We start from the raw sequence: 115,343 nt of genomic DNA on the forward strand, positions 1-115,343 counted from the left end.
ACCTAATACTGCTGATATTATCATACATATAAGCGTTTTCATGTCTACGCTTATTACTGTTAATGACATAAATGCTTGTACTATCATTGGTAGTGCATGTGCTACGTTTAGAGTCCCCGGTAATATTTTGTCTGGTATATTTATTTTATTGTTTAATTTTAATATTGCTGTAGTTGTTGCAAACGAACCAACTCCTATTGCATCTAAGAAATCTGTTATAAATCCTATAATTATTCCTGTCCCAAATATATTGTTTTTACTCTTGTCCCTGTTCTTCCTAAAATCGTTTGCATAAACAGTAGTAAAACCTGTTGTTATGATTGCTAATAATCCTAAAATTGCTTTTAACATTTTGTCCCCCTATGTTTTTTCTGTTTTATTTTTGTTTTTTTCCCGCAACAAAACAGATTATACTATAAAAAAGCATTTTTTACCACATATTATTATTTTTTTATGATTATAACTTAAGCTTTAATTTATATAAAAATAGCGTACAATAAGCACGCTATTTTTATATATTATCTAATTTCTTTATTTTTATATGATTTGCTAGAAATTGTAACAGATATCAATAGCATAATTATATTTAATATTACTATTATTACCGGCATCGAAACTGTATTTATAAAACGATATATTGTCTCCATTAATTGAGGTTCTTGTGATATATTTTCTAATAAAAATGATGGTATCATTATTACACACATATTTACTATTGTTATTAAAAATCTTCCTTTATTTACACCAAATTTTAGTACCATTGGTATTACTATACACGTAACCAATAACGCTGTACTTATTCCAGTTCCTAATAATACCTCTATTTTAATTTCATTTGTGTTGGCTTTACTAGATATAAAATATATTCCACAAGCAATAATTATAGATATACATAAAAACATAATTCCAGCAACATATCTGGACATTACATATTCATTTTTCTTTACTGGAAGTGATGCTATTAGGTTATCTATCTTATTTGCATCTTCATATGCCATTACTTGATATAATGTCATAAGTACCCCCATTCCAAATAACATATTTAGAAACAACGGATTATATATAGATACACATATCCATATAACCCATCCTATCCATGTTTGCTTAGATGTATATTTTAGATTTAACAAGCTCATTTTTGTAAGATTTATTATATTATTCATAATTTCTACCCCCTAGTATAATACATTAACAGATCTTCTAAATTAGGTTTATCATAAACAACTTCTTCCCCAAATATTTCATGAGAATTTTTTACATTATTTGTTAATCCATCAAATCCAAAAGAATTCTCATTGTAAGATATTAATGCTTTTTTAGTTTCATTATCTAATAAAGATTTATTTCCTCTTATAATGCTGTGATTTTCTAATATACTTTCTTTATCACCTTTAAGTATTATTTTCCCATCATATATAAATACTAAATAATCACATACTTTATCTAAATCTGAAGTTATATGAGTTGAGTAAAATACTGTTGCTTCTTCTTTTTCTATATGTTCTTGTAATATTTCTAAAAACTCATTTCTAACTAAAGGGTCTAAATTTGCAGTTGGCTCATCCATTATTATTAGTTTAGGATGATGTGAAAGTGCCATTATAAGTTCAAACTTCTTTTGCTGACCTTTAGAAAGTTCTTTGTATATTTTATTTTCATTTAATTTAAATTTTTGTAAGTATTTTTTATATAATTTTTCATCCCAATTTTTATAAAAAACAGAAATTCCTTTTTTTATATCTTTAAGTTTTACTTCATGTACATATCCTGGTGCATCACTTACATATCCAATAAGTTCTTTTATATTTATATCATCTATTTTATATTCTTTTCCAAATATGTTTATACTTCCACTATCTTTAAACAACATATTCATAATTAATTTTATAGTAGTTGTTTTTCCACTACCATTTGGTCCTATAAATCCACTTATAAATCCTTTTTTTATTTCTAAGTTGTCTATACTTAATTCAAAATCACCTAGTTTTTTATTTAAGTTTTTAATTTCTATAGCATTCATATTTTACCTCCCCTATAAGTCTTCATAAATACTTTTAAAAATCTCTATTCCTTCTTCTAAACTTACGCCTGCCGACTTTGCTTGTCTAATAATCTCCTCTAACTTACTTTCTATCTCATACATCGCCATTTCTTTTAGCCTTTCAGTATTTTTTACTGCTACAAAAGTACCTTTACCTACAACAGTCTGAATCAATCCTTCTTTTTCTAATTCTTCGTATGACCTCTTTGTTGTTATTATGCTTACTTTTAATTCTTTAGCTAAACTTCTTATTGAAGGTAGCCCTTCTCCAGATTTTAAATTTCCATTCAATATCTGAGATTTGATTTGATTTTGTATTTGTTCATACAAAGGTACTATTGATGAGTTACTTATGTTTATGTTCAATTTATCACCTCTATTTTTATATACTATGCATGTGTGTGTATATAGTGTGTATATATACTATATACACACTATAACATTTCATTTGCAATTAGTCTATTGTTTTAATAAATTTTTAATAAAAATTTATTAAAACAAAAAAAGAATACACATATTGTGTATTCCCTATATACAGATATATTTTTATTAAGCATAATAATTAGGTACTATTTGCAAATATAAGTATTTCCATCTACAGATTGAATTGCACTTAAATCATCTAAGTCTCCAACTACATATATAGTATATATTCTATTTGGCTTTAAGTTAACTTTAAATGGTAAAACCACGTCTCCATTACTAGTTAAAGCAATTTTAATTTTATACTGATCTGGTTTTACATCTACATAACTAGTGCCTTGTCTAAATTTAATATCTTTAAATAAAGTTTCTCCATCAACTAAAACATCTACTGCTGGTGCCTCTGGTGATAAATGTATCGCTCTAAATGTGCTATAATCGTCAGATGTTTCCTTTGATATATAATCCCCTATAACCAATAAAGATAAATCATCTATATTTCCTGTGGCAGCTATAGTAAACATATTTCCACCTTTTATCTCTAACATCTGACTTATAACTGGTTTTTCTTTACTATTGGTAGGGTATACATCTACTTTATACTCTCCTTTTTCTAAAGGCACATAGCTAGTGAAATCTTGGAATCTAATATTGCTAAATAAAAGACTATCATCGACATATATATCTACTCCTGGTGCATTTGGTGCTGCATGAAATATTCTTACAAAAGAACTGTCTTTTTCTATATTAAAACAATCCATTTTACTTACCCCCTGTTGTCTTATTTTTATATACGCTATATATAATATGCATAGATTGTATTGTTGGTTAATAATAAAAAAATAAAAGCCTAACTTATCAATAAGTTGTTGTGTACACACAAAACCTATGCTATCCTATTTAGATTAGTAAAATTTTATCTAAAGAAAGGAATTTTTATGACCAAAGACATGACTACTGGAAATCCAGTAAAACTAATCTTATACTTTTCTATCCCTTTATTAATAGGGAACATCTTTCAGCAATTTTACAGCATGGTCGATACTATAATAGTCGGAAGATTTCTTGGCGTAAACGCACTCGCAGCAGTTGGTTCTACTGGTTCTATGAACTTTTTAATAATCGGATTTATTTTAGGCTTATCTGCAGGCTTTTCTGTTTTAGTTTCTCAAAGGTTTGGTGCTAATGACGAAGAAGGATTGAAAAAGGCAGTAGCTAGTGCAACTATACTATCAATTATTATGTCAATTATAGTTACTGTAGTTAGTGTAGTAGCAGCAAGACCATTATTAACTCTAATGAATACCCCAGCTGATATTATAGATGATGCAGCCTCTTATATTGTAATAATTTTTGCTGGTGCATCTGCAACTTTTTTCTATAATATGATATCAGGTATACTGCGTGCGCTTGGAGACAGTAAAACTCCACTATATTTTTTAATAGTTTCGTCAATTTTAAATATAGTACTAGATTTAGTATTTATAGTAAACTTTAACATGGGTGTATCAGGTGCTGCTTATGCTACTGTAATTGCGCAAGGAGTATCGGGCTTGCTTTGTTTAATATATACTTCAAAGAAATTTCCTATTTTAAAACTTCAAAAAAGACATTTCAAATTTGAAGGTGAATACATTGGTCAACATTTAAAAATAGCAATTCCAATGGCACTTCAATTTTCAATAACTGCTATTGGTACAATAATACTTCAAAGCGCTGTAAATGGATTTGGCTCAACTGTTGTTGCTGCACATACTGCTGCCTCAAAGGTTGAACAACTTGTGATGCAACCTAGTATTACTTTCGGTGTTACTATGGCAACTTACTGTGCACAAAATCTTGGTGCAGGAAACATTGAACGTATCAGAGAAGGTGTAAAAAAATGCACTATGATTAATATAGTTATAGGCGTTGTCGCTGGATTTGTTCTTGTATGTTTTGGAAAATCATTTATTGGATTGTTTGTATCAAATGCTTATCCAAGAGTTATAGATTATTCAAAACAATATCTTACTATAGTAGCATTTTTCTTTATACCACTTAGTTTGATATTTATATATAGAAATGCACTTCAAGGAATGGGTTATACTTTTGTGCCTATGCTTGCTGGAGTTTGTGAGCTTTTAGCTAGAACTATAGTTGCTTTTACACTACCTTCTTTGATTGGTTATGCTGGTATCTGTTTAGCAGGTCCTGTGGCTTGAGTTGCTGCTTCAGTTCCATTAATGATTAATTATTTCAAAAAAATAAATAGTATGTTAGACTCATATGAAGATTGCCCTATTAGCAATCTAAGTTAATATAAAAAGAGTGTCTCAAAATGAATTTTTTCATTACTATAGACACTCTTTTAGATTAAATTTCTAATGATGATAATATATTATCTATCTAGAACAAAACTCTTAGCCAATGCTAGTGATTCTCGTGCATAAAATAGTGGTACTAAATATGATACAGTTTTACTACAATATACATTGATATTTTCGTATCCATTTCTTTTAGCTAACATACTACTCCTTAAAGCATGAAAATCAGTTGTAACTATTTTTACAGTATTTTCACCTATGCTTTTTTTGCTATGTTCTTCGATTTTCACTTTAGAATATTTGAAATTTTCATAGGTATTTTTTGATTTATCTTCTTCAATTATTTTATCGCTAGACATTCCATTTTTTATTAAATATCTCTTCATAGCTTCCGATTCTGGTATTTTTTCATCCGACCCTTTTCCACCTGATACAACTACATATGACTTGCTATCTGATTCTTTTATGTATTTTAAAGCAGCATCTAACCTATGTTTTAAAGTCAAACTAACACGATCACCGTGATGTAAACCTGCCCCTAATATCATTATATAATCTGTACTTTCCTCATTATTCTTTGGATAACCTACTATCATAACCTCAAATGCCATAAATATAATCAATCCTACTGATACCACCATTACTAATATTTTGTTTAATTTAATAAAATGTATATTTGATTTAAATTTCACTTTCACAAAGTGATATATAATTAGTAATATACCTAAAAATCCTAGTGTTTCACTAAATGCTACAATTCTGTTAGTAATTAGTTTAACTATTATGCAGTAAAAAATTATAGCTATTCCTACAATTAAATCTATGTACTTTCTCAAAATAATTTTAACCCCCTTAAAATTTTCTAATTTCGCTACATTGTAATTATTAAAATATTATAATACAAAAGTTCATGCACTATATAACAAATAATTTTAATGTTCTTTAATAATTTAACATAAATAGATGATTTTTGGTATAAAATGGATTAAAATTAGCTTTATATGGATTAAAAAAACTGGATTCACCAGTTTAGTATCAGTATATATACCAACACAAACTAATAAATCCAGTTATACACTAAGTATTTACTTAGTACTATATTCATTTTCTAAAATATTTCTTAATGATGAGAACATCCTTCATGATTACAAGTATAATTACTTGGGAACTCATTAAGTTTGTTTTCTTTAAGCATTTCAACATTTTGAGATATACTACCTTCACAAGCTTGGTAAACTTTTATCCCCATAGAATCTAATTTAACTATAGCCCCTTGACCTATTCCACCAACTATAACTGCATCTACTGTTTCTCCTGATAAAGCTTTTATTGGTTGGCATTTACCATGTTCATGACCTAAGTCTCCATTACCTATGCTTCTAACTTCATTGCTATCTAAATCACATATAACGAACATTGGAGCTGATCCAAAGTGGTTAAAAGGTACGCTATCCATTCCATTGTTTTCTACTACTGGTATACATATTTTCATTTTGTTTCCTCCTCTAATTTTTTTTTACAACATCTTTTCATTGATTTACAATTACTCTTACAATTTAAGATATTAAATTCTTGTATTCCAAACATACTATGTTTTTTTATATCTTCATCAATTAATAAATTCATAAATTCCATAGAATTTTGAAGTACCTCTTTGTTTATGTTGTATATAATGTAATAACCTTCTTTATGTCCAGTTATTATATTAGACTGTTTTAATATTTTTATATGTTGAGAAACTGCGGCTTCTGATATTCCTATATGCTTTGATATACCTTTTGCACAAACATTTTTACTATTTAGTAGTAACAAAATTTGTAGCCTTGTTTCATCTCCCATAGCTTTAAATATATTTACTATCTGTTTCATATTCACCTCTTTTTAATTAAGTAATCACTTAATTAAAGTTTAGTCCTTTTATTCTCTTCTGTCAACCTAATTTATGGTATTATATTTTAATTTTATATTCTAAAAAATTTTTCAAATAGAGGTCTTTATTGTATAATGAATAAGAAAAAGTTTAGAAAGAAGGTGCCAAGTTGTCAAAACGTGAAATAAATAAAAAAATCGTAAAATACAATATCCTATCTAATACCCTTGGATATACAATCACAATAGGAATAATAACAGTATTATTTATCATATTCAAAGAAAAATTAATCCCATACAATAATATAATAAAACCTATTTACTTACTTTTATTTATATTTGCTTTATTTGAATCATTTATAGAACCTTTTATAGATATCAAAACATACAAATATGAAATCTGTGACAAAAAAATACAATACACTCAAGGAATATTCTTTATAAAAACAGTTATGCTACCAATAAACAGAATACAACATGTTACAATGACTAAAAATCCACTTTTAAATAAACTCGACTTAGTTAAAATTGAAATAGCAACTACAACAGGTAGCCACTATCTTAGAAATATTTCTGTCGATGAAGGTGTATACATAGTAGATAAAATAACAGACATGCTATTTTGTAACGTCAAAGAAGAGGAATCTAATCATGAACTATAAAAGAAACTCATATTTTGTATTTCTTAAAAATACTGTATCTACTATAAAGAGTTTTATTTCATTACTAGTTTTTGCAGTTTTATTTTCAGATTTAGCTTTAAAAAACATAATATTAATAGGTTGTGTTTTTATAGTTTTAATATTGATTTATAATATATTAATTTGGAGAACTGATATTTATTATATAAAAGACGATATTTTATATAATAATAAAGGTTTATTTATAAAAAAAGAAGTAAAAATCCCACTTAAAAATATTGCTACTGTAGATTTTGAGGAAACTTTTTTACAACGAGTGCTTAAAGTAACAACTTTAAAAATAGATACATTTAATGTTTCTGACGGACAAGATCTAAATGTTGTTCTAAACAATAAAGATTCTATTGAATTTAAGAAAGCTTTAATAATTACAAATAATGAAGTTATGCAAGAAGAAATTGTCTCAGAGCATATAAAAGTTGATGAAGAAGTATTATATCATTTGGATAAAAAAGATTTGTTAGTTTTTTCAACTATTAAAGGCAGTTTTATTTTCATGATAAGTACTTTAATTTCTCTATCTACTTTAATTTCAGAAATTGGTGAAGATAATATAAACAATTTCGTGGAAAGTATTTCTCTTTCAACAATTGTTTTGTTTGTTATTACTTTAGTTTTAATAGTTATTTTAAAACTAGTAGCTATAGCATTTAATTATTTTAAATATTATGATTTCAAATTAAAAAAAGATAATAGTAAAATTCAAATAAGCTATGGATATTTTACAAAAAAGAACTATACATTAAATTTAGATAATCTTCATGCTATTAAAATCAAACAATCAATAGGTCAAATAATCTTTAAAAAATCAACTTTAAGTATCAGTACTTTTGGATATGGAGACGATAAAAGTGAAGAAGCTATCTTATTTCCTCACATAAATGAAGATAATGTAGATGATATATTAAATGGATTATTCCCTAAATTTGTTTACAATGGCGATAAACATAGAATTAATAAAAAATATAAATTTAGATATAAATACGCTCGTATCGGCTATAACAAAGATATATTGTATTTATCTGGTGGAATATTTAAGAAAAAAACTAGCTTTATAAGTATTGATGCTCTCGATGATATTTGTATGAAGCAACTTTTCTTTCAAAGAAATCGTTCGTACTTCAAATTAAAAGTACACTATAAATCAATGAAAGCTTTTGATTTACGCGCTATAAAAGGGATTGATAAAATTCATTTTGATGAATTAAGTAAATACTTATTAAATTAAAAAGATGAGGACAAGTTTATATAAACTTGTCCTCATCTTTTTATATACTTTTTTCTAACTTTACTTCTCCATCTACTATATTAATAATTCTATCTGCTTTACTTGCTATATCTTTATCATGAGTTATTACTATTAGTGTTTGATTGTATCTTTTAATAGACTCCTTTAACAAATTCATAACCTCTTCAGTTGTTTTGCTATCTAAGTTTCCAGTTGGTTCATCTGCTAATATTATACTTGGCTTAGTAGCCATAGCCCTACCTATTGCAACTCTTTGCTGTTGACCTCCACTTAACTGACTTGGTAGGTGATTTGCTCTATCTGTAAGACCTAGCATTTCTATAAGTTCATTAATATATACCTCATCAATATCCTCATTTCCTAGCATTAAAGGAAGTTCTATGTTTTCCTTAATATTTAAAACAGGTATTAAGTTAAACTGTTGAAATACAAACCCAACTTCTTTTCTTCTATACTCCGCAAGATTTTTATCTGACAACTTTCCTATATCTATTCCATTTACATTTATAACCCCACTACTGGCTCTTTCTAAACCACCTAATAAATGTAGCATTGTACTTTTACCACTTCCACTAGGCCCTATTATTGCAACAAATTCACCTTTATTAATCTCTATATCTATATTTTTTAAAGCATCAACTTTTATATCTTTTTTACCATAGCTTTTCCCTAAGTTTACAGTTTCTAATATACTCATTTTTCTCCTCCAAATGTTTGATCTTATATATTTTTTAAATAACCTTAATCTATAATATTAATAGACTCTACTATACTACTATTGTTTAATTTCTTAGCTGGTATATAAGTGGCTAAAACTCCTATAATTAAGTTTACACATATAACTATTATGTAATCTATATATCTTATGGCAAATTTTATACCAAAATCTGCTGATTCAAAGTTATTATACGTTATAACTTGCATAATAAGTGATACAATAACTACTACTACACTTGAAACTATTCCATAAAGCAGCCCTTCAAATATTATCATTTTATTAAAATCTTTATTGTTAAGCCCAACAGCTCTTAACATTCCAAATTCACTACTTCTAGACATTATACTGTGGCTTATATTGTTTACTACATTCACAAGAGTAATAATAAATAATATAAAAGTTATTCCCATGTTGTATATTCTAGATTTTTCATACATAGCATTAGAATTTTCTCTTTCAGCAACTATATCTCTAAGCATTGCCCCTTTAACTTTTGATGTTACCTTTGAAATTTTTTGTTCTAATACTTTGTGGTCTGCACCTTTATCCATATTTACATTAGCTGCACTATATTCATTTATGCCAGTATTCTTCTTAAATATATCTTGACTAACTATTACATCTACACAATTATTGCCTGTATAATACATTTCATTCATATATTCATAATTTACTACAGCTCCAACCTTAAATTCTTTGTAAATATACTCTGAGTCAGTATCTTCCATAGTATAACAGCTTTCATTAAACACTTTATTTTCTCTAAACTTAATCTTAACAATATCTCCAACCTTTACATTTACTACATTTTTTCCACCTATGCTACCCTCATTATCTTTATTAGCTTTTGGAACATAAACTACTGCTAAGTTTTCTTTTTTCATTTTTTCTATATTTATCTCGCCACTATCAATATAATCATTTAATTTTTCTAAAGCTCTATCATCATAACCCCTTAGATTATTTTTTAATATAAGCTCTTTAGTTTTTTTATCTTCAACTAAATATCCTTTAAAAAGGCCTTCTCCTCTTGGGTCTTTATTTATAATGTCAAAGTACTTTTGATTTGAAATATTGCCTTTGTCCATAATCATTCTTGAATACAAAATTTGAGAAGTCTCTAAATTCTTAACTCCATCTATATTTGAAATTTCATCTAAAGACTTTTTATTTATACCTTTGTTCATATCTTCATTATATACATCTATCATAAAATCAGAATTCATGTTCATTGCTCTCTCACTAACAAAATCATCAGCTTGAGACAAATAACTTCTATAATTTGAAGTAATTAATAAAATTCCACAAATACTCATAGATAACACAATCATAACAAAGCTCTTTTTATTTCTAAATATGTTTTTAAAAGAAATAGCTTTATATGTTTTTATAAACTTTCTCAATGATTTTATACTAATAAAACTTCTTTTTATAGAATTTGAATTTAAATTTTTCTTTATAGAATCTATTACTGATAATTTTTTAATTTTTCTATATGTAAAATATGAAATTATTAAAACTATTAATGCTATTGATACTATTGAGCCTAATATTATCTCTACTGGGAATTTCATCCCAATTTTTGTTACTTCTCCATTTAAAACTACCGTAGTTTTAACTTTATCAGCAATTTTTCCAAATATTAATGCTCCGCTAAGCCCTGTTATAAGTCCTATTGGTACAGATATTATAAACAATGTAAATAATTCATCTAAAACTATTTTAAATATCTTCAAATTATTTGATCCAACTGCTCTTAGTATCCCGTATTCACTAACTCTTAAATATACTGATATATTAAATATTCCATATATAACAATTCCACAAACTAAACTTATCAATACCAAAAGTTTTACAGATTGCAAGTCTATACTAGTAGTCATAGTTTCTATGTCTATCAAATCATCCATTGATTTTATTTGTTCTTTATCTATATTTGCATTTTTTGCAATTTTATTTATTTCACTATTTATATCAGTTCCTTCTTTAAAAGCTATTTTAGCTTGTATAACACTTGATTTGTCTAAGCTTATAGGTGAAAACATTTCCATTACACCCATTGATTTAGTTCCTAATCTATCACTCATAATTCCTACTAATTTAAATTTTTCTTCTTTGTATCCACCATTTCTATCATCTATCTTTAAGTTTATTTCTTCGTTAATCTTAGGTTCTATCCCTAGATTTCTTAAAACCCAAACTTCAGCTACAATTTCATTAGATTGCTTGGGAAATCTACCTTCAGTTATTCTGGAATTATTTTTTATATAGTCCTCATTAGCTTTTGCAATTCCCACAATTTGATTTTCTTCTTTTGATGTAGTTTTATCTATACTATATAATCCTAAGTTTTCTATATTTTTATTTTGTTTTATTTTTTCTACCTGATCTTTATCTACTCCATCAATCTCTACATGATACATTCCACTATTGTATTTCATTTTTTGTAATTCAGCATAATCATTAGTTCTGCTTAAAGTTCCCAAACCTACTATAAGCCCTATAGATAAAACCATACTAAGTATTATTGCAATGGATCTTTTTTTATAGGCTTTTATATATCGAAAGCCTAAGTTTAGTTTTTTTCTCATCTCTTACCCCTCCATTAATTTGTGATAGTTCTTTTGTCTTTTACAAAATGAGTATATATTTAATTTTACATAAAAAACCATATTTAGTAACATTGTACACTTTATGTTATAAATTCTTAATAATTGACTTATTTAGTTATAAATTCTTAATAATTATATAAATATTTATATGTTTTACATTTTTAATAATAACCAAAATGTATTAAATTATCTGAAAATAAAAAATATTTAAAACATTCATTGAATTTTGTTTTAAAATATCGAATTTTGTGATATTATGTAATTACAATATAATTTAACTACAGAGGAGGATTGTAAAATGGGAAATTTAATCAGCAAATGGAATCAAATGAGTTTAGTTAAAAGAATTATTATAGGTTTAATCATCGGTATTATATTAGCTTTAACGATTCCAGACACAGCAAAACCAATTGTTATCTTTGGTTCATTATTTGTAGGTGCACTAAAGTCCGTTGCACCCATACTAGTATTTTTCTTAGTAATGGCTGCCATTTCTCAACATAAGAGTGGCCAGCAAACTAATATGAAATCAATTATAATGCTTTATCTTCTAGGTACATTTTTAGCGGGACTTGTTGCTGTTGTAGCGAGTTTTATATTCCCACTAACATTAACACTTGGAGCAGGGGTTGAGAATGTTACTCCACCAGGAGATGTATTAGAAGTTTTGAAAACGTTATTATTAAATATTGTTGACAACCCAGTAAAAGCACTTTTCAATGCTAATTATATAGGCATATTATCTTGGGCTATACTTCTTGGACTTGCACTTAAAAATACTCCTCAATCTACAAAAACTATGATAGTTAATGTTTCAGACGCACTATCACAAATAGTAAGATGGATAATAAACTTTGCTCCACTTGGTATCATGGGTCTTGTATTTGATACTATTGCTACTCAAGGTATAGAATCTCTTCTTAGCTATGGACAATTACTTGCTTTATTAGTTGGATGTATGGGATTTGTAGCACTTGTAGTTAATCCAATCATCGCATTTATAGGGATGCGTAAAAATCCATATCCACTAGTATTTAAGTGTTTAAAGGAAAGTGGTATTACAGCATTCTTTACTCGTAGTTCAGCTGCAAATATACCTGTAAACATGAAGTTATGTGAAGAACTAAAATTAGATAAAGATACTTATTCAGTTTCAATTCCATTAGGTGCAACTATTAATATGGCAGGGGCTGCTATTACGATTTCAGTATTAACACTGGCAGCAGTTCACACACTTGGAATAGAGATTGACATGGGTATGGCAATAATATTAAGTGTATTATCAGCTGTAAGTGCTTGTGGTGCTTCAGGAGTAGCTGGAGGTTCATTATTACTAATACCACTTGCATGTAGTTTATTTGGAGTTCCAAATGATGTAGCAATGCAGGTAGTAGGTGTAGGGTTTGTTGTAGGGGTTATTCAAGACTCTTGTGAGACTGCACTTAACTCATCAACTGACGTACTTTTCACAGCTGTAGCTGAATTTGCAAAATGGCGTAAAGAAGGAAAAAAGATTAAAATCTAGATTTTGCTAAAAAAATATATAAACATAATAAATCCAAGGAATTAATAACTAATTTCTTGGATTTATTTTTTTGTTATAAATTCTTAATAATTATGAAATTATTTTGTAATTTTAATTTGTTATTATTTAATTGACATTGATTTACTTAAATTTAATCTTGGTTACTTTTGTTAACAATATATGGTAAATTAAGTATGTAAGAAATTTTATAGATTGGAGTAATACTTATGAATGAAAATATATTAGTTGTAGATGATGATAGGGAAATCGTTGATGCTATTGAATTTTATTTAAAGCCAGATGGATTTAATATTTTGAAAGCTTATGATGGACTACAAGCTTTGGAGGCTTTGATAGATAATAACATTCAACTTATTATAATGGATATTATGATGCCTAATATGGATGGGCTTAAAGCTACTTTTAAAATTCGTGAAAGTAAAAATATACCTATCATTCTTTTGTCTGCAAAATGTCAAGATATGGACAAGATTATGGGGCTTAATATGGGTGCTGATGATTATGTTACTAAGCCTTTTAATCCACTAGAGCTTACTGCTAGAGTCAAATCTCAATTAAGAAGATATATAAATTTAGGCAATATGAATAATACTCTAAATAATGAATATGAAATGAAAAACACATTAAGAAGTGGTGGATTAGAACTTAACACAGATACTAAAATTGTTAAACTTGACGGTGATGAAATTAAAGCTACACCTATTGAATATAAAATTCTTGAACTTTTATTATCAAATCAAGGTAAAGTTTTTTCTTCAAAGGAATTATATGAGCGTGTTTGGGATGAAGATGCTTATAATTGTGAGAAAACTGTTGCTGTTCATATTAGAAGGATTAGGGAAAAGATTGAAATAAATTCAAAAGATCCAAAGTATTTAAAGGTGGTGTGGGGAATTGGCTATAAAATTGAAAAGATTAATTAACGATAATTGTATAACTAAATACATATCATTATTAGTTATGTTTATGAGCTTATCTATTGGGTTTGAAGCTTGCTTTAATTTAAGATATAACTTTACACCTGAATTTAGACATGACTTTCTACCAAAATTTTATCTATTTGGGAATGTGTCTAGTCATCTCACATCAAGTTTATTCGATGATTATATACTTATAGCGCTAGGGTGTACTTTCATATTCCTAATTGGTCTTAATTTTTATAAAATAAATAGGAATGCCTATAGTAAATTTGAAGTTAAAATAACTTCTTTTTCATCTAAATTTCCTATAGAGATTCCAATATTTTTTATATTAGCTTTATTTCTTGTAAGATTTAGTATTTGGTCTACTACTTTGCCTTTTTACGATGATGATTTGGTATATTGTGACTTTTTTTTACTTTGGTTAACTTATTTTTATTTTAAAACCACTAGATTAAGTGATTATGATATAAAGTCTAAATCGTTTTTATATGGTTTTCTTGATAGGCATGGCAAAGAAAGTTTAAATAAAAAAATAGCATTTATCCTCACTTTCATAACAATAGTACAAATTATATTTTTTATATTTGCTTTAAACTTTTGTTCCTATCCTTATTCTACGGGAGTTATATTTTATTCTATCTCAATTATATTGTTTTATTTGTTTATTTATAAATTATTATCTCATAAATTTAATTACATTGACTCTATAGCTACAAATATCAAAAATATAGAAAATGGAGACTTAAATTATAAACTAGATGTTATTGGTAATGATGAAATGTCAGCTCTTGCAACAAGTATAAACAATATAACTAACGGACTTGAAACTTCACTTGAAAACCAAGTCAAAAGTGAAAAAATGAAAAGTGAGCTTCTAACTAATGTATCTCACGACTTAAAAACCCCTCTTACTTCTATTGTAAATTATGTTGATATACTAAAAAACAACGACTTAGACAAAGACACTATGAAAGACTATATAAACATATTAGATAAAAAATCCAAACGTCTAAAAACTTTAATAGAAGATGTTTTTGAAGCATCAAAGATAAATAGTGGAGATATTGAACTTGATTTTGAAAAAACAGATATAAAAGAACTTCTTATCCAAAGTATAGTTGAATTAGAAGATAAAATAGATGAAAGCGGTCTTGATTTTATAATAGAAACTCCAGATGATAGTGTTTTTACTTTTATAGATGGTAAAAAGACCTGGAGAGTTTTTGAAAACTTAATAGGGAATATTTTAAAATACTCTCTTTCTAATACTAGGGTTTATATAGATATGATTGATTACGATGATAAGGTTATAATAGTTTTTAAGAATATATCTAATCATAAATTAAATATAAAGCCACAAGATTTGATTGAAAGATTTAGACGTGGTGATGTTTCTAGAAATACAGATGGGTCAGGGCTTGGGTTATCAATAGCTCAAAGTATTGTAGACCTTCAACACGGTGAGATGAAAATAGATATAGATGGTGATTTATTTAAAGCTACATTAACTTTTGATAAATATTTAGAATGTGTACTTTAAAATTTACTATTTTTTAATAAGGCTTTAGATTTAAACCTAAAGCCTTATTTTTTATATATAATCTTCTATTTTGTAAGTTTCAAACGGCTTCTTTTTATACAATATAGCATCTGTTGGACATCTATGAATACATTTTTCGCAACCTATACACTTATTAAAAAATTCAATCTCTTTATCTTTCATAACTATATTTTTAGTTGGACATTGTTCTTGGCATATCTTGCAATTTATACACTTTTCTTTGTCTATGGAAAAGTTTCTTTTAGCATATTTTTTAGCATAAATTAAAAAGCTATCGTATACTAATTTAGGACCTAGCGTACTTTTCTTATAATTTATATCACTTCTATTTTCTTTTAAAAAGTCCTTAGCTATATTTTCCACTTCATTTTCTTTAGTTGCTAAAATTTGTTTCATTTCTTCATCAGTTTCTCTTTTAAATATTACGTGATAATAATTATTTGGCATTTGTATAGATGTGTTTATAACTACATCAAATCCTTTATTTTTAAGTGCCTTAGCTATGTATGTTCTATTTTCTCTATGATTTTTATCAGCTAAAGTATAATATACTATACATTTTTTAGAATCTGCTTTTATATTTTTATTTATCCAATCTAATAGTATCTTAGGCGTCATTTCTGCATGTATCGGTGAACCTACTATCAAAAAATCATATTCTTTGTTTATACTATCATTTTTTTGTATATCTATTAAATCTATATTTATATTTTCTTTTTCAAAGCTTTTTTTAAATAATTTAGCTATATGTTTTGTGTTACCTGTTCCAGAAAAAAATATTGCTGCTCCTGTTTTTAACATACTCTCACTCCTTCTTTTTATAAGCTTAATTTATATAATTAATTATACAACAATTACTTATATAATATATTTTAATTTAATAATTTATAACCATTATGACATTACATTTTTTTATATTTCAATTGTTAAAAATTGTTAACAATTAAAAATATTCAATCAATTAAGTTTACATACACACACTACTGTGCTACGATTTAATGAAATTAAACTCAAGGGGGAGTAATAAGAAATGAGAAATTTAATTAACAAATGGAATCAAATGAGTTTAGTTAAAAGAATTATAATAGGTCTAATCATCGGTATTATACTAGCTGTAACAATTCCAGATACAGCAAAACCAATAGTTATCTTTGGTTCTTTATTTGTAGGTGCACTAAAGGCGGTTGCACCAATATTGGTATTTTTCTTAGTAACATCTGCCATATCTCAACATAAGAGTGGTCAGCAAACTAATATGAAATCAATTCTAGTTCTTTATCTTTTAGGTACATTTTTAGCGGGACTTATTGCTGTTGTAGCAAGTTTTATATTCCCAATAACATTAACTCTTGGAGCAGTTGCAGAAAATGTTACACCTCCTGGAGGTGTTGTAGACGTTCTTAAGGCTTTACTTTTAAACATTGTTGATAACCCTGTAAAAGCACTTTTTAATGCTAACTATATAGGAATATTATCTTGGGCAATATTACTTGGTATTGCACTTAAAAACGCTCAACAAACTACAAAAATTATGATTGTCAATGTTTCAGATGCTCTATCTCAAATAGTAAAATGGGTAATTAACTTTGCTCCACTTGGTATTATGGGTCTTGTATTTGATGCTATTGCTACACAAGGTCTAAGCGCTTTACTTAGTTATGGACAATTGCTTGCTATATTAGTTGGATGTATGGTATTTGTAGCACTTGTACTTAATCCAATCATTGCATTTGTGTGTATGCGTAAAAATCCTTATCCACTAGTATTTAAATGTTTAAAAAATAGTGGTATTACAGCATTCTTTACTCGTAGTTCAGCTGCAAATATACCTGTAAACATGAAATTATGTGAAGAATTAGAATTAGACAAAGATACTTATTCAGTTTCAATTCCATTAGGTGCAACTATTAATATGGCAGGGGCTGCTGTTACAATTTCAGTATTAACTCTTGCAGCTGTTCACACTCTTGGAATTCAAGTTGATATAGGTATGGCAATAATATTAAGTGTATTATCAGCTATAAGCGCTTGTGGTGCTTCAGGGGTAGCTGGAGGTTCATTATTACTAATACCACTTGCATGTAGTTTGTTTGGAATTCCAAATGATGTGGCTATGCAGGTAGTAGGTGTAGGATTTGTTGTAGGAGTTATCCAAGACTCTTGCGAAACTGCACTTAACTCATCAACTGATGTACTTTTTACAGCTGTAGCTGAATTTGCTAAGCGTAGAAAAGAAGGAAAGAAAATTGAAATTTAATTTTTCTAAAAATATAATAAATCCAAGGGCTAAGTAACTAAGCCCTTGGATTTATTTGTTATTTTCTCTTTTTAGTTTTCTTTTTATTTTTGCCTTGAGCTCTTTTTTCACTTTGAGCTTTTGTTTTAGCTTCTTCTATTTCTTTTATTTTAACTTTAATTTTTTCATTTTCTCTATATGCTATGAAAAAGTCAATCAAACTTACTAAAAGTGTTGACCAAGCTAATGAATTTTTACTTACAAATGTTACTATTGATGATATAAGGAAAAATATTCCCATTGCAATCCATAAATTCCTATTTTTCTTTGAAACCATTTTGCCTACCTCCTATATGTCTACAAACATTAATAACTACTATTATAACTCAATATAGTATATAAATTTCATTTTTTATTTACTATTACAAAGCTTATTAATATGCGACTTAAAGTAGGTTGTGTATTTAGTTAAACATATCAGCTATATTCATAGTCTCAATTTTATCTACGGCATTGCCTATATAATCAGTTATTCCTTTTGCCACTTCGCTCTCTTTAATTTTATTTACAGTACCTTCTATATCTATACCGTCCGTTATATCCGATAATTTCATATCTTTAATATTATCTATAGTCTGCGAAATAGTCTGTGAAAATTTTGTATCTTTAAGCTCGTCCATTATATATGCTACTTTATCATTTTTAATTTCACTATATTTAAAACTCATTATACCTAGTGGAACTAACAATACCACTAACGTAACTGCTATTTTCTTTACTAGCCTCATAATAATCCTCCTCTGTTAATTAATAACTCTATATTACTATATTAACTTATTAACCTTAAATTAGTGTTAATTTTTCATTAAATAATTCTTAAATTTTTATTTATAAAAAACTGTAGGGTCAATTAACTGTCCCTACAGTTTTTTTAATTTAATACAGATTCTTTATAATCTATCTCTTTATTTTGCTTAACTTTATCTTTTACATAAAATATCGAAATTGCTAACCCAACTACTGCTATAATAGTTGCTATTTTAAATGATGCATTCATCCCTTGTATCTGTGCTAATGCTTTTGAAGTACTTAAACTATGTCTTGTTACTGTTGTCATTGTAGTGATAAGTATAGATGAACCTATAGCCCCAGATACCTGACGCACAGTAGAGTTTATAGCGCTACCATGTGATATTTGTTCTGTCTTAAGTGAATTTAATCCCCATGTTGTAACTGGCATTAATAAAAATGTTATTCCGATCATTCTTATTCCATACATAATAGCTAACATTGTTATTGATGTATTTTCTTTTAATGTAGAAAGTTCAAATGTTCCTAGTGCTAATAAAGTAAAACCTATTATAGCTAAAACTCTAAATCCATGCTTATCTAGCATCTTACCTGTAATCGGACTTAAAAATGTCATTGCTATAGATCCTGGTAACATTATTACGCCTGGTATCATAGCAGATAACCCTCTTACTGATTGTATATATATAGATATAATCATAGAAGCTGATGTCATTGCTACATACACTATTATTATTAGAATTGTACTTATTATAAAATTACGACTTTTAAATACTCTAAGTTCTAATAAGGGTTGTTCTACCCTAAATTGTCTTATTACAAATAATGTAAGTGATACTACTCCTACTATTAATGGGACATATGTTAGTGGGCTAGATATAGAATAATCACCTATATCAGATACTCCAACTAAAATACCTCCAAATCCAAAAGTAGATAAAATTAATGATATAACTTCAAGTTTAGATTTTTTAACTTCCATTATGCTTCTTAAGAAGAAAAACGCTAATACTATATTGGCTAATGTAATAGATGCTAATATATAAAATATTATTCTCCATCCTAAATTATCAATTATATATCCTGCTGCTAAGGGTCCTATTGCTGGTGCAACTCCAATTACAAATCCATAAATACCCATTGCTTTACCACGTTCTTCTTTTGGGTATAAATTAATCATAGCAACTTGAACTGATTGCATTATTATACCAGCTCCGATAGCTTGAAGTATTCTAGATAATATCATTACTCCAAAGTTCTTAGCAAATATTGATACTATACATCCTGCTAAGAATAAAGACATAGATACTATAAATAGATTTTTAATCGAATATCTATTTATTAAATATGCTGTTGAAGGAATCATAATACCTAAAACAAGCAAGTAAACTGTCGTTAACCACTGTGCTGTACCTACATCTACCTTAAATGTAGACATTATACTCGGTAGGGCTGACGTTAATACAGTCTGAGTAAGTGATGTTATTAGAGATCCTATCATTAATACTACTATGATACGATTTCTAGTTTTTTTATTGTCTATCAACGCTGTCATCTCCTAATTGAAGCTTTATGCTTTTTAATTTGTCTATTTCTATCTTTAATGCTTGTTCTTTTTCTAAATATGCTATCATTGCATCCATCATTAAGGAATTATAATTTTTAAAATTGTACTCTTGCTCTACTTCTAAAATAGCTTCATTAAGTTTTTTATTTAAATTATCATTTTCTATTTTAGCTTTTATATCTTTAGTTGTTTCTAAAAAGCTTTCATGTAAATCATTATTTTTTTTTGATTCGTTATCTTCTTCAACTGTGTATAAAATATTTTCTGTTATCATGTACTTGTTATGTTTTAAGTTTTCTATATTTAATTCTACCTGTCTTAAAGTAATCTCAAATATATAATCTTCATCCATATATTTTTTGTTTAAACGCTTAATTAAATCAAACTCATGAATTACACTATCAATTACAAATATAAGTTCCCATATAAATGGCTTAATTTCTTTTCCATATACTTCAATTAAGCTATCGTAATATACTTTTACTAATCTAGATTTAATGGTACTTTTTATCTCTTCTACTGGCTTTCCATTTATTTCTGAGAATGACCCTAAAATATGTAAATTGAAATACCTATTTGATTCTAGATAATCTAATATAATTTTTATTTTTAATTTTAATTTTTCTTTAGGTGTTTTTTGATTGTCTTCATCTATTAATGTAGATTGATTTAAGAATTTATTACTTGAATAGTTTAACATTTCCCCTACTAAGTTTTCTTTAGTTGAAAAACATTTATAAAACGTTGATTTTGATATCTTGCATTCTTTTACTATATCGTCAATCGAGGTATATTTGATGCCATAACTGTTAAAACATTTTTGTGCTACATTCATTATTAATTCTTGCTTTATATCCATAATAACCTCCAAAATAACTTCATAAAACTCTAAAGTACTACTTAGTACTATTCAGTACTCATAGGTACTTGGTAAGTATACAGTATATTTTTCCTTTAGTCAAATATATAAAGTCTTTAACTAAAATTAACACCTATCTACTAAACTTCATAATATATAAAGAGAATTTTAGTTGGAGGGGAATTATGAAATATTATGTTAAAGTTGAGAAAAACGTAAAAATATTTGTTGAAGATACAAATCCCGATGGTGAGAATGTTATTTTATTTATTCATGGGTGGCCACTAAACCATAATATGTATGAATATATAGTAGAAAATTTTGCATCTAAAGGCTATAGGTGTATAGCGATAGACCTTAGAGGATATGGTAAATCAGATAAGCCAAGCACAGGCTATGATTATGATAGGATGGCTAATGATATAAGACATATAATTGAGTCGCTTAAATTAAATAATATAACTTTAATGGGGCACTCTATGGGTGGTGCAATCTCTACAAGATATATGTCTAAATAAAATGCACATGGTGTAGCAAGACTTTGCCTGCTTAGTGCTGCCGTTCCTAAATGGGTCCAATCTTCTGACTGGAAATATGGATATACACTAAACCAAGTTAATGATCTTATAGATAATTTTAGAAATGACAGACCACAATCTATAAGAACAACATCTGAAACCTTCTTTTATCAGTTTACAAGTCAAGGAATATTAGATTGGTTCTTTGACATGGGTTTGGCTGCTTCTGGTTGGTCAACTATTAATTCATTAATAGCCCTTAGAGATGAAGAGTTATTTGATGATTTGAAAAATATAAAAGTACCTACATTAATTTTACATGGAGTACATGATAAAGTTTGTCCTTATCCTTTTGCAGAGTATATGAATAGTACAATAGAAAACTCTACTTTAGTATCTTTGACTGAAGGTGGTCATGGAGCTTTTTATGAATGTAGAGATACTATAAATAAATCTTTGGAACAGTTTATCAATAAAACTAAATAACACCTATACAAAGCATATCTACTTGTATTAAAATGGCGGTGAAATATTAGATTAAATATAGATTGAAAAACTAATACTTTATTAAACACAAATAAAGGGAAAGAATTTAATCTTTTCCTTTATTTGTAAAATCATTATATTTTAATTTCTTTAATTATGTTTAATTTCTTTAATATTGTGAAAATATTTCATGTGATGCTTTCATAGCCTCATCAATATCTAAACAATAAATATCTTCATTATTTTCAAATCCATTTTCTAATGCCCATGCATCAAATTCATTCTTCGTCCAGAAGAAGTTCATGATATTTCAGCAACTTGCAGCCCAGTTTTCATGTTTATCTAAATTAATATGAAGTATTCGTAAATCATCATTATTTATAGAATGTAGCTTATTATCTTTAAGCTTTATATTTATTTCCTTGGAAGTAATATTACACACAGAATCAATAGCTATATCTTGATTAAAAGTAAGTCCTACCCCTAATGCGTCTATTGCACACATTGCATTTAATTTTCTACCATCTTGTAGTGTAACTTTATGCATAGTTTCGTGTGCTGATACTGGATAAATAAAATTCACATAATTATCTTCATCGACTACCATAATGTTATTTTTTTCAAAGTAGTCTAATGTTTGTTTTATATAACTTTCTTCTAATTCCAATGTGTTTAATAGATTATTTGAAATTTCATTTAAACTAACCACAGAATTTTTCTCAATAATCATATTCATAATTTCTACTCTAATTTTCTTTTGTTCATTTTCTAATTTTCTATATTTATTAGTATTTTTCATATCTACCCCTTATGCATTTGCGTAACACTTTGATAATATATTTGTAAGTTCTTCTTTGTAATCTTCATAATCCTTTGCTTTTCTATCTCTAGGTCTGCTTAAGTTTATCTTTAAGTCTTTTAATATTTTTCCTTTGTCCCTAGACATAACTATTACTCTATCACTCATATAAACAGCTTCATCTACATCATGAGTTACCATTATTGCAGTTATCTTCTTTTTAATCCAAATATTTTCTAATTCTTCTTGTAAATTTTGTCTCATTTGAAAATCAACTGCCCCTAGAGGTTCATCCATTAACAGAACTTGTGGGTTACAAGCTAATGCCCTTATAACTGCTACTCTTTGCTTCATACCACCTGATAGTTGATGTGGAAATAACTTTTCTTTTCCTTTTAAATCCGATATATTTAATAGTTCTTCTAGTTTCTTTTCTCTTTCTTCTTTGCATATTTTTTGTTGTTTCATTGGAAATACTACATTTTCTTTCACAGTTTTCCAGGGAAATAACGCATAATTTTGAAATACAAACGCTCTATCGATACCAGGTTTAGTTACAACCTTATTATTTAATAAAACTTGTCCTTCTTCACACTTTAAAAACCCACCTATTATGCTAAGAATTGTACTTTTCCCACATCCAGATGGACCTAATAAACATACAAATTCGCCTTCTTGCACTTCTAAATTTATATCTTCTAAAACCTTTAGTTCTACTTTATCGTTCATAAAGGTTTTATTTATGTTTTCTATTTTTAAGTTCATTAGTCATTAAACCTCCATTTACAAAGGCTTTGGTTTATAAATTTTAGTATTCTATCTATAATAAATCCTATTAATGCTGCAAATATCATAAGCCCTATTAACAATTCTGTTTTCATCATTGTTTGAGCTTGAACCATTGAGTAACCAAGACCGGCACTCGTTGCTATAAACTCGGCTCAAATTACAGACATCCATCCTGTACTTATTGCAAGTCTTGCACCTGTTAGTATATCTGGAAGTGCTGCTGGTAGCATTACATTTATAAATATAGAAAATGATGATGCTCCCATACTTCTTGCTGCATTATAATAATCTTTTGATATAGATCTAACTCCTTGAATTGTATTAAGTATTATAGGAAATACCCCAGCAAATGCTATTAAAAATATAGTCGGTCCATCACCTATACCAAACCATACTATTGTAAGTGGTACCCAAGCCATTATAGGTACTTGTCTTGCTGAGTCTACTACTGGAGAAAATAACTTTTCAAAAGTATTTGAAAAACCCATACATAGTCCTAGCGGAAGTCCAAATAGCATTGCACATCCAAAACCTTTTAGTACTCTTTGTAATGTTATAAGTACGTTTTTAACTATTTCCGAGTCAGTTATACAAGTTATAAATCCTTTCATTACATCTATTGGCATAGGAAGTAAAAGAGAACTTCCTATATTTGTTGCACTTAGTTGCCATATAGCAAATATCACTAAAATTAATATTAATCTATATACAAAATCTAAGGGCTTTAATCTTGTTTTATTGTTTTTGTTTATTAATTTTCTATTGGTAGAAACTTTAACTTCCACTTTTCAAATTCCCCCATATCTTCCTTTGATATATTTTTATCTGTATAGCTTTGTAGTTGCTTTTTAAAGTTGTTTTTATCTTTTAAATCTAGCACACTTTTATTATATACATTTTTAAATACTCTATATGAATCGCTATTTTTGAATACTTTGCTTACTACTAAGACATATGTATCATAGTCTTTATTTACTGAGGTAGATTGTTTTTTCCCTTGTATATTTAATGCTTTTATAGCATCAATTACTATTGCATCTACTTTGTTACTTTCTAGTGCATATGGCAGGGAACTATTTATAAATGAAACAGATTTTGAATCTTTGTAATATTCTTTAACTAAGTCATTTTGATAATTTCTATTTTGACTAGTTCCAATTTTTTTTATATCATCTTTTTTAGTTAAAAATATATCTGAATTTTGAACTAACGTATTTACTATTTCAAAATTATTATCAGCTTTTATAAATTCTTTTGCTGCCTCTTTACAAATAATAGCCATATCAACTTCCTCTGAACTCAGAGCCCATTGAGTAGTACTTGCTCAACAATCAGCTATTGAATAGCTTTCTATTAAACTATCGATTTTTACGTCTTCGAAATAGTTTTTATTTTTCATATAATTTATTACAAATGCAGAGGTATCATCTGATACCCCTATTCTTATATTTCCTTCTATTTTTTCATTGTTAGGATTGAAAAATAATATTCCTAAACTTATAAATAAAATAAGTATTCCTAATAATAAATTTTTAGTTTTTTCCATCTATCTCCATAGCCTTTGCTTTCCAATCTTCATAGTTCATTTTTTCAGGGAAAACAGGGTTTACTTTTTCTTTTATAAATTTATCAAAATCATCAGCACCACAAGATTTTAATAATTTATCATTTACAACTTGTTCATAAGTTGGTATTTCTTCTAATGCCTTGTGTTCTTTATATAAAGCTAAATTGTTTTTGTATTCGTCTCCAGTTATTTTCCAAGTAAGAGTTCTTCCTTCTCCAACAGTCTTTTTGTATATAGTCATTAATGCTACTTCTTCATCTACACTATATGCTTTTGCAAATATTTTTGCAGATTCTACTGGATTTGTATATATGTATTGTATTGCTTTTGTATGAGCTAAAACTAATTTTTGTGCTAACTCTGGTTTTTCTTTTATGAAGTTAGTGTTTAGAGCAAATGAACAACAATTGTATTCTTTTCCTGTTGATTCTTCTTTGTATTTAGTAGAAGCTATTATCTTACCTGTTTTTTCAAATTCAGCAACTGATCCCCATGGGTCACAAGTTGAGAATGCTTTTATTTGTCCAGTCTTCATTGCTAAGTATGCATCTTTACTTGAATCAATGTTTACACATTCATATTTTGATGAGTCAACTGGTAATCCTGTTTGTGGACCGTAATCAGTAGTCCATAATAAATCTCCATCTGGGTCTGCTGCAATTTTTTTACCTATTAAGTCTTTTGGGTCTTTGATATCATTTGATGCTACTAGGTATTCTGAACCACCTTTATGGTTGTTTGCTGCAACTACTATAGGTGAACCTTTTGGAATAGCTCCAACTAATCCCTTAGTTCCTATATATCCAGCATCCATTTGTCCTGCTGCCATAGCTTCTGGTACTTTACCGTTTCCAACTGTTTCTACTTTTAATCCTAAATCTTTGTATATACCAGCTTCTACTGCAACTGGAGCAGCAGTCATATGATCACAATTGTAATATCCTAATTTTATAGTGTAATCTTCACTACCTTTAGCACTATCTACCTTAGTGTCTTTAGAATTGCTGCATCCACTCATAAGTGACCCTCCTATTACGCTGACTAATAATAGTGATTGTACTTTTTTTGATAATTTCACTAGAAAATCCTCCCCTATGTTATTTTATATTTAGCTCCTTAACAGCAAGCTTCCATATCTTCTCCAAATAAATCAATAAATTTATCATCTTGTAATCTATATATTGCATATCCTAGATTTCCATTTTTAGAACCTGATATCATAACTTCCATTTCATCTTTTTTATCTATATCTTTAAAAGTTATAACTGCATCCTCTCTAGGTGCTAATATAGGTTTAGTTGAATACATTTTATCTTTATTTTTTACAACAGCGACCATTTGATTGTGTTTTGCATCTTTTTTATAAATAACTACTAAGTCATCTTCTTTGTCATTGTTTATATCGTGCTGTGCGTATGTTATTATTTCTTGATACTCACAATTTTCTTGGAAATATTTTAAGCAATCTTCATCTACTTTTGGAAGATTGTTTTGCTGAGTGTTTTTATCTTTAGAATAAACGTTTATTCCAACTATAAATATAAAAACGCCAATAATTATAAATAGCTTTTTATGCTTCATTCTTAACAACCTTTCTTACGCTTGGCAACATAGCTTTTATAAAAAATACAAATATTATAAAAGAACATAAGTATTTCATGCTATCTGGTATATTAATCATAATTTTATTTGCTATATCTATTGAAGCTTTAGATGTTTCTATATCCATATTTACACTGCTTCCTACTAATAACTTATTTGTAATATATCCAATTATAAGAGCACAACTTGTAAGAGTTGTAGAATAAATTATTACAGCTCTTTTTCCTATAACGTTATACATACTAATAAGCTCTGGTAAATTTGTAGCAGCACCTGCAATTAAAAATGTTATAGCAACCCCTGGTGATGCCCCACTTGCAACTAACGCTGCGATAAATGGAATATGACCTACTGCACAAACATACATGATACAAGCAAGTATTGATATACTACCTAATGACAATACTCCAGGATTTCCTAAGTATTTTTGTATAATACTAGTTGGAAATGCAGTAGTTATAAATCCTGCCACAAGCATACCTATTATTACGTATTTACTTATTGTAAGGGCTAACTCTGAAAATGACCATTTAAGACCATCTAATATATTTTGAGTTAAGCTTCTTTTTTCTTCTTCTAACTCTATTAAACTTTCATCATCGTCCATTGCAACACAAAGTTCATTTTTTCCAAATATATTTCCTAAAATACCAACTATCATAGGAACAACAAACCCTGCTATTACATAAATAATTGTAATTTGTGGACCTAAAAGTCCAAAACTAAGTACTACTGCTATCGGATTTATAATCGGAGTTGATGTCATAAATGCTAATACTGGACCTAAGTATGCTCCAGAATAATACATACTTATACCGATTGGTATAACGCCACAGCTACATATTGGAAGTAGCATTCCTGATACTGTGCTTTTTAGTATTGATGTTATTTTTGTATTTCCTAGTGCATTTTGAAATTTTTGTGGTGTTATTAAATTATGAAGAAGCCCTGCTATTACAAAACTTATGACTAGCCACCCAGATGCCCCATTTAATATGCTTACAGATGTTATTAAGATATCTTTTATGAAATTTAATATATGCATTTAAACCACCTTTATAGCTTCTAATATAGCTTTTTCTATTATTTGTTTTGATAATCTATCATATTTTTTCTTTTGATTTATTATCAAAGTTCCCTTTGTTATCATTCCATATTTTTTTATGTATGAAAAATCCTTACCTGCTTGATATAGCTTAACTTCAACTTTATCAATATACTTGTCCCCTATTCTTTTAACAAGCATCCCATGCTCATCGCAAGTTGGTCAAGTATTTATAAACTCAACTAATGTTTTACCCATCTTACTCCTCCATTGATTTCGTTAAAATAGCCCATAGATATCTATGGACTATTTTTTTATTTATAAAGTTATAACTACTTAAAACTTATGCTTTTATATCCCCCCGTAAAGCCTAGTAATAAATTGTAAATTATTCCTGTCTAAATTATAACTATTTAGGAAAATTTTGTAAAATAGATATATTTTATATAAAGACTATCCAGTATAGTTTCTATCTATTTAAATATAGTTTGGGATATCTAATAAATAGTATAATATTCCTGATATATCATGAATTACATTCTCTCTCTTTTTTTCTTTATCTAAGAAATTCAAATTAATTTTTATAGGAAAATTTTTATTTTACTTAATAGAAGCATATACACGGGAATAGATACTGCCGCTAATAATGTTGTTATTGTAGTCATTACAGCTGCATATTCGTAGTCAGCATTATATTGTTTCGCAATTATAGATGTTTGCGTCATTATTGGCATAGAAGATTGGATTATAAATACTTGTTTCATCATTTGTGGCATATCTATAAATAAAACCAAAACTATTACTACAATAGGGCATACAATAAATCTTCCAATTATAAGAGCTAACATATCTTTACTAAACTTTATTTCCCTAAATTTTATTTTACTTACAGTAATACCTATAAATATCATAGATAAAGGTGTCGTAAGATTTCCAAGATACTTGCATGTACTGATAACAAAATTTGGCATTGGTATTTCTAAAAGTATAATAACTATACCAACTAAGAAACCTAACAACGGGGGAGATAAAATTTTTTTCAAAGTTTTTTTACTTAATATTTTTCTATTCTTTTCATCTCCATCTTTACTTATACAATAAACTCCTATAGTCCAAAAAAATATAGTATTTGCTATGTAATAAAGAAGTACATACGGTACACTATTTTCACCAAACAAAGCTAAATTAACCGGTAATCCTATGAATATAGTGTTTGAAACAAAAAACATACTTTGAAATGTACCTTTTCTTTTTTCATCTATATTTAAAATTTTTGAAACTAATATAGCTATTAAATAACAAACAAATATTGAAGTAAACGGAACAATAAGCCCTCCTGACATTTGATAAAGTTTGTCCCTTGTAAAACTTGTGACAAGATTTTCTATCATATAAGCTGGTAATGCTATTTTACATACTAAGTTTGATATAAGAGATGTTGATTTTTCATCAAACCATCCCTTCTTAGATAAAATACATCCTATTATTATCATAATAATAATACTTAAAATACTCTCCATTGATTTTAATATAACCATATAAGTCCTCCTAAGTTTTTCCAATCACCTAATTTTAATTATTTTAGAAATTATAATCATTTTTAAATTGTGAATTTGTATAATTTCCATATATATATTAAAAAAATCATCATTTTAAATTTAAAATAAAAGACTTTTTCATAACTTAAGTATATATCAAAGTTACTGTTTAATTTCATTCATTTAAAATATTTATGTCTAAATTATAACTATTTAGTAAAATTTTGTAAAAAGGATATGACTTATATTAAGATAGTCAAATATAGATTTTATCTATTTAAAACTTGTTTGAAATATTTCACAGATAGTATAATAATATATAATGAAGGAGTTGAAATTAATATGATAATATTTGCACATAGGGGTGCTAGTGGGGATTATCCTGAGAATACACTTTTAGCTTTCAAAAAAGCTATTTGTTTGGGAATGAATGCTATGGAACTTGATATTCATAAATGTATTGATGGTAATTTAGTAGTTATTCATGATGAGGATATTGAAAGAACATTTAAAGGAAAAGGTCTAATTAAAGACTATTCATTGAATCAACTTAAGCACTTTAGATGTAGGAATTTTGAATTTATTAATAATTACGACTGTAAAATACCTACCCTTAGAGAAGTTTTTGATTTAATTAAAAATAAAAATATATTTTTAAATATTGAAGCTAAAACAGATTTAATTCATTACGATTTAGAAAAAGATGTAATTGATTTAATTAATGAGTATGATTTAAAAGATAATATATTGATATCTAGCTTTAATCACGATACTATTAGAAATTTCAAAAATATAGATAAGACTATTAGATATGGAGCACTTTATAGAAGTGGAGATGACTATAGGGGCTTTGGTAATATAGTTGAACACGCTAAAAATCTAGGCGTTTACAGTATAAACTTAAGTGGTTTACTAGTTAACAAGGATATTGTTGATTTGGCACATGGAAATGGACTTAAAGTATTTGTTTATACTATTAATTTTCCTCTAGCTATGAGAAAAATGATTGAATACAATGTAGATGGAGTATTTACTGATTATCCTGATTTGATGAGAGAAATTTTAATGGAGTAGATTTTATCTACTCCATTTTAGAAATATTTTGTTGTCTAGCATATAACTCTCCCTTTGTTATTTAAGTTCTAACATATATCTTGATAACTCTTCTACTGCTAATTCTTCGTCTTCCCCAATCGCTTGTAGCTCAATTACATCACCTTCACTTAAACCTAAGCTAAAAAACCCCATTATGCTCTTTGCACTAATTGTTGCATGGCCTTTTACTATTAATATTTCAGATTTATATGATGATGCTTTTCTTATAAACATAGTTCCTAATCTTTCGTGTACACCTGTTTCACTTATTATTGTTATTTGTTTTTTGACCATAATCCCATCTCCTAAATTTCGTTTATATAATAACAATATATGAAAACGTTTTTACAGTCAACTATCTATTTTTATTTTATTTTTTTTCAAAAAAAAGGACTGCTTCCGTAGCAGTCATAAAGGGTTTTTTTAAAATACCATCTTGGGGGGATGAGTATTTTTATATTAGATTTGTTTGGGTTAAAGTATAGTTTCATTGTCATCAGACAATTAGTTATACTATTCGTGTTGTGATACTTTTTTGAGTATATTGTCATTTCTTGTTGTCTATGTATACATACTACTATCTTTTTTTGTCAAAGTCTATACTATAATTACTTTTTTATATAAAATTTTTTTTATATTGCAATTTATTTTTTCCCAAATCTTTTGAGCCTAAATTTATATAAAAAATTAAAATTCAATTATAAAATAACCCCACACTTTAATAAATAGCGTAGGGTTAATATGTAATATTCTTAGTAATTTATACTATTTAAACAATCTTGAGCAATTTCCTCTTTATATTTTTCTTTATATATTATAGGCTTGATTACTTTTTCTAATTTTGGCATGAAAAATTGTATCGCAGGACCCGTTAAAAAAGCTCCTATTATCGTACCTACTCCTATAACTCCCCCAAGCATAAATCCTGCTACTACAAATATAGAATCCATAGAGATACGAATCCACTGATACGTAAGGTTAGTTTTCTCATGTATTATAAGTGGAATTAAGTCATTCGGTGCTACCCCTAGCTCCGTAGCTTTTAGCATAGAGAAACCGATTGCAACGATTACACAACTAAGCGCTAGTAATAACATTTTTACCATTATGTTAAAATTGCTAAATTCTATTGGTTGTAAAACTGCTAACATTAAATCTATAAATGGTCCAGCTGATACTAATGCTAAGACTGTCCCAATGTTTATCGTTTTCCTATCTACTATAAGTATAGTAATTAAAAATACAAATGTTATTGTTATATTTGCAGTTCCCGTAGTAATTCCTAATGTTCTAGATATCCCTTGCGTTAATACTGTAAATGGATCTGAGCCTATATTAGTTCTAATAAATATAGCTACTCCTGTTTGAATTATCCATAAACCACAAAAGAAAAATATCAACTTCTTTATAAATACTGTACTATTGCTTTTTTTCATTTAAAGATCCCCCGGGTATAAAATTGTGTCAAAATAAAACTGGTTCGATTTTGAATATATTAATGATATCATATCGTTAATAAAAAGTCAAACAGTCCAATATTTAAATGCTTTTTAATGTAACTAACAATAATTTCACTTTAGAAAATCCTATATTTACTATATAACGTATTTTATTATGCTGTTTGGAAACGCTTCTTCAATTTCTAAAATAAAGAATTCTTTCATCTCTTGTAATTGTTCTTTGCTATATACATATTTTCCGTATCCAAATTGACCATACTTAAATTTTCTAGTATCATCTTGCATTGGAAGTGTAGTCTCAGGGAATATTTGCATAATAGTATTCTTAGCTTTAGTCGTATATCTATGAGATATAACCTCAAACATAATTTTTTGATTATATTCCTTTGGTAATTTGTCCTTTATGCTTTTGATAAGATTTTTGTACTCTTCTTTCCAATTGTCATATAAAAATACTGGTGCTATTATAAATCCTATTTTGTAACCGGATTTTGCTACCTTTATAGCAGCTTCTATTCTTTTATTTGCTGAGGCACTATGATGTTCATAAGCATCTATTATTTTAGGCGTATTTATACTAAACCTTATTTCTGTATGATTGTTGTGTTTTATATCTAATAAACTATCTATATCATCATACTTAGTTACAAATCTAAATCTTCCATTTTCTTCTTTTGCAAAAAACTCTATCGCCTTTTTTAGTGAATTTGTATAAGGTTCAACTGGTACTGGGTCCGAAGTTGCAGCCCCTTCAAATATAGTTATCTCAGGTAATCTTTCATCTATATATTGTTTTGCTTTTTTTAAAATATCATCTATATTTACAAATACTTTTACAAATGGTTTGTCACCTAATTGAGTGTTTAGATAACAATACTCACACCTACCCATACATCCACTAACTAATGGTAACTGGTAATTAGCTGAAGGCTTACATGTTTGAAATTTTAGACCCTTTTTTTCTCCTACTACTAAAGTTTCTTTTCCTGATCTATATTGTTCATATAAGTTGTCTCCCGGAATATTGCTTTTTATCTTATTAGAACTAGTTTGTATAATTTCAATACTTGGATTATCACATACTTTGTCATATATAGCTTTTCCTAATTCTGTATCTAATGTGTTTTTTTCAAATATAACTCGTTTTGGATTAAACATTATTTTCATCTCCCAATTATAAATAAAAAAAACAGATAAATTTATCTGTTTTTTTTTATTTATATTATTAACTATTTCCAAATTTTTATGTATTAAACCTACACTTATTTACTATAGATACAGTTAAATAGAATCTAATTTTTATTTTTTAGGAAGATTTTTAATAATATCACTTTGTTTTATATCATCGATTTTATTTTTTATATTATCTAAACTACCATTAATTTCATTCTTAGCTTCATCTAATTTTTGTTTATCTTGTTCTGCTTTTTTAGCAGCTTCATTAGCTTTACTTCGTACGTTGTTTATAGAATCAGTGGCATCTTGTGCATCTTTGTTAAAAGCCTTTATCTTTTGAGCTATTTTACCTTCTACACTACCAGCTAAATCTAATTTTTCATTTACTTTTGTTAACTTTTCACTTGAACCTGCTGTTTTCTTAGAAACTTCATCTGACGTCTCTTTTGCTTCATCGATTTTTTTTGACTTAGAATCAAGATCTAATTCTGACATTTTATCTTTAACTTTTTTATTTATATCTAAATTAGATTCCTCTTTAGATTCTGAAGCACCTTTAACTTCTTGAGCCTCTACAACATCATGCTTTGAACAACCGGTCAAAGATAATATTGCTATGGCTGCTATTGTTAAGTACATTTTCTTCATTTTTTTAACTCCTCTTACCTTTTTATTTAGATTTCTAATTATATTATAGTATTTTTTTCTAATCTTGTATACAATTTATAGCTAATAAATTTAAATTTAACATAAACTACTTTGTTATGAATAAAAAGATCTTGCATATAATAAAACTGAGGTGAGAATATGATTAATAAGGAAGTTAATGTAAGAACGTCTTTAACTATCCCTAAAAATTTAAAATCTAAGCTAGAAATATTAGCTAAAGATGATCACATAAGCGTAAATAATTTAATAATCAAGGCACTAGATAAATACGTAAAAGACGAGTTTGATAATATGCACAACAAAATGGAGTAGATTTTATCTACTCCATTTTAAAGCCACACTTTTAATTTATTAGAATACTACTCCTGATTTTAATATTATATTTGCATATGGAGTAAACTCACCTGTTCTAACTATTGCCATAGAGTCTTTTGTCATAGACTTAAAATCTTCGTGAGCTACAGTAGTTATTTTCACATTTTCAAATCTTTTTTGTATTTCTTTGTACATATCATTACTTACTGACTCTAGTTCAGTAGCTATTACAATTTCTTCTACTTGCAATTCTTCTAATACTGTATCTAAAGTATCTAAAAACGTAGGTATTCCATGCTTTATGGCTAAATCTATTCTCTCAACGTCCTTTGGTATTGGAAGACCACTATCGCATATTGTTAACATATCTGTATGACCCATTTTTGCTATTACTGATGATATGTTGCTATTTATTAAAACTGACTTTTTCATTTTCAACCTCCTATTTTTTATTATTTATTTTTTTAATTTTACTAAAATTTATAATTATCTATATCGTATAAGTTTGGTATTGAAGTTTGTGCTCCTACCTTAGTTACACTTAATGCACCTGCCTTAGATGCAAAATCCATTGTTTCTTCTACACTTTTGTTTTGTGAAAATGCTACAGACAATGCTCCTGTATATGTATCTCCTGCTGCTGTTGTATCTATAGCCTCTACTTTGTATGATTTTATAAATTTCATATTATCCTTATCTAAATATAGACTACCTTTTGAACCTAGTGTAACTATTAATTGCTTTACACCTTTTTCCATCATTATATTAGCTGCTTTTTTTATGTCATCTTCATCTTTGATACTTACTCCACTTAATATTTCTAATTCTGTTTCATTTGGAGTTAATAAATCTACATTTTTTATAATGTCATCACTTAGCATTACTGCTGGTGCTGGATTTAATATTGTAAATTTACCTAATTCCTTTGATTTTTCTAAAGCATATTTTATTGTATCTATTGGCGTTTCAAGTTGTATTACAACTGTATTACTTTCTTTTATTCCATCTATACATTTATCTATATCATCTTTAGTTAATTTAAAGTTTGCCCCTGGTGATACTACTATAGAGTTTTCAGCATTTTGATCTACTGTTATAAGTGCTACACCACTAGGACCTTCTTCTACTTGTACGTAATCAGTGTTTATTTTATCTGCTTTAAGTTGTTTTAATAAACTCTCTCCAAATCCATCATTTCCAACTTTTCCTATCATACATACATCTCCACCAAGTCTTGATGCTGCTACTGCTTGGTTTCCACCTTTTCCACCAGGTATCTCTCTAAATTTACTTCCTATTAATGTTTGCCCCTTCTTTGGCATTTCATCAACGTTTACTACTAAGTCCATGTTTAAGCTTCCTATTACGCATATCTTTTTCATACTAAAAATCCCCTCTCATTTAATGTCATTTAATTTATCTCATAATTCTTACATAAACCTTACATATATTTTTCATATTATTATTTATGCAATTTGATTTAGAGCTTGTTTATTTTTGATTGCTTCTTTATTATCTTCACTTGCTAATTTTATAGCTATGAATGTAACTACTGTTAGTCCTACCATAGCAAAAAGTCTGTAATCTACTATACCTTTGTATAAAGCATTATGTACTAATCCTGATGTAGTAGCTCCCATTATAGGTGCTACTATTGGTATCCATGCATATTTAAAATCAGATGTTCCTTTACCTGCTATTGGTAAAAAGAAATGAGCTAAACGTGGACCTAAGTCTCTAGCAGGGTTTAGCGCTGCTCCAGTTACCCCACCAAATGAAGTTCCAACTAAGAATATTAAACATCCTGTAGCTAATGGCTGTAATCCTTCTAGAAATACATTTGTGCCCATTCCTAATATACAAAATGCTAATCCAAAAGTTACTATATACTCACTAAAAAAGTTTGCCACATTATTTCTTATAGCTGGTGCTGTTGCAAATATAGTTAACTTTGCATGTGGATCATCTGTTTTTTCCCAGTGATCAATAAACTGTAGATAAACTAAAACTCCACCAAATGCACCACCTGCTATCTGAGCTAAAATATATCCTGGTACTAAACTCCATTCAAAAGTACCCATTACAGCATTCATTATTGTTATAGCTGGATTAATGTGAGCTCCACTTATATCTCCTAAACAAAAGATTACCATTGCAACCGTGCATCCCCAAGCTATATTTATTGCCACATTCCCTGCTCCATATGATCCTGATGTTTTTAGTGAATTTCCTGCTAAAACACCACAACCAAAAAATATTAACATTGCTACTCCTATAAATTCCGCTAAATATACATTCATTTTAAAATTCCCCCTACAAATTCAAATAGATTTAAAAACTATGATATCGTTTTCCAACTTTATATTTTATATAATAAACTATCTTTTTAATTTTTACAATATGTTTTACATATTTTTTACATATTTTTTACATATTTTTTACATATACAAAAAAGACATAAAAAAATAGAGGTATTACCCCCTATTTATCATTAGTATTTATTAATTTTTCTGAACCTCTAACTTCAACACTTGGTTTTAGTGTTATGTTTTGTGTAGGGCAAGGTTCTTCATTTGTTATTTTTTTTAGTAATACTTCAAAAGCTATTTTTCCCATTTCAGATGTTTGTCTAGACACTACACTAATGTTTAATCCTAGATATGTGAAAAACTCTAAATCATCAAACCCTAATAGAGATATATCTTGTCCAATTTTTATTTCCATTTCGTTTAAAGCATTTATAGCTCCTAGAGTCATCATGTTATTGCAACTAAATATAGCACTTACATCTTTGTTGTTTTCTATTATATCCTTTGTGCATTTGTATCCTGATTCTATTTGATAATCTCCTATATGTATGTAGCTTTCATTTATTTCTAGTCCATTTATTTTATGTGCTTCTTTGTATCCTTCTAATCTAAGCTGAGCTGTTTCATATTCTAGTGGTCCTGTTATTACAGCTATATTCTTGTGACCTGCCCCTATTAAAGTATCTACCCCATCAAAAGATCCTTTTTTGTTGTCACTAAATACTCCATCAAAATCACTAAACATTAAGTCTCTATCTATTAATATTACTGGAACTCCTAGAGAACTTAGTTTATTTACATGCAGTTTAGTAGTTTCTCTATTTTTTATAGTTGTAGTAATTATTAGTCCACATATATTGAATTCTTGTAGTGTATCTATTATTTTCATTTCCTTTTCTATGTTTTCTCCACTATCAAATGAAAATACGTTGTAGTTTAGTTTTTCAGCTTCTTCTGTTAGTCCTTTTAGTACATCTGTAAAAAACATATTTGATAGATCTGGAAATATTACTGCTATATTTTTTGATGTTTGGTAATTTTCATCTTGTTCTTTTATTTCTTGTATTGCGTTTTTTATTAGTTCTCTAGTTTCTTTTTTTACATAGCCTGATTTATTTAGGTATCTAGATACTGTAGCTATTGATACTCCACATTGGCTAGCTATATCTTTTACTTTTATACTCATTTTTTATCCTCAGTTTCTTATAATAGTCTTTTTTATTAATATTATAAACTATGTATTTGCTTAAAGCTAATTATTTGAACAATTTAAATCTCTTATTTATCTATTGTTGTATCTATTTGAACAAGTGTTTTAATTAACTTCTTTTTATTTCTATAATCTAATGTTATGACAATTATTGCCCATATACCTAATATTTTTATCATATGACTTAAATCATTTAATTCTAATAAAAAGCAAATTATGTATAATACTAATAAACTAGTTGCCATTTTAATTTTTTGAATACCTTCAAACCTACAGTATGTAGCTTTATCTATCTCTACATTATGCTTTTTTCTAAATTTGATTAAGTAGTCATCTATACCAAACATATAGTTTTTTTCAATTATAAGTATACCTGATATTAATATGGCTACTGGCACAAAAAGCATTGAAATAAGTTGTTCTAACTCCATGTTACCCTCCTTAATAATTCTATACGAATCGTTTTTTTTACATTATATGGAATTTATTGTTTTAATTATCTTTTAACATAATATGAAATTGTATTCTAATTACAAAGTTATTTTATAATAAAAATATTCCTATGTAATTTTTCAATACATAGGAGTATTTCTATTTATTTTATATTAATTCATAAAGTTATCTCTAATTTCTTTTTAGCCAACTATTTTTACATAACTAGAATATACATATCCAACGTTCCCATTGTAGTCTACTTTGTACCAACCATCTTTTGTTTTTTCTTTTATTTTTATTGTTTTATCTTTATTTAATGTTCCTAGTATTTTCCCTTTTGTGTTGCTTTTGTTTCTTATATACACATCATGTGTTGCTTTTCCTGTTTTATCTAGTACTGTTGTATTTGAGTTGTTATCTGATGTTTCAACTATTTTCACATAAGTAGAATATACGTACCCTACTTTTCCATTGTAGTCTACTTTATACCAACCGTCTTTTGTTTTTCCATTTAATTTTATTGTTTTATCTTTATTTAATGTTCCTAGTATTTTTCCTTTTGTATTACTATTGTCTCTTATATATACACTGTGTGTTGCTTTCCCTGTTTTATCTAATACTGTTATATCTGAATTGTTATTGTTTGAATTATTATCTGATGTTTCAACTATTTTTACATAACTAGAATATACATATCCCACTTTTCCATTGTAGTCTACTTTATACCAACCATATTTTGTTTTTCCATTTAATTTTATTGTTTTATCTTTATTTAATGTTCCTAGTATTTTTCCTTTTGTATTGCTATTATCTCTTATATATACATTGTGTGTTGCTTTTCCTGTTTTATCTAATACTGTTATATCTGAATTGTTATTGTTTGAATTATTATCTGATGTTTCAACTATTTTTACATAACTAGAATATACATATCCCGCTTTTCCATTGTAGTCTACTTTATACCAACCGTATTTTGTTTTTCCATTTAATTTTATTGTTTTATTTTTATTTAATGTTCCTAGTATTTTTCCTTTTGTATTGCTATTGTCTCTTATATATACATCATGTGTTGCTTTTCCTGTCTTATCTAATACTGTTATACTTCCATTTGCTTGTGTTGAAACTGTTGTTGCTTTATTAGTACTATTAGTTTGTGCATTTGCAATAACTCCGCCACTTGTAAACACCATAGCCCCTACTATTAATGTTGATACATATTTTTTAAAATTCATATTCTACCCCTTCTTTCTTATGTTTTTAACTTATTTTAAAATCTACCCCTTGTAGTTAGTAATTTGTCTCTACATATATAGACGTCTAATACTATCTTAAAAGTTTTAGATTTCTATGTTAATTTTTTGTTAACAAATTTACTGCTAGGAAATATATATTCAAAACCATTTAGAAAAATGTTAACATTTCATATATTATTAAAGCTATTTAAATGCTTTATCTAAATAACACATAATCAAAATTCTATTTACATATTATGTAATGGTATATTATGTAATGATATATGCATCACTTAATTTTAAAGCATCAACAAAATAAAGGAGGTATCATCAAATGAGAGAAATTAGATGCCCATTTACCGGAAGAACAAGTAGCTCTGTAGCACAAAGTGGCCCATCAATTAATGATTTTTGGCCTAATCAATTGAAACTAAACATTCTTCGTCAAAACTCAAGCTTGAGTAATCCAATGGGAAGTAAGTTTAATTATAGTAAAGAATTTGAAAAACTTGATTATTTTGCATTGAAAAAAGATTTATATAATTTAATGACAGATTCAAAGGATTGGTGGCCAGCAGATTTTGGACACTATGGACCACTATTTATTCGTATGGCGTGGCATAGTGCAGGAACATATAGAATAAGTGATGGTAGAGGTGGAGCAGGTGATGGAACACAAAGATTTCCACCATTAAATAGTTGGCCTGATAATATAAATTTAGATAAAGCTCGTCGATTACTTTGGCCAATCAAACAAAAATATGGTAGTAAAATTTCATGGGCAGATCTTATGATATTAACAGGTAACTGTGCTTATGAATCAATGGGGCTTAAAACTATCGGATTTGGTGGTGGACGTGTAGATGTTTGGGAACCACAAGAGATCTACTGGGGTCCAAAGCACGAATGGCTTGGAAGTAATAAAAACCCTAATAGTGGTAACCTTGAGAATCCACTTGCTGCAGTTCAGATGGGATTAATTTATGTAAATCCAGAAGGACCTGAAGGCAAACCAGATCCAGTTGGCTCTGCAAAAGATATTAGAGTAACATTCTCACGTATGGCTATGAATGACGAAGAAACTGTTGCACTTATAGCTGGAGGTCATACATTTGGTAAATGCCATGGAGCTGCTCCTGCTACATATGTTGGTCCTGCACCCGAGGCTGCTGGTCTTGATGAACAGGGACTTGGTTGGAAAAATAGCTATAAAAGCGGTAAAGGCATTGATACAATAAGTAGTGGAATTGAAGGTGCTTGGAAACAAAATCCAACAACATGGGATATGGGATATTTTAAGACATTGTTTAAATACGAATGGGAATTAGTTAAAAGTCCCGCTGGAGCATATCAGTGGTTAGCTAAGGATGTCTCTGAAGAAGATTTGATTGTAGATGCACATGACCCATCAATTAAACATCGACCTATGATGACAACTGCTGACTTGGGAATTAGATTCGATCCAATATATGAAAAAATTGCTAGAAATTATTTAAATAATCCAGATAAATTCGCTGATGATTTCGCACGTGCTTGGTTTAAACTTACACATCGTGATATGGGTCCTATTTCGCGATACCTTGGCCCAGAGGTTCCTTGTGAAGAATTTATATGGCAAGATCCTGTACCTAAAGTTGATTATGAACTAATTGATAAAGATGATATTAAATATCTTAAAAAGAAAATTTCAGATTCTAAATTATCCGTATCTGAACTTGTTTATACAGCTTGGTCATCTGCATCCACATTTAGAGGCTCTGATAAACGTGGTGGTGCAAATGGAGCTAGAATTCGCCTTGAACCACAAAAGTCTTGGGAGGTTAATGAACCCGAGCAATTAAATAAGGTTTTAGAAGTTTTAAAAAAAATACAGACAGAATTTAACTCTTCTCAGCTACAAAATAAAAAAGTATCTTTAGCAGATATAATTGTCCTCGGTGGTTGCGTAGGTATTGAAAAAGCAGCTAAAAAAGCAGGATATAAAATTATAGTTCCCTTCACTCCTGGTCGTAGTGATACATCTCAAGAAGATACTGATATTACATCATTTGCTGTACTTGAACCAAAAGCTGATGGATTTAGAAACTATATGCAATCAGATTATTCAATGCGAGGTGAAGAATTATTAGTCGACCGTGCACAACTTTTAACTTTAACTGCTCCTGAAATGACAGTTTTAATAGGTGGTATGCGTGTATTAGATACCAACTATAAAAAATCTCAGTACGGTGTTTTTACAGATAGACCAGAAACTCTTACAAATGATTTCTTTGTAAATCTTTTGGATATGGATACTGTTTGGAAACCTACGTCTACAGATGAACAAATATTTGAGGGACGTGACAGAGAAAGCAAAAAGTTGAAATGGAAAGGTACGCGAGTTGACCTTGTTTTTGGATCTAATTCCCAACTTCGTGCTATTGCAGAAGTGTATGCAAGTGAAGACTCTCAAGTTAAATTCTTAAAGGACTTTGTGTCTGCTTGGAATAAAGTAATGAATGCAGATAGATATGATGTAGAGCATTGTTAAGAATATAACAATAATAATAATAAAAGCCTTAGAATAATCCAAGGCTTTTTTATTTGCTATTCATTTTTATATATATTTATAATATTTACTATGTTAGCTGTTTCTTGACTATGTTAGCTGTTTCTTGACTATGTTAGCTGTTTCTTGATTTTTTGTTTCTTTTTTTAGTTTAACATTTGGTTCGCTTGGTAATCCAAACTTCGGTATAAATCTATCAAGCCCTGTTAATGTTAATATAAGTATTGATCCAACTGTAACAAATGCCATAATATTATACTTTATAATATCAAATGCTACGAAATTGTGAAGTGGATATACAGCTGTTAATATTCCTAAATAGAACATTATATAAACATGCCATGGTATTAATTGAGAACCAAACACTCCTAGGGAACTAGAGAAAGTAGCATTTCTTAAACGCAGTTGATATAAATCCTCTTCACTACCCTCTACATTCTTTTCAACTAATTCTTTAGTTATAGGCCCTACTGTAACAATTTGTGCCATTTCATCTGCAAGTGCAGCATTTCCTACTAAACATAATAAACCATTCATAAACATTAATTGTTTTACATTTCTAGCAAGGTACATAACTAAATTTGATAATGGTTCAAAAGCCTTCATCTTAGACATTATTCCACCGAACGCTCCAACCCACATCATCATTACTATAACCCAAGAACCTGCATCTGCAAATCCTGACTTCATTAACTCTAAGAATCCATTTAAAGATTCTACAGTTCCTGCAAAAGTACCAAATAGGAATGATGATACTATACCAATACCTAGACATACTAGTGTCGGTAATCCCTTAATTGCTACTACTAACACTAATATTAGTGGTATCGCCATATAATATGGTACGCCTTCTTTTACTTGATTTAATAATTCTACTGCCGATGGTCTTGCAGCTTCTAAATCAACCATTACTTGAGGTGGTATTTGTTCTATTGCCAATGCAGCATTTGCAGCATCTGTTGGTAATCCCATTGATACGCTCAATCCATATATGATTATTATTGATATTACTAGACATATTATAGACCATGGTCCTTGAGATTTAATTCTATCTATTACCTCAACATCCTGTATACCAGAACTTACAACTGTTGTATCTGATATAAGTCCTATATTGTCTCCAAAGCAAGCTCCCCCAGCTATTGATGCAGTTGTTAATAATATATCTCCACCAACCATATGGTTTAACCATAAAAATATTGGAGCACATGCTGCAAAAGTTCCCCATGAAGTCCCAGTAGCTACTGAAAGTACACCAGTAACTATAAATGCAACTACTGCAACAGTTCTACCTGTTACACCTAGTAAAAGTGCTATATTAACTATAGAAGCTCCAACGCCTGTAGACATAAATGCTTCAGCCATTGCATAAGCAAGCATTAATATAAAGAAAACTAAATTTAACTCTTTTACATTATCAACTGCACAATCAACTAAATCATTAAACTTCAACTTATCTGTTATTGAAGCTACAACAAATGCATATATTGTAGCTATTGGTGCTGCTATTAAGCAGTCTACTTTAAAAATCATTAAACCTGCTAATACAAATACTGGTGAAAACTTAAACAATCCAACTAAAATATTCACGACGGAATATGCCCCCTTAATATAATCCTTTTTTACTATACTAGATTTCTATTAACTAATTCTTCTACAAAGAAACTTCCAACATCTTGTGCAAACTTTCCTGGTCCAAATCCTGCATCATATCCTAGTTCTTTTGCAAGTTCATGATTTATTCTAGGTCCTCCACAAAGAAGTACAACCTTATCACGAAGACCTTCTGCTTCTAATAACTCTACTAAGTTAGTTAAATTTTCTATATGAATATTCTTTTGAGTTACAGTCTGAGAAACTAATAATACATCTGCTTTAAGCTCTACTGCTCTTTTTATAAATTCTTCATTTGGAACCTGACTACCTAAATTATATGCTTCTACTCCTTTATATCTTTCTAATCCGTAGTTTCCTGCATACCCCTTCATGTTCATTATTGCATCTATACCAACAGTATGTGCATCTGTACCAGTACTAGCTCCAACTACTACTACATCTCTTTTTATACTTGATTTTATATAATTTTCTATTTCATATTTATCCATCGTATTTTCTTGTGCTACTTCTACATGTATATCTTCATAGTTTATACCTTTTTCTAAACTTCCATATGCTACATATAATGTAAATTCACTATCTAGTGCTTTATGATGAGCAACATTTATATCAGAAAGCCCCATATTTTTAGCTGTAAGTTTTGCAGCTTCTATACCTCTTTCATCATCCTTTATAGGTAATGTAAAACTTACTTGCACCTTAGCATCATTTAAAGTATCTCCATATGGTTTTACATCTTTTAAATCAAGGTTCTTATCGTATTCTTTATTTTCCATTGAATATAATCCGCTCATTAACAGCTACCCCCTAACACTAACTCTTTTTCTAACATTAACTCTACAAATGGATTAAAGTATACATTCTCTTTCATAACAACTCCATCAAGTCCTTTTCCACCATCAACTGGTCTCTTTATTCCAGCAAACTTTCCTTGTTCTAATGTTTTAAATAATCCTTCTCTTTCTATCTCAGCTATTAACTCATATGCTTTATGTAGTACTTCATTAACTCTAGTGCACATGATACCATCTTTTTTAAATTCTATTTCACTACCTAAGTCTTTCATAGTATTGAATATATATTGAGCGTTATCTATAGATATAGCTCTATCTGATATAAATGGTGTATGTATAGCCTCTGTAAGCATTCCTAATAAATGAAGCTTTTGACCTGTCATTATTGTTACCATATTAAATAATGCATCTTGAACTTGACCTTTAAATATATCACCAGTCATAAACTTAGTAGGTGGCATATATTTAAGTGGAGCTTTAGGGAATATTTCTCTAGCCATTTGAGCTTGAGCTAATTCATATAAGAATCCATTTTCAACATCTGGACTTATTTCAAATGCATGACCAAGACCCATTTGTTCCTCTGGAATACCTGCTATTAAAGCAAACTGCTCATTTATAAATTGTGATGCAAGTACAGTATGTGCTTCTTCTACTGCATCTGCTGTTGTTAAGTAGTTGTCTTCACCAGTATTGATTATAACCCCAGCATATCCATTTATTATTCTTGAGAAGTATTGATCTATCATAGTTCTCTTCATATTTATATCTCTAAATAATATTCCGTATAATGCATCATTAAGCATAACATCTAATCTATTTTGAGCTCCTAATGCTGCTATTTCTGGCATACATAATCCTGAACAGTAGTTACAAAGTCTTATATATCTTCCTAATTCTTTTCCAACATTATCTAGTGCTTCTCTCATTAATCTAAAGTTTTCACCTGTTGCAAAAGTCCCTCCAAATCCTTCAGTAGTAGCACCATGTGGTACAAAATCAAGTAAACTTTGTCCTGTTGTTCTGATAACTGCTATTATATCTGCTCCTTGCTTAGCCGCAGCTACTGCTTGAGTAATATCTTCGTATATATTACCTGTTGCAACTATTAAATATAAATATGGACCAGTTTTATCTCCATACTCATTTAAGAATTCTTCTCTTTTATTTCTATTTTCTTTTATTTGATTTACACTACTTTTAGCTATTTCATTTATTTTAAGCTTAACTTCAAATACATCGTTTTCCTTAAGTGAAGATAAGTCTAATTCTCCTTTAGATACTTGTTGTGCTATTTCTTGTGGATTAAGACCTGTGTTTATCATAGCATTACCTATATAGTAAGCAACACCCATTCCTAAAGATCCATTATTAGAATTTTTTATACTATCTACAATTAGATTTGGAAGTGGTACACCAAATTCATCTACACCGTCTATTCCAAGTAATCTTAGTATAGTTCTTTCAACAGTTACTGTAGTATGCTTATTTATAAATTCTTGCGTGTCTAATGCTATGTTTTGTGCTGATTTACGAGCTTTCTCAACTATACTGAAATCTAAATTTAACTTACTCATATTATCCCCCTTAGCTTCCTATTCGCTTAATTTATTTGCTATATTAATTATTTCATTATCAAGACCCAATAACTTACATATATTTATAGCATCTTTTGGAACTTTCGTTTCTTTGCTTACTTTTTCCATTCTATAGTCCATATACTCTTGAAGTATTTTTACTCCATTTGAACTTTTATCTTTACCTATCCTTAAATCTATTTGACGTTTTAAACCTTCAAAGTTTACATTTTTCAGTCCTATTACCTGATAATAGTCAACGTCACTAATGTTTATATCGTCTAAGTGAGTAGATATTAAGCTTATTGAATTATACTGTTTAAAATATTCACATATTGATTTTAAAAGTAATCTACCTTCTATTGGATTAGTTCCTCTTGCAAATTCATCTAATGCTATGAATCCATCTCTTATCTTAATGAGCTTTGTTATTTCCTTTAATTTTATTATCTCTGCTCCAAAGGTACTTAAACCTTTGTTTATGTCTTGCATATCATCACTTACTAAATATATAAAGTCTAATATACATAAGTTAGCTTCTTTAGCAAATACAAAAAATCCACATTGAAATAAATATAAATTAAGTGCTATAGTTTTCATACTTACACTTTTTCCACCCATGTTAGCTCCACTTATTATAGTTATTTTATTGTCAATTTCTATACTTATTGGTATGTATTGCTTTCCTTGTGAATCTAAAATTCTTTGAATATTTGGATTTACAAGATCTTTAAAATAAATTTTATTGTCTTCATTTATACTTGGTTTTATAGCATTATACTTTATTGCTAAATCAGCTTTTGCAATAAGCAAATCTAATTTTCCTATATTAGTTATATTTTCTTTTACATCTATTAAATAATTGTATAGTTGTTCAGTTAAAGCTTTTCTTATTTTTAGGACTTCTTCCTCTTCTTGAATAACTATCTCAAGTCTTTTCTTTTTTAATTTTTCTATGTTTTTTATCTCTGTTGAACTAAATATTTCTTTTTCTACGTTAAGCTTATTTTGCCTTATACGTAATAATCGTTTGCTATAAGCTCCATATATTTGAAAGGTTGTTAGCTTCAAATCCTCTGGATCTAATAGTTTTACAACTTTCTCTAAACTATTAAAATTTATATAGTCTACATCTATATTTAACTTTAAATAGTATTGCATTATTTTATTAACGTTTATAGCAAAGCTTTTAATTTCAAATAACTCTAGTTCATCTAATATATTTTTATTTTCTAGCCTTACAATTGTATTTTTAATATTTTTTACTTTACAGAATTCATATTGTATATTATCATATACCACTTTATTTTTTTTTAAGCTACTAATCATGCCTTCAACATAGCTCAGTTCTTTTATCAACTTAAGCTTATTTTCTTTTTTATATATCTTGATATTACATTTTTCTATTTCTCCATATGGTGTAATAGTATTTACTTCGTTTGTTATAAATGATTTAATATGATCACCTTCTTGTTCCTAAAAGCTTATTTTCTAAAAATTCATTACATTAAATACTTTTACATCAGTCTTACTTTGTATAGTATCTATAAAATATTTTTCATCAAAGCTATAACCTTCTATAGAAGTTGGGTTTATACTTATTCCTATTAAGTTTACTTTATTTATTGCTCTAATGTTGCCTTTAAGCTTTATAAACTTTTCAAATACATCTTTTTCTAAAAATATTTTTGTGCTATCCTCAACTAATATAGTTATGTTCTTGTAATCTTTTCCACTTCTTAGCATTGTGTTTATAAAGTCATCAGTAACTATTCCATTAAAAACTATATACTTAGTATTTTTATCTATACTGTCTATAATTTCTTTTGAAGAGCTTAAAGTTGTATTAATATCTAAGCTTTTATATGTATAATCATCGTTTACTACACTAACCTTTTTACACTTTATATTTTCATAAACTTCATAAAATTTATTATCGTTAACTTTATCAAGATTTAAAATATTAGCTTCATATACAATTTTTTCTATAGCCTTATTAATATCTTTATTTATTACAGCTCCACTACAAAATATAGTTGATTCTGTTATTGATGGTGAGCCTAATGTTTTTCTAGATAAAGCTCCATCCACTATACTCAAATCTGCTCCATAATGCTTTAGCCTATCACATACATATTTTATCTGAGTATTTATAGATGGACCTGCAAGTTCTATATATCCATCACTTAAAGATTTAAATATAACTATATTTCCTAGAGGTGTTGTTATATTTGTTAGTTCTAAAATTTCTTTTGTTATATCACTTCCTAAAACTAAACTACTGGCTGTGGCTATTATTGTATTTCTATTTACATATATTCTAGGTTTATAAGTTTTAGTAACTACATCTACACCTTCTCCATCTACTCCAATTGAGGTAAGACCCAGTACTATGTTTTTACTTATACACTCTTTAAGTATGTAATTTAGGGTAGTAGTTTTTCCAACATTCTTATAATTACCTATAATCGACATACTTTTATATTTTAGTATTTCTCTTAGTTTATTCATATTTTATTCCTTATAAATTTAATTTCAATAAGCGATGTATACTTTTATTAGCAAAAGATATTATAGCTTAATTCTATAATATCTTTTGCCTTGTAGTTTTTATATTAACCTAATTGAGCAGATAACTCTCTTTTCTTTCTTTCTAATTCAGTTGGTTCAAGTGTCATTCTTTCATTAGTTAAAAGTCCAGCTACTCCTACCTTATGAACTTCTTTTTCTCCTCTACAAACTTCACATTGACATGTATGGCTGTAATTGTGTGGCTCTGAGTATGTTGTTATAACACCTTCAAAGTTTCTAAGTATTACTTTATCATGACTTTGAGATATTACATAGTTTGGCATAACTGGCGTTTTACCACCACCACCTGGTGCATCTACAACAAATGTTGGTACACAGTACCCTGATGTATGACCTCTTAAGCCTTCTATTATTTCTATACCTTTAGAAACAGGAGTTCTAAAGTGCTCTATACCGTTAGATAAGTCACATTGATAAATGTAGTATGGTCTAACTCTTATTTTTACTAAATCGTTAACTAGTTTTTTCATAACATGCATACAGTCATTTACTCCACGTAATAAAACACTTTGGTTTCCTAGAGGTATACCTGCATTTGCCATTTTTTCACAAGCCTCTTTAGACTCTGGTGTTATTTCGTTTGGATGGTTAAAGTGAGTATTTAACCATACTGGATGATATTTCTTAAGCATATTCACTAAACCATCAGTTATTCTTTGAGGCATAACTACTGGAGCTCTACTTCCTATTCTTATTATTTCAACGTGTGGTATTTCTCTTAATTTACTTATTATGTATTCTAATCTTTCATCACTCATTAAAAGTGCGTCTCCACCTGATAATAATACGTCTCTTATAACTGGTGTATTTCTTATATATTCTATAGCTTTATCTATTCTATCTACTGGTTGAGCTCCATCATTTTGACCAGCAAATCTTCTTCTTGTACAGTGTCTACAGTACATTGCACATTGATCAGTGATTAATATTAATGCTCTATCTGGGTATCTATGAGTAAGTCCTGGTACTGGTGAATCTCCATCTTCATGAAGTGGGTCATCTAAGTCAGCATCAGAAACTTTAAGTTCTGATGATACTGGTATTGCTTGCTTTCTTATTGGATCATTTGGGTTTGTAGGATCAATTAATGATAAGTAGTATGGAGTTATACTCATTCTTAAAGTTTTAAGACATTCGTGAACTCCTTGTTCTTCACTTTCTGTAAGTGGTATATATTTTTTAAGTTCTTCAACAGTTGTTATTCTATTTTTAACTTGCCAATTCCAATCATTCCATAATTCATTACTAACATCTTTAAATATTTTTCTCTCCATGATTATTTACCCCCTAATTATACATATAATTTTTTGAATATATTTTTTAAAGTTTCACTTTCTCTTAATGCTGTTAATGTAACATCTGCATGCCCCTTAGTGTATCCATTTCCTATTATCATATCTACATCTTTACCAACCCCTTCAGCTCCAAGAGCTGCTTTTGTAAATGCAGTTGCCATTGAGAAGAAATATACTACTCCTCCATCTCTAACTGGTAATATTGTACTCATTTCTGTGTTAGAAACATTTACACAGTTTATAGATAAATCTACTTCTTTACCATTGTTTACTTCTAATACTTTATTTAAAACTGCATTAGGATTTTGAGCATCTACTATTATTGCTTCATCAACAAGATCATTTTCTTTTATAAATTCTGCTTGTTCACTATTTATTACAAGCCCTATTACTTTACCTGTCTTACCTGCTTTTTTTCTAGCTTCATAACAGCAAAGCATTCCAGACTTACCAGCAGCCCCCAGTATTAAAACACTCTGACCTTCCTTAACTAACTTTTGAGTTTGAGCAGGTGCTCCTGCTACGTCTAAAGCAGCTAGTGCTAATGTTTCTTCCATATCTGTTGGTAATTTTGCGTATATACCACTTTCAAATAATATCGCTTTCCCTTTTATTTCAACTCTATCTATATCTGACTTTATATCTATTATTTCTTCTATTTTTAATGGTGTTAATGATAGGGAAACAAGTGTAGCTATCTTATCCCCTACTTTTAAATCTATATTTCCTTCTAAATCAGAACCTATCTTTTCTATAGTTCCTATTAACATTCCTCCAGAACCTGTTACTGGATTTTGCATTTTACCTTTTTCTTCTACTATTTCTAGTATTTTTGATTTTATTTTTTCTATATCATGATTACACTCTTCTTCTATTTGAGTAAAACTTGCTGAATCTATATTTAAAGCTTGAACATCTATTAATATTTCATTATCATATATGTTCATATCATTACTTATTTTTTTAGCTGGTTGAGGTAGAACGTTTTCCCCTAGTACTCTATGTGTCCCATACTTACATCCTTTCATCTTTATACCCCCTTGTTATATTGTTTGCATTTCTCTACGTACTAAATCATCTGATATGATTAAGTCTGCCTCAGTCATTTCTATTAACTCTTCAACAGTTACCCCTTCACTGATCTCTGTTACAAGTAATCCATTTTCAGTTACTTTCATAACAGCAAGTTCAGTTACTATCATATCAACTACATTCTTTGCAGTTAATGGAAGAGTACAATTTTTAAGTATTTTAGATTTTCCTTTTGCAGTATGTAGCATTGCAACTATTACTTTCTTAGCACCAACTACTAAATCCATAGCTCCTCCCATACCAGGAACCATTTTTCCAGGAACTATCCAGTTAGCTAAGTTTCCATTTTGATCTACTTCTAAAGCTCCTAGTACTGTTACATCAACATGTCCTCCCCTGATTAATCCAAAAGACATTGCTGTATCAAAGAAAGCTCCATCATCATTTATAGTTACATACTGCCCACCTGCATTTATTGTATCTAAATCTATTTCATCTTTATCTGCAACTTTTCCCATTCCAACCATTCCGTTTTCTGATTGGAAAGTTACACTTATTCCATCTTCAATATAATTTGCAGTTAAAGTTGGAAGTCCTATTCCTAGGTTTATTAATTGGCCATTTTCAAACTCTTTGGCAACCCTTCTTGCTATAATTTCTTTAGGATTCATTTAATTAGCCTCCTTTACAATGTAATCTACTACTACACCTGGAGTCATAATCATTTCCTTATTAATTTCACCAGTATTTACAAATTCTTCTGCTTCAACAATTACAATATCACTTGCCATTGCTATCATTGGATTAAAGTTTTTAGTAGTTCCTTTGTACATTGTGTTACCAAATTCATCTACTATACTACCCTTAACAAGTGCTACATCTGCTCTTAATGGGTGTTCTAACAAGTACTCTTTATTATTAATACTTATTTTTTCTTTATTTTCCTCTACTAATGTTCCTACTCCAGTTGGAGTTAATATTCCACCTAAGCCAAAACCTCCTGCTCTTACTCTTTCTATAAGAGTTCCTTGTGGAGATAATTCTACTTCAAGCTTACCTTCATTCATTAACTGACCAGTTTGTGCATTAGTTCCAATATGTGAAGCTATAACTTTCTTTACTTGATTATTTACTATCAATCTTCCTATACCTCTATCGACAAAGGAAGTGTCATTTCCTATTATGGTTAAATTTTTAACGTCTGATTGTATAAGTGCATCTATAAGTTTCTCACCAGTACCACATCCTAAAAATCCACCTATCATAATAGTCATATCGTCTTTAAAAATATCTTTTAATTTTTCTAAAGATATTACCTTATTCATGTTTTTTCCCCCTAATATATTTTAAGCTTCTTGTGCTGTTAATACCTTAGCTTCTAAATTTAATATCTCACGAGCTTCTTTTGGTGTAGCTACTTGTCTTCCTAATTCTCTAACAATATTTGCAGCTTTTTGAACTAATTCTCCATTAGATTTAGCTTTTACACCTTTTTCCATATAAACATTATCCTCAAATCCTACTCGAATATGCCCTCCCATTAACACACTTAGTGCTATCATGTCAAATTGGCATCTTCCTACACCACTTACAGTGAAAGTAGCATTACTTGGTATACTTTGTCTCATAAACATTAAATCTCTATATGTTCCACTTATACCACCATTAACTCCCATTACAAAGTTAAAGTGCATATTATCATTTATGAAGCCTTTTTTGTTAAGTCTTAAAGCCATGTCTACCATACCTTTATCAAATACTTCTATTTCTGGCTTAACGTTTAAATCTATCATTTTTTTGCCAAATTCTTTTATAGTATTTTCAGTATTAACAAATATATCATCTCCACCAAAGTTACAAGTACCACAGTCTAGTGTTGCCATTTCTGGAGATAAGTTTACAGGTTGTATTCTTTCTTCATTGCTCATCCCAACTGCCCCTCCAGTTGAAGGTTGAACAATTGCATCCATACATTCCTCTTTTATTGCATCTATACATTCCCTAAATCTATTTATATCTTGAGTTGGAGTACCATCATCATTTCTTACATGAAGATGTATTATACTAGCTCCAGCATCATAAGCAGCTTTTGCTTCTCTTACTACTTCTTCTACAGTATATGGGACATTTTCATTATGTTCTTTTGTTACCTCTGCACCACTTATAGCTGCTGTAATTATTACTTTTTCCATGTTAAGCGCCTCCCCCTTTTAAACTAATATCTTTGCTTATCTTTAGGTACTACACAAGTTCCACTTGCCTTACAAACTACTATTGGTTCTTCTAAAACATCTGCTGCTGAATCACTTATATCAAATCTTGGTACTATAACTTTTCTAGCTTCAAATACCATTTTTCTTGAACTATTTCCTACCTTAACTATTTCTCCAACAGCTTCTATATAATCTCCAGCATATACCGGTGCTAAAAATTCAACACTATCATATGCTTTGAATAACCCTTCATCTCCATCATTTTGAATAAGTAACTCAGTAGCTACATCTCCAAACAATTGAAGCATTTTAGCCCCATCTACTAAATTTCCGCCATAATGTGCATCATGGCTTCCCATTCTAATTCTTATCATTGCTTTCATGTTAAGTCCCCCCTAATGAATATATATATATTAACTAATTGGCATAGATTTTACATATACCAATTAGTTAAAATCTTTTTGTTATGCTAACTCTTGTACCAAGTTTTTAATTACTTTGTTAACATCTCCTACTAAAGAAAGATCTGCTACTTCAAATATTGCTGCATCACTATTGTTATTTATAGCGATTATATATTCAGACTCTTCCATACCAGCTAAATGTTGTATTGCTCCTGATATACCACAAGCAATATATACATCTGGTCTTACGGTCTTACCTGTTTGGCCCACTTGACGAGATTTATCAATCCATCCTGCATCAACTACAGCACGAGAAGCACTTACTTCAGCTCCTAATATATCTGCTAATTCATATACAGCGTCCATATTTTCTTTAGAACCAACTCCTCTACCTGCTGATATAAGAACCTTTGCATCTTCTATGTTAACCTTTTTTATATTTTCCTTAACATATTTTAATACTTGCACATTATTATCGCACTGTGAAAAATCAACATCTACCTTTTCTATATTTCCTGTTCTAGTTATATCTTTTTCTAATTTTTTCATAACACCAGGTCTTACAGTACTCATTTGTGGTCTATGATTTGGACATATTATTGTAGCCATTATATTCCCACCAAATGCTGGTCTAGTCATTAATAATCCTTGGTTTTCCTCATCTATTTCAAGTGATGTACAGTCTGCAGTAAGTCCTGTTTCTATAGTAGCACTTACTCTTGGTGCTAAGTCTCTCCCTATTGTAGTTGCTCCTACTAAAACTATATTTGGATTTTTTTTATTTATTACTTCTGTAAAGGCTTTAGTATATGTACTAGTTAAGTATACATCTAAATTTTCATCTTCAACATAAACTACTTCATCTGCTCCATATTGTATAAGTTCTTCACTTAAATTTTCTATATTATGGCCTAATAATACAGCACTTAATTTATTATTTATCTTATCAGCTAACTCTCTACCTTTTCCTAATAATTCCAAAGAAACATTTTGTAATTCTCCGCCCCTTTGTTCAACAAAGACCATTACACTCATCGTTTTTCCTCCTATTAATCACTATTTTTTTAGTAATTATTTGTCAAATCATTTTTTAAGCTTTTGCTTCAGCTATTATAAACTTTTCTTTTAAAGAATTTAAAATTAATAATGCTGCTTCTTTTTCACCTACATCATGAAGTGTTCCTTTAGCCTTAACCCCTTTAGTAAAAGACTTCTTAACTTTAGTTGGTGAACCTTTTAATCCTATTTCTTCTATATTAACTTCTATATCTTTTAATCCCCAAGTTTCTATCTTATCTTCTGACATACAGTCGTATATTCTAGATATTTTCATGTATCTTGGACTATTCATTTCTTTTAAAGTAGTTACAAGTACTGGCATCTTAGCCTTTATAACTTGGTATCCATCTTCAAATGCTCTATTTACTGTTATGCTATCCCCTTTTACTTCCATCTTTTCAACATATGTTATTGATGGTATACCAAGATGATTTGCAATTTGAGGACCAACTTGTGCAGTATCTCCATCTATTGCTTGTCTTCCTGCTATTATTAAATCATGCTCAATATTTTTTATAGCACCTGCTATTGTTTTTGAAGTTGCAAGCGTATCAGCTCCAGCAAATGCTCTATCTGTAAGAAGTATAGCTCTATCAGCACCCATTGCTAAAGCTTCTTTTAGTGCATTTTTAGCTTGAGGAGGTCCCATTGTTAATACAGTTATAGTAGCTCCTGTTTGCTCTTTTATGCTTATTGCTTCTTCTATCCCTGCTTTATCATCAGGATTTATTATACTTGGAATCCCATCTCTTATTAATGTACCAGTTTTAGGATCTAACTTTACTTCTGTTGTATCTGGTACTTGTTTTATACAAACTAATATATTCATGTTTTCTCCTCCCAAATTTCTATCAAGACTATTTAAGTAAGTTTGCACTTATTACCATTTTTTGAACTTCACTTGTTCCTTCATATATCTCAGTTATTTTTGCATCTCTCATCATTCTTTCAACTTCATATTCACGTGTATATCCATATCCACCATGAAGTTGAACTGCTTTAGTAGTAACTTCCATTGCAACTTCTGCAGCATAAAGTTTTGCCATTGCAGCTTCTACACTATATGATTTACCTGAATCTTTTTTAGTTGCAGAATTGTATACTAAAAGTCTTGCAGCTTCAATCTTAGTTTTCATATCAGCTAACTCAAATTGAGTGTTTTGGAATGAAGCTATACTTCTACCAAATTGCTTTCTTTCTTTAACATAGTTAACAGTAAGATCTAATGATCCTTGAGCTATACCAAGAGCTTGTGCTGCTATTCCTATACGACCACCATCTAGTGTCTTCATAGCTATTTTAAAACCTTGACCTTCTTTTCCTAATATATTTTCTTTAGGTATTCTACAATTTTCAAATATTAACTCACAAGTTGCAGATCCTCTTATTCCTAATTTCTTTTCTTTTTTCCCTATAGAGAAACCTTCAGTTCCTTTTTCAACTATGAAAGCTGATATTCCACGAGTTCCTTTAGGTTTATCAGTCATAGCCATTACTACATATATATCAGCTGGTCCTGCATTAGTTATAAATACCTTTGAACCATTTAATACATATTCATCTCCATCTAATATAGCTGTAGTTTGTTGCCCCGATGCATCTGTACCTGCATTAGGCTCAGTTAAACCAAATGCACCTAACTTTTCACCTTTTGCTAGAGGAACTAAGAATTTTTCTTTTTGTTCTTTTGTCCCAAACTCAAATATAGGACTTCCACATAATGAAGTATGAGCTGAAACTATTACCCCTGTAGTTGCGCATGCTTTAGATAATTCTTCAACAGCCATTGCGTAACCTAAATAGTCTCCACCTTCTCCGCCATACTCTTTAGGGAAAGGTATACCTAAAAATCCATATTTACCCATTTTTTCAACAGTTTCATATGGAAACTTTTCTTCCTCATCTATTTCATGAGCTATAGGAGCTACCTCATTTTGTGTAAACTCTCTATACATTTGTTTTAATAATTCATATCTTTCCATTAAAAATTTCCCCTCTTTTCTGAAAATGTAACATCCATCTATACACAGTGTATAAGCCCTAGATTAATTTCTTTTTTAAATCAATTAATTATAGTCATAAAATCCTTTTTTAGTTTTTCTTCCTAACACTCCACCTCTAACCATCTTTCTAAGAAGCGGATGTGGTCTATATTTTGAATCTCCAAATTCAGTATAAAGTACTTCCATTATGTTTAGGCATACATCTAGACCTATAAGATCTCCTAAGGCTAGCGGCCCTATTGGATGATTTGCTCCTAACTTCATAGCATTATCTATATCTTGTGCACTAGCAATATTTTCTGCAAATATTCCTATTGCCTCATTTATCATAGGTACTAATATTCTATTAACTACAAATCCTGGTGATTCTTTTACACTTACTGGTGTTTTTTCTAATTGTGTGGATAATTCTAATATTGTCTGGTGTGTTTGCTCTGATGTTAGCATTCCATCTATTACTTCAATTAATTTCATAACTGATGCTGGATTGAAGAAATGCATTCCTATAACTTTTTCTGGTCTGTTTGTGCTTATTGACAAATCTGTTATTGATAAAGATGATGTGTTTGTTGCTAATATAGTTTCCTTTTTACATATAGAGTCTAACTCTTTAAATAATTGCTTTTTAATTTGCATATTTTCAACTATAGCCTCTATTACTAAATCACAGTCTTTTGCTTTTTCAAGGTCTACAGTTTTTTCAAGCCTACTTAAGATTTGAATTTTATCTTCTTCTTTTATTTTTTCTTTTAATACTTTTCTCTCTAAATTTTTTGTTATTAATTTAACACCTTTACCTATAATATCTTCACTTATATCTCTAAGAATTACTTCATGCCCACTTGATATAAATACTTCAGCAATACCACTTCCCATAGTACCGCTTCCTATTACCATTACTTTCATGATGTGTTCCCCCCTAAATATAAAATGTATATCTTTTAATGTATAAGATATTTACACATTACCTTCTAATGAACTACTTACTTTTTTGATAGCGTTTACGAATTTTGGTTCTCTTTTTTCTAAGAAAGCACTCATACCCTCTTCTTGATCTTCACTTGCAAAGCATAATCCAAATAAATTACTTTCCAAATTTGTAGCTCTATCTATATCCATTTCATAACCGTTATTTATAGCATTTTTGGCATATCTAAGTGCTATTTGTCCTTTAGTAGCTATTAACTTAGCCATCTCTAAGCATTCATCTAGTAATAAATCTTTTGTTGTTACTCTATTTATTAAACCTATATTTTTAGCTTCTTCTGCTTTTATTATTTGTGCTGTATATATAAGTTCTTTAGCTTTTGCTATACCTACTACCCTAGGTAGTCTTTGAGTTCCCCCAAACCCTGGTATTATACCAAGATTTGCTTCTACTTGCCCAAACTTAGCATTTTCGCTTGCTATTCTAATATCACAACTCATAGCAAGTTCTAAGCCTCCACCTAAACAAAATCCATTTATAGCTGCAATTATTGGTTTTTCACAATTTTCTATTTTTCTAAATATACAATTCCCATATTCAGAAAACTCTACCCCTTCTTTGAAACTCATATCTTTCATTGCTGCTATATCGGCACCTGCGACAAAGGTTTTCCCTTCACCTGTTATTATTCCTACATAAATATCTTCATCTTTAGAGATAATATCAATAGCTCTATCTAATTCTTGTAAAACCTCTTCATTCAATGAATTTAAATATTTTTCTCTAGTAATCTTAATTATATAAACATTCCCTGATTTAGTACAATTTAAATTTTTATACATTTTATCACCCTCGTATACTATTAAATTAAATACATCTTCTTCAAAAATCGTTTTTGTTTGTGGTTATATACTATATTTCTACACGTTTGTTATAAAGCCTTTTTTTGTATAAAATTATATATATGTATATTTTTTTCACATTCACATACTAATATTTTCATAATAAATATTTTATTTAATTTATTTGTTTTTAAGATTGGTTATTTATATTGATTTAACTATTACGCAAGTTCCCATTCCTCCACCTATGCAAAGTGATGCTAACCCCTGTTTTAATTTTCTCTTTTTCATTTCATGTAAAAGTGTTGTTATTATTCTAGCTCCAGATGCACCTAATGGATGACCTATTGCTATTGCTCCACCATTTACATTAGTTCTTTCTTCAAACCAATCATCGTCAACACCATGTTCTTTCTTTAACTCTTTTATTACACCTAATGATTGAGCTGCAAAAGCTTCATTTAATTCTATTAACTCCATATCAGCTAAATTCATGTTAGCTTTACTTAATGCATCTTTTATAGCAGGCACAGGTCCAAGTCCCATAACTGATGGATCTACTCCACCTTGACCTACTGCTACTAACTCAGCTATTGGCTTTAATCCATATTCCTTAACTGCCTTTTCAGATGCTACAAGCACTATACCAGCTCCATCATTTATACCAGATGCATTTCCTGCTGTTACAGTTCCGTCTTTTTTAAATGCCGGTCTTAATTTTGAAAGTACTTCTAAACTTGTATTTCTATTTGGAAATTCGTCAGTATCTACTATTACTGAACCTTTTCTTGTTTTTACTTCTATTGGAACTATTTCATCTACAAATCTCCCATTATCTATTGCTTTTATTGCTTTTTGTTGAGATTTGAAAGCAAATTCATCTTGCATATTTCTTGTTATACTATACTTTTGAGATACATTTTCAGCAGTTATTCCCATGTGGTAATTGTTAAATGCATCAGTTAAACCATCTAATACTAAACTATCTTTAAGATTCATACCACCCATTTTACTACCAGTTCTTATTGTAGCTTCTGTTACATATGGAACTTGAGACATCACTTCTACTCCACCTGCTACTATTAAGTCTCCCATTCCTGATTTTATTTGTGAATATGCATTCATAACTGTTTTCATACCACTTCCACATATTATATTTACTGAATAAGCTGGAACTTCACATGGAATACCTGCATGTATTGAGGCTTGTCTTGCTATACCTTGACCTTGACCTGCTGGCAATACATTACCTAGTATTACTTCATCTATTTTACTTGCATCTACGTTATTAGTTTCTATTACTGATTTAATTACTTGCCCAGCAAGTTGTGCTGGTGCTACTGTAGATAATCCCCCTAAAAACTTACCGATTGGACTTCTTTTTGCATCTACTATATATACTTTAGACATTCGCTTTTCCCCCTATTTTTTAACTCTTCGAAATTTGTCTTTTTTCCAATTTTTATATCTTTTTTTGAAGTTTATCTCTTTAACATAAGTATAGATATGTGAAGCTTCTTTGTAAAATTCCAAAAAACTATACGCTCATAACTTTTAGTTATAAGTTTAACATATTATATTTATACAAAAAAATACTTTTAATTATTTCATCAAAAGCATTCAATAATTTATTTTGTTTTTGATTGATTATCTTCTTTGTGATTTTCATGCTCTTTTCTTATATGATCTGTTGCATATTCTACAAATAGCTTTAATGTTTTAGACATATATTTATCCTTTTTAACTATAAAACCAATATTCCAGTTTATTTCAGGATTAGATATAGATATCATATTTACTCCATTCATTTTGTATCGTTGAACTATTGGTTTTGGCATCATTGCTATTCCATAATTTAGACCTACCATCTCTAAGATAAAATCCCATTGTGAAACCTTCATTACTATATTTGGTTCAAATCCCGAATCTTTGCATGCATTTATTGTTTTATCGTACATCATGAAATTTTCATTAAATACAATAAATCTTTCATCTTTTAGTTCTTTCATATCAATACTTTTTCTATTAGCTAAAGGATGATCTTTACTTATAGCTAGCATTATATCTCCACTTACTATCTTTGAGGCGATTATATTATCTTCTTCTACTGGAAATATTACTGCTCCAAGTTCTATACTTTCATCTACTACTTTACATTTTATATTATTTGCTCCTTCTTCTACTATCTGTATATCTATGTCTGGATGTTCTTGTTTAAATTTAGCTACGGCAGATGTAAAATATACGCTACCTATAACTGGCGGTATCCCTAGTGTTAATGTTTTCCTACAATTTGTTATACTATCTTGGAGCTTAAGCATCTCTGTGTTTATAATATCAATGGATTTTTTTGCATTTTCATAAAATATTTCACCTTCATAGGTTAAGTTAAATTTTTTTGTATTTCTTTCGATTAATTGTGTTTGTACTTCTTTTTCTAAGTTTTTTATTGATTTGCTAAGAGCCGGTTGGGATATATATAAATTATTCGCAGCTTTAGTAAAATTTGTTTCTTTTACTACTTCTAAGAAATATATTATTTCTTTTATATTCATATTCTTATTCCTCCCTTTTTTATTTTGTATACACTTGTCAATATATAATTTCATATGTATATAGTTTGAATTCTTATCTCTCCTTAACTTCATATTAACATTGTTGTAAAATACTATCAACACAGGTAACTTATATGTTTTGCTATATTTGAACAATAAAATGGAGTAACTTTAAGTTACTCCATTGACCAAGGCTTTAGCTTTTATCTATTATTTAGTTTGAAAATATCTTTCTAATAATCCTAAGAATGCTTTACCATGTCTAGCTTCATCTTTACACATTTCATGAACAGTATCATGTATAGCATCTAATCCTAATTCTTTAGCTTTTTTAGCTATTTTTAATTTTCCTTCAGTAGCTCCGTATTCTGCTTCTACTCTTGCAGTTAAGTTAGCTTTTGTATCTGCTACTACTACTTCACCTAATAACTCTGCAAATTTAGCAGCATGTTCTGCTTCTTCAAAAGCTATTCTTTTGTAAGCTTCTGCTACTTCTGGATATCCTTCTCTATCTGCTTGACGACTCATTGCTAAGTACATTCCTACTTCTGTACATTCTCCTGTAAAGTTAGCTCTTAATCCTTCTAATATATCTTCGTCTACTCCAGCTGCTACACCTATTCTGTGCTCATCAGCCCATATCATTTCCCCACTCATTTCGTTGAACTTCTCTGCTCCTACTTTACATACTGGACAAACTTCTGGTGCAGCTTCCCCTTCATGTATATATCCACATACTGTACAAACAAACTTTTTCATAATTTTTCTCCTCCTAATTTCACCTGTTATATATTAATTTTAATTTTTTATTATTTAACTATAATCTATATATACCCGTGGTCTTTAGGTCTAAACATTTTTTATATTATTTATATGAAAAATTGAGTTACTAAGTAATTTAGTACTTCATCTTATCAGGTATTACTCCTCTTACTCCACCTTTAGGGCATGATGTATCCCCAGTATATCTTGGTATTAGATGCACATGTACATGCATGACAGTTTGCCCTGAAACTTCACCACAATTTACACCTACATTGTATCCATCTGGTGAGTACTTTTCATCAAGTAGCTTCTTGCCTTCATCTACTAATTCAAATATAGATTCCCTTTCATTTCTTGTTAAGTCAAAAAAATCTTTTACATGTCTTTTAGGTATAAAAAGCATGTGCCCTTCGTTTACTGGGAATTTATCAAATATAGCATATGCTACTTCATTTTCTAATATGTAATCATTAATTTCACAAAATATGTTATTTATGTTTGATATATACTCTGTTGAATATGTTTAGGTTGTAATATTTAATAAAATATCTTTATTAGTACACAACACTATAATTAAACAATGTTAACTCTAACTGGGTGTAACCCTACACCCTCTATTCCATTGGCAAAAGCCTTTGGAACTACTTTCTTTATTATTTGATAACTCCCATTTACATCACTATTTATTAAAATTCCTTCATTTGATTTAAACAAACCTCTCTTTATTCTTCTAGATTTATTATAAAACCCTTTTATAGGTTCTTCACCATCTAAAAATGAAGTTCCACTAGTGTAGCTTTCCTCACTTAAGATTACTTTTATATTAGCATCATAGCCCTTATATTTTATCATTTTAATAAGCATATCAAATGGAATTTGAACAAAATTTTGATTGTTTTTTTTAGACATACAAACTTCTTGCTTCCATTCCTTGTTGTTACCTATAACTATAGTATCTAGCTCGTGTTCTAAACAATAATCGATTATTTTTTTACTACACTTATGCATATAGTCTTTAATCTTATTATTTCTTTTAGTATTTAACTTGCCTAATTTATTGCTCCAATTCTTATTGTGCCTCTTCATTAAATCAGATATTATTTTAGCTTTACTTTTATTATAATATTGATTTATAGATTTTAAAACCTTGCCATTTATAACAATTGGACTTTTGCCAATGTTATTAGTTAATGTAGCTAAGTTATTTACACCCATATCTATACCACATATATTTTTAGATTCTATATTTTCATAATTTACAATTAATGAATAAACAACTTCTAATAAATAATTACTTCCTCTTGGAGTTATTCTAACTTGTTGAAGTTTTCCTTTAATTTTAGTTTTTAATTTATAAGTATCAAAACATTTTGGAAAAATTATAAAATTATCTTTATGCTTACAATTCTGATTAGTAAATATAGTTATATATCTTCCATCTTTTTTCTTATAATTAGGAAGTTTAGGTACCCCTTTATACTTTGATTTATTATTTTTATAATCTTTTATACTTTCAAAAAAACTAATCCAATTTTTATCTAATAGCCTTAAATTTTGTTGAGAACATTGTGACATCATACTTTTATAGTCTATATCCTCTTTTACTAAGAATTCTAAAAAATCATATCCTAAATATTTCTTATCTTTAGTAAAATAATCTAATTGAATTAATTTTTTTTTAAATTCTTTATTTTCTTTCAAATGTTTTAATCTGCTTTTTTCATAATTTAACTTCTTTAGTTTATTAAATTCATCAACTTTTTTATTTATATTTTCTAAAAATACTTTTTGTTCTTGAGATATTTCTTCTTCTTTTGATAATTTAGAAGTTATTATAAAAACTTGCCTTATCATATAATTTGAATAGTTATATAAGTTTTTAGATAAAAAACAATATCTATCAATATTTTTATATAAAGTGTGATTTTTAGATATTATGTGCTGTTCCACTCTATTTACCTTATTTATCATAATACACTCCTTCCGTTTAAATTTAATTTATGCTTACAAAGTGTTTATACAGTGATTACACTTATATATTTTGTATTATTCAAGATGATTATGCGTGGCATTTATTGGACATAATTTTTATGAGGTGATTTTGTGATAAATAAAGATATTAATACTAGAACAACAATTACAATTTCAAAGGATTTAAAATCTAAAATTGAAATTTTAGCTAAAAGTGATAATAGAAGCATGAATAATATGATTATTACTATATTAGATTCATATATAAAAGAAAATTATTATAACGATAAAGAATAAGAGACAAGGATTTAAGTCTCTTTTTTTATTGAATATTAATAAAAATTCCTAGTTTTATTAATATAGATGTGTATGTAATCTTATATTAAATGTATTAATAAATTGCTTTATATAGATTTAGTTGTTTAACTATAGTCAAAATATTAATTTAAATATATCTAACCTATATTAGTTGTACTAAATGAAATTACTTACTTTATAAGTCCCTAAAATTATTTAAATTATGATATAATATCATAATTGGTTTAATTATGCAAAGATCTTAAATACTAGATTTTTGTTTAAATATAAAAAACTCATTATAGAAAGGAAATATAGTATATGGCTAATTACTTTGACACTTATACACTAGATAGCTTATTAGATGAAATGGAAGCCGTATATCTTAACGATAAAAGACCTTGGATTCTGGGATATTCTGGAGGCAAAGATAGTAGTGCTACACTTCAAGTAACATTTAAGATGCTTGAAAGATTGCCTAAAGAGAAAAGGCATAAACCTGTTTATGTTGTATCATCTGATACACTTATAGAAAATCCTATAATACTTGATTATCTAAAGAATAATATAGATAAAATAAATGAGTGTGCTAAACCTGAAAACTTAGATTTACCTATAATAGCACAGATTGTTTACCCTGAACTAAATGATAGTTTTTGGGCTAACATAATTGGTAAGGGCTACCCTACTCCAAAGTCTATACAATATCGTTGGTGTACAGAAAGGCTAAAAATAAAACCTTCTAATAAGTTTATAAAAGAAAAATTAGAACAAGAAGATGTTGTAGTACTTCTTGGAGTTCGTAGAGATGAAAGTTCTGCTAGAAAAGCTAGAATAGAAAAAAGAGAAATAGAAGGATACCTTCTTACACCTCATGAAACTTTAAGAGGAAAAAACAAACTAGCTTATGTTTATACTCCTATTGTTAATTTTAGTACAGCAGACGTTTGGGATGTTTTATATCATAACAATGATAATCTAGTTGAATTTATAGAGGGTGACTTCCCTACTCCTGCTACTGCTTGGGGAACTAGTGCTATGGAACTTTTTGAAATGTACATGAAAGGTTCTGGAGATTCTGGTGAATGTCCATTTATAGCTGATGAATCTAGTGCTAAAAGCAGTTGTGGTAACAGTAGATTTGGTTGTTGGATTTGTACAGTTGTTAAAGAAGACAAATCATTAAATGGATTTATAGAATCTGGACATACTGAATTAAAACCACTTGTTGAATTTAGGTCTTTTATATTATCAGAAAGAGATAAACCAGAAAACCGTAAAAAACATAAAAGAAATGGTTCTGTAGTAAAAAGAGATGGAAGAATAATGTTTGGCCCATTTACATTTGAAGCTAGACAAATGATTTTAAGAAAACTTTTAGAAACTCAATTACAAATGCAAGAATTCTACCCTGATTTAGAACTTATAAATTTAGGTGAACTTAAAGCTATCGATGAAATTTGGGATAATGAAGAAGACTTAACTTCTAGTACCCTTTCAAATATTTACAAAGAAGTCCTAGGCAAGGAACTTCCATGGGCTGAATATAAAAAGCCAGTGTTTGATTCAAAAACTCTAAATATAATCGATGAGAAATGTAGTGAGTATAATATAAATTCTGACTTATTTAGTAAGTTAATAATAGATACAAATAAATATAAACATTTTAGTAATAATACTCGACTTAAAACATCTGTAAATAAAATATTAAACCAACAGTGGCTTCATCAAGACATTGTTCAAAAGATCGAAGATGAAAATATCAAGGAGCTAGACTAATGAAAATAAATAAACTTGAATTGAAAAACTTTAGATCTTATGAAGAAAAGACTAGTTTTGATTTCACTACTACTACCGATAAAAATATTATCTTAGTTGGTGGTAAAAATGGAGCTGGTAAATCTACAATATTTGAAGCCATAAAACTTTGTATATACGGACCAATGGCTTATAAATATCAAGGTTTTAATTCTTCATATATATCTAGAGTTAAATCGAATATAAATAATAATTCTCTTAAAAATGATATAGTAGATGCTTTTATATCTATAGATTTAGAAATAAAAGAAAATACAGAAAAAAACACCTATAAATTAGTTAGGCAATGGACTTTTACAGATAAAAAATTGGAAGAAAATTTTTCAGTTTATAAGAACTTTTCTTCTATACCTTTAGATGCTGATGAACTTAACTATTTTGAAAACTATATTACATCTATAATATCACCTAAAATATTTGAATTCTTTTTCTTTGACGGCGAGCATCTGTCAGAGTTTTTCATAGGTAAGAATTCTAATATACATTTAAAACAATCACTTTTATCACTTTGTAACTTTGATACCTTTGATGTATTAAAAAACACAATAATATCAACTAGCAAAAGTAATAAAAATGAAGATGATGAAATAGAAATTTCTAAGAATATTTATTTACAATTAGAAGAAAAAGTTAATACTTTAACTTCTGAGCTAGAACTTTTAAATACTCAACACCAAGAAGTAAATAATGCTCTAGAAGATTTGAAAATATTAAAAATCAAAACTGAAAAAGAATTCAGAAAAAAAGGTGGAGTTCTTGCAGAAGAAAGAGAAATGCTTAATTCTAAAACTATAGAATTAGAAACAAGAAGGTCTGTAATTAATCAAACTATAAAAGACTTTTGCAATGAAATGCTTCCATTCTTAATTTTAAAAGATAAAATAAGTAAATTAGAAAATCAAATAAATGCGGAGAGTAATAATTTAATATATTCTCAACTAAAAGATAAATTAAATACCGAATATATAAAAAAATTACTTTTAAATAAAATAAGTGATTCTTCTATTGATGAAATAGCTATGACTGTTTCAGAAGCTCTAGTTGATGATATAAAACCCGAAGGACACAGTGATAATTTTGAACCTATTCACATGCTTTCTAACGATGAAGCTAGATCTCTATTATCATTAACAAGTAATATCTTAGAGTTTGATAATAACTCTATTCTTGATTTATTTGAAGAACTTGTTAGCATAGCAACAGAGCTTTCTAAGATCAGAAAAACTTTAAATCATAGTCTTGAAGATAAATCATTAAATAACTACATAGATAATATTTCTAAATTTTCTAATGAAATAGGTAAATTATCTGAAAGTGAAAGTTCTTTATTATTATCTTTACATCAATTAGAATCAGATTTAAATATTTCTACAATTAATAGAGATAAAGCTAAGGCTAAATATATAGATTTACTTCAAAGTAATAAAGTTGTTGATATGTCTGCAGATCTTATATTAATGTTAGATGATATAATCTCCACTTTAACAATAAATAAGACAAAAGAAATACAAGATAATTTCATGAATATCTTTAGAAAGATAATTCAAAAAGATAACTTTATAGATTTTATTGATATAGATAAAAACTTTAATGCATCTTTATATATAAATAAAATGTATAACTCTCTTGAACTTAAAAACCTAATTGAAAATATAGGTTATGATGAAATGGAGAAAAAACTAGGTACTTTATTCTTTAATGATTTATTTAAAGAATATAATGTAGAAAATAAACTAGATTTACTTAATGCAATAAAAGTTAATGATCAGTGTGTATTTTTAACACTTAGAACTAAGGTTGATATAAATGGATTCTCTAGTGGAGAAAAACAAATTTATATACTTTGCTTATATTGGGCTTTACTTAAAGCATCTGATATAGAGATACCATTTATAATAGATACTCCTTATGCTAGAATAGATGAAACTCATAGAAATAATATTACTAATGAATATTTATCTACTATAAGTGATCAAGTTATAATATTATCTACTAATACAGAGATAGATGAAAAAGCATATAAAGAAATAAAACCTAAGTTAAATGGTGAATATTTAATTGAGTATGATGATAAAAATAGAAATACTATCCAACGTGAAGGATACTTTTTTGAGGTGTAATTATGGGATTTAGACTTAAAACGTCTGTACAGACGAAAGAAATATTTGAAGAGTTAGGTTCTCGAATGAATTTAAAGCCTTTTGCACTTTGCAAACTTGCTATGTCAATGTCTTTAAGTAATGATGAACCTATTGAAAATTATAAAAGTAATGATAATAATGGACTGGAGCTTAATAGACAAACTATTACTGCTCAGTATGATAGTTTATTTAAAGCACTGCTTGAACAACATGCTAATAGAAGTTTAACTGATGATGAGTATTTTCCTACTCATTCTAAGCTTCATATAGATCGTGGAGCTTTAATGCTAAAAAATAGGTATATTTATTCTAGTAGCTTAGAACATTTTATATCTCAAATAGCTCAAGGAGATATTAGCATATAGTATTTAATAAACTACTATTATCTCTTAGTAAAAAATGCCTCTTTAAAAATTATATCTAGAGGCATTTTTTATTATTATACAATTGATTCAAAAAAATCTTTTACATTTCCTTCAGATTTAACGGTCTTATAATAACTATACATTTTCACTCTATCATTAATATCCAGATCTTTATTCACTGATTTTGCATATTCCTCGAATTTTTTCCATTCTTTCAGTACATATCCAAGTAGCTCTTCAGCTAGCGTACATATATCTTTATACCCGTTACAATCTCTATCTTTAAAAAATTTCAATCTAATAATTGAAATGGCGTTAAGCATAACAAATTTACCATATGTAACACCATATCTATAATTCAGTTCTTTTTCCTTAACTTCTTTACATTCTTTTTCTTTTTCTAATATTTTTTTATATACTAAATAAGATAAAAATATATCTTTATAATCCTCTTCTTTAGAAAATACTTCGTCTAGATTTTTTTCTGTAAATAGTTTATCTCCTTTTGTATTCATAGCGAATCTTGCTTTTCCCTTATATGCAATTCTAGATCTTATAAGATCTGATCTTTCAATTATCAAATCTTTTATATTCTTTGTATTTATATTCTCATTGGATAATAATGGATCAAATTCACCTACTTTTCTTTCATATAAATATCCAAATTCTCTGTAAATATAGGCTTGAAATTTTTCTTGATCTGGCCTATTAGATTTTTTATCTGATTCATTAACCTTATTTTGAGTATTTGTCGCATCTGAAATTTTTTGTATGAATTTTTTATACTGATCCTTTTCTCTATCAATACCTTCTCTTAAATCTACTTTTATAAATCTAACCATTACTTTTTTATCTCTTAATCTTTCTTTATCTTTACTATTATATACTTTACTTAAAGTATATGATGTTTGTGCTCCATTTATAAATTGTGGATTATCAATACTTATCTGAGATCTATTTTGTTTACCCGTTTGTTCTGTCGAATTAAAGTCATCACATATAATAGTTATACCATTATTCAATATAGCAAATTCTTGAGAAGTATCTTTAATTACAGAAGTATAAATTTTATTATTTACCGTACTTTTTGATATTGATATATAGTTTCTAGGGTTATACTTCAACACTGAATTTTTATACTTACTCATTATTTCAGCTATTTTGTAAACAGGTAAAAAAACTATATTAACCTCACATTTACCTACTTCTACTTCAAATTTTTCATTTAATATAGATATATTTTCTTGATGTAAATCTATATCTATATTAATATTTTTATGATAACTACTAGTACACATTGGATATATTAATTCCTCATATGTTTTCTTATAGTCAAATATCTCATATGTGTATTTACCAATTACTTTGTCTATTTGATAGCCGTTATATTTTTTCAAATTGGCAAGTACCAGTATTTTATATTTATATCTAGATATTCCACTTATGCTTTTAAGTTCTTTCTGAAAATTAATTATCTTAGAGTTATATTTTGTACCTCTAGAATCTAAATGCTCTCCCCCCATAATCTTATCATACTCCATTTTAACTAATTCATCTAATTCTATATCTTTTTTTTCAAAGTTAGATTCTGTAGTTCTGAACTTTGATTGTATTAGGTATATTATCTTATTATTTTTATCTATATAATAAGCATCTAGACCTCCATCTTGAGATTTATCAGTTATAAACTTTTCTCTTTCAGTAAAGTCATTTATCTTAAATTTAACCTTTAATAATAAATGTATATATGCTTTACATCTAGCCTGAGATAATGCATCTTCATTATCTTCACCTGGTTTATAATTTGGTGATTCCTTTCTTATGCTATCTAATATTTCTGTAAGTAAATCATACTTCATGTTATTTATCTCCTCATTTATAATACATACTAACTCTCTTATTTTACATTTTATTCCATTTTCTTTCAATATATATTATTAATCTTAAATATAATGCTAAAATATTCATATCGCCATATATAAAAATACCTGTTATTATTTATAAATAATAACAGGTATTTTTATATACTACTTATTCAATTCCCAAAATGCCTTATCCTTAATATAAATAGGAGCATTCTCTTTAGGTATCTTAACCAAACTTTCATGTTTTGCAAGACTCTTTATCTTATTATATATACTATCTTCTTCACCCTTACTTTGAGTGTTGAATATATATCTAACATCCTTGTTGTTTAAATCAGAAACATTATGAATTATCCAAGTTAAAATATAATTTTGATATTCATTTTCCGAAGTGGCAAAATGACTTAAAAGCTGAGTAGATAAAATAGTACCAACCCCAAACATTCTACCTTCTTTTAATATCTTCTTGATAGATATAAAGTTCTTACTTAAGAAATTATCAGCTTCATCAACAAGCACTAGCTTATTTAATTGTCTGTATCCATTTTCTTGCTTACTCTCTCCTGCAACTAACATCTGCGTATAGAAAATATCTAAAGTTATAGCAACAACTAAATTTTGTATCGCTTCATCATATCCACTAAGGTTTATCACAGTTACTCCATCTACAATTTGGAATAAGTTCTTAGTTTCTAATGTATCCGGTTCAAATATTTCAAACTCATATAGATTTTTAAGTGCGGCATATAAACTATCTTCCTTAACATCTTCTCTGTTGAAGTATATAGAACAAACATCATTTATAGTGGGTGCTGGTCTATCCCATGTATTCATATTTGCTTTTTTAATTCCTTTAAGTTCATAAGCTTCCATTATTACATCTCTAAGTAATGTTTGCTGTTTTATACCTAGGTTAAAAGCATTTGATATAGTTTCTTTTAACATATTTGCAGTATGAAGTGGTAATAATGGCTTTGGTTTTTCTGGTATTAGTAATGCTAGAGGATTATATGGTAGATGGAATATTTGACATACATTTGCATTAGTAGCACTTACAAATTCTTCGTCTATATAGTCACCTTTATAGTCAAATATAAGCATTCCTAATGGCTTTCCATCAACATTATATTTTTGTTCTCTATACATCTGTGTTATTAAAGACTTAGTAAACTGAGTTTTACCAGTTCCCATTGTACCTATAATACCAGTATTAGTATGGAGTGTTTGCTCTGTATCTGTAGGATACCACATAAGAGGTCTATCGTTATCCTTTCGGTTTCCAAACATAATCTGCATTGGTCTATCATCAGGCTGTGCCTCTGCTACTATATCAACAGCTACTTCTTGTGGTTGAGTATAAATACCTTCATTTTGGCCATTTGTGATCTTAGGTTTAACAGGCTCAGTTTGTATATTTATTGTTTCATATTCTCCATACTTATTTATAAGCATTTCATTTACATCAAAATCACTATGTCCTTTGATATATTTTTCTTTTATAGCTTCTAGATCTTTTACTATATTGTTGTATCCTTCTTGTTCAGAAAGTTCAAGTATTGTTATCTCGTCTCTTTTTTCTAATCCTTTATTGAAGAATGCATTCTTTTTAAATGATATAACTGACCCTCTACCTATATATTTATCTAAGTCACTACTTATTTCATAATCATCATTTAGTAATTTTGTTCTTACATCACTATTTATAATTCCATCCCAATTTTGCTCATTCCATATATTATATAGTTTCATTTTTTCTGCACTTACCATAACAAGTTGCATCATAAAGTTCCTATACATAAGCTTAGTGAATTTTTTAGAATCCTCATCACTAGCTATTAAATTATCTTCTATTAAATTTCTAGTTTTTTTAGCTTGTTCTACTGCTTTTTGTATAACTGCTTCACTATTTTCACCTATCTTTACTTCAACAGGATAAAAATGAACCTTTACTTTTTCATCTTTATTTTCTATTCCTACAAGTAACAAATCATCTGAATATGAGTCTGTAGTTCCTGTAAGATTTTTAACTGTAAATAAGCCATTAGACTGTTTAAGTCCTGCTCCACCTGACACTCTAAGTACTTCTTCTAATGATATTGGTATCCATGTTATATCTTTGTGATAGAAGTAAGCTAAACTTATTTTTATAGCTGATAGTATGCTTAACTTTTCCCTCGGGAACTGTGATTTACTTGATATAAGTCTTAGTAACCAATCTCCATTTATTGCATTAAAATAATTTATAAGCATCGCAACAGTATCTTCTTTAGGTTCAACACCTTTACTACTTAAAAATTCTTCAACTATAACTTGGTACTGTTTAGACCTTCTAGTAACTGTTATAGCATCATATCCGCTAGATGTTGTGTATTGATCACTATAATGTATTATTAGTAAGTCTTTTGCATTTTCATCATTTTTAAAGAAATTAAGATCCACTTTAGGATCTATAAATGTCACCCACTGAGATGTATCATACACCTTATTTAAAAATAGCTTATTTTTTTCACCTATAGACGTTGTTACACTTAAACTATCACTATATGGGTCTTCTGTTCCTATTGATTTCGTAAGCGAATTAAACTTCATTGTTACACCGACTAAATCATTTTGGTTTTTGTTAGCAAATTTTGAGCCAAATCCAGTTCTGTAAGTATCTTTTAAATACATAGACGGAACTCCTGATAATAATCCATTTAATGCTATTCCTGTGTTTATATCATCCATAGAACTACTAGTGATACTTACATCTTGATCCATTTCATAGAATGTCAAATGTGAATATTCATAAGTTTCTTCATTTTTATCTTTTTTATAGAACTTAACATTGTCCCTAAATAAATTTAATATATCTTCTTCTGAATAATTATCCGCTTTTAGATTTATATTAAACTGATTTTTTATATCTTCTATGCTATTATAAAATGCAATTTCTTCAAATGCATTTATAGTGTTTTTGTCTCCATATATATATACATCTAATGATATTAAGTTATTTATATCTTCACCTTTATTTAATTTTCTAGTGTAATAATCAAATATGCCTAATAACGCTTCTTTACAATCACCTAAATTTATAAGCTTCATTTTTATCTTTGATTTACATAAATTTCTAAATAAATATGTAAAATGATCTATGAATTCATCCAATTTTTCTCTTGTAAGCTTAGATACATAATCTCTAGATCCTTTATATCTACTCATTTTATGGTCAACATAATATGTCCACTCTGGTGAGTGATTTTGGTCTACCACTTTATATAAACTATGTCTTTCTTTATATATATATGGCATTAAATATCTAGAACTTAAAAGCTTAAGTATGCTTTCTTCTACTTCTTCTTCTTCTATAGTTTTATTTACCATAAGTTGATATGCTACATTTATAGGATGTAATGGAGTCAAAACTATTTCTTTATCTCCATCTAATCTATATATTGTACCTAGTTTACCTATATTACGTTGTTGTTTTGACAATACTTCTTCATTTTGTATATTTGAAAATACATTTAATATGCTATTTAAGTAATCTTTAGATATATTAATTAAATCTATATCATAATAGGCTAAGCTTGGAAGTAAGTTATTTACTTTATAATAATTTATAAGATTTTCATATGCTTCCTGTACTTTTTCATCTATATCAATTTGCACTTTTTCAAAGTTATCTGCTACTACTGTATGGTGCATTGCTTTGTTTTCTATTATGATATTTTCTACTTCTAAATTTTCCTTAAAATCTTCTTTTGCAAAATATTCGCTAGTTCCTTGTGCAATTTTATTATTGCTTAGATATTTGAAACTTTCTTGATTTTCTCTTTTCAATTTCCATATTTTCATACCACTTATAATTGTTGGTCTCTCTTTTTCTTCTTCTTTAGCTATAGATATAATAGAATCATTATAATTTATATCTACTCTTACAAAATCTAAATCATCTTCCATTTCTACATCAAATAATAATTCCATTTTTTCATCCATATCAAGTATCACAGAATTTTCTAACTCTGTAATATTTTCTTTACATTCTATACTACCTTTTGGATTTATTATTATTTTATTATCATCTGTATTGCTAACTAACATTTTTACTTTAGTTTTTATAACTACTTCATAGTTAGTTTTTATCTTATCTAGTATATTTTCATTGCATGATACTATGCAAACTTTAAAATCATATTTCACTTTGCCATCATTATATACAATTTTTGCAAATGTTGTTTCTTTTATATTAACATCTATTCTAATTTGAGCTTTTGTTGACCTTCCACTTGCATTAACATTAACAAATGAAGATGTTTTTTTATCAAGCTTAAAGTCTACTTTTTTTATATTTATATCAAACGCTATTTCAAAATTCACAGTGTCTAATTTATTATTATTAAATATTATTATATTTCTTTTTCTAGATTTAGCTTTACTATCTCCTTCTGCTCTGTCCCATATAGTTAGTGGGTCTAAAGGAACTATATCCTCCAACAGAACTATCTTTTCTCCTCTTTTTCTCTCTTGCGACAATTTAATTTCTTTATATTCAACATCTTTCCAGTCATCTACTTTTAAAAGATCTATCCCTTTCGCATCAAAATCCTTATCAAGTTCTATTTCTGGACTTCCATACTTATGTATAGAGTCTACCTTAGAAAACATATTTGCATTTTCATTTAGTCTCTCTTTTATCATTTTAGGTGTTTTATCTTCTAATAAGTTTTCATCATAAAAAATCCCAAACTCGCTATAATCTTCTTTACTAAGTTCACCTTTATTTAATACCTTTAATATATTAGCATATTGGAATATAGATGAATGATCTTCTAATATACTATCATTCATTTTATTAAGTGCGAAATCAAGTATATATCTCTCTTCTTCTTTTATATTACTCTCGCTTAGGTTCTTTTTTATATCTTTAACTAAACTTTTAGTGTGAAGTGGCATACCTTCTTTTTGAAAACTTTCAGTACCTTTGATTAAGCTATCTAAAGTTGTATTATGAATAAATAATATTGCACTATCTTTAAACTCTACGCTACTTTCATCCCCAACTAAATTTCTAAGCCTAATTAAAAAGTCATCCGTTGTATCTTCATTAGTTGCTGCCACTACTACTTCAGTTCCATTTATATCAATACTAAAAGTTTCATACTTAGATCCATTTACAGTATTATATATAAATTTTTTACTTTTACTCTCTACTTGTAGAGCATTGTACATATTTTTTACTTCTTCTTCTTTTTCAAATTGTATATTAAATTTATCTCCACTTTTAACATTCCTATATTCAAGATACTTAACTACATTTTTTGATAAGTAACTATAAAATTGATTTAACATATTGTGCATCCCCACTATCACTCTTCTTTTCTATAATATTTAATTTTTCAAATAAATCCACTATCTTACTTTGAGAATCTCTATCAAAGTAAATTCCTCTTTTTTTATATTCTTCAAATAAGTCTTTTAATTTTATTTTTTCTTTGTCCTTTATACATAACTTAGTTATAAATAATAATCTTTCTTGAGTTATATTAAGTGCATACCCTAGCGATCCTCGTCTTCTTAGAAAATTAGATTTACAATATTCTTCAAACCAATTTCTGTATGCTGTATATCTTGGCAGTCTACCACCCTTTATAAATTGGTAATCTATACATTTGAACAAATCATATATTTCTTGTTTCATAGGATCATCACTATATTTTTCTACTTGTTTAAATTCGTCCCATTTAACATCTATTATTACTTTTTTATATTGAGACTTTATAGATTTCAAACTATCTGTAAATTCTAGTTTTTCTTCATTTGATAATTGATCTATCATTTGATTAATATCAATATAATCATATCTACTATCTTTTATATTATTAATATTTAAAATTTCTAATGTATTAGCATGACTAAATAGAGATTTTAAGTTACTTTCTAACATCTTCCATCCTAATATATAACTACTTCTAGATTTTGACGTTGCTTCCCAATCTAAATTAAAATAAATTTCCTCTGTTGACTCTCTATTTGAATCAAAAAATCTAGATAGTTTTATTGATAATTGAGAAACATAAAAGAAATAATAATATTCTAATAAACTTTGAAATTCATTAGTAAATAATTCTGGATCATTTAATATAAACTCTAAATCTATTTTGAATAATTTAGATACATTACTACAAATACATTTGTAGTTTTGCAAGTACTCCTTATCATTTTTAAGTTCTGGAAGATTATTTAGTATTAAAAGTTCCATTACATTATCTGGCTTATAATCAAAACATTGGTTTATCTTTTCCTTTATTTCCTTGCCGTCTTCATTATTTAATAATACATCATATAAAAATATAGCTAACGTTGAATTATAATCACTTTTAGGCATATTTATATAATTTAAAAGCTTAGGGTGGAATGTATTCATATTGTCATTTTCATCAAAAAATATATTTTTTATTAATCCTTTTAATACAATTTTATCGCTAGAATTTGACTCTACATCTTTTATAAAAATATCTATATCTTTTAAATTTACTTCTTCATTGTTTAGCTTTTTATTGTATATTAATCTACAAAATTCTCCTATACACGAATTAAAACTTTCAATTTGCTCTTTATGCTTTTTTTCATATTTAGTTGTATATGGAAGTATTTTTATATTTTTTGCTGTACTATGTTTTACTGAATTATTGTCTATACCATAATCTTTTTTGAATTTTTGCTCATCTATAATAAATTGCACACCTACACCTCATTTGTATTTTTAAATTCAAAGATATCAAAATCTTTATTGTAAACTAACTTATAATTAGATGTACTCGAACCTAATTTATCTTCTATATATACTTCTTTATTTTGATTTCCTAGTTTTTGAATTTTATTTATAAATTCAACAAAGTTTATATAATTATACTTATCATTTTTGTTAGGTCTATATCCGTCCTTTACTCTCATTAGGAGTTCATATAAATTAAAGTCTATATCTATTTTATATCGCTTTCCTTTTTCATCGTTTTTATATCCTAATATTAAGCTAGGAGTAAATTTAAATAGTTCATCATTTAAGTCGCTTTTTAGGTTACTTATGTCTGCTGATATATTTATGCTTTGACTCACTTTATATCTCATTTGATTTCTACCTACTGATATATTTATTCTTCCATCTATGGCTTCACCATTCCAATTGTATATAGCTTCTTGAACATCTTTATATAAATTAGTAAGTTTTCTTATATCACCTTTATTCCAACTGTATAGCGATTTCATGTAACTAATATATGTTTTATCATCTAAATCTAATTCATCTTCTGAAATAAATATATGAAGCCTTATGAACATATTTATAAGTTCATCTTTTAATATTTGTTTTTCTGTTTTAGTTTTTAATTTATTAATTTCACCTTCTATTACTTCGCTTTTACTCATCAATAAATCTAAGTAACTATCTCCTGATAACTGTAAGTATGTTTTAAATATACCTGACATATCTTCAGTTATATTAAGCTTAATAATAACATTGTCTAAATTTTCTGACGTTGAATTTATAGGGTCTATTTTATTTATTGAATATAAAATTTGAGATAATTCTTTGTGATTGTATAAGTTAGATACAAACATACATTCTATAAATTCTTCGCAACTAATTTTTTGTATATATTCATTTAATTCTTCATTATTCTTATTATCTAATTTAGTATTAACTATGAAATCATATACAAAATTTAAAATAGACCTTGTTGAGACTATTAATTTATCTTTAACTACTGATTCTACTAATATATCAACTAATTTTGTTCTTACAGATTCCTTCATCAACATTTCATAATTTATTTTAATAGGACATTTGTAGCTATTGTCACAAATACTACAATTGTTTTTATAACTATTTATAAAAATATTTTGGTTATCATCTTGTGTTATTTTATTTATTATCTCTTCTACATACTGAGATTTAGGTTTATCTTCTTTTAATGAATAGATGTGATAATCACTAAAGTTAATAAATTGGAAATTAGAATTTTCATTATATGAATTGTCTGATACATCTATATTCAGTATTCCTTTTTCTTCTACATATTTTTTTAAATCACTATACATATCCTTATATTTTGAGTCTATAAAATTACTAAGTGCCCCTAAATTTATAGCTAATATAAACCTCTTATTTGAATTTCCAACATTATCATCATTAAATTTTTCTAGCACATCATTTAATGTATCTATAGAAGTGTTTCCTGGTTCGAAACTTTCTGTAGCATCATTATGTATTTCAAATTTTGACATCATTTCAGGATACTTACTTTTAAAATATGATATCAAATGAGATTTACCATCTCCAACTCCACCACATACTAATATTAATTTTGAATTATTTGATTTGCTTGATTCATTTATAATATTAAAAAGTTCATCTTCTACATTTCTTTTTACATGCATGTATTTTTTAAATTCACTAAAGCTTGTAATATTTTCTACAGCTTCTTTTGACGATTCTTTAAGTTTTTTTAATTCGTCTATTAAACAGTTATTGTTTATCATAATAATGGAAACTCCTTTTATATATACTAACACCCTACCTATTATCTATTATAATGGGTATTTAACTCTTTGAGATCCCTTTATAACTAAATTTATCCTATATATGTTAAAATGTGGATATTCACTGCAGTATTTTAATTTTGTATCCATACATTTTTTTGTATTAAGTTAAAATTATACCTCATATAAAATATTGTATGGTTGTTTTTTATAATTCAGATTATTTATTTAAATGCACAAAAAAACTCATTACGATTAATTTATGATAAAGTGTAGTTTTCACACAAACACAATCATAATAAATTAATCATAATAAGTCATACACGCTTTAACATAAAAGAAGTAGAAACTATGCTGAAATATCTATCGTAAGGAATATCAATAAAATAATATGCGTGTTTATAAAGCATAAATAGTTTATATATTTACTTTAGTAACATTATTACTAATATGTTCTAAAAATTTATTAAAATCGTTCCCTTATATATTAATACATTTCTGTACCTATAAATACTTTATAGATCCTATCGTATCTATACTCTTTTTTGCGATCTTTTGATATATCAACTAAGATACCTAAGTCTATTAATTGACTTACAATCCTAGCAATAGTACTTGGCGCTAAATCAGTTTGTTCCTCAATGTACTTCTTTGTAAAGACAACTTTATTCATCATTAGTGGGAATACAGTGTGTATTGAACCACCCTTTATACTTTTAATTTTCTCAGTGTCTTCTTTATAAATATTTTTAATTATTTCTAGTTTTCTTATATAGTTGCTACATTGGTCAATAGTACACTGCATAAAGAAACTTATGAAAGATTCTAAATTACCTCTTCTAGTGTTCATTAATGCTCTTTGGTATCCTAATTTATTTACTTCTATTATTTCTGATAGATAAAGCATCGGTCTATCACCGCTTAGGTATGCCATTTGTATAGGTATTAACGCTCTTCCTAATCTACCATTACCATCTTTGTAAGGATGTATTGTTTCAAACTGTGCATGAGCTATTGCCACATTAACCAATACTGGGTCTATATAAGCATCATTCATATACTCATATAAATTAATTAAATCTTCAATTACATCATCTGGGCTTGGTGGTATAAATGTAGCTTGCTCTATACTAGCACCTCTAGGTCCTATCCAGTTTTGAGCATCTCTTATTTTTCCTGGTGATTTTGTAGACCCTCTACCACTATTTAAAATTATCCTATGCATCTCATTGACAAGATTCATAGTTATGCCCCTTTCTTTAATAGCTTCATATGCGTACTCTATTGATTTTGTTAGATTTTTAATCTCTAAACTATCATCATTTTCCTCTATTATATCTAGTGAGAAAATATCTTCATATGAAACTTGAGTACCTTCAATCTGTGTAGATTTATAACTATCACTCTTTAAAACTGACTTTAAAAACAGTTCTGCTTCAAACTCCAATGTATTTAAAATAGCTTTATATTCTCCATATTTTGCAGAAGCTTCTCCAAGTAATATCATTAAATCTTTATCTATTTTGTACCCTGTAGGTAATTTTACAACTTTATACGGTTCCATAAAAAATCACTCCAATCTATTTATAAGTATATTATACATCAAAATAAGATTATTTTTACTTATTTTTATATATTATTGACTTTTAAATTTTAAATAAGCAAGTTTTAAATTTGTTTTTCTATAAAAACGAATTTTAAAACTGTATAATATATTGTTTTTTGTGAAAATTAAACAAGCAGGGTATCCACCTTGCTATTTACATCATTTATAATGCTAAATGGATTTACGCTTCCAGGTGAATCAAATAAAAACCCCCTTATCTTAGTCACAATAATCACCACTAGCGATTTGTGTGCCTACTATAAGAGGGTTTTAGTATAAATTATATAGTTTTAAGCAACTTTACTTGCATCTTCTTTATTTTTCTTATTAGAACTTATACTTAGACCTATTAGTACTGCTAATATACCAACAAGTACAGCTGTAAGACCCATTCCACCTACAAACTCTTGTACCTTACCTAGGAATATACCAGCTACACCAAAATCGCCATCTGAGAATGTTGAGTTTGCTATACCTAAGTTACCAAGTACAGGAAGCAATGCTACTGGTAATAATGATATTATTATACCATTTAAAAATGAACCTATTATCGCTCCTCTTCTACCACCAGTTGAGTTTGCAAATACTGCTGATGTAGCTCCTGTGAAGAAGTGAGGTACTACACCTGGTATTATTATAGTAAGTCCCATAACTCCAAGTGCTAACATTGAAACTATACCACCAACAAATGAACTTATAAATCCTATTAAAACTGCATTTGGAGCATAAGGAAATACTATTGGACAGTCTAGTGCTGGTTTTGAATTAGGTACTAACTTTGTAGCTATACCTTTAAATGCAGGTACTATTTCATTTAAAACTAATCTAACACCATTTTGTATTAATATAAATCCTGCTGCAAATGTTAAGGCTTGTATCATTGAGTATACTATAAAGTTTTTACCATCAGATAAATTAGTTTCTATAAATTTACTACCTGCAACTAATGCTACTACTATATATAAAGTTAACATAGTTATAGATATTGATACTGCTGAGTCTCTTAAGAAGCTTAAAGACTTTGGAACTTTCATTTCTTCAGTAGATTTAGATCCTTTACCTACTAATTTTCCAACTACTGCTGCAAATGCATATCCTATTGATGAGAAATGACCAAGTGCTACTGCATCACTTTTAGTTATTCCTTTCATAAAAGGCTGACATATTGCAGGAGATAATACCATTATAAGTCCTAATGCAAGAGAACCGGTAAATATTAAATGAACTCCACTCATTCCACCTGAAACTAATATAACAGCTATCATACATGCCATAAATAAAGTATGATGTCCAGTTAAGAATATATACTTAAACTTAGTAACTCTTGCTATAAATATGTTAAATACCATACCGAAAGTCATTATAAGTGCTGTTGTTGTACCAAATTCATCCATAGCCATAGCAACTACAGCTTCATTATTAGGTATAACACCTTTTACATTAAATCCATATTCAAACATTTTCCCAAAAGGCTCTAATGCCCCAACTATAATTCCTGCTGCAGCTGAGATTACAACAAATCCAACCATAGCTTTAAGTGTACCTTTTATTATATCCTCTATAGGTTTCTTTTGAAGTAACAATCCTATTAAAACCATGATTCCTATTAAAACTGCAGGTTCAGACACAAAGTCTACGATTACTTTTAAAATTCCATTCATTTTTTAATCTCCCATCTATGTTTTATAATAAGTTATTAATTTTCATTTATTAGCAACCTAATTTTTCTTGTAACTTAACTTTTAATTCATCTTTATCAAATAAAGCATCTAATATTATTAAGTTTGGTAAGTGAGAAGCACTATCTTCTAAATCTCTAGCTGTTATAAATATATCTGCTTGATCTGCTGTTGCATCAGCTAATGAACTATGAGTTACTTCACATCCGCTTATTCCTAATTCATTTAATACTTCATTTGCATTCATTTCTACCATAAAACTTGATCCTAATCCTGATCCACAAACTGCCATTATTCTTTTCATATTACATTACCTCCATGATTTCTTCTTCATTATTTGAATTTAATATTTTATTTAATTTATCCTCATCCATACAAACACCAGCTACACTTTGCATTAATTTAAGATGTGAAGTACTATCTGTTGCACTTAATGTCATAAATAATCGTACTTCTTTTCCTAAAAAATCAACTGGCTCATTTAATTTAAGTACACATAATTCTGTTTTTATAGCTCCATCTTCTGGTCTTGCATGTGGCATTGCTATTTTAGGTGCTATGCAAAAGTATGGTCCAAATTCTTCTATTTTGTTCATTATTGCATCAAAGTAAGATTTTTTTATATATCCCTTTTCTTCTAAGCTATCACATGATATTTTTATAGCTTCTTTATAATCTTTAACTCTGTCTTTAACTTTAACTATCATTGCTTTCCCCCATTGTTTGACTTTATGAATGTTTTTTTATTATATCTAGGACTACTTTTTTATCTGTAGCATTTATTATATTTTCTATATTTTCTTTTTTTGATAAAATCTGATTTAAGGATGCAAGTGCATTTAAATGGGATTGCTTATCCTTTGGCGCTAAGGTTATAAATAATCTAGCTTTATGTCTTTCATTTTGAGAAAACTTTATTTCTTCTTTAAAAGTTGTAAGACTAATTCCCAATTTGTTTACCCCATCCTCTGGTCTTGCATGTGGCATTGCTACATTTGGTGCTAATATTATGTATGGACCTAAGTTTTCAATGCTTTTTATCATTGCTTTTGTATAATCATCATTTATTCTACCTAAGTCTTTAAGGCTTTTAGCACTGATTTGTATTGCTTCTTTCCAATCACTTGCGCTTTGGTTTAAGCTTATATTTTCTTCTTTTAAAATATCGCTTAAAGTCAATTTATAATTTTCTACTTTTTCCCTAGCTGATATTAATATGCTTTTTATTTCTTCTTTTAATTTTTCTTTATTGTTAATAGTTGTATGTTTCTCTACACTACTCATTATTTTCTTTAATAGTTGTTGTTCTAGGTTAAATTTAGATTGTGTATTTGATATTTGTGATATTAAGTTTTGCTTGTCCAAATCTGTGAGTATTGGATTTACCTTTATTACTTTTGTATTTCCTTCACTTATATCTACAGTGCTTATTGCAAAATCATAAGCTTTGTCATATTGTTTAAAAGCTGATAATGATAACACATCATTAATTTCTATTAAGTCAAATAATTGTTCTATTTGATTTTTTAAAAGTTGAGATGTTGCCATTCCTGAGTTACACACTATAATTATCTTAGGTATTTTTATTTCAACTCCCATTTTAGTTGTGTATCCACCAAAGTACATTGCTATATAAGCTAGTTCATCATCATTTAAAAACATCCCTAATGCCTCTTCTATATGCTTTATAACTTGTTTTGTAAATTGATATATAGGTTTATACTTTTCTTTAACCTCATCTTTTATAAAGTTTGGATAATAAATTCCATATCTAACTTTAAACAGAGTTGGCATTAAATGCTCAAATATATTCATAGAAAGCTTTTCATAATCATCAATTGATATACAAGATATTTTTTCAAATTCTTTAACCATCATTTTTATAGGTCCAATATACTTTTGTGCTAATTTTTCATTTAAAAATAACTCTCTAATTTGTTTATCTTTTGTTAGAAATGTTTGTATGTAATATACTTCATTTTCATGTATATCAACTTTAAGTTCCTTTTTTATAATTTCAAGCAAAATCTTAGCTTCTTTGTTGCTATTATTATTTTCAAAGAACTCTTTGTCTTCTTTATATAAGAAATTACTATCATTATTTTTATTGTAGTAATATTTATAAAAGCTAGCTAAATACATTAAAATATAATTTATAGAGCTATGTTTGAGTATATTGTTTTCTTGTTTTTCTATTGTTGATTTTATAGAATTATACTCATTTAGGAATTCATATTCATCAAATAAATAATTATATTCATTGTATAAATTTAAAAATAAATATCTTCTATTATTTACTTTGCCTTCTATTTTGTAGCCACTTGATGAAGTAAGTTCTAAGTTGTATTTGTTTATGTAATTTCTTACATACTTTATATCTCCTAGTATGGTATTTCTGCTTACTTCTAATTTGTCACAAAGCTTTTCTATAGTTAGTTTTTCTTTGAGAATTAACAAATCTATTATTATCTTTATATATCTTTCTTTTGGTGAGAGTATATAATCTTCTTTTGAAACCCTTAATAATTTTTTTGCTTCTTCTTTATCTATTGGACCTAAATAATACCCTAAGCTTCTAATGTTGTTTAAGTTTATATTTTTACTTTCTAGATAATCTTGCAACTTAACTATGTCATAATATGTAGTTCTCTTTGATATACCTAATATTTTTGATATTTCTTCTGTACTTATATAGTCGGTTTTTGTCAATATTTCTAATATATTTTGCAATCGTTTATTTATATACATTTTGTTTGCCTTTCTTGATTTAAGTATACTACCTTTTCATTTTGCACAGAAGATTAAAAATAGTCAATTTATTTGTGCAACTTTTTAGACTGCTACTTTTAAAACAGTTATTTGTTTTATAACTTTGTAAGGGTCAAAGTGGGATTTAGGCTTAATATTTTTTTGATTTATAAGATTTTGTTGTAAAAAAAAAGCTTGAACATAAAGTTCAAACTTTTTAGTCTGCTTATTTAAAACAATTTTTCCGTAAAATCTTTTTTACAAGCATTTCTTATACTAACAAACACTTCTTCGTTCTGTGTGAACAACTCATACATTTCTTCAAACTCCGGTATGTCATATCCATGTGAATCATCATTTCTTAATTTTCTAAGCGTCTCCACAACTATAGAAGAGTTTGCAGGTAATAATATAGCATCGCTTTTGTTAATTGCCATACATCTCCCTCCAATTTAAAATATCTATTACATCACTATTTTCAACATAGAAATTATTTAGATAATGTTTAAAATCTCTACATTCATAAATAATATCGCCTTCAAAAATAGCTTTTCTAAGTTCTATTGTATAATTTTCTGTAACAATTTTTAAGTCAATCTCAATATCAAGCACACTTCTTAGAGCCTGTGTTTTAATTGCAAGTTCTGTAATCGGTACTTTTTTATTAGGAATCCACGCTATATCTATATCACTTCCTAAAATCTGTCTATCTGTACCATAACTACCAAATACTATAATGGCTAGAGTACTTTCTTTTGGAAATACATTTACTATTGATTGTTTAACTTCCTCTGGTATGTTTCTCATTTAAACACCTCTTATTTATTAGATGATATTTTTAAATAGTTCTAATCTTTTTATATCTTAGATTATATAATTAAATTCAACACAAAAAATTCATTACGATTAACTTATGATAAAATGTAATTCTCTCTCTCAATCATAATTAGTCATACAAATATTAACATAGAAGAAAGAGAAAGTATACTGAAATATCTATCGCAAGGAATATCAATAAAATAATATGCGTGTTTATAAAGTATAAATAGTTTATATATTAACTTTGATAACATTATTACTAATATGTTCTAAAAACTTGTTAAAGTCGTCTCCTGATATATTAAATGTTTCTGTATTTATAGCAGGATGAAAATTAAGGTTTTTACCATCTAATAATTCACTATCTATCAATAACTCCACTTTGCTATTAATATCATTTATAACACTAAATGGATTTACACTTCCAGGTGTTACCTTTAACAGTTCATACAGCTTATCAGGTGAATCAAATGAAAGCCTAGTACTTCCTATTTGTGCTTTTATATCCTTTAAGTTTACTGCTTTATCGTGTTTTGCTACTAGGAGATAATTTGTGCTTTTGTTTGAGTTTTTTAGAAATAAGTTTTTACAGTGATAACCTGGCATATCTTTAGTTACATCGTAAAACTCTTCTGCTGTAAATACTTCTTTGTGTTTTAATGTTTTGTATTTTATATTTAGTTCATCTAGTTTTATGTATATATCTTTTTTCATTTGTATTACCCCCGTCTAAACGTTTTGTGTATATATAATTTTATATTAATTTTGAAAAATATAAAAGCCCCTTATCTTAATCACAATCATCACCACTGTTGGATTATTTTTATGTATCTAGTATAATCAAATTAATTATTTTGTTCTAACCAACTCACTTCCTCTTTTTATTGACTTTTTATCCATTATAATACATAATATTACTTTGAAAGTTCAAGTATTATAAAGGATGTCAAAATCTTTATTATCATAATTTATAATTTTAGGAGATTAGTATGGAAAATATTTATTATTTTTTTAGAAATAATGCAACCAAAAGTAATTTTGTTGCCTTTGGACCGTGGCATTTACTTTTATTATTTATAGCTTTAATAGGAACTTTGCTTTTATTTAAATACAAGCTTCCCAATAAAAATCTAGAGCTATTTATCGGATATATTTTAATTTTTCAACAAGTTATCTTATTTGCGTGGTATTTAATAAGCAATTATAATTTCATCAAAGAAGGATTGCCATTGTATCACTGTAGAATAGCCATCATATCTGTTTCTATAGGATTAATTACAAATAAAAAATCACTCATGAAAATCGGTTCTTATTTAGGTATATTCGGTTCAATATCGGCCCTTTTATTCCCGAGTATGGATCCCTTTATATTCCCTCATATAACTCAATTATCTTTCTTTATCGGTCATTTGTTTTTATTATGGGGTTCTATATATATATTATTTATAAGAAAAATAGGAATGACATCAAAAGACTTTAAAAATGGATTAGTATTTGTTAGTACTTATCATATATTAATGTTTATGTTAAATAAAACAATAGGCTCTAATTATGCATATATGAGTTCATCTCCTATTGGCGTTGGTAATGGATTACCCCCTTTACTATATGCTTTAGTGGTAATTACAATATTTAATATAGTATTAAGTATTGAATATATTATCATTAATGCTAATGATAGTAGTGAAAAGTCAACAAGTGTATTAGAGTTGGTTAATTAGGATATAGAAGTTAAAATTTCACGACTAGTTTTATATAATAAAAATAAAAGATTATTTTAGGTTTACCCCAAAATAATCTTTTATTTATTAGCTAGCTATCTTACTTTGATTTTTTCTCTTGTTTGACTTAGTCATTTGTTTCTTTGTTCTATAGTCTATAGCTCTATCCATATTGACCTTAAAATCTAAATCTGTCTTACTCATTCTTTTTATGAAAAAATTTTCAACTTTATAACATATCTTTTTATATATATTCATGTCTTATCTCCCTTTACTACATTATGCTTTTTTTAGCTACAAAATAACGTCTTAATATCCATCCTATAGAAGCAACACTGCTAAATCCAACGGCTCCATCTCTAGCTTCTTTATCTGCAACAGCTTCACCTTTTTTATATTCCTGTAAGTACATACTTTCAGCACGTTCAAGACCCTTTGGAACATTTTTTTCATTTCTAGAATAACCATCATCATAGCCTAATTTTTTTACACGTTTTATATCCTCAATCGCCTTATCAAATCCTTGTTTATGCCATTGATTATATTTATCTCTTTGGTAACCTGGTGAATTATATTGACTGTTTGTAAACGCATCATTATATCCTTTATCTTCATAAGTCTTTGATAATATATCTTGTCCGCTTTTATAAGATTTTTCGTATTCTAATTTAAATTCTTCATCTTCCTTCGGTATATCTAGATTTTGTTTATCAGCTTTACCATCTTCTAGTCCAAGAGTTCTGTATTTCTCTGTTTTAATATTTTTGTATTCTATAATACCTTTTTCGTATCCATAATTGTATGCTGTTTTTAACTCTTCATTAGTGTAATTGCTTAAATTTATTTTAGAACCTGTCAAACCTAATTCATATCCCTTTGTATTTAATTCTTCTTTTTCTTTTTCTAATTTTTCCCTACCTTGTGTATATCCTTCATCATATCTTGATTGATATAATTCACTATAACTTCCTGAGTAATAAGAACTACTTGTCTTCCCTAGATAAGCATCATTGTACCCTGAGTTGTATCCTTTAGATTTAACCTCTTCTTGTTCTTGCTCTTGTGCTTTCTTTTGTTGTGCTTCATGGTCTACGCTTGATGAACTACTTCCTCCATCACTATTTGTAGTTGTTCCAGAGTATGGACATCCATTTGTATGTAAATGAGGTCCATATCCATGATGATAATGATAGCTTCCAAGACCTGATTTATTCTTATTATCTCTATGCCCTCCACTTGAGTCTGTTCTACCACTGTGTGCATCTACTGGCGAAACACTAGTCATTAAGGCTAATGATAATACCATTATTATTTTTGCTAATTTGTTGTTTTTATTACTCAATGTTGCTCCTCCATAAATTATGTATTGTACTAATATCTAATAAAAAGTTTTATTTTAAAGTTAAAAGTGTAAATAGGTTTATTTTTTATGTAATTTTATAATGTTTAACCTTGTATTTTTTAATTTATTAAATTCAGCTTTTTTATAATAACCTAAACATCTTGTCGAATTCTGTAATATTTTGCGATTATTGTAAATTATTGTATAAATAAGGACGCCTTAATAATTAAGACGCCCTTTCAATTTACCTACATTCCAAATGCACCGATCTTAGTAACAGCTACATAAATTTTAGATATAGCATACCAAGTTGCAAAATCTACTACTCCAGTTTGTGTCATTCTAAAAATCTCTTGGAATTTGATAACGCTATTTCTAGTACCTTGACCAAATATTCCGTCTTCTGCAATCTTCGGTAGCGCAGGATAAGCATTTGATATAGCATTTAATTGATTTTGTATAATTCTTACATTTTCTCCGCTAGATCCTACCTGTAGTGAGTACCCAGGATAAGAAGATGGAACTCCTTGTATCTGATCAGTACCTTGTAAACCTATATCATATCCATAATAATATTTTAAAATATCTAGAAACATATATCCTTGGTCGCCTAAATATTTACTTCCCCATTGAGTCATTTTACCTGGGCACTGAGTATTTACTCCATCACAATATTGAGCAAGAAGAGGTTGTTTAGCACCTTTTGGTCTTTGTATATAAACATTAAATATATTATCAACAACAACGTTTATAGTATCAAATATATTCCTATTATATATAAACTTATGATCATATTGCGTACTAGATGTAATAGTAAAATCATATCCCATATTTCTATACCACTCAGTATAAACTCTATTTAATGTAAAAGATACTATAGCTATTATATTCGCATATAAAGTTTGAGTCGGCCATGTAGCATATATTTCAGAACTTGCAACATTTTTTATATAGTCTCTAAAAGGTATCCAGTAGTTAGGTGCATTTCTATCACTTGGCAAACCGTCATGAACTATTATAAATTCAGGAACAACAACTCTAGAAATTACAAATGGACCTAACTTTATAGAAGGCTCAAATATTTTAGGTGGATAATTCCCATACAACGTATTATCTCCTATTACATATACTCCTTTATTTAAAGAACTAATTGAGCTTACCAAAGACATCGAAATATTTTGAATAGCTTCTATAAATGGAAGTATTTGAACTCCTTCTATAACAATAGTTTCATATCCATCTTTTGAGATTTGTAACAAATAAGTACTATATGCCCTTGGAGAATTCGGAACTAGAGAATACATTAAGTCAGGAGCATCTAAAGGTATTTTTTTTACTTGACCAGATGAGTTTGTAACTAGGTTTTTATAAATATGTTTACTTTTTTCACATTCATCTTTTGGAATTGTGCATATATTAATTTTTGCACCTTTTATAGGAAAATTAGTGTTTTCATCAATTACTTTAATTGTTAACAATCCTTTATTCAAAATATATCCCCCCTATATAAAATCATTCCTTCTATTGTATGAAATAGGGGATTTAATTGTACATAGAAGTTTTATTTGCTAAAGTAAAACAATCATCTCTTGAACCTATAAAACAAGAATGAAATTGCTAAACTAATTAAACCAAATATAACCCCTAATGCTAAAAAACAAGTTAAATACAAGTTATATTTTAAAAATATTGATTGTAATACCGATAAATTAATTTTTAATACTGTACATATCAACGAGATAAACATCGTAGTTATAAATATACATATTAGCCCAGAACTAGAGTTTTTTAAATCTGCTTTACTCAAAGACATATGTGTACTTATAGAATACATTATGAATACAAAAATCCAAAATCTAAAACTTGTTAAATTAGATATACTAAAGACCATATTAAATAACAGCTTACAATTCTGTTGTAAAAGTAAATATATATCTTGAAGATTATTTGTATTAATTAAGTCTATATACTCTGAAATGTTTAACTTTAAAAACATCTCTGGAAGTAATAGCCTAAAGCTAATACTTATTGCTACTGTTCCAAATATCATAGGAGCTATCCCAATAAAAAAGTTACCTATTCTTTGATATAAACTTCTCTTGTTATATCTATGTTCTACAAAGCCTAGCACACCATCAATTTTAGCTGCCCTTGGTCTAAATAATTCAACTTCTACTATTTTGTGCCCAAATATTAAGGCCATCAAGTAGTGACTTAATTCATGCACAGTTGTTCCTATAACACCCGTAATTAAGATACTATTGAATCCAAATGTTTTTTGAATATAACTAGAGTTTTTTTTCTCTATAAAGTTATAAATCATACCAAACAGCACAAATATTCCTATCATGGATATGGTTAATATAAAAGTAGTTTTTATAGTTTCTAATATCATCGATTAATCCTTTCTTCTATTTATTTAACATTCTTATTATACACTATCACAATTAAAAATAAATGCATTTGCCGGCGCCTAACTGTTGTCAGTTTTTTGTATCCATACACTTGCATTATTAATCCACATTTATTGTTTTTTCCAAATATTGTATGATACTATTATTTTATAACAATCACAACTAACTGGGCATCATTAGTATCTTTATAATAAATATATGGAGGATTAACATGAACAAAAATACAAAATATGTAATCTATGTAGGAATGTTTTCAGCTTTGTGTACAGTCGCAACATTTATAAAAGTACCATTTGGAAATGGTGCTATGGTACATTTAGGTAGTGCAATGATATTTACATTATCCATTTTATTTGGTGGGAAATACTCTGCCCCTGCTGGTGCGATAGGTTCTGCTTTCTTTGATTTGTTATTAGGATTTTCGCCTTATACATTATGGTCTTTTCTTATAAAAGGAATTGCTGGTGCTTTGGCAGGAAGTATATCTCATTACAATGGAAATAAAGGAAAGAATTTAATTTTAAATATATTTGCTTTGATTATAGCCTCTTTATGGACTTTAGTTGGGTATATTGGTGCTTGGACTGTAGTTATAGGAAGTTATCAAGCTGCACTTTTAAACATTCCAAGTTCTTTGATGAGTTCAGCAATGGGTATGATTATTGCACTTCCTCTTAGCATGGTACTTAGAAAAGCACTTAGTAAATCTGGTCATTTAGATTTAGATGCTCAAACGTATAATTAAAACTTAATTTTAAATATAATTAAATACAAACTACTATATTATATGAAAATTGCACTTTTTTTATTAAAAGTGTATTTTTTTATTTTAAATTTTAAGTAATATTTATATGCATACTTTAATGATTTGGTTTACCCCCATAAGTATTTTTTCACCTTTTTATTAAAGAACATCCTCTAACATCCGTACAAAGTAATAGTACAATGATTTTATTCTTTGCATAAAATAGTACCTATTAAATATATTTAAATTTTTCTTTCTTTTTAATTATAAGAAGTTCTAATTATACATTTTGCATTAATTATACAATTCATCAAAATAACCTATAATTTTCCAAATTTTGTAAATTATGATTTACATTTTTTTAATTTAATATTAGACTCTAATTACATGGGGGTATGTAATTGTTAATAAAAACACTATTGCATATTGTAGAGTTAGTTCTCATAAGCAAAAGGATAACCTATTAAGACAAGTTGATAATGTTAAAACCTATATGTATTCAAAAGGTTATCAGTTTGAGGTGATTACACATATAGGAAGTGGAATTAACTATAATAAAAAGGGATTAAATCAACTAATAGATATGGTTACTAATTCAGAAGTTGATAAAGGAGTTGATAGAAGATGATACTAGCCAAGAAAGTTAGATTATATCCAAGTCAACTTCAAGAACAAAAATTATGGCAATCAGTTGGAACATCAAGGTTTATTTATAATTGGACACTTGCAAAACAAGAAGAAAATTATAAAAAAGGTGGTAAATTTATTTCTGATAGCGAACTAAGAAAAGAGATAACCCAACTAAAGAAAACTGAATTAGTATGGTTAAATGAAATTTCTAATAATGTGGCAAAACAATCAGTAAAAGATGCTTGTGATAGTTATAAGAGATTTTTCAAAGGACTATCTGACAAACCAAAATTTAAGAGTAGAAGAAAAAGTAAGAAATCCTTCTACAACGATAACGGTAAACTAAAAGTTAAAGAAGAAAACTTAGTTAATATTGAAAAAGTTGGTTGGATAAAAACTAATGAGCAACTCCCTATTGGAGTTAAGTATAGTAATCCTCGTATATCATATGACAACAAGTATTGGTATATATCAGTAGGAATAGAGCAAGAGGAAGTTCAAGAAGAATTAACAGATGTATCTCTAGGAATAGATTTGGGTATTAAAGACTTAGCAATCTGTTCTGATAACAAGGTTTATAAAAATATTAACAAAACTTATATAGTTAGAAAAATAGAGAAGAAACTTCGTAGGTTGCAACGTCAAGTTTCTCGTAAATATGAAAATAATAAAAAAGGAAAGGAGTATGTCAAAACTAGCAACATTATAAAATTTGAAAAGCAGATACAACTAATGCACAGACGACTTGCAAATATTAGAAATAACTATCTTCATCAAACTACAACAAATATAGTGAAAACCAAACCATACAGAGTTGTAATAGAAGATTTAGCAGTTTCTAATATGATGAAAAAAGCTATTGCAAAACAAGGTTTCTATGAATTTAGGCGACAACTTGAATACAAGTGTAAATTCAGAGGAATTGAGTTAGTAGTTGTAGATAGATTTTATCCATCATCAAAGACTTGCAGTTGTTGTGGAGAGATTAAAAAGAATTTAAAACTTAAAGATAGATTATATAACTGTAGTTGTGGATTATCTATTGATAGAGATTTAAATGCAAGTCTTAATCTATCTAAATATAAATTAGCATAATATCACCAACAAGATAATGCTAATGTGTAGGATGCGTTGTATCCGAATTTACGACTGTGGAGTATTATATCAAATCACAGTAGCTTGTTGTAGTTTGACTTGCAAAATGAGATACGTTGAAACAGTAATTAAACATACTTTATAAAGTTTTATAAGGTTTTGGCAACGGTGATTAATTATGACATTTGGGGAAAGATTTAAAAAATTAAGAATTGAAAAAGGTCTAAAGCAACAAGAATTAGCAGACGATTTCAATAAAACATTCAAACATACTGTTACAAAATCATCGATATCACAATACGAACACAATAAAAAAAGCCCAGAAATAAAAGCACTTAAAAAGTTCGCATTATATTTTGATGTATCTATAGATTATTTACTTGGAGTAAGTAACTGTAGACATGTAAATATCGAGAGATTAGAATGCAACTGGCAAAAGGAAATTTTATACTATATGAAATGCTTCTTTTTAAACCATACTGTTGATAGACATACTAAAGATGCTTTTTTTAAAGAAATAACTAATATATATTTTGATTCTTTAAAATCGTCCAATTTAAAGTATTAATATATTAAACAGGGTGCTATAAATACAAACTAAAGACTATATCAGGATAAAACACACTAAAATGCATCCTGATACAGTCTTTTTATATTATAATTTTGTTATTTTATTTTTTAAATATCTTTTTTATTTAGTTCCTCTGTTTTTCCAAATATTAATGAAATAGCCTTATCATCCGTTTTTATTTTCCATTTTTTATCAACTTTAGATAAGTTTATTGTTCCTTTTCTAGTCTCTACCTTAGCAGTCTTAACTTTCTCTAAAATACTTTGGCTAACCTCATCTTCTTTTAATTCTTTTCCACTAAACATATTTGATAAATTTTCTTGTAGTATCTCTACTACTATATTTGATAAATTAAATCCTTTTAACTCTACTTCAACTGTAGCATTATCACCATCTATTTTTTCAGATAATACTTTTGCATCTATGTTTGACATAAATATTTTCATAGCTTCATTCATTTTAGGATCTTCTTTAGCCTTTTCCTCTTTTTTATCTGTGTTTTCTTTTATTGTATCTGAGATATAATTAGTTACATCTGCATTTTCACCTGTTTTTATTTCACTAAAGTATGACTCAACAACGTCACTTGGACTTTTCCCACTACATCCTGTTAGTATAGCCATTGATAAAATTACCATTATTATTAATTTAAGTTTATTTTTCATATCTTACCCCTCTTATTCTAGCTTAAAATTTTCACTTCATAATTTCAACCTAATATTGTCTTTAACCTTAACTATTTAGTTTCAAACCAGTCAGTAGTTATAACTAAATTTTCTGCGCCTTCTTCATATGGTGTTAATTTAACCTTTTGCTTAGCTCCTGGAGCAAAGTTTTCTAAATATATAATATCATCAGCTATTACAACCCCCTCTTTATCTTTATATTGAACCTTATATGATAATGACTTGAAATCTAATTTTGAAGTGTTCTCTACAATAGTTGTAAATTTTATGTCTCCAAATTCTCCAGTAGATTTTTCAAGTGTCATTTCACGACCTAATTTATCAGCAAATGTTTGAGCTTCATTTGATTTGTTTATACTTCATTTGATTTGTTTATAACTGTTGCTTGTTCTTTAAAATCTTTATAATTTTGTTGGTGAGCATCCTTAACTTTTACTCCATAGTCATCAACCATAGCTATTAGAGCAGGCTTTCTTAACTTATCTGACTCTTCTTCATACTTAATCATTAAATCAGTATCTTGAGTTTTATTTAGCTCAATTTGTATTTTTACACCTTTGATATAATCATCTGCTATTTTTATTAGACTTTTATCTTTTATACCTTTTTTATTTTTTTCTAAGGCAGCTATCTCATCATAACTAAGACCCAAATCATTTTCAAAAGCTCTAGCATCTCTAATCTCATTAGCCATCTTTATAAGTTCCTCTATAACCTCAGCATTAGTAATAGCTTGGTTTTTGTACTTATTTAAAGACTTTTGAAACATCAATAACTTCCTCTGACATTATAGATCTTTCAAGTAATTGGTTAACTCTATCTTCAATTTCTTTTTTTGTTTTCTTTTGAACACACCTTTGAGCTAACTTCATTAGACTAGCTTTTAAAGCTTTAAAATAACTAACCTCAAGAGCAACTTCACGACCTTCATCAGTTGCAGCGCATAGCGAATGAGCCTTTGCAAGTTCAATACAAAGAAGTTTAAATTCTTTTTGGCTTTGTTCATTAAGTCCTAAAATAAAGTTCATACCACCAGTTATAGCATTCATTCTTTCTCTTGGAGAACCAGTCATAAAATCAGTGTAATCATATCTATATAAAATCTCTCTTAGTAACTCTAGCTTCTCCATCATAACTGCAATAGCTGCACATGCATCTATACCAGTATTCCCTTTGTCTTCATAATGACTTACAATATCAGCTGCAAGTTGTTTAACTCTATTAGGAGAACCAACAATAGCCTCCATTTTAGAAAACTTACCTTTCATTTTTTCTGTCAGTAAGTACTGGAATCTCACCACCTTCTGGCTTAAATTTTTGAATAGTTGTAAATATAACTCCGCCAGACTCACGAGCATTAAGTAAATCAAACAATCCATGCTTAACTTTAGAATTATCCTTGCATCCTACGTTTGCTAATTTATCTTCATCACTAAGCTTTCTTTTATTTGCTCTTTTAGGCTCTTCTCCAAGTAAATCACTACTCTTTGAAAAAGTAGAATATAATTGTTCGTCTAAATCATTTCTATCTGTTAAAACTACAATAGTTGGATTGTTAAATAATATCTAAAATTCTTTGTTTAGGGAACATTCCACTAAATAGTACGTCATACTGAGGCATTGTTAAAGGCGCTATATTTTCTCCATCAACAGTTCTCCAGTTCATATATCTTTCAATGTTTGATGTTATTGTTCCAACCTTTGCGTTTATACCATCACTTAAAACACAGAATGCATTATAGTTAAATAAATTTTGAACATCTTTTTTATATGTTTGAATTTGGTTATATGCCTCTTCATTACCTGCTACTACAAATTGATTCACAGCTAGAAATTCATTTTTGTCAGGATTGTCAAAGTCTATTATGTATGCCTTTTTAGTCCTTATAGCATCTCCTTCTTTGAAAGATACATCTATTCCCTTTACCATTAAATCGTGGAAATATTTATTATTTTCCTCAAGCGAAGGTGAGTTAAAAGCTATTATTTGTCTGTATGCTTGCTAAACCGCTTCTTGTGGAAAGTCTCTATCCATACCCCAGGCTCTCTAGTATTTCTAGAGAGCCTTGTTCTAATGTATCTTCGTTAAAATCAAAATTATTTAATGCGTCCCCATCCTTATTTAAATTATTGTCTATTTCATTTTTTCTAGTTCTATCTTACTATCTATTAATAACTTTTCAAAGAATGATTCCAAGTACTTAAAATCTGGTCTAATATTTCTGTTTACATCTGAATAATTAGATAATACTAAAGCATTTCTAAAATATAGTGAATGTTCTTTGAATAAGTCATTATTTACATTGTAACCTAAGCTTCTTAGATACTTTATCATAAATACTGCTGTTGTTCTTGTGTTACCTTCACAAAATGGGTGAACTTGCCACATTGAAGATGTAAATCTAGCTAGCCTACTTACAGATACTTTAGCGCTTTTTTTGCTTTCTTCTCCAAAATCATAAGCTAATATATCCATCAAGTCACTATAATCTCCATATATAACACTATCCCCACCAAGTATAGGTTCTTTTTTGCTTATATTGTAATCTCTAAATTCTCCAACATATCTTTCTAGTTCATCTTTAAATAAATCTTTAAATAATGCTCTGTGTATGCTCTTTAGAGTTATTGGACTAAATTTAAAACTTCCATTTTCTAATAACTGAACTATTCTTACAGATACTAAGTCGCATTCTTCAGTACTAATAATTGATTCATCATTAGGGTCATATTCTTTATAATAAGAATATAACTTTTCTTCAACTTCTTTATATGTCTTTTTTCCTTCTATAGAATCGTTCATTAGTTCTATTAGATATTTTGAAGGCTTTAGATTGTCTACTTCATTTAATCCTATTGCAACTTCCCAGTTATTTTTCTTTTCAGTTTTATCTATTCTATCTTCTGTTAATTTAGTGTATGATGATTGCTTATACATTATCTATTTCAATCCCTTCATTTACTATATTCTCTACTACATTGAGTCACTTATTAACCTACCAATAGCCATAACATCTATTCCCTTACCCAGCTGAAACTCATGTTGAACACTTCCTATTACTAATTTTACTTCACTATCTAAATCAAATGTTCCTGAGTTTTCTATTGCATAGCTATTTATTTTGTTATAATGGAAAAATCTAAATTCCTTTTTCTTTCCTGTTATTCCCTGAGAGTTCATCATTATAACCCTTTTGTGTGTAAATACAACTTCATCTCTTATACCTTTAAATGAGTATACTATTTCTTCGTTTTCCCCTAAAAATTCTGTGAATGCTTGGTTTTCTTTTCCTTTGTTTTCATAACCGAAAAATCCTAATTTTACAACTTCCATATTAAATCTCCTTTTAATTAATGTATTGGTACTCTTAGTTTGTATGTATGTAATTATATTGTATATTTTTTTATTGTCTTAGTCAAAATTTAATACTTTTTTAGGGCAAAACTCTATACAAACCACACATTATTTACATCAAGATGCTTCTATTACTAATCTTTTTCCCAATTTAATCACCTTCGCTGCCTAGAATATGTTACGTAGCCCAAGCATATGTATAAATATACTTATTTCATATCAAATTAAAGGAAAAAAAATAAATTTAATTAGTATTACTAAAATTTAAACACAGGGGGGATTTTATGTTTAAAGTTGATTTAAACAGTGATTTAGGCGAAAGTTTTGGAAATTATAAGTTAGGTCTTGATGAAGAAATTCTAAAGCATATAACGTCTGCAAACATTGCTTGTGGATGGCATGCTGGGGATGCTCTTTGTATGAGTAAAACTGTGAAAAATGCATGCAACCAGGATGTGGCAGTCGGTGCACATCCTGGTTTTATGGATTTAGAAGGCTTTGGTAGAAGAGAAATGAAAATAACAAAGCAAGAAGCAAAGGCTTATATTAAGTATCAATTAGGTGCACTTATGGCATTTACTACTTCTAATAATATTAAAATACAACATGTTAAACCACATGGCGCACTTTATAATATGGCTGCTAAAGATAAAGATTTGGCTATGGGAATAGCTGAGGCTATATATGAAGTTGATAAAGATATAATTCTTCTTGGACTTGCTAATAGTCAAATGATAAAAGCAGCAAAAGACATAGGACTAAGAGTAGCTAGTGAGGTCTTTGCAGATAGAGCATATAATTTAGATGGCTCTCTTGTATCTAGAAGTATAGAAGGCTCTGTAATACATGATGCTGATTTAGCTATATCTAGGGTTATAAGAATGGTTAAAGAGGGAAAAGTAAAATCAATAAGTGGTGAGGACATAAATATTGATGCTCAATCAATATGTGTACATGGAGATAATCCTAAGGCTTTAGAATTTGTAAAAAAAATTCACGAAGCACTAATAAATGAAAATATAGAAATTGCTAAGCTCTCAGAGTTTATAAAGTAGGAGGAGCTAAAATGAAAAAATCTAACAAAGAAGTAAAACAAGATGTAAAAACTGGTTCAAAAAATTTAGGAACTATTTTAGGTGCGGCATTTATTATGGCAACATCTGCTATTGGTCCTGGATTTTTAACGCAAACAGCACAATTTACATCAGAATTTGCAGCAAGTTTTGCATTTGTAATTTTATTATCTATAATATTGGATATTGGAGCTCAGCTAAACGTTTGGAGAATTATAGGAGTGTCAGGTCTTAGAGGTCAAGATATAGCAAACAAAGTAATCCCAGGTCTTGGGTATTTTGTTGCGTTAATAGTCGCTTTAGGTGGATTAGCTTTTAATATAGGAAACATTGGTGGGTCTGCGCTTGGGTTAAATGTTTTATTTGGAATGGATGTAAGGTTAGCAGCTATTATTAGTGGGATAATGGGAATACTTATATTTTTATCTAAAGATGCAGGTTCTGCAATAGACAAGTTTGTAAAAATACTAGGTGTATTAATGATAGTTATTGTAGGGTATGTTGCAGTTGTTACAAAGCCTCCTGTTGGAGAAGCTTTATACAGATCAGTAGCTCCTCAAAATGTAAAATCTTTAATTTTCCCAACTATAACTCTACTTGGTGGAACTGTTGGAGGATACATTACATTTGCTGGTGGACATAGATTAATAGATGCTGGGATTACTGGCGAAGAAAATATAGGCGAAATTACAAAGGGAGCTATCTCTGGTATAGCTATAGCCTCTATTATGAGAATTCTTTTATTTTTAGCAGTTTTAGGGGTTGTTTCTAAGGGACTTAAATTAGATCCACAAAATCCTGCTGCATCAGCTTTTCAACAAGGAGCTGGTATGATAGGGTATAAATTCTTTGGTGTAGTCTTATGGGCAGCATCAATTACATCTGTAGTTGGGTCAGCTTATACCTCTGTGTCATTTATAAAAACACTACATCCATTTATAGCTAAAAATGAAAAATATATTATAATAGCATTTATATTTATATCTACAGTAGTTATGGCAGTAATAGGCAAGCCAGTAAAATTATTGATATTAGCGGGAGCATTAAATGGCTTAATTTTACCTATTACAGTTGGAACAATCATATGGGCATCTAAAAGAAAAGATATTGTAGGTGAATATAAGCATCCTAAATGGTTATTTATATTTGGATTAATTATAGTATTAATAGCTGGATATGCAGGTGTAGTTTCACTACAAAGTATGAGTATGTTAGCAGGGTAATAAAAAGGTTTGGGGGATGTAAAATGTATAAAGAAACAAAATACTTAAATGCTGGAGATAAAGCTTTAGTTATAGAGTTTTCAGATAAAATTTCAGATGAAGTAAACAGTAAAGTCAGATCTATGATGATTGCAATAAACCAAAGAAAATTAGAATATATAGTTGAAATAATTCCAACTTATAGGTCTTTAATGGTTAACTACAATCCATTAAAAATAGAATATGATGAGTTGATAAATTCATTAAAAGACATAGAACAAAGTTTAGGTAATATAGAAATACCTCCACCAAAAGTAATTGAAATTCCAACGTTATATGGTGGTGAATATGGACCAGACATAGAAAATGTAGCAAAACACAATAACTTATCTATAGATGAAGTAATAAAAATTCATTCATCAAAAGAATATCTAATATATATGTTAGGATTTACACCTGGATTTCCTTACTTAGGAGGAATGGATAAAAGATTAGAAACGCCAAGGTTAAAAGTTCCTAGAACTAAAATTCCAGCAGGTTCAGTTGGTATAGCTTCTAAGCAAACAGGTATATATCCTATAGATAGCCCTGGAGGATGGCAACTTATTGGTAGAACTCCTCTCAAATTATTTGATATAAATAAAGGAAATCCATTTTTGCTAAGTGCTGGAAGTTATATTAAATTCACTCCTATAACAAAAGAAGAGTTTGATATAATTAATGCTGGAGGTGAGCTATAATGGGATTTACAGTAAAATCTAAAGGTCTTTTAACTTTAATACAAGGTAGTCCTAGAATAGGTTATCAGCAATATGGAGTTTCTATGTCTGGGGCTATGGATTCATATTCTCATAGATTGGGTAATATACTACTTGGAAATAAAGAAGATGAAGCTTCACTTGAAATTCTTATTATGGGCCCTACTCTACTATTTGACAAACCTAGCAAAATAGCTATTACTGGAGGAGATTTAAGTCCAAGGATTAACAATATACCTATAAAAATGTGGAAAAGTTATATAGTTAATAGTGGAGATATATTATCTTTTGATGACCTTAAAAATGGATGCAGATCCTACATTTCATTTGAGGGAGGTATTGATGTAGCTTATGTGATGGAAAGTAAATCTACTTATACAAAAGCTAATTTAGGTGGATATGAAGGTAGGCCTTTAAAAGAAAATGATTATATAAATTTAGATAATCTTAAAAGTAATACTATAAATACTATTGATGATATATATATACCAATCTTTAAAAATGAAATTACATTAAGGCTTGTAAAAGGACCTCAAGATGATATGTTTTCAGATGAAGAATACCAAAAATTCATTTCAGGTGAGTATTTTGTAACTGATGAATGTGATAGAATGGGATACCGATTAGATGGAGAACCTATCACACACCTAAGGGGTGCTGATATAATATCTGATGGTATTGCTTTTGGTGCTATACAAATACCAGGTCACGGTAAACCTATCATAATGATGGCTGACAGACAAACGGTTGGAGGCTATACTAAAATAGCAAATGTAATAAGTACAGATTTGTATAAACTTGCACAAGCAAAACCAGGTGATAAGATATCATTTGAAGAAATAAATATATATCAGTCTCATGAATTATTAAAGCTTTATGAAAAAGAAATTGAAAATGTTAAAAATAATATGAAGTCTCAAGAAGTATTAAAAAATAGAAATTTTAACATAACAATAGATGATGTTTTATTTAAAACTTTAGTAGAAGAAATTAAATAATATAAAAATAAGGGGCTGTCGCACTAGAAAATAGCGCTACGCCCTTTTTTGTGTAAAAAAATATACTAATTAATTAAATTAATCATAAACAAGCTTATTTAGTGGTAGTTGCTTTCTAATATTTAAAGAAACCTTCTCCAGTTGCAACTCCCAGCTTTCCTTTATCAATGTACTCAGTTCTTAAGAAATGAGCTAGCTTTTTTGAATGTTTATTTCCTTCTTTTGCTTTTACGCTTGCTATATTATAAGCAGTTGTAATACCTACTAAATCTAAAATCGCAAAAGGTCCTAGTGGCGCTCCAGTTGCTACTCTCCATGTTTTATCAATTGTTTCTGGATCAGCTACTTCATCTATTAATAGTGATTGAGCTGTGTCCAATAACGGAACTAATAAAGAATTCAAAATGTAACCTGGTTGCTCTTTATGTAAAGGCAATGCAACCATGCCAATAGCTTTTGCAAACTCAATCACGTCTTCGAATACTTTCGTATCCGTTTGTGCATGCTTCATAATCTCTGCCGTATTGTTTTTCCTAATTTCATTTGCAAAATGTAGAGCTAGGAATTTCTCTGGTCGTCCTGTCGCTTGTGCAAACATACTTGGTAACAGAGTAGAAGTGTTTGTTGCAAAGATGGTTTTCTCAGGCGCTACTTGCCCCAATTTAGTGTAAAAATCAGTTTTGATTTGAACAACCTCTGGTATCGCTTCAATCACAAGATCAGCGTCCGCAACTGCTGCTGCTAAATCACAGCTATAAGTAATTCGTTCATAAGCTGTGTGTACTTCTTCTTGCGTTGCAATTAAGTCTTTTTGATAGTTACCCATTAAACATTTAAAGTGTTCTTTTGCACGGGCTAACACTTCGTCATTGATGTCATAAACAGAGACATTAAATCCTTTTAAAGCTGTTTGGAACGCAATTTGACTCCCTAAAATACCGCTACCGGCAACAGTAATATTTTTATAATTCATACCAACATCCCCCTTTGTTACGTAAACTTATTTGTATTACTACAATAAATTTATTATTTATTTTTTAAAAAGTACCCTTTTTTGTCTAAAATAAATACAATCAATATACCACAAGCTAACACAAAGGTACTTGCAAGCCCTGCTTCTGGTCCAAATATGCCTCCTGTAATAAGGTTATTTCCTACTAAGTTTAAATCCACTAAACTACCGACTTGAACATTTATTCCACTAACTTCAAATCCAAAGAAATTACCTTGAGCAAAGTTCCATGCACTATGCATTCCACACGCAATCCATAAATTATTAGTCTTTATAACACAAAGTCCAAAGAAAATCCCTACTAATATGATATTTAATATAGCTATATAATTTATATTAGGATTTCCTAAATGTAGTAATCCAAAGAACACAGATGAAAGTATTAGTCCAAATATAATATTATATCTAGCACCTAATATGTTCATAAGCCATCCTCTTGTCAGTACCTCTTCAGTTCCACCTTGTACTATCCACCCTATAAGCACTATCAAAACACTTACTATAGCTGATATACCTACTGGTTGTATAGGTTTTTTTTCAAGTTCTATATACCCTAGTATAAATAGTATTAATACTACTACACTCATCATAGCTAGACCTATTAAAAACCCTATTGCATATTTTTTCAACCATTTGTCTTTGTAAAATCCAATAGTTGATATTTTTCTTTTTTCTATTTTTGAAACCCTAAAAAATACTACTAATGATGTAAACATAAATGAAAGTAAAGTAATTAATAAAACTATTATGTCTTTATTTTCTACAAAGAAATTGGTTTTTTCTAACGACTTTATAAGAGGATAAGTAACTAATCCTCCCAAAAATTGTCCACAGAACATAAATATTAAAGCTAGGATAATAGCCCAAATAAAGTTTGGAAGTTTTTTACTCATTCTTGCTTGCGAAACTAAATCTGTTTTTTGTACAAACATTAATAATTCTCCTTTCTAAGTTTTTCCATTAATTCTCATACTTTCATTATATACCTTAATCTATTTTTTTTCATTAAATCTCCTCTTTTCATTAAATCTCTTTTGATTTCATTAAGATATTAAATTCAAATTGAACCATTCATTTTCATTTTCATTGTATTTAAACGTAGAAATTTGTAAATTTACGCTTATAATGGTAAAATGAATGAATCACATTATTTATGGAGGTGATTAAAATGAATACAATGTATTGCCCAAGATGTATAGTAGAAGTAATGGATTTAACTAAGCATGAAGAAGGAACTGATTTTGAAATATTAAATGAAGGAACTGAAAATGAAGTTAAAGAAGAATTTGAATATGCAGTTGATATATATACATGCCCTGAATGTGGTCATGTAGTTGAAGATTATATGGAAATAGAAGAATAATATCCAGCTGATGTAATTAATTTTCAAGCCAACAATTTAGTAATTACATTACTATTACAATTGTTGGCTTAAAAGAAAACATACAAACTCTTATATCTTCAATTTTTTTCTTGCAAAATTAATTACCATACTTGCTTCTTCAACTTTTAATATTACTACTAGTATTCCATATACTAAAGCACCTATTGCTATAGATCCAAATAATGAAATAGCTTGTTGTATGAATCCAACTACTAAAACACTGGATAATATACTATATGTAACATAGGTTATTATCCCCATTAAAATAGATGCTATTAGTGATTTCAATGTAGTTTTTAATATTTTATCTTGCCCAAAATATCCAATTTTTTTCTTAAGGCTCTTAAACAGTATAAATATGCATGCAATTGCCGATATACTTGTAGCAAATGCTAATCCTGCATGCCCCATAAATTTAACTAATATTAAGTTTAGTATTATATTCATTCCTATAGCTATAGCTCCATTTATCATAGGAGTTTTTGTATCTTGTAATGAATAAAATACTTTCCCTAATATATCTCTAAGTCCAAATCCAACCATTCCTATAGAATAAAATACTAATGCCTTTGCTGTAATATCAGTAGCCCTTGAATCAAATGCCCCTCTTTCAAATAATAGACTTACTATAGGTGTAGCTAAAACCATAGCTCCTATTGATATTGGTATTACTAAAAGCGTGACAATGTTAACACTTTTGTACACAGTTTTGATAAAACTTTCTTTATCACTATTAGCCGACAGTTTTGATAATATAGGATATATTACAGTTCCTATTGACATTATAAATAATCCCATTACAAAAGAATTTAATCTATTAGCATAATTTAGTGCTGAAATACTTCCTTCTAATAGTGTTGATGCTAATGTTCTATCTACCATTGTATTTATTTGATTAACAGCCACTCCAATAAATACAGGACCCACTAACCATATAACTTTCTTTATATAATCTTCTTTTAATCCTATTGTAAATTTATATCTATATCCATATTTAAATAAACTTGGCATTTGAAATAATAATCGACTTAACATGGCTATTACAGTACCTATTGGTAATATATATATACTTATCTTAGAACTCAATATAATAGCTATTATTATAATAATATTAAATGGAATTCCCACAAGCCCTGGTACTGTAAAATTCTCCTTAGCTTGTAAAAAAGATGTAAATATACTACTCGTTCCCATAAACAATGCCCCAACTATAATAATTTTTGTGAATTCCACAGTTAATTTGAAAGTATCTCCATTAAAACCTATTGCAAATATCTTTACTACTTGATTTGCAAATACAAAAACTAATAAAGCTAATATTGCACTTAAAATTAGTGTTATATTAAAGATATTATTTACAAATTTATTACTCTCCTTTATACTTTTACTATTTTCATAGTATAAAGGTATAAAGGTTGTAGATAATGCAATTCCAATTAAGGAAAATAAAGTTCCCGGTATGTTCATAGCTACTATATATGCATCGCTATAAAACGTAGTTCCATAAATCCCCCCAAGTACTAACTCCCTTATAAATCCTAAAATTTTAGATATTATAGTTATTATCATTAAAATTAATGTGTTTTTAGCTACTTTATTCATATTCTTCTCCTACTATTACTACCCCTTTGTTAAACTATTTGTATTTCAATCCCTTGCTTTTCTTTTATATAAAATAGGTGACTTTATAAGTATATATATAGATAAGAAGTATATTGCGTTTAATGTCATAGCAGCAAAGTACTTTTCTGCATTTAAATAAGATACTAATGGCATCATAAAAAATGCATTTAATACTGTCCATACACCCGCATTCTTTTCATTTTTTGATTTATTATATAAAAAACCATGAAACATTCCTATCAACATATTGCATAATATAACCCCCATATATCCAAAATCAGTCATAAAATTTAAGTTTACAGTATATACATTAGTTCTAAATCCACCAGTTGAATATATTGTAGTATTTATAGTGTTTTGAGTTTCAAAATCAAACCACGGTATTATATTAAGTGTTTTATATATTAATCTAAATGTCTGCTGTCCAAATAAATCGCTTGTCAATGTATAATCTCTGTACACACTATCAAATGCACCTATACCACCACTTAGATAAATAGCGATATTATTTAATCCTTCATTGTTACCTACTTTACCTGATAATTTACCCACTATTAAAAAGTAAGAAAAAATAAGCATTATACATATAATCCCAATTCTAAAATACTTAATTTCTAATCTTGTTTTATTTATACTTTTTCCATACTTATTACTTTTCAATTGAGTTGCATATGATACAAACACAACAATTAATGAATATATTAAAAGTATTGATCTTATCCCTAAAATATATCCCATTATAAATACAGATATGGGTGGCAATAATAAAGCACTTATTTTCTTACTCCATCCATTAGTCATGTATTCTTTAACTGCAAAATATAAATATACTAACCCTACCATACGGCATATTAATAAAATATATGTCCATATACCTAAATCAACCGAACCATCAGATCTAGTTTGACCTTTATACACCATCAATCCCATAGTAAAATCTTCTACATTGTCAGCTCCTGATATATAATCGCTACCCATTTTTAAATATACTATAATAGTTGTTAAAATGATTATAGTTGATAAAATAGCTCTAGTAGTAGATATATTAAATCTATTTTTTGTATGCTCTTGTTTCTTTAAATTTTGATTATTTTTTAAGCATATCTTCTTTCGCTTTGATATATTTGCTAATATAGTAGTAAATACAAAACCTAAATCTACCCATATAATCGCAGTACTCAATATAAAAACTGTCATAGCTGAAATATTAATATTCCACTGCTTGTGAAATATTAATAATCCTATAGTTCCTAAAAATACTACTTCTTTTAAAATAACCAACGGATGCAAAATTTCTTTTAATATGATAATGGCTATTAATAGTTGAATAAATATTATTATAGAAAATAATAATTCCATCGCAATTTCCTTCTATTATAAATTTTTTTTGTACCAATCTATAGTTAATTTTATCCCATCATCAAAACTATAACTCGGATTATAATCTAACAATTCTCTAGCATTTGATATATCTGCATTTGAATGTTTTATATCTCCTTTTCTATTTGGTCCATATATAGGTTTGACGTCTTTATCTAATAAGTTCTTTAATGTTTCATAAAGCTCATTTAGCGAAACTCTGCCCCCATAGGCTATATTATACACCCCACCACAGGCTTTTTTTGAAGCTAAACATGCTCTTAAGTTAGCTTCTATTACATTATCTATATAAGTAAAGTCTCTTGAGTTTTCTCCATCTCCATTTATAGTTGGAGATTCATTATTCAATAATAAATTAACAAACTTAGGTATAACTGCTGAATAGTAAGAATGTGGATCTTGCTTTTTACCAAATACATTAAAGTATCTCATTCCTATAGTTTCTAATCCATATAAATCAAAGTAGTTTTTAGCATATAGTTCATTAACCTTCTTTGTTATAGCATAAGGAGATAATAAATTACCTTCCCTACCTTCTACTTTAGGTAAATTAGGTTCATCTCCATAAACAGATGATGATGATGCATATACAAATCTCTTGACACCATTATCTCTAGCAGCTGTCATTACATTTAATGTACCTTTTATATTTATTTCTTCATATAATAAAGGCATTTCTATTGATCTAGGAACAGATCCCCAAGCTGCTTGATGCAATATATAATCTATGCCTTTGCAAACATCTTGACATATTTGTATATCCCTTATATCCCCTTTTATAAATTCAAAGTTTTTATCATTCATAAACTCTTCTATATTCTCCTTTTTCCCTATAGAAAAATTATCCAAAGCTCTGACAAAATAACCTTTATTTAATAAAGCTTCAATAAGATTGGAGCCGATAAATCCAGCTCCACCTGTTACTAAAAACCTAGTTCCTTTGGGAAAGTAAATATTTTGAAATCCCATCTTTATAACCTCCAGTATAAGTAATTCTTTGACTGAGCTTCTTTTTTGTTAAATATTCCTTTAACATCAACTAAAACTAATTTATCCTGATTTATAGCTACTTCACTAAATGTTTCTCCATTATTTGATACTAATGATTTAGCTTCATATAAATTTTTTATAGAATCTAAACTTAATTCCATATATTCTTTGTGCCCTACAGCTATAATAACAGCATCCATATCGTTTATATCTTCAAACTTAGTTAACTCCACTCCATATTCTTTTTTAACATCCTTAGCATCAGCTATAGGATCACTAACAAAAACATTTATTCCATATTCTTTTAATTCATTTATTATATCTATAACCTTAGAGTTTCTAACGTCTGGACAATTCTCTTTAAATGTCATACCTAAAATGGCTACTCTAGCTCCTTTTACTTGTTCGTTAGCTTTTATTAAGTTCTTAACTGTAGATTCTCCTACATATTTACCCATTCCATCATTTATTCTTCTTCCAGATAATATAACTTGTGAATGATATCCTAATTGCTCTGCTTTATGTGTTAAATAATATGGATCAACCCCTATACAATGACCTCCAACTAATCCTGGTGAAAAATTTAAGAAATTCCACTTAGTTCCAGCCGCTTCTAAAACAGCATTTGTATCTATTCCCATCTTATTAAATATCATAGATAATTCATTTACAAACGCTATATTTATATCTCTTTGAGAATTTTCTATAACCTTAGCAGCTTCTGCTACTTTTATACTTTCTGCTCTATGAACACCTGCATCTATAACTAACTCATATACTCTAGCTATATTTTCTAAAGTTTCTTCATCCATACCAGATACTACTTTAGTTATATTTTCTAACCTATGAAGTTTATCTCCTGGATTTATTCGCTCTGGAGAATATCCAATCTTAAAATCAACTCCACACTTCATTTTAGATTCTTCTTCTAATATAGGTATACATATTTCTTCTGTTACGCCAGGGTATACAGTTGATTCATATACTACTATAGATCCCTTAGCTAGATTTCTACCTAAAACTTTACTTGCACTAATCATTGGTGTTAAATCTGGAGTTTTGTCATCATTTGTTGGTGTTGGAACTGCAACTATATGAAATTTAGCTTCTTTTAATTTAGTTTCATCACATGTCATTAAAGCTGTTGTTTGTTTTAAAGCTTCATTTCCAACCTCATTAGTAACATCTATTCCTTGATTATACAGTTGTATTTTTTGATTATTTACATCAAATCCTATTACGTTCACTTTCTTAGCAAAAGAAATAGCTAGAGGCATACCTACATATCCCAAACCTATTATTGATATATTCTCTTTTTTATCTCTTATTTTATTGTATAATTCTAAAGACATTTTAAATTCCCCCCTTAAACTTGCCCTACTTATCGTTCTTTGAAATAAATTTAGCAGGAATTCCTCCTACTACACTTTTAGTTTCTACGTTTTTAGTTACTACCGACCCTGCAGCTACTAAACTCCCTTCTCCTATTGTTATCCCACTTGTAATAACAACATGAGATGCACACCAAGTACCTTTTTTTATATAAATAGGTTTACTTATCCCCTTATTTTTTACAATTCCATTTTCAAATATATGATTCGTTGTAGCTAATACACTCATTGGACCAATAATAACATTATCATCTAATACAATTTTACCCTTAGCATTTATATATACATTATGAGATATATAACAATTGCTACCTACATATAAGTTTTCCGGATTATTTATAGTAACTCTAGGTGCTATTTGTAAATGTTTACCACCCGAACCTATAAACGGCTTAATTAAAAAGCCTCTAATCAAATTGGTATATAGGTGATTTGGAAGTAACGATGTAATTAAAAATACAATGTGTATTGGTATATTTCTAAATATAAAATTTAAATATATTGATAATTTATTACTTGATTTCATAATATTCTCCATTACTTAAACTTATTAAAAAATTCACTTCTTCTAGCTTCTAACTTATTTTTTTCATATTCTTTTGCTTTTTCAAAATTTCTTATTGCTAATTCTTCTTTGTTTATATTTGCCTTTTCAAAAACATCTGCAAATTCTTTATATGATTTTCTTTTGTATATATTTTCTTTTCCAAGTAACTCCGGTATTCCTCCGGCATCACTTCCTATCGCTGGACACCCTCTATTTAAAGCCTCAACCAATGCCCTAGGCAATCCTTCTGTTAAACTAGGCTGAACATATATATCTATAGTATCTAACCATTCAAATACTTCATTATGTGCTAATACTCCCATAAACTTAACATTTTCATAAGAATCATATTTTTTAGCTATACTTTTTAGATAAGAGGTATCTCCTCCTCCTACCAATTGGTACTCCACTTCATATCCCTTATTCTTTAAAATTTTTAATGCCCTTATTACATTTTGTTGCCCTTTATATCTTGACCCTGCAGTTGCACAAGTACCTATAATAATTTTTTTATCATACTTTTCATTTCGTATTTTATTTAATCTTTGTTGCAATACATTTTCATCATTTTCAGGAAGTATTACATTTGAACAAGATATACTTTTTCCTTTAGTTGGATATCTATTTTGTAAAAACTCGTTGGTTACATAAACAACATAAGGAGCTTCTTTAATCACATTCTTACAAAGCAAATACATAATAGGAGCTACAAACTTTCCAACTCTACTATGATTCCATAGCGCATCCCACGGGCATCCTACCATTTCAATTAAGTAAGGTTTATTTAATTTTTTTATATACTTTAAAGACATTAACCCTATAAAACTAGGTAATCTAACAATTAAACATTCACTTTGATTTATCTCATCCTCTATCTTTTTTCTTGTTTTTCTTTTTAATATATCTTTTATGCTACTAAAAGTAACAAAGGATATATTCTCTTTTACTTTATTTGAAAATTTTTTTTCATTTCCCTTAGCTTTAGTATGGCAAGCCATAATTCTAAAATTTTCAAAGTTTTGAATATATCTATCACAAAACTTATCATCAAAACCATATGAACAAAAATATTCATCTTTAAGCTTAGGAAATTTATGATCATGTATAAATAAAAACTTCATAATATATAAACCTCTTTCTACCTAGCATATTAACATCCTAAACAATTTTATTTATCTCATTAATATAGCTTTTTATTACTATATTTCTATCAAATTCTTTTTTCGCCTTAACTCTGCTATTTAATCCCATTTCTTTCTTTTCTTCAAAAGATAAATTTATAAATCTCTCCATAGAATTTTGTAAACTTTTACAATCTGCAACTTTACATAAATATCCATTATATCCATCATCTACATTATCTCTACATCCATATATATCACAAGTTATTAAGGGCCTTCCTACCGCTGCACCTTCTTGAAGTACAGTCCCTCTGCCTTCTCCATATGATGGTAATACTATACATGATGATTTTTTTATTATTTCTTGAATGTCATATCTATGACCTAAATAATTTATAACTTTTAACTTTTCATATTCTTTTAATTTAGTTAAATATATTTCTTCATCAACTGATCCAACTACCTCAAATTCTATATTAGAATATTTATCTTTTATATTTTTAGCACTTTCTAAAAACTCTTCTATCCCTTTATCTTTAATTACTCTAGCTATAAAGGTAAATTTAATATTTTCATTATTTGGATATTCATTAAATTGAAATTCTTTAAGATTTACTCCTGATCCTGGAACAACTGTAACTTGTTGTTTATCTTTTATTATCTTTATGTTTTTATAAAAATCTTTGTTTTCTTTATTTAGGAAAAATATATGGCATGCCTCTTTGAATGCAAATTGGTTTAATTTTATCAGTGCTTTCTTTATCCATAAATCTCGTATAAATACACTACCTAAGCCTGTAACTGTATGAATTACTCTTTGCTTTGAAATTCTACATGCTATCCCACCATAAATATTTGGTTTTATAGTATAAGTAATAACCAAGTTAGGTTTTATTTTTTTTATAATAGCTCTATATTGAATTAATAGTTTTAAATCTTGTATAACATTCATACCTCTCCTGTTCATAGGAGTTTCTATGAAATTACATCCCATTTCTTTAAACTTATCAACTTGTTTTCCATATGGTAGAGCTATTGTAACGTCATATCCAATCTTTAATAATTGTTGAGGTAATTCTTTCCTAAAATTATATAATCCTATATCATTATTGGTTAAAATTAGAATTTTTTTCATAATACACTCCTTAAAACATTTGTGTAACTATATCTATTATTTTTTTTATGTCTTCTTTATCCATTTTCGTATCAGATGGCAAACATATCCCTCTATTGAATAAATTTTCTGATATACTTTCCTTTTCTAATGAACTAAAAAATTTATATTCTTTAAAGAAAGGTTGGATATGCATTGGTTTCCATACCGGTCGACTTTCTATATTTTCTTTTTCTAAAGCTAACATTATATCTATTGGTTTAATCTTAGAATTTTCGTTTATAGTAGCTACGGATAACCAGTAATTTGTTTCTCCAAAATCACATATATTCATCATTTTTATATCTTCTATATCTTTGAAAGCTTCTTTATAAGCTTGATAAATTTCTTTTTTCTTTTTTATTCTTTTATCAAGAACCTTAATTTGACCTCTACCAATTCCAGCAACTATATTACTCATTCTATAGTTAAATCCTAATTCTTTATGTTCATAGTGTCTTTTATCCTCTCTAGATTGAGTTGCCCAAAAAAGAGCTTTTTTTGTATATTCTTCATTATTTGAAACCATTATCCCACCACCAGAAGTAGTGATTATCTTGTTTCCATTAAATGAATATATACCTATATCCCCTATAGTTCCGCTTTGAACTCCTTTGTAAGTTGCTCCTAAAGACTCAGCTGCATCTTCTATAATAGCTACATTATATTTATTACATATAGCCTTTAACTTATCATAATCTGCACATTGTCCATATAAGTTTACTACTATAACAGCCTTTGGCATTTTATTATTTTTTTTAGCATCATCAAAAGCCTTTTGTAGCGCAATTGGACTCATATTCCAAGATTTATACTCAGAGTCTATAAACACAGGTTCTGCTCCTTGGTATATTATAGGATTTGCAGTAGCTGAAAAAGTTAATGTTGAACAAAATACAATGTCTCCTTTTTCAACACCCAAGCACTTAAGTGCTAAATGTATTGCACTTGTTCCACTAACTAAAGCAGTAGCAGCTTTTATTCCTGTGTATTCACAAATTGATTTTTCAAAACTATTTACATTTGGCCCCAAAGGAGCAACCCAATTTGTGTCAAATGCTTCATTTATATATTTTAATTCTTCACCTCCCATGTGAGGTGAAGACAGGTATATTCTTTTTTCCATTTTTATGCCCCCTATTTTTTTACTTTTGCAGGGCATCCAATTGCAAACACATTTGATTCTATATCATTTATCACTGTAGCTCCTGCCCCTATTATCGTTTTTGATCCTACTATTTTATATTGTATTATCGTTGAGTTAGCTCCTATATGAGTTTCATCTCCTATACTAACTCCCCCGCATAGTGTTGCTTGAGGTGATATGTGTGAAAAATCGCCTATTTTATTATCATGTTCTATAACTGCTCCAGTATTTATAATGACATGACTTCCTATTTTACTATTTGAATTTATCACTGCTTTAGACATTACAACAGTTCCTTCCTTTATAACTGCACTTTTACTTACCATTGATGTTGGATGAATAGCTGTAAAATATTTTAAATCTTTAAATTCATTTGATATTTTTTTTCTTATGTTATTGCTACCTATAGCTATTATATATTCAGTATTTTCAGTGTTATAAAATCTGGCATTTTGGATTTTATCAAGTATCTTATATCCCATAAATTGAGATATTTTTTCATTATCATCTAATAATCCTTTAATTTTTAAATTTTGACCCATATCTATCATAGCTTCTATGATTTCAATTATTACAGACGAGTGCCCTCCAGCTCCTATAACTATAATCTCTTTCATATAATCACCTACTTATTATTCCCTTTAAATTTTTCCATAGTTGCATGCCCATCTTTGCTTATTCCACATCTTTTTAAAACCTTAAATATAGTAAAAAAAAGAATTTTTATATCAAATGCTAAATTATGATTATCTACATACTTAATATCCATTTTAAATCTTTCATTCCAGGCTAAAGTGTTTCTTCCATTAACTTGAGCCAATCCAGTTATTCCTGGTCTAACTTCATGACGTCTAAATTGCTCTTTCGAGTATAAATCTATATATTCAACAAGTAATGGTCTTGGTCCGACCAAACTCATATCTCCTTTTAACACATTTATAAGCTCTGGAAATTCATCTAAACTTGTGCTTCTAAGCAATTTTCCAAATGAAGTTAATCTTTCCTTATCAGATAGTGGTTCTCCCCATTTATCAGCAACTTCAAGCATTGTTCTAAATTTTATTATTTTAAAAATCTTACCATCTTTTCCTACTCTCTCCTGAGTAAAAAATATTGGAGAGCCTAACTTAATCCTCACTAAAATAGCTACAATAACTAAAATAGGAGAAAGTAATAATAAACCAATTGATGAAGCTAAGATGTCTATACTTCTTTTTATAAACTTTTGCATAAACCATTTTCCCTTCCATATATATTTTGTTAGGCATTTGCCTTATCATTTG

The 115,343-nt window shown here is 28.2% G+C and carries 117 protein-coding genes and 1 pseudogene (2 of these 118 running past the window's edge); 26 read left to right on the forward strand and 92 right to left on the reverse strand.

The window, feature by feature from the left end; genetic code table 11:
• From QOZ84_RS01185 to QOZ84_RS01205, 5 genes are all read right to left on the reverse strand, one after another.
• A protein-coding gene (locus tag QOZ84_RS01185; protein ID WP_284131130.1) for a sulfite exporter TauE/SafE family protein crosses the window boundary here: on the reverse strand, positions 1-351 show its 5' portion. Its footprint begins 543 nt before the window's first position; 351 of the gene's 894 nt are visible here — the first part of the coding sequence; its start codon is at positions 349-351; its stop codon lies off the left edge, out of view.
• 167 nt (positions 352-518) lie between these two features.
• The gene (locus tag QOZ84_RS01190) at positions 519-1,163 is read right to left on the reverse strand and encodes an ABC-2 transporter permease (protein ID WP_284131131.1); all 645 of its coding nucleotides are present in this window, start codon (positions 1,161-1,163) and stop codon (positions 519-521) included.
• Between the two features lie 5 nt (positions 1,164-1,168).
• Positions 1,169-2,020, reverse strand: coding sequence for an ABC transporter ATP-binding protein (locus QOZ84_RS01195; protein ID WP_284131132.1), 852 nt, complete (start codon positions 2,018-2,020; stop codon positions 1,169-1,171).
• A gap of 12 nt (positions 2,021-2,032) precedes the next feature.
• On the reverse strand, positions 2,033-2,407 hold the full coding sequence (locus QOZ84_RS01200; protein WP_284131133.1) for a GntR family transcriptional regulator: 375 nt from the start codon (positions 2,405-2,407) through the stop codon (positions 2,033-2,035).
• A 203-nt stretch (positions 2,408-2,610) separates the two neighbouring features.
• Positions 2,611-3,225 carry a DUF4397 domain-containing protein gene (locus tag QOZ84_RS01205; RefSeq protein ID WP_284131134.1) on the reverse strand — a complete coding sequence of 205 codons (615 nt, stop codon included), beginning with the start codon at positions 3,223-3,225 and terminating at the stop codon, positions 2,611-2,613.
• 177 nt (positions 3,226-3,402) lie between these two features.
• Here QOZ84_RS01205 and QOZ84_RS01210 point away from each other — a divergent pair, with 177 nt between their 5' ends.
• Complete coding sequence (locus QOZ84_RS01210) at positions 3,403-4,668, forward strand: MATE family efflux transporter (RefSeq protein WP_284131135.1); 1,266 nt, start codon at positions 3,403-3,405, stop codon at positions 4,666-4,668.
• Positions 4,669-4,844: 176 nt separating this feature from the next.
• Here QOZ84_RS01210 and QOZ84_RS01215 read toward each other — a convergent pair whose 3' ends face one another.
• The 3 genes from QOZ84_RS01215 to QOZ84_RS01225 all read right to left on the reverse strand — a co-directional run bounded on the left by QOZ84_RS01215 (position 4,845) and on the right by QOZ84_RS01225 (position 6,639).
• On the reverse strand, positions 4,845-5,606 hold the full coding sequence (locus QOZ84_RS01215) for a YdcF family protein (RefSeq protein ID WP_284131136.1): 762 nt from the start codon (positions 5,604-5,606) through the stop codon (positions 4,845-4,847).
• Positions 5,607-5,890: 284 nt separating this feature from the next.
• Positions 5,891-6,262 carry a NifB/NifX family molybdenum-iron cluster-binding protein gene (locus QOZ84_RS01220; protein ID WP_284131137.1) on the reverse strand — a complete coding sequence of 124 codons (372 nt, stop codon included), beginning with the start codon at positions 6,260-6,262 and terminating at the stop codon, positions 5,891-5,893.
• Positions 6,259-6,639 (reverse strand): ArsR/SmtB family transcription factor, encoded by a 381-nt coding sequence (locus tag QOZ84_RS01225; protein ID WP_284131138.1) that lies wholly within the window; start codon positions 6,637-6,639, stop codon positions 6,259-6,261. The genes QOZ84_RS01220 and QOZ84_RS01225 overlap by 4 nt, the downstream gene beginning before the upstream one ends.
• Before the next feature lie 170 nt (positions 6,640-6,809).
• On the opposite strand from QOZ84_RS01225, the gene QOZ84_RS01230 reads away from it, so the two are divergent.
• On the forward strand, positions 6,810-7,301 hold the full coding sequence (locus QOZ84_RS01230) for a PH domain-containing protein (RefSeq protein WP_284131139.1): 492 nt from the start codon (positions 6,810-6,812) through the stop codon (positions 7,299-7,301).
• Positions 7,291-8,568 (forward strand): PH domain-containing protein, encoded by a 1,278-nt coding sequence (locus QOZ84_RS01235; protein ID WP_284131140.1) that lies wholly within the window; start codon positions 7,291-7,293, stop codon positions 8,566-8,568. Before QOZ84_RS01230 ends, QOZ84_RS01235 begins: the two co-directional genes overlap by 11 nt.
• 40 nt (positions 8,569-8,608) lie before the next feature.
• Here QOZ84_RS01235 and QOZ84_RS01240 read toward each other — a convergent pair whose 3' ends face one another.
• Together QOZ84_RS01240 and QOZ84_RS01245 are read right to left on the reverse strand one after the other, a co-directional pair.
• Positions 8,609-9,286 (reverse strand): ABC transporter ATP-binding protein, encoded by a 678-nt coding sequence (locus QOZ84_RS01240; RefSeq protein ID WP_284131141.1) that lies wholly within the window; start codon positions 9,284-9,286, stop codon positions 8,609-8,611.
• A gap of 44 nt (positions 9,287-9,330) precedes the next feature.
• A complete protein-coding gene (locus QOZ84_RS01245; RefSeq protein ID WP_284131142.1) occupies positions 9,331-11,898 on the reverse strand; it encodes an ABC transporter permease in 2,568 nt (855 codons plus the stop codon).
• Between the two features lie 319 nt (positions 11,899-12,217).
• On the opposite strand from QOZ84_RS01245, the gene sstT (QOZ84_RS01250) reads away from it, so the two are divergent.
• The 3 genes from sstT (QOZ84_RS01250) (at position 12,218) to QOZ84_RS01260 (ending at position 15,928) form a co-directional block, all read left to right on the forward strand.
• Positions 12,218-13,444, forward strand: a complete 1,227-nt coding sequence (gene sstT, locus QOZ84_RS01250) for a serine/threonine transporter SstT (protein ID WP_284131143.1) — start codon at positions 12,218-12,220, stop codon at positions 13,442-13,444.
• A 227-nt stretch (positions 13,445-13,671) separates the two neighbouring features.
• Complete coding sequence (locus QOZ84_RS01255; RefSeq protein ID WP_284131144.1) at positions 13,672-14,388, forward strand: response regulator transcription factor; 717 nt, start codon at positions 13,672-13,674, stop codon at positions 14,386-14,388.
• Positions 14,360-15,928, forward strand: coding sequence for a sensor histidine kinase (locus tag QOZ84_RS01260; RefSeq protein WP_284131145.1), 1,569 nt, complete (start codon positions 14,360-14,362; stop codon positions 15,926-15,928). The genes QOZ84_RS01255 and QOZ84_RS01260 overlap by 29 nt, the downstream gene beginning before the upstream one ends.
• 51 nt (positions 15,929-15,979) lie before the next feature.
• Here QOZ84_RS01260 and QOZ84_RS01265 read toward each other — a convergent pair whose 3' ends face one another.
• Positions 15,980-16,750, reverse strand: a complete 771-nt coding sequence (locus tag QOZ84_RS01265; RefSeq protein WP_284131146.1) for an EFR1 family ferrodoxin — start codon at positions 16,748-16,750, stop codon at positions 15,980-15,982.
• Positions 16,751-16,979: 229 nt separating this feature from the next.
• Between QOZ84_RS01265 and sstT (QOZ84_RS01270) the strand changes: the two genes are divergently transcribed.
• Positions 16,980-18,206 carry a serine/threonine transporter SstT gene (sstT, locus tag QOZ84_RS01270; protein WP_284131147.1) on the forward strand — a complete coding sequence of 409 codons (1,227 nt, stop codon included), beginning with the start codon at positions 16,980-16,982 and terminating at the stop codon, positions 18,204-18,206.
• 58 nt (positions 18,207-18,264) lie between these two features.
• Here sstT (QOZ84_RS01270) and QOZ84_RS01275 read toward each other — a convergent pair whose 3' ends face one another.
• The 4 genes from QOZ84_RS01275 to QOZ84_RS01290 form a co-directional block, all read right to left on the reverse strand.
• Positions 18,265-18,522, reverse strand: coding sequence for a hypothetical protein (locus QOZ84_RS01275; protein ID WP_284131148.1), 258 nt, complete (start codon positions 18,520-18,522; stop codon positions 18,265-18,267).
• Positions 18,523-18,649: 127 nt separating this feature from the next.
• Complete coding sequence (locus QOZ84_RS01280; protein WP_284131149.1) at positions 18,650-18,973, reverse strand: hypothetical protein; 324 nt, start codon at positions 18,971-18,973, stop codon at positions 18,650-18,652.
• A 143-nt stretch (positions 18,974-19,116) separates the two neighbouring features.
• Positions 19,117-20,541, reverse strand: a complete 1,425-nt coding sequence (locus tag QOZ84_RS01285) for an MDR family MFS transporter (protein ID WP_284131150.1) — start codon at positions 20,539-20,541, stop codon at positions 19,117-19,119.
• Complete coding sequence (locus QOZ84_RS01290; protein ID WP_284131151.1) at positions 20,528-21,421, reverse strand: TetR/AcrR family transcriptional regulator; 894 nt, start codon at positions 21,419-21,421, stop codon at positions 20,528-20,530. The genes QOZ84_RS01285 and QOZ84_RS01290 overlap by 14 nt, the downstream gene beginning before the upstream one ends.
• Positions 21,422-21,606: 185 nt before the next feature.
• On the opposite strand from QOZ84_RS01290, the gene QOZ84_RS01295 reads away from it, so the two are divergent.
• Positions 21,607-21,939 (forward strand): alpha/beta fold hydrolase, encoded by a 333-nt coding sequence (locus QOZ84_RS01295; RefSeq protein ID WP_284131152.1) that lies wholly within the window; start codon positions 21,607-21,609, stop codon positions 21,937-21,939.
• Between the two features lie 210 nt (positions 21,940-22,149).
• Positions 22,150-22,425: an alpha/beta fold hydrolase gene (locus QOZ84_RS01300; RefSeq protein ID WP_284131153.1), complete on the forward strand. Its 276-nt coding sequence runs from the start codon at positions 22,150-22,152 to the stop codon at positions 22,423-22,425.
• A 169-nt stretch (positions 22,426-22,594) separates the two neighbouring features.
• Here the strand turns inward: QOZ84_RS01300 and saoL are convergent, their stop codons facing one another.
• From saoL to QOZ84_RS01345, 9 genes are all read right to left on the reverse strand, one after another.
• Positions 22,595-23,224, reverse strand: a complete 630-nt coding sequence (gene saoL, locus QOZ84_RS01305; protein ID WP_284131154.1) for a MerB-like organometallic lyase SaoL — start codon at positions 23,222-23,224, stop codon at positions 22,595-22,597.
• Between the two features lie 9 nt (positions 23,225-23,233).
• Entirely contained in the window at positions 23,234-23,989 is a 756-nt protein-coding gene (gene saoA / locus QOZ84_RS01310) for an ABC transporter ATP-binding protein SaoA (protein ID WP_284131155.1), read from the reverse strand.
• Entirely contained in the window at positions 23,989-24,798 is an 810-nt protein-coding gene (saoP, locus tag QOZ84_RS01315) for an ABC transporter permease subunit SaoP (RefSeq protein WP_416390338.1), read from the reverse strand. The genes saoA and saoP overlap by 1 nt, the downstream gene beginning before the upstream one ends.
• Positions 24,765-25,559, reverse strand: a complete 795-nt coding sequence (gene saoB, locus QOZ84_RS01320) for an ABC transporter substrate-binding (seleno)protein SaoB (protein WP_284131156.1) — start codon at positions 25,557-25,559, stop codon at positions 24,765-24,767. The genes saoP and saoB overlap by 34 nt, the downstream gene beginning before the upstream one ends.
• Positions 25,546-26,658 carry an ABC transporter substrate-binding subunit SaoX gene (saoX, locus tag QOZ84_RS01325; RefSeq protein ID WP_284131157.1) on the reverse strand — a complete coding sequence of 371 codons (1,113 nt, stop codon included), beginning with the start codon at positions 26,656-26,658 and terminating at the stop codon, positions 25,546-25,548. The genes saoB and saoX overlap by 14 nt, the downstream gene beginning before the upstream one ends.
• A gap of 38 nt (positions 26,659-26,696) precedes the next feature.
• A complete protein-coding gene (saoC, locus tag QOZ84_RS01330; protein ID WP_284131158.1) occupies positions 26,697-27,161 on the reverse strand; it encodes a Cys-Cys-COOH (seleno)protein SaoC in 465 nt (154 codons plus the stop codon).
• Positions 27,151-28,227, reverse strand: a complete 1,077-nt coding sequence (gene saoE, locus QOZ84_RS01335) for an efflux transporter SaoE (RefSeq protein WP_284131159.1) — start codon at positions 28,225-28,227, stop codon at positions 27,151-27,153. The genes saoC and saoE overlap by 11 nt, the downstream gene beginning before the upstream one ends.
• The gene (gene saoT / locus QOZ84_RS01340; protein ID WP_284131160.1) at positions 28,228-28,485 is read right to left on the reverse strand and encodes a thioredoxin-like (seleno)protein SaoT; all 258 of its coding nucleotides are present in this window, start codon (positions 28,483-28,485) and stop codon (positions 28,228-28,230) included.
• Between the two features lie 323 nt (positions 28,486-28,808).
• Positions 28,809-29,765, reverse strand: a complete 957-nt coding sequence (locus tag QOZ84_RS01345; RefSeq protein WP_284131161.1) for an AEC family transporter — start codon at positions 29,763-29,765, stop codon at positions 28,809-28,811.
• 342 nt (positions 29,766-30,107) lie between these two features.
• On the opposite strand from QOZ84_RS01345, the gene QOZ84_RS01350 reads away from it, so the two are divergent.
• Positions 30,108-30,839 carry a glycerophosphodiester phosphodiesterase family protein gene (locus QOZ84_RS01350; RefSeq protein WP_284131162.1) on the forward strand — a complete coding sequence of 244 codons (732 nt, stop codon included), beginning with the start codon at positions 30,108-30,110 and terminating at the stop codon, positions 30,837-30,839.
• A 57-nt stretch (positions 30,840-30,896) separates the two neighbouring features.
• Here the strand turns inward: QOZ84_RS01350 and QOZ84_RS01355 are convergent, their stop codons facing one another.
• The 4 genes from QOZ84_RS01355 to QOZ84_RS01370 form a co-directional block, all read right to left on the reverse strand.
• Positions 30,897-31,154, reverse strand: a complete 258-nt coding sequence (locus QOZ84_RS01355; protein WP_284131163.1) for an HPr family phosphocarrier protein — start codon at positions 31,152-31,154, stop codon at positions 30,897-30,899.
• A 458-nt stretch (positions 31,155-31,612) separates the two neighbouring features.
• Entirely contained in the window at positions 31,613-32,296 is a 684-nt protein-coding gene (locus QOZ84_RS01360; protein ID WP_284131164.1) for a YczE/YyaS/YitT family protein, read from the reverse strand.
• A gap of 159 nt (positions 32,297-32,455) precedes the next feature.
• Positions 32,456-33,478, reverse strand: a complete 1,023-nt coding sequence (gene splB / locus QOZ84_RS01365) for a spore photoproduct lyase (RefSeq protein WP_284131165.1) — start codon at positions 33,476-33,478, stop codon at positions 32,456-32,458.
• A gap of 141 nt (positions 33,479-33,619) precedes the next feature.
• On the reverse strand, positions 33,620-34,144 hold the full coding sequence (locus tag QOZ84_RS01370; protein ID WP_284131166.1) for a hypothetical protein: 525 nt from the start codon (positions 34,142-34,144) through the stop codon (positions 33,620-33,622).
• Positions 34,145-34,303: 159 nt separating this feature from the next.
• On the opposite strand from QOZ84_RS01370, the gene QOZ84_RS01375 reads away from it, so the two are divergent.
• A complete protein-coding gene (locus tag QOZ84_RS01375; RefSeq protein ID WP_284131167.1) occupies positions 34,304-34,477 on the forward strand; it encodes a DNA-binding protein in 174 nt (57 codons plus the stop codon).
• Positions 34,478-34,516: 39 nt separating this feature from the next.
• Here QOZ84_RS01375 and rbsD read toward each other — a convergent pair whose 3' ends face one another.
• From rbsD to QOZ84_RS01405, 6 genes are all read right to left on the reverse strand, one after another.
• Complete coding sequence (gene rbsD, locus QOZ84_RS01380) at positions 34,517-34,912, reverse strand: D-ribose pyranase (RefSeq protein ID WP_284131168.1); 396 nt, start codon at positions 34,910-34,912, stop codon at positions 34,517-34,519.
• Positions 34,913-34,953: 41 nt separating this feature from the next.
• The gene (gene rbsK / locus QOZ84_RS01385; RefSeq protein ID WP_284131169.1) at positions 34,954-35,862 is read right to left on the reverse strand and encodes a ribokinase; all 909 of its coding nucleotides are present in this window, start codon (positions 35,860-35,862) and stop codon (positions 34,954-34,956) included.
• Between the two features lie 84 nt (positions 35,863-35,946).
• Complete coding sequence (locus QOZ84_RS01390) at positions 35,947-36,780, reverse strand: MIP/aquaporin family protein (protein WP_284131170.1); 834 nt, start codon at positions 36,778-36,780, stop codon at positions 35,947-35,949.
• Positions 36,781-36,961: 181 nt separating this feature from the next.
• On the reverse strand, positions 36,962-37,975 hold the full coding sequence (locus QOZ84_RS01395) for a LacI family DNA-binding transcriptional regulator (protein WP_284131171.1): 1,014 nt from the start codon (positions 37,973-37,975) through the stop codon (positions 36,962-36,964).
• A 92-nt stretch (positions 37,976-38,067) separates the two neighbouring features.
• Positions 38,068-38,430, reverse strand: coding sequence for a hypothetical protein (locus QOZ84_RS01400; RefSeq protein WP_284131172.1), 363 nt, complete (start codon positions 38,428-38,430; stop codon positions 38,068-38,070).
• A 204-nt stretch (positions 38,431-38,634) separates the two neighbouring features.
• The gene (locus tag QOZ84_RS01405) at positions 38,635-39,666 is read right to left on the reverse strand and encodes an SH3 domain-containing protein (protein ID WP_284131173.1); all 1,032 of its coding nucleotides are present in this window, start codon (positions 39,664-39,666) and stop codon (positions 38,635-38,637) included.
• A gap of 334 nt (positions 39,667-40,000) precedes the next feature.
• Here QOZ84_RS01405 and katG point away from each other — a divergent pair, with 334 nt between their 5' ends.
• The gene (katG, locus tag QOZ84_RS01410) at positions 40,001-42,196 is read left to right on the forward strand and encodes a catalase/peroxidase HPI (RefSeq protein ID WP_284131174.1); all 2,196 of its coding nucleotides are present in this window, start codon (positions 40,001-40,003) and stop codon (positions 42,194-42,196) included.
• 108 nt (positions 42,197-42,304) lie between these two features.
• Here the strand turns inward: katG and QOZ84_RS01415 are convergent, their stop codons facing one another.
• The 21 genes from QOZ84_RS01415 to QOZ84_RS01515 all read right to left on the reverse strand — a co-directional run bounded on the left by QOZ84_RS01415 (position 42,305) and on the right by QOZ84_RS01515 (position 63,861).
• Entirely contained in the window at positions 42,305-43,804 is a 1,500-nt protein-coding gene (locus QOZ84_RS01415) for a Na+/H+ antiporter NhaC family protein (RefSeq protein WP_284131175.1), read from the reverse strand.
• A gap of 35 nt (positions 43,805-43,839) precedes the next feature.
• The gene (kamE, locus tag QOZ84_RS01420; protein ID WP_284131176.1) at positions 43,840-44,625 is read right to left on the reverse strand and encodes a lysine 5,6-aminomutase subunit beta; all 786 of its coding nucleotides are present in this window, start codon (positions 44,623-44,625) and stop codon (positions 43,840-43,842) included.
• Entirely contained in the window at positions 44,625-46,202 is a 1,578-nt protein-coding gene (gene kamD, locus QOZ84_RS01425; protein WP_284131177.1) for a lysine 5,6-aminomutase subunit alpha, read from the reverse strand. Before kamD ends, kamE begins: the two co-directional genes overlap by 1 nt.
• An 18-nt stretch (positions 46,203-46,220) precedes the next feature.
• Positions 46,221-47,660 carry a lysine 5,6-aminomutase reactivase ATPase KamC gene (gene kamC, locus QOZ84_RS01430; protein WP_465231564.1) on the reverse strand — a complete coding sequence of 480 codons (1,440 nt, stop codon included), beginning with the start codon at positions 47,658-47,660 and terminating at the stop codon, positions 46,221-46,223.
• A 33-nt stretch (positions 47,661-47,693) separates the two neighbouring features.
• Positions 47,694-48,713 (reverse strand): lysine 5,6-aminomutase reactivase subunit KamB, encoded by a 1,020-nt coding sequence (gene kamB, locus QOZ84_RS01435; protein WP_284131179.1) that lies wholly within the window; start codon positions 48,711-48,713, stop codon positions 47,694-47,696.
• Positions 48,714-48,817: 104 nt separating this feature from the next.
• Positions 48,818-50,068 (reverse strand): lysine 2,3-aminomutase, encoded by a 1,251-nt coding sequence (gene kamA, locus QOZ84_RS01440; protein ID WP_331496498.1) that lies wholly within the window; start codon positions 50,066-50,068, stop codon positions 48,818-48,820.
• 17 nt (positions 50,069-50,085) lie between these two features.
• The gene (gene kdd, locus QOZ84_RS01445) at positions 50,086-51,117 is read right to left on the reverse strand and encodes an L-erythro-3,5-diaminohexanoate dehydrogenase (RefSeq protein ID WP_284131180.1); all 1,032 of its coding nucleotides are present in this window, start codon (positions 51,115-51,117) and stop codon (positions 50,086-50,088) included.
• Between the two features lie 15 nt (positions 51,118-51,132).
• Positions 51,133-51,792 carry a 3-oxoacid CoA-transferase subunit B gene (locus tag QOZ84_RS01450; protein ID WP_284131181.1) on the reverse strand — a complete coding sequence of 220 codons (660 nt, stop codon included), beginning with the start codon at positions 51,790-51,792 and terminating at the stop codon, positions 51,133-51,135.
• A complete protein-coding gene (locus tag QOZ84_RS01455) occupies positions 51,793-52,446 on the reverse strand; it encodes a 3-oxoacid CoA-transferase subunit A (RefSeq protein ID WP_284131182.1) in 654 nt (217 codons plus the stop codon).
• A 21-nt stretch (positions 52,447-52,467) separates the two neighbouring features.
• Positions 52,468-53,313, reverse strand: a complete 846-nt coding sequence (gene kce, locus QOZ84_RS01460) for a 3-keto-5-aminohexanoate cleavage enzyme (protein WP_284131183.1) — start codon at positions 53,311-53,313, stop codon at positions 52,468-52,470.
• Positions 53,314-53,336: 23 nt separating this feature from the next.
• Positions 53,337-53,717: a 3-aminobutyryl-CoA ammonia lyase gene (gene kal / locus QOZ84_RS01465; protein WP_284131184.1), complete on the reverse strand. Its 381-nt coding sequence runs from the start codon at positions 53,715-53,717 to the stop codon at positions 53,337-53,339.
• An 81-nt stretch (positions 53,718-53,798) separates the two neighbouring features.
• Positions 53,799-54,773 carry an electron transfer flavoprotein subunit alpha/FixB family protein gene (locus QOZ84_RS01470; protein ID WP_284131185.1) on the reverse strand — a complete coding sequence of 325 codons (975 nt, stop codon included), beginning with the start codon at positions 54,771-54,773 and terminating at the stop codon, positions 53,799-53,801.
• Between the two features lie 55 nt (positions 54,774-54,828).
• The gene (locus QOZ84_RS01475) at positions 54,829-55,626 is read right to left on the reverse strand and encodes an electron transfer flavoprotein subunit beta/FixA family protein (protein ID WP_284131186.1); all 798 of its coding nucleotides are present in this window, start codon (positions 55,624-55,626) and stop codon (positions 54,829-54,831) included.
• 28 nt (positions 55,627-55,654) lie between these two features.
• Positions 55,655-56,779 (reverse strand): acyl-CoA dehydrogenase, encoded by a 1,125-nt coding sequence (locus tag QOZ84_RS01480; RefSeq protein ID WP_284131187.1) that lies wholly within the window; start codon positions 56,777-56,779, stop codon positions 55,655-55,657.
• Positions 56,780-56,863: 84 nt separating this feature from the next.
• Positions 56,864-57,706 (reverse strand): 3-hydroxybutyryl-CoA dehydrogenase, encoded by an 843-nt coding sequence (locus tag QOZ84_RS01485; RefSeq protein WP_284131188.1) that lies wholly within the window; start codon positions 57,704-57,706, stop codon positions 56,864-56,866.
• 51 nt (positions 57,707-57,757) lie between these two features.
• Complete coding sequence (locus tag QOZ84_RS01490) at positions 57,758-58,570, reverse strand: enoyl-CoA hydratase-related protein (protein WP_284131189.1); 813 nt, start codon at positions 58,568-58,570, stop codon at positions 57,758-57,760.
• Positions 58,571-58,774: 204 nt separating this feature from the next.
• On the reverse strand, positions 58,775-59,980 hold the full coding sequence (locus tag QOZ84_RS01495) for an acetyl-CoA C-acetyltransferase (protein ID WP_284131190.1): 1,206 nt from the start codon (positions 59,978-59,980) through the stop codon (positions 58,775-58,777).
• Positions 59,981-60,198: 218 nt separating this feature from the next.
• Positions 60,199-61,125, reverse strand: a complete 927-nt coding sequence (locus QOZ84_RS01500; RefSeq protein WP_284131191.1) for a LysR family transcriptional regulator — start codon at positions 61,123-61,125, stop codon at positions 60,199-60,201.
• A gap of 210 nt (positions 61,126-61,335) precedes the next feature.
• On the reverse strand, positions 61,336-61,884 hold the full coding sequence (locus QOZ84_RS01505; protein WP_284131192.1) for an NADH peroxidase: 549 nt from the start codon (positions 61,882-61,884) through the stop codon (positions 61,336-61,338).
• A 139-nt stretch (positions 61,885-62,023) separates the two neighbouring features.
• On the reverse strand, positions 62,024-62,395 hold the full coding sequence (locus QOZ84_RS01510; protein WP_331496517.1) for an HIT family protein: 372 nt from the start codon (positions 62,393-62,395) through the stop codon (positions 62,024-62,026).
• 68 nt (positions 62,396-62,463) lie between these two features.
• Positions 62,464-63,861, reverse strand: coding sequence for an RNA-guided endonuclease InsQ/TnpB family protein (locus tag QOZ84_RS01515; protein ID WP_284131193.1), 1,398 nt, complete (start codon positions 63,859-63,861; stop codon positions 62,464-62,466).
• A 132-nt stretch (positions 63,862-63,993) separates the two neighbouring features.
• Between QOZ84_RS01515 and QOZ84_RS01520 the strand changes: the two genes are divergently transcribed.
• From QOZ84_RS01520 to QOZ84_RS01535, 4 genes are all read left to right on the forward strand, one after another.
• The gene (locus QOZ84_RS01520; RefSeq protein WP_284131194.1) at positions 63,994-64,158 is read left to right on the forward strand and encodes a DNA-binding protein; all 165 of its coding nucleotides are present in this window, start codon (positions 63,994-63,996) and stop codon (positions 64,156-64,158) included.
• Positions 64,159-64,479: 321 nt separating this feature from the next.
• Positions 64,480-65,937 carry a DNA phosphorothioation system sulfurtransferase DndC gene (gene dndC / locus QOZ84_RS01525; RefSeq protein WP_284131195.1) on the forward strand — a complete coding sequence of 486 codons (1,458 nt, stop codon included), beginning with the start codon at positions 64,480-64,482 and terminating at the stop codon, positions 65,935-65,937.
• Entirely contained in the window at positions 65,937-68,096 is a 2,160-nt protein-coding gene (locus QOZ84_RS01530) for an AAA family ATPase (RefSeq protein WP_284131196.1), read from the forward strand. The genes dndC and QOZ84_RS01530 overlap by 1 nt, the downstream gene beginning before the upstream one ends.
• Before the next feature lie 2 nt (positions 68,097-68,098).
• The gene (locus QOZ84_RS01535; RefSeq protein WP_284131197.1) at positions 68,099-68,482 is read left to right on the forward strand and encodes a DndE family protein; all 384 of its coding nucleotides are present in this window, start codon (positions 68,099-68,101) and stop codon (positions 68,480-68,482) included.
• Between the two features lie 74 nt (positions 68,483-68,556).
• Here QOZ84_RS01535 and QOZ84_RS01540 read toward each other — a convergent pair whose 3' ends face one another.
• The 12 genes from QOZ84_RS01540 to QOZ84_RS01595 all read right to left on the reverse strand — a co-directional run bounded on the left by QOZ84_RS01540 (position 68,557) and on the right by QOZ84_RS01595 (position 86,436).
• Positions 68,557-70,341: an AIPR family protein gene (locus QOZ84_RS01540; protein WP_284131198.1), complete on the reverse strand. Its 1,785-nt coding sequence runs from the start codon at positions 70,339-70,341 to the stop codon at positions 68,557-68,559.
• A 168-nt stretch (positions 70,342-70,509) separates the two neighbouring features.
• Entirely contained in the window at positions 70,510-75,681 is a 5,172-nt protein-coding gene (gene dptH / locus QOZ84_RS01545) for a DNA phosphorothioation-dependent restriction protein DptH (protein ID WP_284131199.1), read from the reverse strand.
• Positions 75,662-77,074 (reverse strand): DNA phosphorothioation-dependent restriction protein DptG, encoded by a 1,413-nt coding sequence (gene dptG, locus QOZ84_RS01550; RefSeq protein ID WP_284131200.1) that lies wholly within the window; start codon positions 77,072-77,074, stop codon positions 75,662-75,664. The genes dptH and dptG overlap by 20 nt, the downstream gene beginning before the upstream one ends.
• A 2-nt stretch (positions 77,075-77,076) precedes the next feature.
• Positions 77,077-78,870, reverse strand: a complete 1,794-nt coding sequence (gene dptF, locus QOZ84_RS01555; protein ID WP_284131201.1) for a DNA phosphorothioation-dependent restriction protein DptF — start codon at positions 78,868-78,870, stop codon at positions 77,077-77,079.
• A gap of 487 nt (positions 78,871-79,357) precedes the next feature.
• A complete protein-coding gene (locus QOZ84_RS01560) occupies positions 79,358-80,434 on the reverse strand; it encodes a Fic family protein (protein WP_284131202.1) in 1,077 nt (358 codons plus the stop codon).
• A 332-nt stretch (positions 80,435-80,766) separates the two neighbouring features.
• Positions 80,767-82,137, reverse strand: a complete 1,371-nt coding sequence (locus QOZ84_RS01565; protein ID WP_284131203.1) for a PTS ascorbate transporter subunit IIC — start codon at positions 82,135-82,137, stop codon at positions 80,767-80,769.
• Positions 82,138-82,186: 49 nt separating this feature from the next.
• The gene (locus QOZ84_RS01570) at positions 82,187-82,459 is read right to left on the reverse strand and encodes a PTS sugar transporter subunit IIB (RefSeq protein WP_284131204.1); all 273 of its coding nucleotides are present in this window, start codon (positions 82,457-82,459) and stop codon (positions 82,187-82,189) included.
• Between the two features lies 1 nt (position 82,460).
• A complete protein-coding gene (locus QOZ84_RS01575) occupies positions 82,461-82,862 on the reverse strand; it encodes a PTS sugar transporter subunit IIA (protein WP_284131205.1) in 402 nt (133 codons plus the stop codon).
• A 22-nt stretch (positions 82,863-82,884) separates the two neighbouring features.
• Positions 82,885-84,903: a BglG family transcription antiterminator gene (locus QOZ84_RS01580; protein ID WP_284131206.1), complete on the reverse strand. Its 2,019-nt coding sequence runs from the start codon at positions 84,901-84,903 to the stop codon at positions 82,885-82,887.
• Positions 84,904-85,133: 230 nt separating this feature from the next.
• The gene (locus tag QOZ84_RS01585; RefSeq protein WP_284131207.1) at positions 85,134-85,340 is read right to left on the reverse strand and encodes an oligo-1,6-glucosidase; all 207 of its coding nucleotides are present in this window, start codon (positions 85,338-85,340) and stop codon (positions 85,134-85,136) included.
• Entirely contained in the window at positions 85,330-85,710 is a 381-nt protein-coding gene (locus tag QOZ84_RS01590; protein ID WP_284131208.1) for a nucleotidyltransferase domain-containing protein, read from the reverse strand. The genes QOZ84_RS01585 and QOZ84_RS01590 overlap by 11 nt, the downstream gene beginning before the upstream one ends.
• 243 nt (positions 85,711-85,953) lie before the next feature.
• Positions 85,954-86,436, reverse strand: coding sequence for a prolyl-tRNA synthetase associated domain-containing protein (locus QOZ84_RS01595; RefSeq protein ID WP_284131209.1), 483 nt, complete (start codon positions 86,434-86,436; stop codon positions 85,954-85,956).
• A 275-nt stretch (positions 86,437-86,711) separates the two neighbouring features.
• Between QOZ84_RS01595 and QOZ84_RS01600 the strand changes: the two genes are divergently transcribed.
• Entirely contained in the window at positions 86,712-87,443 is a 732-nt protein-coding gene (locus QOZ84_RS01600) for a YwaF family protein (RefSeq protein ID WP_284131210.1), read from the forward strand.
• An 87-nt stretch (positions 87,444-87,530) separates the two neighbouring features.
• On the opposite strand, the gene QOZ84_RS01605 is transcribed toward QOZ84_RS01600, so the two are convergent.
• The 4 genes from QOZ84_RS01605 to QOZ84_RS01620 form a co-directional block, all read right to left on the reverse strand.
• Positions 87,531-87,701, reverse strand: a complete 171-nt coding sequence (locus QOZ84_RS01605; RefSeq protein ID WP_284131211.1) for a hypothetical protein — start codon at positions 87,699-87,701, stop codon at positions 87,531-87,533.
• 16 nt (positions 87,702-87,717) lie between these two features.
• Positions 87,718-88,785, reverse strand: coding sequence for a YHYH domain-containing protein (locus tag QOZ84_RS16575; RefSeq protein WP_331496499.1), 1,068 nt, complete (start codon positions 88,783-88,785; stop codon positions 87,718-87,720).
• Positions 88,786-89,033: 248 nt separating this feature from the next.
• Positions 89,034-90,275 carry a peptidoglycan-binding protein gene (locus tag QOZ84_RS01615; protein WP_284131212.1) on the reverse strand — a complete coding sequence of 414 codons (1,242 nt, stop codon included), beginning with the start codon at positions 90,273-90,275 and terminating at the stop codon, positions 89,034-89,036.
• A gap of 92 nt (positions 90,276-90,367) precedes the next feature.
• Positions 90,368-91,180, reverse strand: a complete 813-nt coding sequence (locus QOZ84_RS01620; RefSeq protein ID WP_284131213.1) for a hypothetical protein — start codon at positions 91,178-91,180, stop codon at positions 90,368-90,370.
• Positions 91,181-91,410: 230 nt separating this feature from the next.
• Here QOZ84_RS01620 and QOZ84_RS01625 point away from each other — a divergent pair, with 230 nt between their 5' ends.
• From QOZ84_RS01625 to QOZ84_RS01640, 4 genes and pseudogenes are all read left to right on the forward strand, one after another.
• Positions 91,411-91,944: an ECF transporter S component gene (locus QOZ84_RS01625; RefSeq protein WP_284131214.1), complete on the forward strand. Its 534-nt coding sequence runs from the start codon at positions 91,411-91,413 to the stop codon at positions 91,942-91,944.
• Between the two features lie 397 nt (positions 91,945-92,341).
• Positions 92,342-92,560: pseudogene (locus QOZ84_RS01630) on the forward strand (recombinase family protein); the annotation flags it as partial.
• An 8-nt stretch (positions 92,561-92,568) separates the two neighbouring features.
• Complete coding sequence (locus tag QOZ84_RS01635) at positions 92,569-93,669, forward strand: RNA-guided endonuclease InsQ/TnpB family protein (protein ID WP_284131215.1); 1,101 nt, start codon at positions 92,569-92,571, stop codon at positions 93,667-93,669.
• A 178-nt stretch (positions 93,670-93,847) separates the two neighbouring features.
• Positions 93,848-94,237, forward strand: coding sequence for a helix-turn-helix domain-containing protein (locus tag QOZ84_RS01640; protein ID WP_284131216.1), 390 nt, complete (start codon positions 93,848-93,850; stop codon positions 94,235-94,237).
• Positions 94,238-94,347: 110 nt separating this feature from the next.
• Here the strand turns inward: QOZ84_RS01640 and QOZ84_RS01645 are convergent, their stop codons facing one another.
• From QOZ84_RS01645 to QOZ84_RS01680, 8 genes are all read right to left on the reverse strand, one after another.
• Positions 94,348-94,905 (reverse strand): DUF4878 domain-containing protein, encoded by a 558-nt coding sequence (locus QOZ84_RS01645; protein WP_284131217.1) that lies wholly within the window; start codon positions 94,903-94,905, stop codon positions 94,348-94,350.
• A 71-nt stretch (positions 94,906-94,976) separates the two neighbouring features.
• Positions 94,977-95,231, reverse strand: coding sequence for a hypothetical protein (locus QOZ84_RS01650; protein WP_284131218.1), 255 nt, complete (start codon positions 95,229-95,231; stop codon positions 94,977-94,979).
• Positions 95,232-95,278: 47 nt separating this feature from the next.
• On the reverse strand, positions 95,279-95,695 hold the full coding sequence (locus QOZ84_RS01655) for a type I restriction enzyme endonuclease domain-containing protein (RefSeq protein WP_284131219.1): 417 nt from the start codon (positions 95,693-95,695) through the stop codon (positions 95,279-95,281).
• On the reverse strand, positions 95,673-96,194 hold the full coding sequence (locus QOZ84_RS01660) for a type I restriction enzyme endonuclease domain-containing protein (RefSeq protein WP_284131220.1): 522 nt from the start codon (positions 96,192-96,194) through the stop codon (positions 95,673-95,675). The genes QOZ84_RS01655 and QOZ84_RS01660 overlap by 23 nt, the downstream gene beginning before the upstream one ends.
• On the reverse strand, positions 96,184-96,492 hold the full coding sequence (locus QOZ84_RS01665; protein WP_331496518.1) for a hypothetical protein: 309 nt from the start codon (positions 96,490-96,492) through the stop codon (positions 96,184-96,186). Before QOZ84_RS01665 ends, QOZ84_RS01660 begins: the two co-directional genes overlap by 11 nt.
• Positions 96,482-96,913: a type I restriction endonuclease gene (locus QOZ84_RS01670; RefSeq protein WP_331496519.1), complete on the reverse strand. Its 432-nt coding sequence runs from the start codon at positions 96,911-96,913 to the stop codon at positions 96,482-96,484. Before QOZ84_RS01670 ends, QOZ84_RS01665 begins: the two co-directional genes overlap by 11 nt.
• A 147-nt stretch (positions 96,914-97,060) precedes the next feature.
• Positions 97,061-97,864 carry a Fic family protein gene (locus QOZ84_RS01675; RefSeq protein WP_284131222.1) on the reverse strand — a complete coding sequence of 268 codons (804 nt, stop codon included), beginning with the start codon at positions 97,862-97,864 and terminating at the stop codon, positions 97,061-97,063.
• Between the two features lie 36 nt (positions 97,865-97,900).
• Positions 97,901-98,260, reverse strand: coding sequence for a PH domain-containing protein (locus tag QOZ84_RS01680; RefSeq protein WP_284131223.1), 360 nt, complete (start codon positions 98,258-98,260; stop codon positions 97,901-97,903).
• A gap of 305 nt (positions 98,261-98,565) precedes the next feature.
• On the opposite strand from QOZ84_RS01680, the gene QOZ84_RS01685 reads away from it, so the two are divergent.
• Genes QOZ84_RS01685 through QOZ84_RS01700 form a run of 4 tightly spaced genes read left to right on the forward strand, consistent with a single transcriptional unit; the run spans position 98,566 to position 102,312 of the window.
• Positions 98,566-99,336, forward strand: a complete 771-nt coding sequence (locus QOZ84_RS01685; RefSeq protein ID WP_284131224.1) for a LamB/YcsF family protein — start codon at positions 98,566-98,568, stop codon at positions 99,334-99,336.
• A gap of 11 nt (positions 99,337-99,347) precedes the next feature.
• Positions 99,348-100,577 (forward strand): NRAMP family divalent metal transporter, encoded by a 1,230-nt coding sequence (locus tag QOZ84_RS01690; RefSeq protein ID WP_284131225.1) that lies wholly within the window; start codon positions 99,348-99,350, stop codon positions 100,575-100,577.
• A gap of 23 nt (positions 100,578-100,600) precedes the next feature.
• Positions 100,601-101,296, forward strand: a complete 696-nt coding sequence (gene pxpB, locus QOZ84_RS01695) for a 5-oxoprolinase subunit PxpB (RefSeq protein ID WP_284131226.1) — start codon at positions 100,601-100,603, stop codon at positions 101,294-101,296.
• Positions 101,296-102,312, forward strand: a complete 1,017-nt coding sequence (locus QOZ84_RS01700; RefSeq protein ID WP_284131227.1) for a 5-oxoprolinase subunit C family protein — start codon at positions 101,296-101,298, stop codon at positions 102,310-102,312. The genes pxpB and QOZ84_RS01700 overlap by 1 nt, the downstream gene beginning before the upstream one ends.
• A 115-nt stretch (positions 102,313-102,427) precedes the next feature.
• Here the strand turns inward: QOZ84_RS01700 and QOZ84_RS01705 are convergent, their stop codons facing one another.
• Both QOZ84_RS01705 and QOZ84_RS01710 read right to left on the reverse strand, forming a co-directional pair.
• A complete protein-coding gene (locus QOZ84_RS01705) occupies positions 102,428-103,285 on the reverse strand; it encodes a 3-hydroxyacyl-CoA dehydrogenase (protein ID WP_284131228.1) in 858 nt (285 codons plus the stop codon).
• 53 nt (positions 103,286-103,338) lie between these two features.
• Positions 103,339-104,256, reverse strand: coding sequence for a CPBP family intramembrane glutamic endopeptidase (locus QOZ84_RS01710; RefSeq protein ID WP_284131229.1), 918 nt, complete (start codon positions 104,254-104,256; stop codon positions 103,339-103,341).
• A 236-nt stretch (positions 104,257-104,492) separates the two neighbouring features.
• Here QOZ84_RS01710 and QOZ84_RS01715 point away from each other — a divergent pair, with 236 nt between their 5' ends.
• Complete coding sequence (locus tag QOZ84_RS01715; protein WP_284131230.1) at positions 104,493-104,687, forward strand: hypothetical protein; 195 nt, start codon at positions 104,493-104,495, stop codon at positions 104,685-104,687.
• 90 nt (positions 104,688-104,777) lie between these two features.
• On the opposite strand, the gene murJ is transcribed toward QOZ84_RS01715, so the two are convergent.
• The 11 genes in view from murJ to QOZ84_RS01770 are tightly spaced (at most 45 nt apart) and all read right to left on the reverse strand, a layout consistent with a single transcriptional unit that may run on beyond the window.
• The gene (gene murJ, locus QOZ84_RS01720) at positions 104,778-106,310 is read right to left on the reverse strand and encodes a murein biosynthesis integral membrane protein MurJ (RefSeq protein ID WP_284131231.1); all 1,533 of its coding nucleotides are present in this window, start codon (positions 106,308-106,310) and stop codon (positions 104,778-104,780) included.
• 45 nt (positions 106,311-106,355) lie between these two features.
• On the reverse strand, positions 106,356-107,690 hold the full coding sequence (locus QOZ84_RS01725) for an O-antigen polymerase (RefSeq protein ID WP_284131232.1): 1,335 nt from the start codon (positions 107,688-107,690) through the stop codon (positions 106,356-106,358).
• Positions 107,691-107,705: 15 nt separating this feature from the next.
• Positions 107,706-108,680, reverse strand: a complete 975-nt coding sequence (locus QOZ84_RS01730) for an SDR family oxidoreductase (RefSeq protein WP_284131233.1) — start codon at positions 108,678-108,680, stop codon at positions 107,706-107,708.
• A 2-nt stretch (positions 108,681-108,682) separates the two neighbouring features.
• Positions 108,683-110,053, reverse strand: coding sequence for a nucleotide sugar dehydrogenase (locus QOZ84_RS01735; RefSeq protein ID WP_284131234.1), 1,371 nt, complete (start codon positions 110,051-110,053; stop codon positions 108,683-108,685).
• A gap of 25 nt (positions 110,054-110,078) precedes the next feature.
• Positions 110,079-110,618, reverse strand: a complete 540-nt coding sequence (locus tag QOZ84_RS01740) for an acyltransferase (RefSeq protein ID WP_284131235.1) — start codon at positions 110,616-110,618, stop codon at positions 110,079-110,081.
• An 11-nt stretch (positions 110,619-110,629) separates the two neighbouring features.
• Positions 110,630-111,760: a glycosyltransferase family 4 protein gene (locus QOZ84_RS01745; RefSeq protein WP_284131236.1), complete on the reverse strand. Its 1,131-nt coding sequence runs from the start codon at positions 111,758-111,760 to the stop codon at positions 110,630-110,632.
• Positions 111,761-111,797: 37 nt separating this feature from the next.
• The gene (locus tag QOZ84_RS01750) at positions 111,798-112,895 is read right to left on the reverse strand and encodes a glycosyltransferase family 4 protein (protein WP_284131237.1); all 1,098 of its coding nucleotides are present in this window, start codon (positions 112,893-112,895) and stop codon (positions 111,798-111,800) included.
• Positions 112,896-112,905: 10 nt separating this feature from the next.
• A complete protein-coding gene (locus QOZ84_RS01755; RefSeq protein WP_284131238.1) occupies positions 112,906-114,039 on the reverse strand; it encodes a DegT/DnrJ/EryC1/StrS family aminotransferase in 1,134 nt (377 codons plus the stop codon).
• A gap of 11 nt (positions 114,040-114,050) precedes the next feature.
• On the reverse strand, positions 114,051-114,677 hold the full coding sequence (locus tag QOZ84_RS01760) for an acetyltransferase (protein ID WP_284131239.1): 627 nt from the start codon (positions 114,675-114,677) through the stop codon (positions 114,051-114,053).
• 8 nt (positions 114,678-114,685) lie between these two features.
• The gene (locus tag QOZ84_RS01765; RefSeq protein WP_284131240.1) at positions 114,686-115,291 is read right to left on the reverse strand and encodes a sugar transferase; all 606 of its coding nucleotides are present in this window, start codon (positions 115,289-115,291) and stop codon (positions 114,686-114,688) included.
• Positions 115,292-115,320: 29 nt separating this feature from the next.
• Positions 115,321-115,343: the end of a polysaccharide biosynthesis protein gene (locus tag QOZ84_RS01770; protein ID WP_284131241.1), read on the reverse strand. 1,876 nt of this gene lie beyond the right edge of the window; 23 of the gene's 1,899 nt are visible here — the last part of the coding sequence; its start codon lies off the right edge, out of view; its stop codon occupies positions 115,321-115,323.

The organism is Romboutsia sedimentorum (assembly GCF_030131845.1).
Classification (GTDB): Bacteria; Bacillota; Clostridia; order Peptostreptococcales; family Peptostreptococcaceae; genus Romboutsia_D; species Romboutsia_D sedimentorum.

Bases quoted from the DNA above. Each gene is read 5' to 3' on its own strand.
- QOZ84_RS01190 (WP_284131131.1), bottom strand. From the start codon at position 1,163: ATGAATAATATAATAAATCTTACAAAAATGAGCTTGTTAAATCTAAAA.
- QOZ84_RS01195 (WP_284131132.1), bottom strand. From the start codon at position 2,020: ATGAATGCTATAGAAATTAAAAACTTAAATAAAAAACTAGGTGATTTT.
- QOZ84_RS01205 (WP_284131134.1), bottom strand. From the start codon at position 3,225: ATGGATTGTTTTAATATAGAAAAAGACAGTTCTTTTGTAAGAATATTT.
- QOZ84_RS01210 (WP_284131135.1), top strand. From the start codon at position 3,403: ATGACCAAAGACATGACTACTGGAAATCCAGTAAAACTAATCTTATAC.
- QOZ84_RS01220 (WP_284131137.1), bottom strand. From the start codon at position 6,262: ATGAAAATATGTATACCAGTAGTAGAAAACAATGGAATGGATAGCGTA.
- QOZ84_RS01225 (WP_284131138.1), bottom strand. From the start codon at position 6,639: ATGAAACAGATAGTAAATATATTTAAAGCTATGGGAGATGAAACAAGG.
- QOZ84_RS01235 (WP_284131140.1), top strand. From the start codon at position 7,291: ATGAACTATAAAAGAAACTCATATTTTGTATTTCTTAAAAATACTGTA.
- QOZ84_RS01240 (WP_284131141.1), bottom strand. From the start codon at position 9,286: ATGAGTATATTAGAAACTGTAAACTTAGGGAAAAGCTATGGTAAAAAA.
- QOZ84_RS01245 (WP_284131142.1), bottom strand. From the start codon at position 11,898: ATGAGAAAAAAACTAAACTTAGGCTTTCGATATATAAAAGCCTATAAA.
- sstT (WP_284131143.1), top strand. From the start codon at position 12,218: ATGGGAAATTTAATCAGCAAATGGAATCAAATGAGTTTAGTTAAAAGA.
- QOZ84_RS01255 (WP_284131144.1), top strand. From the start codon at position 13,672: ATGAATGAAAATATATTAGTTGTAGATGATGATAGGGAAATCGTTGAT.
- QOZ84_RS01265 (WP_284131146.1), bottom strand. From the start codon at position 16,750: ATGTTAAAAACAGGAGCAGCAATATTTTTTTCTGGAACAGGTAACACA.
- sstT (WP_284131147.1), top strand. From the start codon at position 16,980: ATGAGAAATTTAATTAACAAATGGAATCAAATGAGTTTAGTTAAAAGA.
- QOZ84_RS01275 (WP_284131148.1), bottom strand. From the start codon at position 18,522: ATGGTTTCAAAGAAAAATAGGAATTTATGGATTGCAATGGGAATATTT.
- QOZ84_RS01280 (WP_284131149.1), bottom strand. From the start codon at position 18,973: ATGAGGCTAGTAAAGAAAATAGCAGTTACGTTAGTGGTATTGTTAGTT.
- QOZ84_RS01290 (WP_284131151.1), bottom strand. From the start codon at position 21,421: ATGGATATAAAGCAAGAATTAATAATGAATGTAGCACAAAAATGTTTT.
- QOZ84_RS01295 (WP_284131152.1), top strand. From the start codon at position 21,607: ATGAAATATTATGTTAAAGTTGAGAAAAACGTAAAAATATTTGTTGAA.
- QOZ84_RS01300 (WP_284131153.1), top strand. From the start codon at position 22,150: ATGGGTTTGGCTGCTTCTGGTTGGTCAACTATTAATTCATTAATAGCC.
- saoA (WP_284131155.1), bottom strand. From the start codon at position 23,989: ATGAACTTAAAAATAGAAAACATAAATAAAACCTTTATGAACGATAAA.
- saoC (WP_284131158.1), bottom strand. From the start codon at position 27,161: ATGAAGCATAAAAAGCTATTTATAATTATTGGCGTTTTTATATTTATA.
- saoE (WP_284131159.1), bottom strand. From the start codon at position 28,227: ATGCATATATTAAATTTCATAAAAGATATCTTAATAACATCTGTAAGC.
- QOZ84_RS01345 (WP_284131161.1), bottom strand. From the start codon at position 29,765: ATGGTTATATTAAAATCAATGGAGAGTATTTTAAGTATTATTATTATG.
- QOZ84_RS01350 (WP_284131162.1), top strand. From the start codon at position 30,108: ATGATAATATTTGCACATAGGGGTGCTAGTGGGGATTATCCTGAGAAT.
- QOZ84_RS01355 (WP_284131163.1), bottom strand. From the start codon at position 31,154: ATGGTCAAAAAACAAATAACAATAATAAGTGAAACAGGTGTACACGAA.
- QOZ84_RS01360 (WP_284131164.1), bottom strand. From the start codon at position 32,296: ATGAAAAAAAGCAATAGTACAGTATTTATAAAGAAGTTGATATTTTTC.
- splB (WP_284131165.1), bottom strand. From the start codon at position 33,478: ATGTTTAATCCAAAACGAGTTATATTTGAAAAAAACACATTAGATACA.
- QOZ84_RS01370 (WP_284131166.1), bottom strand. From the start codon at position 34,144: ATGAAGAAAATGTACTTAACAATAGCAGCCATAGCAATATTATCTTTG.
- QOZ84_RS01375 (WP_284131167.1), top strand. From the start codon at position 34,304: ATGATTAATAAGGAAGTTAATGTAAGAACGTCTTTAACTATCCCTAAA.
- rbsD (WP_284131168.1), bottom strand. From the start codon at position 34,912: ATGAAAAAGTCAGTTTTAATAAATAGCAACATATCATCAGTAATAGCA.
- rbsK (WP_284131169.1), bottom strand. From the start codon at position 35,862: ATGAAAAAGATATGCGTAATAGGAAGCTTAAACATGGACTTAGTAGTA.
- QOZ84_RS01390 (WP_284131170.1), bottom strand. From the start codon at position 36,780: ATGAATGTATATTTAGCGGAATTTATAGGAGTAGCAATGTTAATATTT.
- QOZ84_RS01395 (WP_284131171.1), bottom strand. From the start codon at position 37,975: ATGAGTATAAAAGTAAAAGATATAGCTAGCCAATGTGGAGTATCAATA.
- QOZ84_RS01400 (WP_284131172.1), bottom strand. From the start codon at position 38,430: ATGGAGTTAGAACAACTTATTTCAATGCTTTTTGTGCCAGTAGCCATA.
- QOZ84_RS01405 (WP_284131173.1), bottom strand. From the start codon at position 39,666: ATGAATTTTAAAAAATATGTATCAACATTAATAGTAGGGGCTATGGTG.
- katG (WP_284131174.1), top strand. From the start codon at position 40,001: ATGAGAGAAATTAGATGCCCATTTACCGGAAGAACAAGTAGCTCTGTA.
- kamE (WP_284131176.1), bottom strand. From the start codon at position 44,625: ATGAGCGGATTATATTCAATGGAAAATAAAGAATACGATAAGAACCTT.
- kamD (WP_284131177.1), bottom strand. From the start codon at position 46,202: ATGAGTAAGTTAAATTTAGATTTCAGTATAGTTGAGAAAGCTCGTAAA.
- kamB (WP_284131179.1), bottom strand. From the start codon at position 48,713: ATGAATAAACTAAGAGAAATACTAAAATATAAAAGTATGTCGATTATA.
- kamA (WP_331496498.1), bottom strand. From the start codon at position 50,068: ATGGAGAGAAAAATATTTAAAGATGTTAGTAATGAATTATGGAATGAT.
- kdd (WP_284131180.1), bottom strand. From the start codon at position 51,117: ATGAAAGGATGTAAGTATGGGACACATAGAGTACTAGGGGAAAACGTT.
- QOZ84_RS01450 (WP_284131181.1), bottom strand. From the start codon at position 51,792: ATGAATCCTAAAGAAATTATAGCAAGAAGGGTTGCCAAAGAGTTTGAA.
- QOZ84_RS01455 (WP_284131182.1), bottom strand. From the start codon at position 52,446: ATGAATAAGGTAATATCTTTAGAAAAATTAAAAGATATTTTTAAAGAC.
- kce (WP_284131183.1), bottom strand. From the start codon at position 53,313: ATGGAAAAAGTAATAATTACAGCAGCTATAAGTGGTGCAGAGGTAACA.
- kal (WP_284131184.1), bottom strand. From the start codon at position 53,717: ATGAAAGCAATGATAAGAATTAGAATGGGAAGCCATGATGCACATTAT.
- QOZ84_RS01470 (WP_284131185.1), bottom strand. From the start codon at position 54,773: ATGAGTGTAATGGTCTTTGTTGAACAAAGGGGCGGAGAATTACAAAAT.
- QOZ84_RS01475 (WP_284131186.1), bottom strand. From the start codon at position 55,626: ATGAATATATTAGTTTGTATAAAACAAGTACCAGATACAACAGAAGTA.
- QOZ84_RS01480 (WP_284131187.1), bottom strand. From the start codon at position 56,779: ATGGAAAGATATGAATTATTAAAACAAATGTATAGAGAGTTTACACAA.
- QOZ84_RS01485 (WP_284131188.1), bottom strand. From the start codon at position 57,706: ATGAAAGTAATGGTAATAGGAAGCGGTACTATGGGAAGTGGTATTGCT.
- QOZ84_RS01490 (WP_284131189.1), bottom strand. From the start codon at position 58,570: ATGTATAAAAATTTAAATTGTACTAAATCAGGGAATGTTTATATAATT.
- QOZ84_RS01495 (WP_284131190.1), bottom strand. From the start codon at position 59,980: ATGTCTAAAGTATATATAGTAGATGCAAAAAGAAGTCCAATCGGTAAG.
- QOZ84_RS01500 (WP_284131191.1), bottom strand. From the start codon at position 61,125: ATGAATATAAAAGAAATAATATATTTCTTAGAAGTAGTAAAAGAAACA.
- QOZ84_RS01505 (WP_284131192.1), bottom strand. From the start codon at position 61,884: ATGAAAAAGTTTGTTTGTACAGTATGTGGATATATACATGAAGGGGAA.
- QOZ84_RS01515 (WP_284131193.1), bottom strand. From the start codon at position 63,861: ATGATAAATAAGGTAAATAGAGTGGAACAGCACATAATATCTAAAAAT.
- dndC (WP_284131195.1), top strand. From the start codon at position 64,480: ATGGCTAATTACTTTGACACTTATACACTAGATAGCTTATTAGATGAA.
- QOZ84_RS01530 (WP_284131196.1), top strand. From the start codon at position 65,937: ATGAAAATAAATAAACTTGAATTGAAAAACTTTAGATCTTATGAAGAA.
- QOZ84_RS01535 (WP_284131197.1), top strand. From the start codon at position 68,099: ATGGGATTTAGACTTAAAACGTCTGTACAGACGAAAGAAATATTTGAA.
- QOZ84_RS01540 (WP_284131198.1), bottom strand. From the start codon at position 70,341: ATGAAGTATGATTTACTTACAGAAATATTAGATAGCATAAGAAAGGAA.
- dptH (WP_284131199.1), bottom strand. From the start codon at position 75,681: ATGTTAAATCAATTTTATAGTTACTTATCAAAAAATGTAGTTAAGTAT.
- dptF (WP_284131201.1), bottom strand. From the start codon at position 78,870: ATGATAAACAATAACTGTTTAATAGACGAATTAAAAAAACTTAAAGAA.
- QOZ84_RS01560 (WP_284131202.1), bottom strand. From the start codon at position 80,434: ATGGAACCGTATAAAGTTGTAAAATTACCTACAGGGTACAAAATAGAT.
- QOZ84_RS01565 (WP_284131203.1), bottom strand. From the start codon at position 82,137: ATGAATGGAATTTTAAAAGTAATCGTAGACTTTGTGTCTGAACCTGCA.
- QOZ84_RS01570 (WP_284131204.1), bottom strand. From the start codon at position 82,459: ATGAAAAGAATAATGGCAGTTTGTGGATCAGGATTAGGATCAAGTTTT.
- QOZ84_RS01575 (WP_284131205.1), bottom strand. From the start codon at position 82,862: ATGATAGTTAAAGTTAAAGACAGAGTTAAAGATTATAAAGAAGCTATA.
- QOZ84_RS01580 (WP_284131206.1), bottom strand. From the start codon at position 84,903: ATGTATATAAATAAACGATTGCAAAATATATTAGAAATATTGACAAAA.
- QOZ84_RS01585 (WP_284131207.1), bottom strand. From the start codon at position 85,340: ATGGCAATTAACAAAAGCGATGCTATATTATTACCTGCAAACTCTTCT.
- QOZ84_RS01590 (WP_284131208.1), bottom strand. From the start codon at position 85,710: ATGAGAAACATACCAGAGGAAGTTAAACAATCAATAGTAAATGTATTT.
- QOZ84_RS01595 (WP_284131209.1), bottom strand. From the start codon at position 86,436: ATGAAAAAAGATATATACATAAAACTAGATGAACTAAATATAAAATAC.
- QOZ84_RS01600 (WP_284131210.1), top strand. From the start codon at position 86,712: ATGGAAAATATTTATTATTTTTTTAGAAATAATGCAACCAAAAGTAAT.
- QOZ84_RS01605 (WP_284131211.1), bottom strand. From the start codon at position 87,701: ATGAATATATATAAAAAGATATGTTATAAAGTTGAAAATTTTTTCATA.
- QOZ84_RS01620 (WP_284131213.1), bottom strand. From the start codon at position 91,180: ATGATATTAGAAACTATAAAAACTACTTTTATATTAACCATATCCATG.
- QOZ84_RS01625 (WP_284131214.1), top strand. From the start codon at position 91,411: ATGAACAAAAATACAAAATATGTAATCTATGTAGGAATGTTTTCAGCT.
- QOZ84_RS01635 (WP_284131215.1), top strand. From the start codon at position 92,569: ATGATACTAGCCAAGAAAGTTAGATTATATCCAAGTCAACTTCAAGAA.
- QOZ84_RS01640 (WP_284131216.1), top strand. From the start codon at position 93,848: ATGACATTTGGGGAAAGATTTAAAAAATTAAGAATTGAAAAAGGTCTA.
- QOZ84_RS01645 (WP_284131217.1), bottom strand. From the start codon at position 94,905: ATGAAAAATAAACTTAAATTAATAATAATGGTAATTTTATCAATGGCT.
- QOZ84_RS01650 (WP_284131218.1), bottom strand. From the start codon at position 95,231: ATGACACTTGAAAAATCTACTGGAGAATTTGGAGACATAAAATTTACA.
- QOZ84_RS01655 (WP_284131219.1), bottom strand. From the start codon at position 95,695: ATGTTTCAAAAGTCTTTAAATAAGTACAAAAACCAAGCTATTACTAAT.
- QOZ84_RS01660 (WP_284131220.1), bottom strand. From the start codon at position 96,194: ATGAAAGGTAAGTTTTCTAAAATGGAGGCTATTGTTGGTTCTCCTAAT.
- QOZ84_RS01675 (WP_284131222.1), bottom strand. From the start codon at position 97,864: ATGTATAAGCAATCATCATACACTAAATTAACAGAAGATAGAATAGAT.
- QOZ84_RS01680 (WP_284131223.1), bottom strand. From the start codon at position 98,260: ATGGAAGTTGTAAAATTAGGATTTTTCGGTTATGAAAACAAAGGAAAA.
- QOZ84_RS01685 (WP_284131224.1), top strand. From the start codon at position 98,566: ATGTTTAAAGTTGATTTAAACAGTGATTTAGGCGAAAGTTTTGGAAAT.
- QOZ84_RS01690 (WP_284131225.1), top strand. From the start codon at position 99,348: ATGAAAAAATCTAACAAAGAAGTAAAACAAGATGTAAAAACTGGTTCA.
- pxpB (WP_284131226.1), top strand. From the start codon at position 100,601: ATGTATAAAGAAACAAAATACTTAAATGCTGGAGATAAAGCTTTAGTT.
- QOZ84_RS01700 (WP_284131227.1), top strand. From the start codon at position 101,296: ATGGGATTTACAGTAAAATCTAAAGGTCTTTTAACTTTAATACAAGGT.
- QOZ84_RS01705 (WP_284131228.1), bottom strand. From the start codon at position 103,285: ATGAATTATAAAAATATTACTGTTGCCGGTAGCGGTATTTTAGGGAGT.
- QOZ84_RS01710 (WP_284131229.1), bottom strand. From the start codon at position 104,256: ATGTTTGTACAAAAAACAGATTTAGTTTCGCAAGCAAGAATGAGTAAA.
- QOZ84_RS01715 (WP_284131230.1), top strand. From the start codon at position 104,493: ATGAATACAATGTATTGCCCAAGATGTATAGTAGAAGTAATGGATTTA.
- murJ (WP_284131231.1), bottom strand. From the start codon at position 106,310: ATGAATAAAGTAGCTAAAAACACATTAATTTTAATGATAATAACTATA.
- QOZ84_RS01725 (WP_284131232.1), bottom strand. From the start codon at position 107,690: ATGGAATTATTATTTTCTATAATAATATTTATTCAACTATTAATAGCC.
- QOZ84_RS01730 (WP_284131233.1), bottom strand. From the start codon at position 108,680: ATGGGATTTCAAAATATTTACTTTCCCAAAGGAACTAGGTTTTTAGTA.
- QOZ84_RS01735 (WP_284131234.1), bottom strand. From the start codon at position 110,053: ATGTCTTTAGAATTATACAATAAAATAAGAGATAAAAAAGAGAATATA.
- QOZ84_RS01740 (WP_284131235.1), bottom strand. From the start codon at position 110,618: ATGAAATCAAGTAATAAATTATCAATATATTTAAATTTTATATTTAGA.
- QOZ84_RS01745 (WP_284131236.1), bottom strand. From the start codon at position 111,760: ATGAAGTTTTTATTTATACATGATCATAAATTTCCTAAGCTTAAAGAT.
- QOZ84_RS01750 (WP_284131237.1), bottom strand. From the start codon at position 112,895: ATGAAAAAAATTCTAATTTTAACCAATAATGATATAGGATTATATAAT.
- QOZ84_RS01755 (WP_284131238.1), bottom strand. From the start codon at position 114,039: ATGGAAAAAAGAATATACCTGTCTTCACCTCACATGGGAGGTGAAGAA.
- QOZ84_RS01760 (WP_284131239.1), bottom strand. From the start codon at position 114,677: ATGAAAGAGATTATAGTTATAGGAGCTGGAGGGCACTCGTCTGTAATA.
- QOZ84_RS01765 (WP_284131240.1), bottom strand. From the start codon at position 115,291: ATGCAAAAGTTTATAAAAAGAAGTATAGACATCTTAGCTTCATCAATT.